This is a genomic window from Colwellia sp. RE-S-Sl-9, from assembly GCF_048296855.1.
In the GTDB taxonomy this organism is placed as follows: Bacteria; Pseudomonadota; Gammaproteobacteria; order Enterobacterales; family Alteromonadaceae; genus Pseudocolwellia.
Window position 1 is genome coordinate 692,058 of record NZ_CP182631.1, and the last position, 115,343, is coordinate 807,400.

Consider the following 115,343-nt stretch of genomic DNA (forward strand, 5'->3'; position numbering starts at 1 on the left):
TGCACGCAATTTTAATATTTTGTGTGATATTAAAGTTGAAAAGCCTGACGGAACATTTTCAATTAATGAGTTAAATGTCCCTTGTGCACAAGGGACATTAGAAGTAGATCCAATGTCTATATTTTTAACTCAAACAGTTATTAAATACATTGGCGAAAATGGAGACCCTTTTGGGCAATGGACAGTTTACTTTGAGATTAAAGATTTGATCAGAGGCGTTTCAGTTCCTTTAAAAACATCTTTTAACTTGGTGAAATAGTAAGGCTAACAAGCTGTTCAAGCGGGACAAATTACAGTTGGCTGTTTCGCTCCGCTCACATTATAGCCAACTACAATTTGCCCCTTAACAGGGCGTTATATGCAATTCATGTAGTAAGGTGGTTTAGCTAATAATTTAGTTGCTAACTTTTACTTTTTAATGCTCTGCTGCGGGTTTCGCTATTTTAGTTTTCCAATGTCCACTAATAAGCTTTGCCTATTTAAAAGACTTTGTTGGCAAAGCTATTATTTCGTTCTGGCATTTGTGGGTAGCTCAATTTATAGTGCGTTTATGACTACCGGTTTTTACTAGTTGCTTGTGTATTTATGTTCAGGTTTATCAGGCATATAACAAGCAATTCAACGGGACTTTTACAGCTGGCTGTGCTCGTCCCTCGCAATTTTAGCCAGCAATAAAAGCCCATTAATTGGGCGTTATATGCAATTCATGAAGTAGGGTGCTTTAGCTAACAATTTGGTTATCAACTTTTACCTTTGTAAACGTTGCTACGGGTTTCGCTATTATCGTTTTTCAATAGTCACTAATAAGCTTTGCCTATTTAAAAAACTTTTGTTGGCAAAGCTATTATTTCGTACTGGTATTTGTGGGTAGCTCAATTTATAGTGTGTTTATGACTACCGGTTTTTACTAGTTGCTTGTGTATTTATGTTCAGGTTTATCAGGCATATAACAAGCAATTCAACGGGACTTTTACAGCTGGCTGTGCTCGTCCCTCGCAATTTTAGCCAGCAATAAAAGCCCATTAATTGGGCGTTATGTAGCTCAAGGAGTTCGAGTGCAATTTAAAGTTTTAGGCTTAATATCTCTTATGTTTATAATATCTTCATGTTCGTTGATCGAGTCAGATATTTGTGATCAGAAAACAGCTTTAGATAAAGGTACTAGTTTAATGCATAAAAAATTCCCTCGCTCAATGGAGGATCAAAACCCCATAAAAATTTACGATCGTGAGGGTTTATGGCATATCAAAGGTACTCTTCCTCCTAATTATGCAGGTGGAGTTCCCCATGTTAAATTAGATCGGCAAACGTGTAGGTTAGTAGAAATTTATCATACTCAGTGATATCAGCTACATAACAAGCAAATCAACGGGACTTTTACAGCTGGCTGTGCTCGTTCCTCGCAATTTTAGCCAGCAATAAAAGCCCGTTATTTGGGCGTTATATGCACTCAAATAGTATGGTTTGTTTAGCTAAAAATGTGTTGTTATCAACCTTACTTTTGTAAATGCTGCTGCGGGTTTCGCTATTTTAGTTCTTCAATAGTCACTAATAAGCTTTGCCTATTTAAAAAACTTTTGTTGGCAAAGCTATTATTTCGTTCTGGCATTTGTGGGTAGCTCAATTTATAGTGCATTTATTACTACCGGATTTTACTTTGAACTTCAGTAATTAAGTTAAAGTTTATCAGGCATATAACAAGCAATTCAACGGGACTTTTACAGCTGGCTGTGCTCGTTCCTCGCAAATTTTAACCAGCAATAAAAGCCCATTAATTGGGCGTTATATGCAATTCATGAAGTAGGGTGCTTTAGCTAACAATTTGGTTATCAACTTTTACCTTTGTAAACGCTGCTACGAGTTTCGCTATTGTGTTTTTCACTAGTCACTAATAAGCTTTGTTGTTTTTATTACTACGTAATGTAACAAAGCTATTATTTCGTTCTAGCATTTGTGGGTAGCTCAATTTATAGTGTGCTTATTGCTACCGTCTTTTACTTCTGATTTTTGTATTTTAGTTCAGGTTTATCAGGCATATAACAAGGCATTGCAAAGGACTAAAAACAGTTGGCCGTTGCTCGTGCCTCGCTATTTTGGCCAACAATTTTTAGCCTCTGAATGAGGCGTTAGCAGTAAAGGCAGGTTTTAGGTGAGTGTTAATAGTCAGGAGGTTAAATTTTCTTTAAGCTCAGATGAATTTAGGTTTATTCTTAATAATCAACTTGCAAATAAATCCCTATCCACAAAGTTGCTCAGTATTAAAAATGAGTTATTGGCTAAACGTTCTAATTTTAAAAGAGTTACCATTATTTCAAACCTAGCAGACTTAGATGGTTTACTTGTAAACCTTTCTAAAGAGGCTAATAAAAACAATAACTCACTAGATAAACAGTATTTTTTAGACAATATATTTGGTAAGTTATAAATACAACGAAGTAGCCTATGAGTAAATTACTGCTAACAAGGCATTGCAAAGGACTAAAAACAGCTGGCCGTTGCTCGTGCCTCGCCATTTTGGCCAACAATTTTTAGCCTCTGAATGAGGCGTTATATGCAATTCATGTAGTTGGGTGCTTTAGCTAAAATTATTTTTATCAATCTTACTTTTGTAAACGCTGCTACGAGTTTCGCTATTTTAGTTCTTCAATAGTCACTAATAAGCTTTGCCTATTTAAAAGACTTTTGTTGGCAAAGCTATTATTTCGTACTGGTATTTGTGGGTAGCTCAATTTATAGTGCAGTTATTACTACCGTCTTTTACTTCTAGATTTTGTGTTTAAGTTAAGGTTTATCAGGCATATAACAAGCAATTTAACGGGACTTTTACAGCTGGCTGTGCTCGTTCCTCGCAATTATAGCCAGCAATAAAAGCCCATTAATTGGGCGTTATGTTTTTAAGGATGAGTCGAGTTTGCGTTACATTATTGCACTTTATTTTATTAGCTTTATATCGAGTGCATCAACATGTATGACCTCAGATAAACAAATTGCATTGTGGAATGAAAAATACGTTTCATTGTTTAAAGTAAGTACAGAGAAAAATAACAATTCATTTAACGTTCAGGTATCTTTGCCGAATAATATTGAAGGAAAAATATTTAAAGCCGTATGGCTTGTTGTAGGTGACGATAATGATCCAAGCTTTATTGCGCCTTTAAGTACATATGAAGAAGATAGTAAAACGAAAGTTTGGTTTGTAGTCAAACCGAATAACAATGATAAGAATGTATTGATATTTAGCTATGGAGAAGGTTGTGGTATTTCAGTTGACGTACCAATCGAGCTATAAAAAACATAACAAGAAAATCAACAAGGACACGTAACAGTTGGCTACGTTTCGCTTCGCTACACAATTTTAGCCAACCATTACTTAGCCTGTTATTTAGGCGTTAGGCATTTATAATATGGAGTTCAAATGTTCAAAAAAATTTCACTAGGATTGATGATCTTAACCAATTCCTCTCAGGGTTTTAGTGCTGAATTTAGCGAAGATATTTATGTTAAGTTAGCCGCTAAATCGGCTTGTTTATACAAACAAGGAAAAGGGAGTGATATTAAAGTCTACGAGAGGGAAATGACTGACTTTGGTAAAAAAATAGAGGGAGAAGGGTTTAGCATTAATAAATTTAAAAGCGATCAGATTTTGTATTCTTCTGATAAGGGTTTTATGAATAGGAGATTAAATGACATGATGAAAATGATGAATTCATGTCATTTATTAGAGTTAAAAAAAGAAAAAATAGATAATGGGTTTTTAAGCATACCTATTGTTAAGAACTCTGTTGTAATGAATAAGGTAAATGGGAAAAACGGACTTCCATCGGTGATGGAACTAGAAGTCAAAAAAAATATAAATGACATAGTATTGTTCTATGCAAAAAGTTTGGCTAAATATAAACCTAAAAAAACAAACGTCGATGAGACCATAATTCTTGAGTTTAGTGTAAATACAAAAAAACGAATGGTAACCTTAGAACCAAGGTTCAATACAACCTATATTACGATTATTGGCGAATAAATGCCTAACAAGGCATTGCAAAGGACTAAAAACAGCTGGCCGTTGCTCGTGCCTCGCTTATTTTGGCCAGCAATTTTTAGCCTCTGAATGAGGCGTTATATGCACTCAAATAGTATTGTTGGTTTAGCTAAAAATATTGTTATCAACCTTACTTTTGTAAACGCTGCTACGGGTTTCGCTATTGGAGTTTTCCAATAGTCACTAATAAGCTTTGTTGTTTTTATTACTTCGTAATGTAACAAAGCTATTATTTCGTTCTGGCAATTGTGGGTAGCTCAATTTATAGTGCATTTATTACTACCGTCTTTTACTTCTAACTTTTGTATTTAAGTTCAGTTTTATTAGGCATATAACAAGCAATTCAACGGGACTTTTACAGCTGGCTGTGCTCGTTCCTCGCAAATTATAGCCAGCAATAAAAGCCCATTAATTGGGCGTTATATGCACTCAAATTGTATTGTTGGTTTAGCTAAAAATGTTGTTATCAAAAATACTTTTGTACACGTTGCTTCGGGTTTCGCTATTATCGTTTTTCAATAGTCACTAATAAGCTTTGTTGTTTTTATTACTACGTAATGTAACAAAGCTATTATTTCGTTCTGGCATTTGTGGGTAGCTCAATTTATAGTGTGTTTATGACTACCGTCTTTTACTTCTGGCTTTTGTATTTTAGTTCAGGTTTATCAGGCATATAACAAGCAATTTAACGGGACTTTTACAGCTGGCTGTGCTCGTTCCTCGCAAATTTAGCCAGCAATAAAAGCCCATTAATTGGGCGTTATGCGTACTAAAGGATTGGCTTCAGTTAATGAGAATTGGAATTATCTCAATAATTATATATTTAGTTTTGATTGCATCATGGCCAAGTAATGCTTGTGCTTGTAGTGATACTGGTAACGGTGAGTTCTTTCTAAGGATCCTTCTTTTTCTAGTTTATTTATTGGTTCTACCTGTTATTTTATTTGCTGCTGGTGGGCGCTCTAAATATTTAATCATATATTTCATTATTTTAGTTTTATCGTTCTTTTTTTGGTTTTATGTCGATATATCTTATTTCTTAACTCCAAGTATACCGTTTGTAGTGCTCTTTATAATGTGTAAAAGTACGCATAACAAGAAAATGAACAAGGACTAAAAACAGCGGGCTGTTCGCTCCGCTCCATTTTAGCCCACAATTTTTAGCCTGTTATTTAGGCGTTATGTTTACCTTGTAGTTTGACTTATTTTGAAAGGTTAATGAAAGATATTTTATTAAAGTGGAAAAAGATTAAGTTGCAAATTAACACTATTGTGACGTTAGTGTTTGTCGCTTCTATTGCTCTCATGTACATGGAATTTATAAAGCCAATTGACGCTTATCACATAATTGTATTTTCATTGCTGTGTGTATTTTCATATCTTTTATATGAATTGTTAAAAAATAAATTTATATTCATAGACTCTAAAAAATTCTTATTATTTTCCTTTATGGGTATCCTTGTATTACTATTTTATTTTGCAATAATTCTTACAGGTTTGTTGGTGTTATTTGATGGTTTAGTTAATTAGTAAACATAACAAGTCGCTCAAGAGGGAAAATTTACAGTTTGCTGTTTTCGCTCCGCTCAACATTTTAGCAAACAATAAATTTCCCCTTAGCGGGGCGTTAGTTTTACAAGGAGGTTAGGTGTCAAAATTAAAATTATCCTTACTATTTTTTATTGGGGGATTTTTTATTTTAATTGGATTTTCCCAAAGGCATGCATTGGCATGTGAATTTATTGAGTATTCCAATTATTCAGAAATAGCACCTAACATTTTTGTAAGCGGTTCTTTCGACCTTAACCAAAAAGAAAATTTGCTTTCTAATATTACTCTGGGTAAATCTAGAGTTAACACTACTTTTGGTCAAATGATCTCTAACCCTAAAGTTGTTATCACAACAAGTGACAGTGAGGCATCTGATTTTGATTCAAATAAATATGGTAAAGCTTTACTCACTCCACTTGGGAAATGCATAGTGCTAGGTTCAGAAGGGCAAAATATTGATGTTATTGCTCATGAGTATACACACGCAGAAGTGCATTATAGAGTTGGTTGGTTAAACCATTTATTAAATGTCCCTATTTGGTTCAACGAAGGTGTTGCCTTGCTAGTTGATTTCAGAAAACCTTATCTATTAGAGAATATTGGTTTGTCACCCAAAGATGCTGAGTTTGTTAAAAATAATGAATTCGATTTTTCTATTGGCAGCTATCAAGCCTCAAGAGTTTTAGTGGATAAGATTGATAAAGCGAGCTTATATCAAAATTTGGAAAAGCTTAAACAAGGACAAGATATCAATAGCGTATTTGCACTGTAAAACTAACAAGCAAATCAACAGGACTTAAAACAGTTTGTTGTTTTTCGTTCCTCAAAATTTTAACAAACAATTTTAAGCCTGTTATTTGGGCGTTAGAGTTCAAGGAATATCTCTATGAGAAGTGTTTTCGTCTTATTAATCTTTGTATTATCTGGTTGTGCAACGGCTCCAAAAAATGCTTTAAATTTTGATCAGGTAAATATCCCGCAATCAACAAGCGAAAGAAGTACATTTATATTTAATCGTCTTTTTACTCCTCCTGCTGGTTCAGATATGAGAGTTAGTATTGACGGAGTTCAAATAGTCGCATTACCTAATAATACTTTTTCTTATGTTCAGTTGGAGCCAGGACAATATAATTTAAAAATTAGTTGGAGTCCTTGGACAGGTCAGGGAAGTTCAGAGAAACAAATTTTCATTCCTAAAGGAAAGTCTGTTTACCTTCAATTAGGGAGCAGTGTTTACACACCTATAGGGATTGAACTCGGCTCAAATAAAAATGTGTCAATGGAAGAAAGCTCTGCTATAAGTCATTTGAGAAAATGTTGTAAATATATTCCAGCAATTGAACTCTAACAAGGCATTCAAACGGACAATTTACAGTTTGTTGTTCGCTTCGCTCAATTTTAACAAACTGTAAAATTGCCGCTTAATGTGGCGTTATATGCACTCAAATCGTATGGTTGGTTTAGCTAAAAATGTTGTTATCAAAAATACTTTTGTACACGTTGCTTCGGGTTTCGCTATTATCGTTTTTCAATAGTCACTAATAAGCTTTGCCTTGTTAAAGAGACTTTTGTGGCAAAGCTATTATTTCGTTCTAGTATTTGTGGGCAGCTCAATTTATAGTGCGTTTATTACTACCGTCTTTTACTTTGAACTTCAGTAGTTAAGTTAAAGTTTATCAGGCATATAACAAGCAATTCAACGGGACTTTTACAGCTGGCTGTGCTCGTCCCTCGCAAATTATAGCCAGCAATAAAAGCCCATTAATTGGGCGTTATAGGTACTACATGGTTCAGCACTGTTGTCAGAATATGGATGATTCATTAAAGTTTGAATGCACTGATCATGCTAATGAATTTGAGTGCCCTGATACTTTAATTACATATAACGCAAAATTTGACGAATATGGACTTATTATTCATGACGGTGGCAGTAGCTCTAAAGCCATTTATTTTTGTTCGTGGTGTGGTTCAAAGTTACCTGATTCAAAGCGAGACTTGTGGTTTAATACTTTAGAAAATTTAGGTTTTGACGAGCCGTCAGAGCAAAATATCCCAAAAGAATTTAAATCAGGCGCTTGGTACAAATACCTATAACAAGGCATTGCAGCAGGACTAAAAACAGCTGGCTATTGCTCGTGCCTCGCTTATTTTAGCCATCAATTTTTAGCCTCTGAATGAGGCGTTACATACCTCACCTTGGAATCTGTATTATGAAATCGATTATAACAATTTTTTTTAGCTTTCTGTTGGGGGGCTGTACGAAAGATGTAGACCTACCCTTCGAAGATAACCCTAATTATCTATTAGCCAAATATGTATCTAACAACGATGTGAATGTGTTAAATGAGGTAGAACTATTTCTCCGCAGTAAATCAAAATACAGGAAAAAACACCAAGATAACCTCGAAGATCATGGATATGATGGTTCTTTTGCGGACAGCTTTGATTTTACATTCGTTCTTGTTGAAGCTCTTAAGTTAAACAATAAAGCGGTTGTCGTCGACTGGAAAGAAGATCCTATGGAAACACTTGAACTGATTAATATTATGTCAGAAAATATGCTTTCCCAATGTAATGATTTTAATATGATTAAACAGCGTTATCTTCAAAGTGACTTTAATATTTCACACTTTTTAGAAACTGATTTTTCTGAACCTTCTATTTTTACATGTTCTAAAAATATAGGGGTAAATCTCATTGCAATAGATAATGGAACTGATTCTTGGGTACTTACTTTAATACAGGATAAACATTCTTCAGATGTTACTCATTATGCAAAACTATCAGGTGTAAATTTAAACCTCAATAAAGACGGTATGTAACAAGAACTTCAAACGGAAAAAATACAGTTGGCTGTTTCACTCCGTTCACATTATAGCCAACTATATTTTTCCGCTTAAGTAGGCGTTATGACGATATTCAAGTTTGGGTGATAAATGAAAAAAAGAGTTTTTTACTCATGGCAATCAGATTTGCCAAACAATACCAATAGAGGGTTTATTAATACCGCTATTGAAAAAGCACTAGCTGAAATCAATTCAGATGACTCTTATACATTGATCCCTTTTTTAGATAGAGACACTGCCGGTTTGACAGGCTCTCCTGATATTTCAGCTTCCATTTTTGAAAAAATAGACAATAGTTCTGTGTTCATTTGTGACGTATCAATAATTAACAGTTTGAGTACGGGTAGTCGTTTCACTCCTAATCCAAATGTATTAATTGAATTAGGGTATGCGATAAGCAAATTAACTTGGAATAACATCATATTAGTGATGAATGAAGAATTTGGGAGTGTTGAAAGCTTACCTTTTGATTTAAGGGGTAGAAAAGTCTTAACGTATTCGATTAAATCAGAATCGGAGAGTAAAGCACCAGAAAGGAAAAAAGTAGCATCCATTCTAAAAGGTGGAATTGCAGCAATACTTGATAATATCGCTAATATTGAATTAAGTAACTCTGATATAAAACAAACACAGAAAACCGAAGAGATAAAATTAACTGAAGATAAAGAAGCGGAGAGCCTCATTTCTGTCGTAGATAGTATTACCTTTACGACTGAAAGAAACCAGTCCGCTATAAAATTTGCCAAAAAATATATTAATAAAAATAGATATGACTTAGCTGTCAAATTTGCATTACTGATTACATTCACAACTGAACTTAATCAGTATCTAATCCATATTGCAAAAGAAAGTATAAAGCATAAAGACATAGCGACGGCACAGGAAGCTATCAAGGGTATTACTTTTACTACAGAGCGTAATCAACTAAGCATGCAAGTTTTAAGGTTAGCTAGCTAATAGTCATAACAAGGGTTTTCAAGACGGACAAATTACAGTTGGCTTTTTGTTCGTGCCTCACTTATTTTAGCCCAACTGTAATTTGCCGCTTAAAACGGCGTTAGGTTGCAATCATACTCACCGATTTCATTGAATGAGAAAAACATATGAGAAAGTTAAAGTTACAAGTTCAAATATCCGTTGACGGCTTTATTGCTGGCCCAAAAGGCGAGATGGACTGGATGGTGTGGGATTGGGATGATGCACTTAAGAAATATGTAGAAGAAATTACGGAACCAGTTGACTGCATAGTTCTCGGTAGAAATCTAGCCCAAGGCTTTATTCCTCATTGGGCGGAGGTAGCTGCAAATCCTGATAACCCGGAATTTGAGGCTGGAGCTAAATATACAAATACCAAAAAGATCGTTTTTTCAAAAACACTTGTTCAGTCTGAATGGGAAAATACAGTATTAGCTAAGGGTGATCTTAGCGAAGAAATATCAAATCTAAAAAAACAAGAAGGCAAAGACATTATTGCATACGGTGGAGCAAAGTTTGCATCCTCTTTGATTAATGGTGGTCTTATAGATGAATTCCATTTGTTTATAAATCCTGTTGCTATCGGTAAGGGAATGGCGATATTTAATGGACTAGATACTAATCAAAAACTTGTGCTTGATTCATCAAAGGTATTTCCTTGTGGCATTGTTGTTTTAAAATATGGCAAAGCAACCTAACAAGAAGCTGCACCTGACATTTTTTGCTACGCTCAATTTTGTATGTCGCGTAGCTCCATTTTACACAATTGCTCTTCGCAAAAACTGCAGGTGAGCTTGGCGTTATATTTTTTATGATCGAATGCACTAAAGAAATCAGAGCGACGAAAGAAGCTTTATTTAAAATCACTCAGGATTATTCAATTCGTATGGACTGGGATCCCTTTCCTGAATCTTATTCGTTTATAAATGGTAACAAGATTGAACGAGGGCTACACCTGAAAGTTGTAGATAAAGCTGGACGTTCAATGATCGTTGAATATGTTTCATATAAGCCACCATTAGTTGCTTCTATTAGAATGGTTAGCGGACCTTGGTACATAAAAAGGTTTGCTGGTTCTTGGTCATTTAAAGAAATTGATAAAAATACAACAAAAGTAATATTTAAATATAATATCGTTAGTTATCCTACTTTTATTGGGTCGTTAGTACGTCATGTGTTTCGTAAAAATGCTAATAAAAGGCTATCGTCTCTAAAAGCATTTGTGGAATCAAAAATATAACAAGGCATTGCAAAGGACTAAAAACAGTTGGCCGTTGCTCGTGCCTCGCTGATTTTGGCCATCAATTTTTAGCCTCTGAATGAGGCGTTATATGCACTCAAATAGTATTGTTTGTTTAGCTAAAAATATTGTTATCAAACTTACTTTTATAAACGTTGCTACGGGTTTCGCTATTGTCGTTTATCAATAGTCACTAATAAGCTTTGCCTATTTAAAAAACTTTTGTTGGCAAAGCTATTATTTCGTTCTGGTATTTGTGGATAGCTTAATTTATAGTGCGTTTATTACTATCGGTTTTTACTAGTTGCTTGTGTATTTATGTTTAGGTTTATCAGGCATATAACAAGCAATTCAACGGGACTTTTACAGCTGGCTGTGCTCATTCCTCGCAATTTTAGCCAGCAATAAAAGCCCATTAATTGGGCGTTAGCATTACAAGGAAGTATATGAGTAGTTGTCCTAGTTGTAGTCAAAATATAAACCCTTTTAGCTTCTCTCTTTCGGCATTTTCTTTGTACTTTAAATGTCCAAATTGTAACGTAAGGTTAAAGCTAATCAATTCCAAACTATTTTGGGTTACTTTTTTCCTGTATTTAATTGTAGTGGTTACATCAATAATTTATATTCCTCTGATTCGTGAGTATAACCTTGGTGTTATCCTCGCTGTATTAGGTTGGTTTGTTGTTTACAATAAATTATTGTTTTATATACTACGCAAAGAAAATGTTGCTTTATATAAGTAGTGTAATGCTAACAAGCAATTCAACGGGACTTTTACAGCTGGCTGTGCTCGTCCCTCGCAAATTTTAGCCAGCTATTATCCGCCTCTTATTTAGGCGTTATATTTATTTTAAATCGGTGTGTCAATCGCCAAAATTAAACTTAGAGATAAGAATATGAAAAAATCACTATTAGCGCTGCCTGTATTAATTGCTTTAACTGCATGTAATGATTCTTCATCAGATGCAAAAGAAGAAGTTCAAGAAACCCAAGAAGAAGTAGTATCTCTTGAAACTACAAAAGTGCAATTACAATTTAATTTACCTTCAGGATCTGAATTACTTGATACACAAAAATTCACTTATGATGACATGTTAAGCTATAACGCAAGTGTAAGTACTTTAGTTTGCAAACCAGATGGTTCAAAAATAGACTTAGCGGTAAACTTCGTTCATGTAGAGCAAGATAAATGGGATGTTTACTTTAAATTAAATGATGAGTTTTTAAATGTTGATAATGGTGTGATTGGAGGTACAGGGCAAACTAAAGCTACAATAGAGTTTGACGAAAACGGTGACTTCATTAGACAAATACCTTATATTATTAACTCTACTGCTATTCAGGATTCCGGTATTATTTATCAAATTGAATTAGATTTTTATACTGATGTAACAACCAATATTGATGAAAGCTTTAATGCTAAAAACTTAAATTCTAACGGTTGTTAATAATAAATATAACAAGGCATTTTTAGCCTCTGAATGAGGCGTTAGAGTTCGTTGCATCAAGGAAGGCTGTGATTACTCTTAAACTAGTTTTCAAATATTCGATGGTTAGCACTTTGGTTCTTGGTGCTATCTTAATTATCTCAGCCCTGATAGACCAGGTGGCAATTATAAAGCTCTCTGGTTTGCTATATCTGATATTCAGCTTAGTATTATCAGTTTCTTTTTTTATGCTGATTTTACGACACTATAAGATTACATCGAATAACGATATTTTAATGCGTATCATTGCTATGTTTGGAGCAGCAGTTTGTAGTGGTATTTGGATTGTCTTAATCTATCCAATTTCGTTCCTATTACCATGAACTCTAACAAGCAATTCAACGGGACTTTTACAGCTGGCTGTTTCGTTCCTCAACATTTTAAGCCAGCAATAAAATCCCATTATTTGTGCGTTAGCGGGTCAATCGCTATACTGATTGATATATCTAAAGCGTGGTGATAAATGAGCACAAAATTTAATGATTCGGTTTATCGTTCGATAGTTGAAAACTCAATTGATGCTGTAGTGATAATTAATCGTTCAGGCGATATTGTTTCGTGGAATTCTGCAGCAGAACAAATTTTCGGTTACACAGCATCGGAAGCTGTTGGTAAATATGTACATGACATTCTTCCTGCACATGACCTTCGCGATAAAGCTAATAAGTCATTCCGAAAATTTAAAAAGAAAGGGTCTGGCCCATTAGTTGGTAAAGTTTTACAGGTTCGCGGTCTTAAAAAAAATGGCGACGAAGTGCATGTTCAATTTAGCTTTAATACTGTAGTCGTTAATGGTGAGCTATTCGCATTTGCTTTTATTAGAGATATATCTGAGTTAATTGACCTTCAAGAAAAACTAATATGCCAAGCTACTGTTGATCCCTTAACTAGCCTGCTAAATCGTCGGGCTTTTTTACAGCAAACAGAAGCTGCTTTCAATATGTCGAAAAGGCATAAAGAACCACTTAGTCTATTAATGATTGATTTTGATTTTTTTAAGAAAATTAACGATCAGTATGGACATCATGTTGGTGATATTGTGCTAAAAGAGTTTTCTAGTAACACTTCAAAACTACTACGAACTGAAGATATTATAGGGAGAGTAGGTGGTGAAGAATTTGTTATTGCTTTAACAAAAACGCCTATCGAATATTCTTTAAAATTAGCTGAAAGGATAAGAGTATCTACTGAGAATATAAACATTAAAACTTCTGATTTCAGTTTTTCATTTACAGTTAGCATAGGTGTTTCCTGCATCGAAAATAATGATAAATCTTTACAGCAACTTCTAGAACGTAGCGATAAAGCAATGTACAAAGCTAAAGAAGAAAGGAATTGTGTTGTGTCAATTACCAGCTACAAGTAAATCAACATTACTAAAACAGTTAGGCTCTGAATGAGGCGTTAGGTAAATTGTGTAATTAATATATTAAGGAGAATATTATGAAAAAGGCAGTAATGGTTTTAATTTGGTTTGTAGGTATATAACTTATCTTTGCTTTCGTTGGTGGTTTAATGAATAGTGTTTCAAGTAACACAATATTCGTGAGTAAGGATGCAGTTTTATTATCAACTTTACTGGCTTTTATTATTTCAGGTTTAGGCGTTTATAAACAGTGGCTTCAACCGGAAAATACAATTAGCGTTATAAAATTTGGAGTTATTTAATGACAGATAAGGACATCGAGTTCTATTTTAGTCTCAAAAAAAGAATTAATCAGATGCCATCAATTATAGCTATATTAATGGTAATGTTCGTTTTAAATGGTATCTGGAGTTTCTTGCCATTTTTAGATACAGGAACTTCATACGGTATTGCAGGAGTACTAATAATCAACCTATTACAGGCTTGGTTTAAAAATGGAACAGATGCACAAAGTCATGATCTTATTGAAAGTTTAATCAACAGAGATGCTGAATTAATTAAACAAGTTAGTGAGTATAAAATAAGGATTAATTGAAATGTTTGAATTACTTTATACAAGTTTGGCGCCTACAGGTTTTTCTGAAGATGAGCTCATTGGTATATTGGAAAAAGCTCGAATAAAAAATAATAAGCTTGGTATTACGGGCATGTTGATTTATCACGATAGAGAAATTATGCAAATTTTAGAAGGTGATAAAAGTACGGTGCTTAATTTATTTCAAACTATTTTTGAAGACTCTCGGCATACTTGTGTTGATGTCTTTTATAAAGGTGAAATCAAAGAAAGATCTTTTTCTGATTGGTCAATGGCTTTTAAATCGTTAGACGAACAAACAATTAAATTAATTACTGATGGCTATCAAGGTTTAGATAAAAACAGTTCTCCTATTAACATGCTAAAAAGTAGTAATAATAGAGGAAAAAAAACGTTTATATCTTTACGAGAAACTTTTTTTAGTTAATTTAAATTTGATAAAAATAGGGGGTATGGTGAAGTTATTTGTTCTCTTAAATTCAGTATTATTGTGTTTAAGTGCTTTTACTGTGTTAGCTACTGATAGTAAAACAATTAAAATTAGCGATGTAATTTCAAAAGAAGAATTTTCATTATATAAAGATGTTGGTGAATTTATTGATCATTCACCCAAGGTAACTATCATTGTACAACCAGAATTAACTGATGTTGCTGAATATGGAGAAGGTGTAGTTAAATCACTCACGGGTACAGATTGTGACAGAGACGGGAAAATGGATGATAACGCGACTTGTAATGCGGTTTATTTAAAGCTTTGGTTGAAGTATAAACGTTAGATAAGATGTAAATTATAACCGCTTTATTTTAATTGATATCGAATACCATCGACTTAAGGTAAAATACAAAACTGCCAATTTATAACGTGTCTATATGACTATTAAGATAAAAAATATAACGGAAACAAAATCTGTTGAAGTTACCTGTTCAAGTTGTGAAGCTTGTTGTTGTCATTTAGAAGTTATGATTATTACTGATACGGGTGTTCCTGAGAAGCATATTGCTTTTGACCAGTGGGGCGGCGAAACCATGCTACGTTTAGACGATGGTTGGTGCTCAGCTTTAGATCGTGAAACCCTTATGTGTACCATCTATGAAAATCGCCCTTTAATATGTCGAGAGTTTGAAATGGGATCATACGAATGCATTAATGAAAGAACCGCACAGGGATTAACGAGTAGTTCAAATGGATAGTGCATCAATTATGGTCTGGAGTGTACTATTTGGTGGCATAGGTATTGGTTATTTTATCTATGGGAAAAAACAAAAAGCTATTGTTCCATTTTGTATTGGTTTATCTCTGTTTGTTTTTCCTTATTTTATGTCGAGTGTAACCATGCTTATTATTGTCGGTATTATTTTGGTAGCCATTCCATATTTCATTAAAATTTAGCTGTATTTCATCATTAGTTACACTGAAATACTTGGCAGTTTAATTAACAAATATTACAATACGTTTAGACTTCATTCATAACCATTTTTTGCAATCAATTTTCAGCATTAACAACATACCATTTATAAATGGGTATCAATCATAAATTATTATGAGTTTTGATTGATACTATTCACATTCTAACTTAACAATAAATTTTCTCACTCAACCACACTGATATTTTATCGTGATTAATTAATTTGGAGTAATTTTTATATGATCGATCTTCTCGCTGTATTTATTACCTTCTTTGCTGTTGTAGATCCCATTGGTACCGTACCCGTATTTATTGCGGTAACAGATAAATATGACCAAAAAACAAAACGTCGTATTGCTTTCCTCTCAACGGTTGTATCTATCTGCGTATTATTATTTTTTATGGCGGTAGGAGAAATAGTATTACAGGCTTTATCTATTCCACTTCCAGCGTTTCAAATATCAGGAGGGATAATATTATTTTTATTCGCGCTTAGTATGATCTTTGGTGATAGTAAACCTGAGCAGGAGATTAAACTATTAGGACGATCTCATAATGAAACTGCTATTTTTCCTCTAGCTGTTCCTTCAATTGCAAGCCCAGGGGCAATGTTAGCAGCCGTTCTGTTAACAAAAAATTCGGTTTATAGTATTTGGGAACAAATACAAACTGCATTAGTAATGATGTCGGTTTTAGTTTTGGTATACATATTAATGCTTCTTGCTGGTTTTATTAATCGATTTATTGGCGACAGTGGTGCGAGTGTTATTAGTCGAGTAATGGGGTTAATTCTTTCATCTGTTGCAACCACAAATGTACTTGCAGGTTTGAGTGAATATTATAAGCACATATAAAAAATAATTATGTAACCACAATTAATATTAGGCTTGAGTAATGGTTATCGTAAATACCACAGTTATAAATTAAAATTTTAACATTAAAGAATCACTTAGGAATATATATGAAAAAAGAGCTCATATTCGCAATTACCGCATCAATGTTATTACCCATAACGGTTGTAGCAAAAGATAATATGCATAATTCCCATTATGTGGTATCAGATAAAGTAATCGCTGAACAACGTGCAGCACTTGCAAAAAATACTAACGGCCAAGGTTTTGGTCCTCAGTCTCCTCGGGACATAGATTCAGTAGAGGGTAGTAATCCTATAATATTCAGCGATGCTCCTGTTTCTCAAAAAATGAATCTTTGTAATATTCATTTTCATAAAAATGCCGAACATAAAGGCGGCGAGTTTACGATATATGCAGGAAATGGTGATGGTCATGGTTTTGGTAGTGGTTATAAGTATTCTGGTAAGTTAAGCGACAAAGAGATTAAGTCGGTAGGAAATAATATTTGTTTAAGTGAACATGGTAGTTTGAATTCTGGTGATACTATTGAAGTTCATTATGTATATTCTACTGCTATGGTTCAGCCCGGTCCAACCTTGGGTTCATGTTTAAATGACTCAATAAATAATCCGCAGTTACGAGTAGAAACCCAAGTTTATGTATTGGTTAATAACACTGATGGTCTTAACTTTAATACGTTAACTCAATACGATCGAATAAACGATTTCTATCAAGCGGTGAACATACCTAGCAATACAGGTAAGCCTATTCAGTATTCTGGTTCAACTACAGGGCCAAGTTATAATGAAAAAGGATCTCCATTTCAGGTTACCTGGAATGTTCGACCTAAAGTAAGCAAAGTAAATATTGAAAGTGTAGGTAAGTGGTGCGAAAGCAATATCTTTAAAGAAGATCATGCCCATGGTGTTAGAAACCTAGTTACAAATTCTCAGCTTATTTCAAATATTATTCAATAATTTTAATTCATGTTTGTAATCCAAATCATTAAAGCCCTAAATCGTATGATAATTTAGGGCTTACAAAGAAGGGTGATATTTTACTATATCTCTTGTAGATTTTATTACAGGACCTTTGTTACAGAATTATAAATTTATAAACACAAATAAACCTTTTCAAATTTCTTTCGACAATTCATTTAAACATACTGAAGCGATAAAACCAGAACGTGTTTTATGCTCTGGTGATTTACTTACCCGATCATCTATTTTCTTAATTAGTAATTCCGGAAGGGTTACATTAATTTTCTGGCTCTTTCCTAAGTACGGGACAATATCGATTTCTATAATTGCCCAAATTACATTTTCATTTTGTTTTAAATGGTAATCAATTGATTTTGCATTGGGTATTGCTTCACCGTACTCAGCTAAAATTTCAAGATGTTCACCTACTACTTTTTTTAACCTAGTTAAGCCTTCATCAACCGTTTCTGCTTTTATTTTACATCCAGGTAAATCAACTACTGATAAAGAGTAGTTCGGCATATTTTCTTTAGTAATCGAAACAGGGTATTTCATGTTATTTCCTTAAAACTTCCAATACAAACAGTGTAACCCTAACACCCCCAAAAGGCTACACATTGATAACCCTAGCAACCCCAAGGTACTCAACCAGAACAACCCTAACAACCCCAAAAACGTAAAACAAAACAACCCCAACACCTCCAAAGTAATGAAGTGAACATTCACTCAACACCTTAATCATTAAAAACAAAATAAATACCGTTTAATTAAAGGGGTATTAGAGGTGTTATTTATGTATAGGAAAGTAATGGTATTTAATTAAATCAAGAAATATTCAATACGGTTATTAGAAATAGAGAGGGGGAAAACTAAAAATATAAGGAAAGTTACGCTATAAATTCAGCATAATATTGAAGTTAATAATATCGAATATAAGGCAAATAAAAGCAGTATATGAATAAAAAAAGGCTAGTTGTAAACTAGCCTTTGTAGGATCGTTTATATAAAAAACTGACTTTAAATAACACCTCTTTCTACTTGATCACGTTCAATAGATTCAAACAATGCTTTAAAATTACCTTCGCCAAAACCGTCATCTTGTTTACGTTGTATAAACTCGAAAAATACAGGACCAATCACCGTCTCTGAAAATATTTGTAAAAGTAGTTTAGGTCCATCAGTTGTTGTACCGTCTAATAAAATACCACGGGTTTGTAACTCACTCACATTTTCACCATGACCGGGTAAACGGTCTTCTAGCATATCGTAATAAGTTTGTGGCGGTGCTTTCATTAAAGGAACACCACGTTCTTTTAATCGATCTAAACATGCCGGTAAATTGTCACAAGAAAAGGCAATATGCTGAATACCTTCACCGTTATACTTCATTAAAAATTCTTCAATTTGCCCAATGCCCTGGCTTGCTTCTTCATTTAACGGAATACGAATTAAACCATCTGGCGCTGTTAAGGCTTTTGAGAATAATCCGGTATATTCTCCTTTTATATCGAAATAGCGTATTTCTCTAAAGTTAAATAATCGTTCATAAAAGTCAGCCCAAAAATTCATACGTCCACGATAAACATTATGCGTTAAATGATCGATTACGTTAAAGCCACATCCTTTTGGGTGTTTATCAACACCTTCTTCGTAAATAAAATCTATATCGTATATTGATGATCCGTCTTCATATCTATCAATTAAATACAAAGGTGCGCCACCTATACCTTTAATTGCGGGTAAACGTAGTTCCATTGGTCCGGTTGGAATTTCTACGGGTTGAGCACCTAAAACCAAAGCTCTGTCATACGCTTTTTGTGCATTTTTAACTCGAAATGCCATACCACAGGCACTAGGGCCGTGCTCAGAAGCAAAATATCCGCCCACACTTTTAGGTTCTTTATTAAGAATTAAATTAATACCGCCTTGGCGATATAAATCAACATTTTTTGAACGATGTGTGGCTATTTTACTAAAACCTAACATATCAAATACAGGCTCTAAAATACCTAGAGTTGGGGATGCAAATTCAATAAATTCGAAACCATCTAACCCCATAGGGTTTTCAAATAAATCAGCCATGTGTACCTCTGTGTATAAATTTTTATCACTGGTTATATGAAAACAACATAACTCAATGCACGTGAATAACGTGATGATTCAAAATTATATAAGTTACTAAAACAAGTCAATTTATGCAGAAAGTTAACTTAAATTGTTATTTTAGTGATATAAAACAATTGATTACGTGTGTTTTGCAATGTTTCAAATGGAAGTGTAAATGTATAAGAACAAAGGCTGTAAATTATTAAGGTCTGTTGAGCTTTTATGTTTAAATTTTCTTCAAATTAAATGTTTGTTAAGCACGGAGCAAGAGATCTAGCATAGTTGTTCTATGTAAATTCCTTGTAACAATGAGCAAAAAGCATTTAAACGGATCCGTAGGACAGGATTTGTTATGTAAGATGGTGGAATATAATTATGTGTAAATATATCTACACACGGAACATTATTACTTTTAAAATTGTAAATTTGAGCTACATCAGCATAAGTTTATGTTTTTAATATGTAATTAATAATGTTTAGATAGAATATTATCCAGAATGCTGTTTTTAAATATTTCATTTAAACTAAAAAATAGTTAATTAACTTTTCGTTTTTTACCACTTTCAGCTCGTAATTTGTTCTCACTTTGAACATATACGGTATCTGTTGTTGCCATACTGGCATGACCAAGATCTTCAGAAACATCTTTAAGAGGGCGGCCACGTTCTATTTCCATACTTGCTCCGGTATGTCTGAGCCAATGTGTTGAAGCTTCTTTTAATTTTAAGGCTTTATCTTCACCTACCTGTTGTTTCATAGTTAAGTAAGCACGATCGAAAACCGTTTGTACTAAGCGTCTTAAGTGTCTTGATGTCATTCCACCTTGACCTCTTATTTTTTCAACTAACACGGTGTTTTCACTGCTCGTAGGTAAACTTGATAAACCTCTTGATGCGCGATAGCGTTTTAAAAAAGGGAGAAAATCTACGGGTACTGTTGTATCGCGTAACTTTCGACCTTTACCAAATACTTTTAACCACCAGTTATCATCTTCGTCTTGCCAAAAATGCCCCATAATAGGTGACCAAGCAGGGCGCTCAGATAATTCTGATATACGTAAAAACAAGGTTTTCAATGATGCGATTACGAATAAGCTACGTTCAAAAGTTTCATCTTCGTTAGCCATATCAATTGCGGTATCTAATACATATTGCCATTGTACTGAGCTTAATCGTTTAACTTCTTTTACCTGTGCGTCGGTAATAAAATGTCTACAATCTTTTTTTGCTATTTGTGCAGGATTCCCCAAACAATATTCTTCAGCCATTAAGTAGTTATAAAACACAATAATTGCAGTAAATGATGAGGTTAAGGTTTGCTGAGATGGACGATATTTTTTCTTATCGATAACTGTTTGGTTTTTCTGGATTTTAGGGATTTGAATTTTATAAGGCGCCCAAAGTTCATTGGCTGAAGAGTATCCATTCGATAACTTAAAGCGTTCTTGGTTAGACGTACCGATCCATGTAACGGGTGGCTGCCAACAAAAATCAGCATATTCTAAAATATCTGTTTTACGTAACTGATCAATTGGCATTTTTTTAATAATAAACGACCATAATAAAAAACGTTCTACTTCATTTCTAAAACGATCATAGGTATGAATAGATTTATTTCTACCAGTGTATTCTAAAAAAGACTGCCCCCATTTAAAATGCTCTAACCACCAATCAGGTTCTGATGAAAATATTGTATCGAGTTCAGGATAATCTTCAAAATCGAATTCAAGTAAATCGATATACGATGGATATAATGGTATAGGCTTTGTTAATGGCATTTTAAATTTTAGCGAGTTTATCTGAGCATAAGTTAGTTTAATTTGTTAAAAACACTATGTCCAATACTAGTTTTTAAATTAATGAGTAAAGGTGGCAGGGGGCCTTTAATATTTATTAAAACCAGTCGTCGTTCTCTTCAAATACGTGAATGAGTTGTTGTTTTAACTTATTAATATTAATGTCTTTTTGAGCATAACAAATAAGATAAACCGGATATGAAAATTGAGGTGAATTAGGTGTTAATTCAATAAGTCCTTGCTCTAAATATCGATTAATGACACGTGTTCTAAAATAGCCACTTCCGCCAGACTTTAACATAACCTGTAAAGCGACAGGCCCTAAACTGATTGATATATTACTACGAGCTAATTCTGGTAGGGCATTATCATGTAGTCTTCGGTATTCGTCTCCCCAATCTATATACATGTAGGGTTCGCTATTATTTTTGGCTTGAACGCGTATTAATTTTTCATCTAATAAATGTTCTACAATAATACGCGAACTATATTCTGGTTGATGAACTAATGCGGCATCTAATCCGCCTGATCTTACTTTTTCACATAACTGTTTACTGTCACCAACTTCAAGGTTTAATGCAAGTTCAGGATTGTTTTTATTAATTTGAACAAGCCATTTGGCGGCTATAGGGTTCCAGAGTGTTAAATCAACGCCTATAGCAAGGCTGTCTTTAGATACAAGTGGTAATGGTAAATCTCTTTTTGCTGCATGCCATGTTTGAACAATTTGTGTTGCGTATGATTTAAAGTGCTCGCCATCTTTTGTTAATTTAGCGCCGCTTTTATTTCTGATAAATAAAGCGCAGTTAAGTTCGTTTTCTAACGATTTTATACGTGCAGTAACTGTTGTTTGAGTTACATTAAGTTCAACAGCAGATGCACCAAAAGTACCCGTATTGCAAATTGAAAGAAACGTTTTAGCCGCAATATAATCCATAAAACTTCCATTAATATCGATAGAACAAATAATAAACCTAAATATTATTCATTATACACATATATTTTTCTTAGATACTATCTTCGCTCCAAAATTGTGCCGACCCATGATCTATTCTGGTGCGTGCTTTAAGTCAATTAAATAGGGCTATATTAATGTTCAATCCGTCTATACCTACACTGCTACGTTTTGCTAATGTAATGATTGCTTTAACTCTCATAATTACGTTAAGTGCTATAGCACTGGTTTATGGCATGGACGAAAAACTCACAATAGTGGAACAAATAGCAGGGCACATAACAATAATGATTATGCCTGCTTTATTTAAACTCTCTTATGTTCTTAGGTTATTCACGCTGAAAGAGTTGGGCTTAAAAGAATGAGAAATAACTCTATTGTTAAGGAATGTAGGTTATATCTAGGGTTACCAACAACAAAAACACCATTCAAAGATATTATTTTAGGCTCGTTAACCTCATTAATCGCAATAATATCTGTGATTTATTTTTCTCAATTATGTTTAAATTATATCAATGTAACAGAACAGGTTTCTTATAATACGTATGTATTAATATCGATTGCGGCAACATCTGTACTTGTTTTTGCTGTGCCACATGGTGCGCTTTCTCAGCCATGGCAAGTGCTTGCAGGAAATGTGATTAGTGCTTTACTAGGGGTTATATCTTGGAAATATTTGGGTAGTAATGTAGTAGTAGCCGCGGCTTTTGCTGTTGCTTTAGCTATTTTCGCTATGTCATATTTAAGATGTATTCATCCACCTGGCGGGGCAACGGCATTAGGCGCAGTTTTAGGTGGAGATGCTATTCACGAACTAGGCTTTAATTATATATTAGTTCCTACATTACTTAACTCAGTGATTATTATTTTAGCGGGCATTATTCTTAATTATCCATTTCGTTGGAGACGTTATCCATCCCATAGCTATTTTAAAACTCACTCAGAAGGAAAAATTTCTCCTGGTGATCGAGAAAACGAGATTACCATTGAAGACTTTATGAAGTCGATCAGCGAGCACGGTTCTTATATTGATATAACAGATGAAGCTTGGGTTGAGATTTTTGAAAATGCTAAACGTCATGCAGAATTAGATATTGAACATCCAACGGAAATTGCAGCAGGCTTTGCATACAGTAATGGTAAAATTGGTAACAAATGGGAGATCAGACAAATATCAGCTATTAATAAACAAAGCGTTAAGTTTACCGTGTTAGCTGGAATTAATTCAGGATCATTTGGACAATGTACCGTTAACGAATTTGTCAGTTGGGCTAAGTTTGAAGTTGACCAAAATACATTTGGTGTTTGGGCTCGAACCTCTGAATATACTTAGAGGCTTTTAATCATTGATTGTTTGAATTTCAACCCCATTTCAATAAGAGACTAATTCAAGTCTCAATTAATGAGAGCAACATGATGCCAAAAAATAAACTTTGGGGCGATCAAACTAAGTTATCACTACAGTTTTTTAAAATAGGCCATCACCAATTTTCTACAGAATTTATTAATAAACTTATTAGTATTAAACGCGCATGTGCCCAAGTAAATTATGATGAAGGTTTATTAAAATCTGATTATTTCAACGGTATTATAGCGGCTTGCGACGAACTTTTAAGTAAAGACCACGCTGAACAATTCCCATTAAGTGTCTGGCAAACAGGTTCAGGTACTCAAACAAATATGAATGTGAATGAGGTAATTTGTACACTCGCAAATACTTTTATACACAAAAATAGAATTAAAAATAACCCAACAGAACAAGCAAGTAGCCCCATTCATCCTAATGATCATGTCAATATGTCGCAGTCATCAAATGATGTATTTCCTACCGCTATGCATTTAGTTGTTGCGCAATTAACACAAAACCAGTTACTTAACTCATTAAACCACCTGCATGATATGCTTTATGCAAAAGAAACCGCATTTAAATCGGTACTTAGCGTAGGTAGAACACATTTAATGGATGCATTACCTTTGCCAGCTAGCGCTGTGTTTTCTGGTTATTGCAAACAATTAACGCAAGCTAAATTAGCAATAACAGAAAGCTTAAGGGGGGTTTATCAACTCGCTATCGGCGGTACAGCGGTAGGAAATGGAGACAACGCACCCGCTAACTTTGGCGACAAAGTTTCGTTAAAGTTAGCCGAATACCATCAATTACCTTTTCAATCTAACGACAATAAATATGCTGCTGTTTCAGGTGAAGATGCTTTAGTGCGCTACACCAGCGCACTAAAGCAGCTAGCAAGTGTTTTATTTAAAATAGCAAATGACTTTAGGTTACTCGCTAGTGGCCCTCGTTGCGGATTTAATGAATGGCTATTACCTGCGAACGAACCAGGTAGTTCGATTATGCCTGGCAAAGTCAATCCTACTCAATGCGAAGCTTTATCTATGGTGTGCTTACAAGTGTTTGGTAACGAGTTAACGGTTTCACTCGCCGCTTCCCATGGTCAACTACAACTCAATACTTATCGTCCTGTGATTATCTATAACGTTATGGAAAGTATCGAGTTATTATCAGATGCTATGATCTCATTTGCTAACAACTGTGTGAGTGGCCTTGAATTAAATCAATCTCAAATTGATATTAACATGGAACAAAATTTATCCGTTATCACATTATTAACACCTAAACTAGGTTACGATATTTCTTCAAAAATTGTTCATAAAGCGCATCACAATAATATATCTTTAGGTGAGGCTGCTGAGTCACTTAGTTTATATACAGCTGATGAATTTGATGTACTTTTAAAACAAGAATTAATCAATAAACATAAGCTGTAGTACTTTATTTACTAGGCTTTTTAATAGTTTTTAATAAAAAAGATAAAGGTCGCTTTAATGGAAAAATTCACATAAAAAACGTATACTGATATGTTTTTATAAGGGAAGTTAAATGAATCCAAACAACGGTTTTTCTTGTTATTCAAATAGAACTCAATCTCTTAAACTCTGCAGCCTATTAGAGGCTTTTTCGTTAAAAACCATCACAAATTTAACCCCGTTATTTATCTATTTAAAATTTGTAGGGGATTAGTATGGAGACTGAATCTAAAAATGTTTTACAACGCGGTTTAGAAAGTATTCACGAACCCTTTTCATATTTTATTCGAGCTCAAACTACATCTAGCCTTATTCTACTAATGGCTACGGCAGCCGCACTTTGGTGGGCAAACTCCATTTATTCTGCATCTTATATTGGTTTGATACATACACCCATTGGATTTTTTGTGGGCGACTTTGAGCTACGCGCTTCACTCAAACATATTATTAATGATGGTTTGATGGTGATATTTTTTTTCCTGCTGGGCCTTGAAATAAAACGCGAAGTTTTAGCAGGAGATCTCGCTAAACCAGAAAATCGTCGTATGCTGATGGTGTGTGCTATTGGAGGAATGATTTGTCCTGCGTTAATTTATTCTATATTTAACTGGTCGCTCAATTCACAAATTGGGTGGGGCATACCTATGGCAACAGATACTGCATTTGCCCTTGGTGTACTTACCATTGTGCGAAAATATATTCCGGTAAGCTTACTTGCCTTTATTGTTGGCCTTGCTATCGTCGACGATGTGGGGGCAATATTAGTTATCGCTGTGTTTTACACTCAAGAAATATCTTTATTACATTTAACTAGCGCTATTGGCTGTATCGGTATTTTAGCGGCTGGAAACTATGCTGGAATTCGTCAATCTTATTTTTATATTCTAATAGGTATTACTGCTTGGTGGGCTATGCTCCAATCAGGCGTACATCCAACCGTTGCCGGTGTTGCCATAGCATTAACTATTCCTGCAAGACCTAAGTTGGTTTCAAAAAAGATAGTTGATAATGCAAAATATTTACTTGGCTCATTAAAAAATAAATCAAAAGAAGTCGATATGCTTGGCAATAAAAAGGACCACGAACAGGTAAAAGAAGTTCGAGATTTTACTGAGCGCGCCAGTGCACCACTTCGCCGTTGGGAAGACACTTTAGATTTACCCGTAGCATTAATTATTTTACCGCTATTTGCCTTAACGAATGCAGGAGTGATTTTTGACACAAACTCTTTAGTTAAAGACCTACAAGATCCTGTTGGAATAGGCATAATTGCAGGACTTGTTTTAGGTAAATTTATCGGTATTTCAGGCGGTTGTTGGCTTGCCTTAAAATTAAATATTGGCCGTTTACCAAAAAATGTTAATTTAAAACATGTTGTTAGCGCATCACTTATTGCAGGAATAGGTTTTACCATGTCGACCTTTATCGCTGCGCTCGGGTTTGATTCGCAACCTGAACATTTGCATGTTGCTAAAACCTCAATTTTAATTGCATCCGTATTATCTGCTGTTTTAGGTGTTATTTACATACGTATAACGGCTACAAATCCATCTCAAACAAATACATAAAATATATATTACTGTTAGTTAAAACGTTAGCGCATGGTTATAAAAATCCACGCTGTAGACTTATACTACATGGATGTTAAGCGACCTGTTTAAAAGAAATTACAAAGATAAAGTATAAATAACTTGGCATGCATCTTCAGGATCTTTTTTGGTTGTCATGCCAAGAGAATTAGCTAATTTTTGCATTCTATTATTACTGTTTAGATCAATAGAGAACAGGCGTTTTACTTTGTTCTTTCGAGCGTGATCTGACAAGGTATTAATTAAAAGAGTCGCAACAGACTCATACGGAACATCATCAGCTATTGTTAATGCCATTTCGCGTTCATCTAGATTGGCACCAGTATTATAGCGACATACCCCAATTTCTTTTTCTTTACCCTTATATTGAACCGTGGCGATGTATGCCATTGTATTAACGTAGTCGATATTACATAAGGTTTTTAACATATTGGGTGACAACTCTTTTATCCCTTCAAAAAAACGCTCATGCTTAGTTTCTAATGATAGCTGCCGTACAAATTCAGCTTCAATTTCTTCGTCATCTGCAGTTATTGGGCGGACGCTAATCGCCAATTCTTCGAGTGTCACATGTATGTGATCACTGGTGATATTTTTTGTCATAACGTATCCCTTTTATAGTAGCTTTTATGTAACAGTAGTAGGGATACCTTATTAGATTTTAGTTTGCAGACATTGACCTAGATCAATCAGGTTAGTAGTAGCGAGTTACTTTAATAGTATATCTAACTGCTAAGTCGTACAGTGTAATTATATACCCGTTACCAATCGATATACGTATTTCATAATGCATTTTGAATGATAACGAGAAAAAGTATGAAATAACGTATTAGGTGAAAAATGTTTGAAGTATTTACGGATTTAGCCACATGGTTAGTTGTGGATGTTTTTGGTATATCGAAAGAGACAAAATTAGGCGATGCTCTTCACTTTTTCATTGAAGACACGACTAAAATTTTCTTTTTATTATTAGTGATGATTTATTTTATTGCTTTGATAAGAGCATCAATGAATGTAGAACGTGTGCGCGACTATTTAGCAGGAAAACATAAAGGTATAGGTTACATATTAGGTTCTAGTTTTGGCGCAATAACTCCTTTTTGTTCCTGTTCAAGTATTCCTGTGTTTTTAGGTTTTACCTCAGCAGGTATTCCTGTTGGTATCACCATGTCATTTCTTATTACCTCACCGCTCATTAATGAAGTGGCTGTATTGTTGTTACTTAGCTTATTAGGCTGGAAGTTTACACTGCTTTATATTGTTGTTGGTATGTCTGTTGGGATTTTAGGTGGTGTGTTTCTTGATGCTATAAGAGCTGAGCGTTGGTTACAATCGTTTGCAATAAAAGCATTGGAACGTGGTCAAAATGCTTCTTCTACTGTTAAGTCAAAACAGGTTAAATCCTTATCTTTAAAAGAGCGACATTCTTTTGCCAAAGAAGAAACGCTAGAAATATTTGGCCGAGTATGGAAATGGGTGATTATTGGTGTCGGGTTAGGGTCTGCGCTACATGGTTTTGTTCCTGATGGTTTTATTGAAGAGCATTTAGGTAATGGACAATGGTGGTCAGTTCCTTCTGCTGTATTACTTGGAATACCCTTATATTCAAATGCCACAGGAGTTATCCCCGTGATGGAAAGTTTAATTAAGCAGGGGCTTCCTATTGGCACAACACTCGCCTTTTGTATGAGTACAGTGGCAGCAAGCTTCCCCGAATTTATCTTGTTAAAACAAGTAATGCAATGGCGATTACTAGTAATACTTTTTGCATTACTACTCGTTGCATTTACGTTAATTGGTTGGATTTTTAATTATCTGACTCCCTTTATTTAGGAAAAATTATGAAAGAAATTAAAGTATTAGGTACTGGTTGTGCAAAATGTACAAAAACTATTGAGATTATTTCGAAAATAGCCGATGAACTCAATGTAGATGTACATGTTATTAAAGAAACTGATCCTGAGGTCATTATGGGCTATGGTGTAATGAGTACTCCAGCTGTCATTATTGATGAAGTTAATGTACATAGTGGCTCTATTCCACATCGACAAGATATAGAACTATGGTTACAAAAATAAACGTTGGGTAATTGGCAATTTATCTTGTGTTAAAAATAGTTAATTCTTTAATGTAACGAGTATTTGTAGATAACCCCGAAAGATAACGAAAAACAGCGAGAGTACACTAAAGCAGCCAGGCTTAAGTTTTTGTAATTTAATGATTATTTAATTGGTTTTCGACTTAGGCAGTCAATAATAGAGCTATAAAGGCAGGGCGCTCGGGTAATTTCTATATACATAAAAAATAGGGATTTTTCCCCCAGTTACCATAAATAAATCACCTTAAAACTAAGTTATTTGTCATACATGATCATAAAGCGCAGCATTTTTTATCGATAAAAACTGAATTAGCAAAAAACATGTTTAAGTATTAAAAGTAAGCTAAAAACTAATAATTATACAAAGCCTGATTGTTGTGAATATTAATTTAATGATTATTGAGATGGCTGATGTTTTTATTTGTAAATGAATAACAATGGTTTACTTTAAAGCGTTAATGATTAGATGTAACGATTGAAATTTACGGAGCCAATTTATCAATAGATACTAAAAATATCATCATATTCTAAAAGATAATTTTTTAGATTAAAGCTTAAATAAAAACGTTCGCATCATTTATAAATCATTCAAAGATTTGATCAGACTGATTTATTTCTTACAATTACAATAATTTCTATTGTCAGTTGGGCTAAGTTAAAAGTTGATCAAAATACACTTGGTGCTGAGGAATTTAGACACGAACAGCTGAATATACTTTAAATAACTATTGATGATCGATCATAAAAATATTTAGCTTTAGCTGTTATTAATATTCATTTGTAATTTATAACCATGTGCATAATAAATAAGCTGGTCAGGTACTTTAAAAGTTATATTCATTAATTGAATATAACTAAACTTTACATAATGCGGGTAAATTGAGGCTAAGCACTGATTAAAAGCGCTAAATACACTAAGTCCGATACTGAACAGTATCGGACTTAGTGGCGTATGTGAAATACATAACACTTCTATTGGTACTTTTATCTGTTTAAACTAATTCAAATATCCCATACTTTTACGCTATTTAGGTTTTATCCAGTGAATTGCATCTATCATATTGTCGAAGTATTTAACTTCTCCTGACATAAACCAAGATCCAACTTTAGCTGTTATTTGCTGCCAGTTTTTATTTCCATAGATCGCTATTTTATTAAATTCATTATTATGTTTAAGTCCAAGTTTTAAATCATCCCATGCAGCTCTTAATTCCCATCCTTCTAATTCTGTTCCATCAATTAACACATCTACCTTTGGTTCTTTAACTTCTGCTAAAGCTGAATCAATTATAGGTGTTATAATTTCATAGTCAGCATGCGTAAGTTTGCCAACTGCTTTTAATGAGAGAAAAAACTCATTATTAACTCTTTCTATTCCTATAGATAAACCGTGTTTTACTGTTTTCATTTTACGCTCCATATTTTCTACTTACTTATTTGTTAACAGATAATCTGTTGTTTTTAATAGCCATAATATTGATAATCTGTATGTCTATATGGTATTAACTCATGATGTGATTCTAAAAATGTCACTAAATTTACTAATTCAGTTACCGTCATTACATCATTAAAATTCGTCATTTTTGATTTACCATCAATTGTCACAACATCACGTGGATAACCTCTCGCTATTTTATGTGATGGATTAATAATGCTTGTTACCAACTCAGCATATGTTTTTACTTTTGTTGATTTACCTCCTAAAACAACGTTTAAATCAGGATTATTAATACCTTCTTCTGGTTCTATTCCTTTTATTTGATGACAAGCTAAACACTGATATTTAACTAAAACGGCTTTACCTTGGTTGATATCCCCCTTAGGAAAGCTAAAACCTCTAGGTGATTCAGGGCCTAAATCGCAACTTATAAGGCTAATACTGATTAAGGACATACTTAAAAATAGTAATAAATATTTCATATCGATACCTATATAGTTAATTAAAGTAAAAAGAGATTTACTCGTTAAAATCGTTGATTGAATGCGTTAACGTGTCATTAACTTTAATTGATTTATTGGTTTAATAGTTATTTTTGTGAACAAAAAATGAGCTAGATCAATTTATTATTGAATATTTTAGAAAGACTTTTGATGAGGTTAAATATATTGTGGTGGGAGTTTGAGCTTTTGTTTAATTTAAAATAAAACGTATAAAAGTAAAGTTTATACGTTTGTATATTCACATTCTTAAATTTCTTCAGTTAATGATAATAAGCCGTTTTCATCTACAACAGCTAAATAAGATTTACCAAAATCGCCCTTACATAGATCAATATTGTTATTTGCAATTTTTAATTCTGTACACTTTTCAACACTAAAAAAATCAGAGACTTCTCCTTTTTTAGTAAAAAGAGTGTTTGTTGTATTTCCATTTATATAGATGGGATATTGGCCATTACTAAATACTCTAACACGATATAATCCATCCATATTTGAAGTTTCTTTTTCAAAAATAGACAGTTCATAATCATTATTATCTAACCAAGCAACAGTCCAATAATTACGTTTATCTCTTAACGTTTTTTTAATACTTGTATAATTACTACGTGTATTCGTATCTTCTACGGCTATTTGGCTTTGTTTAAAACCAAACCAAGTATGTTTAATTTCACCGCTTGCAGTCTCTTTTAGTAAGCTTATAACTCTATGTTTATTATTATAAATTTTCCCTGATGCCCCATCTTGTTTAATAAAAAATGTCGCTTGCTCATCTAACGCATTTATATAGCTGATTTTTGAGTCGTTATAGGTAATAGCTTCATCGTTACAGCCACTGATAATTGAAGAAGTCGCTAATATTGATGCTAAAACTAGATTTTTTTTCAACTTGTCCATTTGATGATCTCTTAATAAATTAAAACAGTGTGTTCACACACTGATGAAGTGATAATTATTTAAAAGAGTATCCAAAATTGTTGCTTATTTGTCTGTTTATAAATTGTAGTCAACTGTAAGTTTATGTTGGTATTTGTTATCACATTGAAATGTAGAATTAGCTAACATCTTGCAGTAATCAGCTATTTGGGTAATTCCAGAACATAAGCAGGATCTAAACGCACACCAAACCAGTTAATGCGCCAGTCGAGATGTGGCCCAGTAGCTCTACCGCTTGAACCTACACTGGCGATAACTTGACCTTGTTTAACTAAATCTCCGGCTTTTACTTTAGATGCACTTAAATGTAAAAATGTTGAAGTAACGCCATGACCATGATCGATAATCATAGTGCCGCCAGAATAAAACATATCAGGCTCAAACAATAAAATTTCACCATCAGCCGGGGCTTTTACAGGATCACCTGTTTTACCTGCATAATCTAAACCGAAGTGCGGACGTTTTTTCTCACCATTAAATACGCGTTGGCTGCCATAAACACCGGTAATTTTTCCGTCGATAGGCGCAATAAAACCATGAGCAAAAGCCGTGCGATCACTTAAAGTTGTTCTAGCCTTGGCAATTTGTGCATTGTCTTTTTGCGAACGAGAAACAGCAACAGGATTAGGTTTCATGATGCTTTGCTTAATGCCGTTAATGCGTTGAATATTATATTCACGCTTTTGCGGCGTTAAAGTTTGCTTTTCTATAACTCCTGATTTATTGGTAACGCTAATGGTATGCGGCTTAACTTCGTCACGTCCAAAACCAAAAGCAAAGTCACCATTTTTAGAAACAGTTAAAACTTTATCATTTAATTTAACTATATTATCTGGGTCTGTTTTTCCAACAATCAAAGCGCCCTGCTTTAAATTGCTTGATAAGCTAAATGATTGTGCTGCATTTGCGACTTGTGTTGTAAGCAAGGTAAATGATGCAAACAAACAGGTACTAACAATACCTTGTGTAAATATATTTGAATTAGTCATAAGCTATCGCTCCTTTCGCTACACCTTCGTAAGCAATAACTTTTATTGAATCATTAGGGTATGATTTTTTAAGTTGTCTGCAAATAAAGTCTGCAAGTAACTCAACGGTAGAATCGCAATCAACCACATCTAATACATTAGTTGGTACCGCAATATCAAAACGACCTTGGGGTGCAATATAAGAAAAATATTGATGCTTATCTGTTAACGCTGAATATGCTGATTTTGATAATTGAATGTCTGACTTTGCAATACGATCTGCTTCAGAAGCTATGTAAATATCTGCCCAGCGATCACACCATTGTTTTTCAAGCGTAAAATCGCGCTGTTCATTTTTAAACAATTGAATTTTAGAACGATGACCATGAGCAATGCGCTGACAATTACCATCATGTAATTTTAAGCCATGGGTATAATGGTAATAATCAGTATCTATATTTTCTTCACGTAAAACTAAACTTAAACCTTTTACGTTTTCAGGAAGTTCTGCTTTAATGATTTTTGTTAAATAATCAGTTACTGAAGAGATGTTAATTGTTTCAGCGGGTATTTTAGCAAACGCTTGTGCCGGCGATTGTAAAAAATACGAACCGCGTTTACTTATAACATCCACATACTCGCTGTTTGGCTGAGTTGTAGAGTTTTCTACAGAAACCATATTGTTATTAATAGGTAATAATAATTTATGATCAACGGCGTTATCTATAATCGACTTTATTTGTTTTTTTACTACGCTAAAGTCGAGCACCATGCTCATTTCGTTGAGTTCACCTTCAAGTAACACATCAACTATCCAGCTCTCACCTACTATTCCGCGTTGTTCACAACAATAAGAAAAATCGATAACCGTAAGATCATTAACAAATAATTGCATTAAAAGCTCCCTATTCGCTTACTTGCCAGTTTATAACTTCACTTGCTCTAACAGGAACAACAACGTCATCACCAAATGCCATAGTAGCTGGAACATCCCATTCTTTTTTGGTTAATGTAATTTTGTCTTCATTTGCAGGTAAATTATAAAATGCAGGGCCATTTAAACTTGCGAATAACTCAAGTTTATCTAATGCGTTTTCTTGTTCAAACACTTCAGCGTATAACTCGATAGCAGCATGCGCTGTATAAGAGCCAGCACAACCACATGCAGATTCTTTAGCATGTTGTGGATGTGGCGCAGAATCCGTACCTAAAAAGAATTTCGCACTACCACTTGTTGCGGCTTTTATTAACGCGTTTTGATGAATATTACGTTTTAAAATAGGTAAACAGAAAAAGTGTGGTCTTATACCGCCTACTAGCATGTGGTTACGGTTATATAATAAATGGTGTGCAGTAATAGTGGCAGCAACTTTTGGTCCTGCTTGTTCAACAAAATCTACGGCTTGTTTTGTTGTTATGTGCTCTAACACTACGTTTAAGTTTGGATATTTAGCTACAAGTGGTTTTAATATAGTATCGATAAATACCGCTTCGCGATCAAAAATATCAATATCCGCAGTCGTGACTTCACCATGTATAAGTAAAGGCATTTCGTGTTTTTGCATGGCTTCAATAACTGATGCGATATTGTCTACACTGGTAACACCTGAAGACGAGTTAGTGGTTGCCCCTGCAGGATATAATTTTGCCGCAACAACAATCCCTGAGTTTTTCGCGTCTTCAATATCTTGTGCTGTGGTTTGATCGGTAAGGTATAAAACCATTAACGGTTTGAAGTTTGCTGAAGGATTAACTGCCATAATACGTTGATAATAATCGTCAGCTAATTTTGCATTAGTTACCGGAGGAACTAAATTTGGCATAACCACTGCGCGGCCAAAATAACGACTAATATCGGTAACGGTATTTTTTAATGCTGCGCCATCTCTAAGGTGAACATGCCAATCGTCTGGGCGAGTTATTGTTAATGTATTCATAATAATCCTAAAATATTGTATTCATAACGAGACTTATTGTAAGTCTCGTTGTTTAATTCGTATTTGTTAACGCGAGTTTTTTGTTTTACCCTGCTATTAATATAAATAATATATATTAGTTACTTAGCGATTACGCGTTACTTCAATTATTCATTTTCATCATTGAAAGGGTTATTACTTTTGGCTTCATTTTCTAATAAAGCGAGTAATTGTGCTTTCAAATTTGGTGGTACTTTATAAATGGTTAAACTGTCGTTTCCTGCGTTGTAAACAACATCTTGTCCTAAGTGGCCGCGTTCAAAACTTACGCTAATACCACTACCGTAACCTGAATATTTAGTTACTTTATTTACTATTGCTTGGTCATGAGGGAAGTTTTCTTCAATCGGGTAAGCTTGTTCTTGGCAAAAAGAATAAAAGTCTTGTCCTGATTCTTCATGCTTTAATACTTTACCTATTTCCTTAATCGACACGTCTTGGTCAGTTGCTTTTTGTTCTTTACAGTAACTGAGTAACTCTTTGCGTGCGTCTTGTTTTTCTTGTGGGTCGAGTTGATTAACTGAAACATAATCTTCAACCGCTTGTACTAAAGTTTGAGTTTGCTCTTTTGCATTTATACCTTCTTCACAACCTAAAAAGTCTAAAAAGAAGTCTGATACTTTACGCCCAGCTCTCCCTTTTATAAAAGAGATGTAACGATTACCTTCAGCGTTTTGCTGATAATCAAATAAATCGATACGTGCAGCTAGTTGTAATTTATTAGTATCAAGATGTTTATCTGCAGAAATATTCTGTTCACCGTCTACAGAATAATGTTCAGACATAGGAATAATAGCAGCAAGTAAATAACGTCCGCCCATGTATTCGTAGTGACAAACGATTAAATAGCCTGTTTCAGCAAGATCGTATTTTTCAATTTCATTTTTTAATAAGTTGGCTGCTTGTGTACTAAAGTCGTAAAAAGACTGAACGTCACCTAAGTAGCTTTCCATTATATCAACGAAACGAGCGGTATCGCCTTCGGCAGGCATTGACGAAAAATTACCGTAAGCTTTACTGCCTTTATTGTTGTAAATTTTATGAAGTGAATCTACAAAACTTTCTATTTTGTGATCTGCTTCGCTGTTTTCTGGTCCAAAACGAAGTGTTACTTCACCTGTTTCTTCAATTTTTGATAAAAAATGCAGTGCAATATTAGAAATTATTAAACTCATAGGTAATGGTCAGTTTTATATTGTTTGGGCATTTGATAAACTAGCCGCAGTTAATCATTTGCAAAATTAAGTATTAAAGATGCCTATTGTATCCAAGTATTCAAACGAACGTGTAGAAAAAATCATTCAAAATCTATTTGATGTCCTCATTAATGAAGAAGCAACTCCTGATTTAGCACTTATGTGTTTAGGAAATACCCTTACTGAAATTATCAATAAACAAGTGCCTGAAAGTAAACGTGAAGCTGTTGTTGCTAACTTTACACAAGCGCTAAAACAAACCGTTGAACAACAAAATAAACAATCAAATTAATTTTAACAACAAAATCAGAGAATAAATATAACCAATGGTTTCATTTGAGTCTAAATCATACAGTAAACGTCTTTTACATTTAATTAGTTGGAGCCATTGGTTTACTTTTTTTAACGTTTTTCTCGCAATATTGTTATCGTCATTTTATGTATTTGGTGAAAAAACACCAGATACGGTGATCGGACACTTATACCTATATACCACATGGGCAAGCCATATGGGGTTTTTAACCTTTATGGGGTTTGTGTTAATTATATTCCCGATCATATTAATTTATCCCAAAACGCAGTTTATTAGAGTAACCGCGTCACTCATTTTCACAGGAGCATTATTTCTCTTATTATTAGATGCTTTTGTTTTTATACGTTTGGGTTATCACTTAAATGCCTCTTCAAGTGATCAAATTATTCTACTTATCAGCAATATGATTGCTCATAACAGCTTGAAATTTTGGGTTATATCAGGCTCTGTTGCTTTGCTACTTTTAAGCATAGAACTTACTTTAAGTAATTACGCCTGGAAACACTTAAAAGAGTTACAACGTGTACCTTATGCAAAGTATGTAGTGCATGTTTTAGTTGCATCGTTTTTTATTAGCCATTTTACGCATATTTGGGCTGATGCTAAATGGAATTATGATGTGTTGAAACAAGATACCGTTTTACCACTTTCGTATCCGTCTACCGCTAAAACATTGTTAACCAAATACGAATTATTTGATGCTGAAAACTACGTGGAAAATAAAGAAAGTGCTTTATCGTTAAAGCACAAAGTAAGCGAATATCCAAGATTAACGCAACAATGTATTGTTAATGAAAAACCTAAGCAATCAGTCTTTATGGTATTAACTCAGTCTATGTTAACGGATAATCAAATAGCGGGGTTTTCTTTAAAATCTATAAGTTCAAATGTTAACTTAACAAGGCATATAGATAACGCGTTACCTGTAAACTCTTGGTTTAACTTATTTTATAGCTTACCCACTATTTATAAAAATGATATTTTATCTCAAGATATAAAACCGTTATTATTTCAAGAAATAGAGCGTAGAGGCTTATCGTCGGATCTTACCGTTGTATCTAATAGCCCATCAAGTATTGAAACATTATGGTTTAAAGAGTGGTTTGATAATACTTATGAGTTAACAGGTGTATCGTCACTTATATTTAGCTCTAATGAAAAAAGTTTTACAGAAAAACTTAATCAATTAAATGCTGGTTTACATGTGTTTTATTTTGATGATGAAAGCACAGCTCAAGCTGAATTATTTATAGACGCGCTACTATTATCTCAACGTCAAAAAAGTGTAAAAGACATTGTTTTTGTCAGTTCAATTGGCAATAAAAATATACAAGACAGTTTATCTATTAAACCTTCTCTATTAGTAATACCTGAAAGAAACAGCGATAAATTAAAACGCCTAACAAGCCATATGGATATTCAGCCAACGTTATTAAGTGAGTGGCTTAACTGTAAAGCTAGCGCTCAAAAAATTGTTAACGGACAAAACATACTTACGGTGAAGTCGAACCGTGTTATTGCTAATACGATTGAGTCAGGCATTATTGTTTTTAATAAAGATAAGTCGGTATTTATTGATAAAAATGGCGAGTTTCAAAGTTATTCAAGACAATTGCAAAAACCTATTTCTGTAAACACAGATTTTCCATTAATGATTGATGGTGTTAACTTTATTAAACGCTTTAATAAACCTTTAGCCGAAACAGATTAATTCATAAGCAATAATTCGATAGAATTTATGGGGTAGCATATTATTTAGCCAGTTGAAACTATATGCCTTTAATTTACATTGCATTCGTTTTATAAATCATTAATATGTACGCAGCGAACAGTTAGCCCTCATATGTTTGCTTATTCGGGGTGTAGCGCAGCTTGGTAGCGCGTGCGTCTGGGGGACGTGAGGTCACAAGTTCGAATCTTGTCACTCCGACCATACAAAAATAAAGCCGCTTAAAATATAATTTTAAGCGGCTTTATTATTTCTCGTTCTGTACAACTTATAACGGTGAAATTAGTATAAAGTAAAACCCCTATCACTAAATTCTACAGCAGTTCTTGAGCGTTAGGCTTATCTTGTCTACAATAGCGCACTTTTTTATTTTCTTACTTCAGGCAAAAAATATGAATGATACTAAATCGCTTCCAGATTTACCTGATCGCCTTTCAGGTAATCCACGTAGCCCACACCATGTAGAAGAAATTTTCGAACATACTATTGGTATTAAACTTAATGGTAAGCAACATTTTAATGTGGAAGAATACTGCATTAGCGAAGGTTGGATAAAAATCCCCTCTCCTAAAGCGTTAGATCGTAGAGGTCAGCCACTTTTAATTACTTTAAAAGGCACTGTTGAAGCTTTTTATAGTTAAGCCGTTGATAGGCCTAAATAGATTTAGGCCTATTTAACCTGAACTTGGGTAACCTAGTCCTTAAAAAGGTTCAGGCAACCATTCTTTCTTACCTATACTTTGTAAACGTTCAGGTAAAATAGGTTCATAATCGGGATCAAAAGTAAAAGGATACAACTCTTGTGACCAATGATTAATATGTTCGCCGCCAACAAAACGGATGAGTAATACCGCTCCAGTTCGTGAACCATATGGGCCGTGTGGTATTTCAGGTGGTCGCCAAAAATAGGCACCCGTTCGCATAACACCATGCTCACCAGCTAACGATCCTGTAACACAAAAAGATTCTTCCACGGTTGGATGGGACTCTTTAGGGCCTTTCCATTGCTGCGGATAAGTTTGTGGCGACACCATATAAAGAAATGTTTTTGCTTTAGTTGAAGGATCTATTCTTAATATTTTACGACCAAAGTCTAAATGCAGTAGTTTTTCATCTTGTACGCCTTTATCCCATTGCATATCAAAGCTGTTTATTCCTTCTATAGCATCTTTTTTCATTACAGGTAAAGGGTCGCCATATTGATAGTAAATAGGCTGAGGTGACTGGTCGATAAAACGTATTAATACGGTATATTTATTAGCTTTTACAGTTTTTCGTAAATAGCTTGCGGGAAAATATCCATAATACCCTTCAGTATAACGGATCTTATTAATTTCAATTTCGCCCTTAAGAACAAAAAACTCTTCTTCAGATGCTAACCAATAAGCCTCCTCTTCAAGCCAGTTTTTTTTATATTTAAAAACACCTGTGGTTGCTTGAGTTTTTTGATCAACACTCAGTTCTTTATATTGAACATCACATTGAAAAGGACATGACTGCCATGGTAATACTTGCGATTGAATAAATTCTATATGTTCTCTAGACACGTTAATTTCCAGCACATTATAAAGAAGTAAAGCAATGGTAGGTTATTGAAGCAAGATAATGTTTGATACGTATCAATATATAATGCTTTTTATAAGGGAGCGACCATTATAAAAAGCATTACATTGCCTTGAATTGATATCGCTCAAGCACTCTGAAATAAGCATCTTGATTGGTATTTAAGAGTGTTAGAATGGTAATAGGTATATTAGAATGCCTGAAACTATTTAAAAAAATAACTAAAAGCATTCTTTTGTAAAAGTGTTATTACTCGTAATACGCAAGTAACTGAAGTAATAACACTATACCCCAAGCTGTAGTATGTTATTCCATCTTAATTTTGAATGGTAACCCATTTTATTTCAGTAAACAGCTCAATATCAGCTTCCGTACCTTCTCTACCAATACCACTATCGCCAACACCACCAAACGGTACATGTGCTTCATCTGATATTGTAGGGCTATTGATATGGCACATACCAGCTTCAATAGAATTTGCAAATTCCATCGCTTTATGAAGATTGCTGGTATAAATAGCGGAGCTTAAACCGTAAATACTATCGTTAGCTTTTGCTAATGCTTCTTCGAAAGAATCCACTTCATATACACTAACAACAGGTCCAAACGTCTCTTCTTTACATACGTTCATTTCTTCTGTCACGTTAAGTAAAATGGTTGGTTCACAACGATTTCCAATCCAAGTTCCACCTGCTGCAACAGTTGCACCTTTACTTACCGCATCGTCTATATGTGATTTGATACGCTCACGTTGCCTTGGTGTTATAATTGGTCCAATAATAGTCTCAGGGTCACGTAAGTCACCACGCCCTATTTTAGATGCAAATTGTGCATACATTTCAATAAACTTAGGGTAAACACCTTTCTCTACATAAACACGGCTTGAACCAATACACGCTTGACCTTGATGCATGAAAATACCACGTAATGCCCCTGTAACGGCTTCTTTTAGATTAGCGTCATCTAAAACAACTAATGGGCTTTTACCACCAAGTTCTAGTGTTACCGGCTTGTTGTGTTCTGCACACAATTTTTGAATATGCTTACCCACAACGGTAGAACCAGTAAATGTAACCGCTTTAATTAATGGATGAGTTGTTAAGCTATCACCTATTTTAAAACCATTACCAGGTATTACGTTTACAGCACCTGCAGGAAAGCCCGCATCAGCTAATAATTCAGCAAAACGCAATGCAAGTACAGGGGTCATTTCTGATGGCAATAAAACAACAGTACAGCCTGTAGCTAATGCATTAGCACATAGTCTAACCGCTTTAATTAATGGTACATTAAAAGGCGTTATAACAGCGGCTACACCACGTGGTTTACGTAATGTCATGCTTAATTTACCAGGGTAGTCGGTAGGTAAAGTTTTCCCTGAAACTTGACGCACCATACCAGCAGCAGCTCTTAAAAATGTTACCGACTTTTCTGCTTCGAACGTAGCTTTGCGATAAGTAGAACCGGCTTCATCGATTAAAATATCTTTAAATTCTTCTATACGCTCATCTAATAATTCAGCAGCTTTAACAAGTAATTTTTCACGTTCTTTAGCGCTTGTTTTTCCATATGTTTGAAATGCTTCATGTGCTGAACGAATTGCAGTATCAACATCCGTTACCGTAGTTTCTGCTACTTTTCTATATAGGCTATCATCTAAAGGGTTAAGTACATCAAATACTCCACCATCAGACGCTTCTACTGGTTTGTTATCAATCCAAATTCCATCATAATTTTCACTTAGATTACCAGTATTAAATTTACTCATGTTTTTCTCCAACATATTATTAGTAGTTTAGCGCACCGCCGTCTACGTTCAGACATTGTCCTGTAATAAAATCACTACTTTCACTAGCAAGATGATAAAGCGTACCTAAAAGATCTTCAGGTAACATTTCACGCTTTATTACTCTAGCTGCCAACGTTGGTGCTTTTGCTTTACCTAATTGCTGATGATTTTTTACACCTTCACTTTCAGTTAAGCCAACTAAAATACAATTAACATGAATATTATCTTGGCCCAATTCAGCCGCTAAAGCTCTAGTTTGTCCAACTATAGCTCCTTTAGATGTTACGTAATGGCTGAACATTGGAGCACCTCTTAAAAAGGTTCCTGAAGAAATATTTATAATTTTTCCTCGACCATTTTTACGCATACTAGGTACTATTGCTTTAGCACACTGAAAAGGCCCTCTAACATTTACTTTCATCACTAAATCCCACTCATCTTCCGAGATTTCAGTAAACGGTTTCAGTGTTAAACTCGCAAATATTGCTGCATTATTAATTAATATTTCAATAGGCCCAAACTTTGCTTCAGTTAAAGCGACTAGATCATTAAGAGAGTCGTTACTAGTTACATCAGTTATACAACCTAATGCTTCGCCACCTTCGGCAATGATCTCGTCTACAACATCTTTTGGGTCAGATACATCGGCTAAAACTACTTTTGCACCTTGTGAAGCTAAACCTTTGGCATAAGCAGCTCCTATGCCCTGAGCTGCCCCTGTAATAACGGCTACTTTTCCTTCAAATTGTTTCATTTTATCACCTACATTTTCAGTTCATTAATATAACTACATACCGATTATACGTTTTACATCTGGCCAACTCTGAGCACCAAAATCTGCAAGATCTTTTGTTAACTCTGGTGGACACCACTCTAGAAATGAAGAGTTAAAACTAGGTCTGCTTTTAATGTTATTGAACCATTGGGTTACTTTGGGAAAACGTCCATTTTCCCACATACCCGACATGCTCAACATATCTAAGCGGTTTATATAAGGAGTTAAAGCAATATCAGCTAAAGAAAACTCTTCACCTGCTAACCAAGTATTATGAGTTAGTGCTTCTTCCATTTTCTTTAAATAGCCATCATAAAGTCTTATGGTATCTTCAATGCCTGGAGCTTCAAATCCTTCTACTACGATTTGTTTTTTACGCTCTTTCCACTTAGAAGTTACTGATTGATCAGGTGTACTACTTAAAAATTCTTTTAATTTTTCTTCACCTAAACGTCTAATAATATGGCGATGGCAACATACAAAAGTAAGTTCACCACAAGCAGGATGTAATTGTTCATCAACAGCTTTTGTCCATATTCGCATTTGTGTACGATCATAAGCCGATTTAGGTTTCAAATTAGGACCAGGAAACACTTCATCAACATATTCACAAATAACAGTAGATTCATTTATCACTTGACCATCATGAATAAGTGAAGGCACTACCGCCTTAGGGTTTATTTTCATATATTCTTCGGTAAACTGTTCCCCTTTCAATATGTCAATATAATGAGAGTTGTCTACTTGTACTTCTTTTTCAGTTAATGCAAATCTAACTTTTGCTGCACATACTGACGAACCATGATGGTATAAATCGATCATAACTTTTCCTCTTAAATTTTGAGCTAAAATGTTGGACACCAGTCCAAAACACCTTTTTTAAAACTTTCACGCACGGCTATTTTTTCAGCCCACGCTTCAACTTCGGGAAATTCATTAAAAGAAAAACCTGCGCCTTTTAATGTAAAATGTAATGGGACCCACGCGACATCAGCTAAGGAAAAACTTTCCCCTGCCAACCACGTTTGATCTTTTAATATCTCGTTAGCTTTATAAAAAAAATCTTTTATAATGCTTTCTGCTTGATTGATTTCTTCGTCTGAAAAACCATTATCACTGCTACTAACATCATGAAATCTTAGTAATTCAGTGTTAGTTTGTAAGCTTTTATATTTTTGTTCTTGCTCTTTACTCATCTGCATTTTTCCACGTATTTTTTTATAATAAATATACGTTTTAATTGCTTTTACATGAATTTCAATTGCAGAGCTCAACCACCACTTCATAGTATTTAAATCACTTAAATTTTTAGGACAGAGCGGAACTTCAGGAAATTGAGCATCTAAATATTCAATAATATCGTCAGACTCTATAATCACTTTTCCATCATGAACAAGTGTTGGAACAACCCCATTAGGGTTAATACCAAAGTATTCTTCAGTTATATGTTCTCTCTTCACTAAGTCTAGATGGTGACTTACCCAAGCAAGTTTTTTTTCTTCGAGCACAATACGTACTCGCATAGAACAATTAGAAATTCCTGCATGATATAAATGCAACCCTTTCAACTCAGTAACGGGTTTATAAGTAGGTGTAATAATAGGCATAAATACCTCAACTCGTTTATTAAAATTAAGGCTTTGAAAATTTACATGATTCAAAGCCTTAATTCTTATATTAATGCTCTACTTATTAGTAACGAAACTTCACTTTAAGCATAATTTCACGAGGAGGCGACATAGCCGCAAGAATGTTAGGCCCTGAAGGTACGCCCCAAGCCATTATTTTCTCGTTTGTTAAGTTTTTACCTACTAACGAAATAACAATATCTTCATCTGGCGAAATAAAGCGCATACTTGCATTGTACGTTTCATAAGAGTCTTGTTTAACGGTGGGTTTATACGTTATATCAGTATATACATCGCCTGACATGGCTATATCAGTACGTGCACTAAAGTCCCAAAAGCCATCAAAAATATCATCCACATAAAACTCAGCAAATACTGCACCTTTAGTTTTTGGAGCGTAAATTAACGGTTGACCACTTAAATCACATACACCACTTGAGTTACGGAAAGAGTCATCACAATCAGCTGCACCAACAAAAGAATCATAAGTCGCGTCGGTATAAGCGAAGTTACCACCGAAAGTCCAGTTATCATGAGCGTACCACATGAGTTCTAGCTCTACCCCTTCACTTGTACTATCGGCTGCATTTCCTACAGTAAATTGCGCTACAGAACCGGCTAACTGAGTAGCAAGTTGAAGACCTTCAATATCCATACTAAATGCTGTAATGTTTAAATTTAACGTACCATCTAACCATGAACTTTTACTACCAATTTCAAAGCTAGTTACAACTTCTGGATCAAATTCAATTTCAGCATCCTGTTCATCAATTCGATCACTAAATCCACCCGTTTTATGACCTTGAGAATAAGTAGCAAAAAGGTTTATGTCGTCGGTTGGCTCCCATTGAAAGGTAAATGATGGTGTAAATTTACTTTCGCTGTGAGTTTCAGTGCGATTAACTTCATCTCCCTCATCTGGGTGTAAAAGATTTTGAGTTTGGTACTCATTTATGTATCGTCTAAAGGCAAAATCTTTTTCTTCTGTTGCCCAACGACCACCAAAAATAAAGGTCATATCATCAGTAAATTTCCATCGAGCTTGACCAAAAACAGCAAAGGTTTCTGTATCTTGAGTCCATGGTTCTTCTTCTGTGATTTTTGCTCCACCAAGAGCGGGCAAGTTAAAATGAGACGTTTGATCACGCGCTAGACTACTATCTTCGTAATAAAATCCAACAATATAATCAAACGTATCGCTTTCTAATGAAGTGAAGCGAACTTCTTGACTAAAACCGTCATATTCTTCTTCACGAATGGCTCTAAATAGATTTGCTAGCCCCATGTCTAAACCATGAAATTTATGTGAGTATTCATAGTTTTGCACAGCAGAAACAAAAGTTAAGGTACCTGCGTCAAATTCATGATCCACATTTAATGTTACGTTTGTAGATTCTTGGTCGCGAGATGGACAGAATGAGCCATTATCTTCACCTGTAATTACATCTAATGCTGGACCACAATTATAATGTACTACCCAATCTAAAGCAGGTTCAGTTATTGTGCTACCATCAGCTCCAGATGCATTAGCTAAACTTTGCCATACTTGTAATGGAGGCCCACCTAAGGCATTGATTTCAGCCGCATCAGAACCGAATTCCTCAAGTTTAAAATATTCTAATTTTAATTTTACGGTAGTTTGATCAGAGGCCTGCCAAGCAAACTTGCTACGTACACCATAATCTTTACGATCAGCTCCGTCAGGGCCATCCATTGTATTAATGTAATAACCTTCTTTATCACGGTACATTACTGCTAATCGACCATCAACGGTATCACTAAGGGCTCCAGTTACAAAACCAGAAATCTCTTTAGTTCCACCATTAGTTTCAAATGTACTGGCTGAAAGATCTAACCCGTAGCTAAAGTCACTTTCAGGGTTAGCTGTTCGTAAAATCATGGCACCAGCCGCTGTGTTTTTCCCGAACAAAGTACCTTGAGGCCCTCTAAGTACTTCTATCGCATCAACATCCATTAATGGATGAAGGTTAATTGCCGCGCGGCTAATATATACATCATCAGCAAAACGCCCAACAGACTGTTCAATAGAGTGAGATGTTCCGCCGCCTAGACCACGTACATAAAGATTAGGAAGAATACCAGCACTATTAATTTCAAAGTTAGGTATTAGAATAGATAAGTCTTCAACATCGTTTATACCGACTTTTTCTATAGTATCAGCCGTTACAGCCGCAACCGATACGGGTACATCTTGTATCGTGGCAGGTCTTTTAGTTGCATTGATTTGAATAACTTCTATAGCCTTAACTCTTGAAGTGTCTTCAGTCTCCTGAGCGATTGCCTGATTAACCGCTATAGATGTAGCAGATAGCGCCAATCCATATCCTACATTTGTAATAATTTGTTTTGATATTTTTATTATTTTCATTCTTTTTATTCCCCGATAGAGTTTTATAGAATTCTTATTAGTTTCAAACATGCAATATGTCTTAACTACCATTAATCTAATATATTCGGCATTTAGTATGAAAATGATATGTAGTTACCAGACCATGAATATTATTTGAAGGTGATTGACAATATGCTAGTTATTTTATCTATTGCACTAAGCTGAGTAGGCTATATAACCATTCAATAATAGGTCAGTGATAACGTGATATCTTTTTGTTACACCAACTTAACTTTAGTTTAGTTTATTTGATAATCAATAATTGTTGGTTCTTACTCAGTAACTTTTATTTAATTTATAATTTTAGGGGAAACGTAATGACACAGCATTTTGACTATATCGCTATTGGTGGCGGAAGCGGAGGTATAGCCTCTGCTAACCGAGCAGCTTTACATGGTAAAAAAGTAGCTATAATAGAAGCCAAAACTGTTGGGGGAACCTGTGTAAACGTAGGTTGTGTGCCAAAAAAGGCTATGTGGTATGCAGGACAAATTGCCGATGCATTAAAATACTCTGCTGACTATGGTTTTAAGGTAGTTAACAACGGATACAACTGGTCAACAATGGTAAAAAACCGTGAAGAGTACATCCAACGAATACATGCAGCTTACGGAAGAGGGTTTGAAAAAAACAAGGTTACTTTAATTAAAGGTTTTGCCAAATTCATTGACAAAAATACACTTAATGTTGATGGAAAAATTTACACTGCCGACCATATTTTAATTGCTACTGGCGGACGCCCACAGATCCCAAATATTGAAGGTGCCGAATACGGAATAGATTCAGACGGCTTTTTTGCTTTAACAGAACAACCTAAAAGTGTAGTCGTCGTGGGGGCTGGCTATATTGCCGTTGAGCTTGCTGGTGTTTTTCATGCGTTAGGAACAAAAACAGATTTAGTTATTCGTAAAGATAAACCCTTACGCAGCTTTGATCCTATGCTCAGTGATACATTGGTAGAACAAATGGCTAAACATGGCCCTACTCTTCATAAAAACTCGACTCCAAAACGTATTGAAAAACATGATGACGGGCAAGTAACGATCCACTTTACTAATGGGAAATCATTAGGTCCAGTCGACAAACTTATTTGGGCGATAGGACGTATACCCGCAACCGATGGAATAAACTTAGCAGCGGCTGGTATCGAAACCGATGCACAGGGTTTTATTCCAACCGATAAATATCAAAATACAAATATTCATAATATTTATGCTGTGGGTGATAACACCGGACGTATTCAATTAACCCCTACAGCCGTTGCCGCAGGGCGTCGTTTATCAGAACGACTATTCAATAATAAACTTGATCTGCATTTAGATTACAATAACGTAGCTACGGTAGTATTTAGTCACCCTGTTATTAGTACCGTAGGTTTATCTGAACCTGAAGCAATTGAAAAATACGGTGAAGAAAATGTGAAAGTATATACCTCGCAATTTACAGCACTTTATCAAGCGATAACTGAAGACTATCGAGACCCTACTCGTATGAAACTTGTATGTTTAGGTAAAGAAGAAAAGATAATAGGCATTCATTCTATTGGTTTTGGTAGTGACGAGTTATTACAAGGTTTTGCTGTTGCGCTGAAAATGGGAGCAACTAAAGCAGATTTTGATAATACCATTGCTATCCATCCTACGTCAGCTGAAGAATTTGTAACCATGACATAATTTAAAATCATACTACTTTCATGAATAATACCAGCTTGCTCAATAAGTTTTTGAAAGTTGGTATTATATTAAGGATAAATGAATTAGCGGAACTGATACAGCTTGAATAGTAGAGTGTAAATAAGATTTGTAGCGAGATGATATTAGCTGTCAACGGCTAAGAGTTATAATCGTTTAGTAAAATAATAAAAATGTCTTTTCTGTAAAATATGGTACCCGGAGACGGACTTGAACCGTCACGCTCTATGAGCGAGGGATTTTAAATCCCTTGTGTCTACCAATTCCACCACCCGGGCATCGGGAAAAGCATTTTTTATAGTAGAGATTGGTTCCCTACTTATATTAAATAAAGATAAATTTATTTAATATGAATTTTAACTAAAATAGTATATTTACACTTCAAAGAAATGAAGATGGTACCCGGAGACGGACTTGAACCGTCACGCTCTATGAGCGAGGGATTTTAAATCCCTTGTGTCTACCAATTCCACCACCCGGGCATCGGGAAAAGCATTTTTTATAGTAGAGATTGGTTCCCTACTCCATCGTAAAATGGAAGTTGGAGCGGCTAACGAGACTCGAACTCGTGACATTCACGTTGGCAACGTGATGCTCTACCAACTGAGCTACAGCCGCTTCACATCATAAGTAAACTTATAACATTTTGTAAAAGATTGGAGCGGCTAACGAGACTCGAACTCGTGACATTCACGTTGGCAACGTGATGCTCTACCAACTGAGCTACAGCCGCGCACATCTTTTACTTTTCAAACACCTACATACGCCAATATGTAGTCTTTACCCAACCTGCAATAATGAAATGGTACCCGGAGACGGACTTGAACCGTCACGCTCTATGAGCGAGGGATTTTAAATCCCTTGTGTCTACCAATTCCACCACCCGGGCATTATGGAGGCGGGTCCCGGAGTCGAACCGAGGTCCACGGATTTGCAATCCGCTGCATAGCCATTCTGCCAACCCGCCAAATCATTCACTACGAGTTGAGTAGTATTTCCTTATATATTCTCTTAAGAGAAATTGGAGCGGCTAACGAGACTCGAACTCGTGACATTCACGTTGGCAACGTGATGCTCTACCAACTGAGCTACAGCCGCTTCATCTGTTGACTCCCTGTCAACTGGAAACGCATTTTACATTGATATTATGATGAGTCAACACTTAAATCCTAAATTTATTTCAAGTGCTCAAAAAGCGGCTTAAATGGTGTTTTTTTAGCTAATACCTTACAAAATATGGTTATTATTTAGCTTTTAGCTCTGGCCAAGCTGCTTTAAAATAACTCCACATTGACGTAAAAGTTAAAATTGTTGCAACAAAATAAAAGCTATAAGTTAAAAACATGAAAAATTCTTGAGGAATATCGAATAAAATAAAAGGAATATCATAAGTCGGTTGCCAAATAAGTCCCATAATGCCTAACATTTGAGCAGCCGTTTTATATTTACCTGAATTAGATACCGCAATAACATCTCTTTTTCCGCGTGAAGACATAAATTCCCGTAAGGCGCTGATAAATATTTCGCGAGAAATCATTAAAGCTGCAGATATAGTGATATACCACACATTATAATCTTCTATTAACATAGCAAGTGCACAAACAACCATTAACTTATCAGCAACGGGGTCGATAAATGCACCAAAAGCTGAAGATTGATTTAAACGTCGAGCTAAGTAACCATCAACAGCATCACTAATGGCGGCAAACCAAAAAACAACAAAAGCACCAAAATGATTCCAAGAAATAGGAAGGTAAAAAACTAGAACAAAAACAGGAATTAATATAATTCTAAATAAGGTAACTTGATTGGGAATAGTCCACATAATCTACTTTTATTTTCACAGCGTTTGAAAGATATCATTTTACACAGATTAAGACTTAATTGTCATGCAGAGCATCATAAATATTTTGAGCCAGTACCTTACTAATACCTGGAACTTTAGTTAAGGTTTCAATATCAGCTGCTAATACTTCTTGCATTCCACCTAAATACTTTAATAAGGCTTGTCTTTTTTTAGCGCCTATTCCCTCAATAGATTCTAATGCTGATTTTTTACTAACTTTTTGACGTTTTGCTCTGTGACCAGCAATAGCAAACCGATGCGACTCATCTCTAATATGCTGTACTAAATGCAAAGCTGGAGATGTTGCAGGTAAAGAAATAAGTTGATGACTCCCCGCTAAAATTAACGTCTCTAATCCAGGCTTACGCGACTCCCCTTTTGCCACACCAACAAGTAACGGTGTTTTATCAAGTTTTAATTCAGCAAAAAATTGTTCAGCCTCTGCCAGCTGCCCTTTACCACCGTCAATAAAAACAATATCAGGCATTTTTTCTAAACTTGCATTCAAATAACGTTTATTCAGAGCAAATGCCATAGCCGCATAATCATCACCGGGTGTAATACCATGCACGTTATAACGCCTGTAATCACTCTTTAAAGGACCGTTTTGATCAAACACAACATTAGACGCGACAGTTTGTTGCCCCATCGTATGGCTAATATCGAAACACTCTAAGCGATTTATACCACCCGTTAGTTCAAATACTTCATTCAATGCAGCAAAACGCGCTTGAATGGACTCTTTTTCACTGTTTTTAGTTAATAATGCATTAGTGGCATTGGTTTGAGCCAGTTTTAAGTATTGTGTTCTTTCCGATCGAACATTGTGTGAAATTTTCACGTCGTTTTCAGCTTGTTCGCTTAACAACTTTTTAAGTTCTTTAATTGATTCAATAGCATGAGGAATAACAATTTCTTTAGGTATACGCGCTGCTTTAAGATCATCACCTAAATAATGTTGACTAATAAAGGCTTCAATAATTTCGCTATCTTCCGTATCAAGAGGCACCGTTGGAAAATAGCTTTTACTACCTAATATTTTTTGGTCGCGAATAAACAAAATATGAATACAGGCTAAATTTCTAATACGGTGTAAACCAACCACATCTAGTTCAGACGCTATACCACTTACATATTGTTGTTGCTGTACTTTTCTTAACGTCGCTATTTGATCTCTATATTTAGCCGCTTTTTCAAATTCGAGTTGGCTACTAGACACTTCCATTTTATGAACAAGCTCTTTGATTACGTCTGAGTTTTTTCCTCTAAGAAATAACTTAGCTAACTTAACTTGCTCGCCGTATTCTTCTTGCGAAATTTGATCGACGCAAGGCGCTGAACAACGTCCCAACTGAAACTGTAAACACGGACGAGAACGCGCTCTATAATAACTGTCTTCACATTGTCGCAACGGAAAAAGCTTCTGCATTAACCTTAAGCTTTCCCACACTGCGCCTACAGTAGGATAAGGGCCAAAGTATTCACCTTTAACTTTTCTACCACCACGGTGTAAACCAAGTTTAGGATGTTTATGATCGGTGATCAGTAAATAAGGATAAGACTTATCGTCTCTTAAAAGAATATTGTATTTAGGTTGGTATTTTTTAATGTAGTTATTTTCTAAAATTAACGCTTCACCTTCCGTGTGCGTTACTGTTACATCAATAACATTAATACGGTTGACTAAAGCTTTAGTTTTATTACTGCCTACATCTTTTCTAAAATAGCTTGCTAACCTTTTTTTAAGGTTTTTAGCTTTGCCAACATAGATAATAGTATTTTTTTGATCATACATCCTATATACCCCTGCTTGTTCACTAACAGAGGATAAAAAGGATTTATGATCAAAAGTTGAATGTTCTAAAGAAGTATTTTCAGACAAGTTTATAGCTTTTCAGTTTTTAACATTCCATGTCGTATAGCCAAATGAGTAAGTTCTACATCATTACCCACATTAAGTTTTTCAAACATTCTATAGCGATAGCTATTAATCGTTTTACTACTTAACATTAATTGTTCAGATATATCTGGAACTTTTTCACCACGCGTTATCATTAGCATTATCTGCAATTCTCTTTCAGATAATAAATTAAACGGGTTTTCTTCTGAAGACTTAAACTGACTTAACGCCATTTGTTGCGCAATATCAGGTGTAATGTATCGTTGGCCACTATGAACCGCACGAATAGCATTAACCATTTCATCAGGTCCAGCACTCTTAGTTAAATAACCAGCAGCACCAATTTGCATAACTTTAGTAGGAATGGGGTCTTCAGTATAAACAGTTAACACAATAATTTTAATATCAGGAGAATAACGAATAATTTTTTTAGTCGCTTCTAAGCCTCCAATACCAGGCATATTCATATCCATTAAAACAACATCAGGTTCATTTTTTCGGCAAAATTGAACAGCCTCTTCACCCGTAGACGCTTCACCGATCACCTTAAGTCCTTTTACTTCATCAAGAATTTTACGGATCCCCGTTCTTACTAATTCATGATCATCAACAAGTAAAACATTAATCAATGCACTAACACCTCAACCTATAAATATAGGATTAAAAAAGAATAAATCATAGCCAACTAGAGTATAAGTAAAATTTAATGTAACACAATAAAATTATTAGATTTTTCGGAAAACAAATAAAAACCAACGTGAATACATTATACAATTATAGTTTATTTTTAGTCAGCCAACTGTTTAATAAACCAATTTGACCATTTTTATATGCTGCGTAAGTCAACCGAACGGCATTACTCATGATCATACTGTCTGACCATTGTGTTTGCTCTGATATCAATTGATAACATTCTAATGCTTCTTGAGATAAGTAACCCCGCATCTCTCTTTTACCTTTTTCTTTTTGTCTTTCTCTATACTTTTTTTGCTTTTCAGCGTTTGTCATCGCCTTTTTTTTAACCACTTCAGTCATAACACAACCTATTTATCCCCTACAATAGGCAATATGGTTACGCATAACCTTAAAAAAGGCAATAAAAATGTGTTTTTTAACAAATCAGAGTTGTTTAGTGTACAAGTGTTCGCTAAAGTAGCGCCCTAAAATTTAATATTAAAGTAATCAAAAGTTGGGATCCTAAATCATGGAACAAAAAAACGCTTACACTAAAGAAGATTTAATAAAAGCAGGTACGGGTGAAATGTTTGGTGAAGGCAATAGCCAGTTACCTTCTGACAACATGCTCATGATGGATCGCATCATAAAAATTAATGAAGACGGCGGTGAACACGGTAAAGGTGAAATTATTGCTGAACTTGATATAAACCCTGACTTATGGTTTTTCGATTGTCATTTCAAAGGCGACCCAGTAATGCCGGGTTGTTTAGGCCTAGATGCCATGTGGCAATTAGTCGGTTTTTACTTAGCATGGTCTGGCGGACCAGGTAGAGGTCGTGCGCTAGGTGTGGGAGAAGTTAAATTTACTGGGCAAGTATTACCTACAGCTAAAAAAGTAACGTATACCATTACCTTTAAACGTGTAATTAAGCGTAAATTATTTATGGGTATTGCTGACGGTACAGTGGCGGTTGACGGAAAAGTAATTTACACCGCTAAAGACTTAAAAGTAGGTTTATTTACAGATACTTCAGCTTTTTAATTCAAACTAGCTTTGTATGCTTTTAAGGATTAATGCTAATCCTGAAAACAAAAAAACACCTTATCTTTAAGGTGTTTTTTTATATCTAATACCAAAACATTAATGAATTGACTTATTTTATACTTGGTATAAGACTTACCCGTTCAATTAATAAAACAGGTATGTATTTGTTATTACTTAAAAAGCTTTCTTCTAAAGCCTACTACTAATAAAACAAGTGGCATAAACAAACCAAAACTAGCACCTTGTCTTTCAATTTTCTCTTCAACCTCTGAGCAATTATCAATTTCGCCATTAATCGGTTGTAATTTTACTGCCCTAACAACTTCTTCTTGAATAGGGTCACCTTTAGTATCCAAAACCTCATTTCCAAAAAAGTCTCTTGCGTTAGTTTTAGTAAGCGCACTTGCTGATATTTCATTATTATCATTAATACTTTTAGCATCAATAATAATATAATCTGACTCACAAGTAAGAAGCGTATTTAAATCAGTAAAAGTGTCAGTATTCGTGTCATATAAAAAACCATGAGTTCTTCTTGGAATTCCACTTGCAACAACATGCGTTTCCACTTCACCTTGCCCTACAATTAAACCATTATTATTAATGGCTTTAGCTGTAGTTGAACTTCCTGTAAAAAAGCTATCAGGCATGATCATTTCTAAGTCACTAACATTATTTGTATCAATATAATAGAATGAATTGGTCGTTACACCGCCAATAATAGACTGTACATACCCTACCGCAGTACCTACATCATTAATATCGTTTGCTCTAGAATTATAATAAGTTTCATGATCTGTATTTAAATCGTAAACGTTACCGTCTTTAAACATGACCGCATAAGTTAATTTAAATTCGTCTACTTCTGGGTCCATTACATCGTTATCAAACCAACCTTCTGAATAACCTACAATGGTTCCATCATCATTTACGGCTTGAGCAACACTTTGTAAACCTCTTTCATCATCAACATGAGGCGTAATTAAAAAGCCTAAGGGTTCAAACTCCTCTACATCACCATTATCATTAATTGTCCATTTAATTGCAGCGGTTGAATATAAATTGTTTAAAGTTAAGCCGTCTTCGGCTAATACATTGCTAATACAAATAAGTAATGGCGTTCTTTTTAATTGCTCTGCATCCTCACAATCAATAGGATTATCAACCCTATTTTTTGCTTCACTGATGCTGGCTTGGGCCTCTTCAGTTATACTCGTGGTTGCAAAACCAATCGCAATACCTGTTTCACTTATTTCAGAAATTGCAGATAAACCACCATAGGTAGACTCAGGCGCCATTAAAGGAATAATAGTGTTACCTTTATCAAGAGAATAAAAACCCCTACTAGAAAAGTCACTAGCAAAGTAGGTTATAGTTTCATCATCGGTGTCGTCATTATTATCATCAAGAATATATTCACGGGGAATGAATGGAGCACTTGCTGTTCCATATATCCAACCTTTATCTGTAATACCGTTAATCAGGTCAGATGTTGAACGGGTTAGTTCGTTTGTCCCCTCAAAAGTAGTATCAAATACCGTAATCTCTTCTGTATTACTATTTAAGTTAATCATGGCAGCGACATCACCATATTGTTGATAAGTAAAATCGCCTTGTTTACTAATTAAATAATTAACCGCCCAAAAGCTATCATTTTCAGTCGGATTACCATTTCTTAACGCTTCTTCATCTTCAATATCACCAACACCAAATACCACTTCATGGTTCAAAGCTGCATTGCTAATAATATTATCAAAGTCAGTTTCGTTTAAAAATTGATATTGAACTGCAAAACTATATGCTTGAGTACCTGAAATAACCATTTCACCCGCATTGTTTTCTTGTTGAGCAAAAGTATATTTGTGAGTCTCTCCTGCCCCTTTATCAATAACCTCATAGGTTGCAGCTTGTACCGAAGCACTAGTTAAAGCACTATAAATTCCTAAAGCGAGTATTCTTTTTGCAAATATTTTCATTAACGACTTAACTCTCAATTTTTTATTACAATTCATCTAACTCTTGCCATCTAGCATAAGTTACTTCAAGCTTCGACTCAGTTTCTTCGAGCTGGTTCAATATTTTTTTCGTATGTGACTCATCATTAGCAGTAAAAAAATCAGACTGATTAACTTCTTCTTGCAAAGCCGTTATTAACTTTTCTAGTTCTTCAATTTGTAATGGTAAAGCTTCTAATTCTTTTGTTTCTTTAAATGATAGTTTTTTCTTTTCTGGTTTTGCTACGGCTGTTTTAACTGAAGAAGTTGTTTTTTTATCTTCTTTTTTCTTACCCGCACTACCCGCTAAATTTTTTCGTTGTTCATTTTTATAAGCCACATAACTATCTACATCATCGTAGCCACCAACAATATGCGTTACGTCACCTGTACCATCAAAATACAAACAAGTGTTTACACAGTTATTCACAAAATCACGATCATGGCTGACTAAAATAACCGTTCCTGAATAATTTGCAACGACTTCTTCTAATAATTCAAGGGTTTCTATATCCAAATCGTTTGTTGGCTCATCCAGTATCAGTAAGTTACTAGGGCGTAAAAATAAGCGTGCTAATAATAAACGGTTTTTCTCTCCGCCTGATAATGCTCTTACCGGTGTTCTTGCACGTTTAGGGCTAAACAAAAAGTCTTGTAGATAACCTAAAACATGGCGTGTTTTACCATTAACGGTTACTTCTTGTTTACCTTCAGCAACGGTATCTTGAACCGTTTTATTTAAATCAAGGGCTTCTCTGTGTTGGTCAAAATAAGCTACTTCTAAATTAACGCCACTGCGCATAGTACCTGAAGTAGGTTGGATCTTATCCATAATCAACTTAATTAAGGTTGATTTACCTGTACCGTTAGCACCAATTAAAGCCAATCTATCGCCGCGTATCATCAATAAATCTAACGCGTTAATAATGGTTTTATCATCAAACGTCATATTTAAGTTTTCACACTCAAACACCAACTTACCTGAACGATCACCATGAGTAATATTAATACCACCTTGGTTTTTCACTTCACGGCGTTGTTCACGTTCTGCACGTAGTTTTTCTAGAGAACGAACACGGCCTTCGTTACGTGTTCTACGGGCTTTAACACCTTGGCGTATCCAAACTTCTTCTTCGGCTAACTTTTTATCGAATAATGCATTTTGCTGAGCTTCAACTTGTAAATCATGCTGTTTTTGCTCAATGTATTCGTCGTAATTACCTGGGTAGCTGGTTAATTTTCCGCGATCTAAATCTAAAATACGCGTCGCTAAACCACGAATAAACGCCCTATCATGACTGATAAATACGATAGTTCCTTGGAAGTCTTTTAAGAACTGCTCAAGCCACAACACACTACTAATATCTAAATGGTTGGTTGGCTCATCAAGTAACAATACATCAGGCTCGAGCACCAAGGCTTTAGCTAAAGCTAGTTTTCGTAACCAACCACCAGATAAATCGTTTACCATCTTATCCGCTTCTAACTTCAAAGTAGTAAGGGCTTTATCAATAAGTTGCTCGTCTTGCCATGCGTTAGCTTGGTCAAGTTTTTGTTGTACATCAGCAAGCTTATTTAAGTTATCTTCCGACGGGTCTTCGCCAATTAACGTAATCATATGATGATATTGTTTAATTAACTCAGCATTCTCTTTAACACCTTGCGCAACGTAATCAAATACCGTCATATCGCACGACTCTGGTGGATCTTGCTCTAACATGGCTAACTTTACGTTGTTAGACATAAGCAACTGACCATCGTCAAGGTTTTGCATACCGTTTAAAACTTTCAATAACGAAGATTTACCTGCACCGTTGCGCCCTACTAAACAAACTCTTTCGCCTGTTTTAACGGTTAAATCTGCTTTATCTAAAATACTGTCTTCACCAAAGGCTAATTCACCTTGTGAAATTCGAATTAATTCCATCGATTTATTTCAACTCTAATTTATGTAATTTTTTAATATCTTCTTGAGTAAATGGCCAAAATAACTTTTCATTGCTATTTAACTGCTCAAGTACAGGAATGCTAATACCATATAGCTCAACTAACTTTTCATCTTCAACAATATCAACAATGTTAATGGTATTTAAAGGCATTACACTTTCACACAGCGCCAATGCTTCTTCGCAAAGATGACAGCCCTCGCTGCTATATAAGTTATATTGTATGTTCATCATTTATTTTTCGATTATACGCGTAATTAACCAACTATTATGTATATGTTTGTTACGCAAAAAGTCTTTATCTCGTGTTTGCTCAGTTATTTCAGTCGCCTTAACACCTAATGTTTCCATCGCTTCAAAATCCATTTTAAAGTTACGTTTATTATTGGTAAAAATAAGCTCGCCGCCTTCAGCTAACGACTTTAATCCATCGGTGATCAAGTCAACATGATCACGCTGAACATCAAAGCTATCCTCCATTCTTTTTGAATTTGAAAAAGTAGGCGGATCAATAAAAACAACATCAAAGGTTTGTTTATTATTTTTAAGCCACTGTAAACAATCGGCTTGTACAAACTGATACTTATGACCTGATAGTTTATTTAAGGTAAAGTTATCTTGCGCCCAATCTAAATAGGTTTTAGACATATCAACCGTAGTTACCTCACTCGCTCCATGCAACGCAGCTTGTAATGAAACAGAGCCCGTATAAGCAAAAAGGTTAAGTAAGGTTTTATTTTTAGCTTTTTGCGCAACAATTTGGCGTGTTTTACGGTGATCTAAAAACAAGCCTGTATCTAAATAATCCCACAAGTTTACTTTTAATTTAGCGCCGTATTCTGTTACCACAATAGACTGCTGGCTTTTATCAACTTTTTCGTACTGATTTTTACCTTTTTGCTTCGCGCGTGTTTTTAACACCACTTGGCTGGTAGGAATATTCAAAACTTTAGGAGTAAAGTAGATAACTTCTTGTAGACGTTTAGCTGCTTTATCTTCATCAATAGTCGATGGTGCAGCATATTCATGAATAACCACATACTCGTTGTAAATATCTACAGCTACGTTGTATTCAGGAATATCAGCATCGTATAAACGATAACATTCAATTTGTTCTTTCTTCAGCCAGTTTTTTAAGCCTTTCTTATTCTTAACTAATCGATTAGCAAAAGCTGAATCTTTTTGGTCAAAATCAGCATTAGGATTACTCGCATCTTTATCTGCTTGCTTCGCATCAATATTATATAAAGCCAGTTGACAATCTAACGGGCCATTCTTAAATTTATAACGCTTAAAGGTTGCTAGTTTAAGCATACTTAGCAACTCAACATTGGCGGTTAAAATAACCACACGCCAATTTAAAAATTGCGCTTTAAGCTTTTTACCAAACAAAGCAAAGTTTTCTACAAGCTCGGGTAATTCACCAATACGAACACCATAAGGTGGATTAAATAAAATAGTACCTTCTTTACCAAAAGCATTATTTAACTTGGTTGAATCTTTACATGAAAAATCGATATATTGCTGAAGCTTAGCCATACGCGCGTTTTGTTGAGCGGTATGAATAACTCGGCTATCAATGTCGTTACCAAACACTTTTACTTTAACAGTAGCTAAACCTGTATTGGTTGCTTCAACCGCGCTAGCTAATACATTTTCCCATACGGCAGGACTATGATTAAGCCAGTTTTCGAAGCCCCACTTTTCTCTATCAACTGCTGGAGCTAAACCCGCAGCCATAGACACAGCTTCAATTAAAATAGTACCTGAACCACACATAGGATCTAATAAAGGCTTAGTGGTGTCAGCTAACCAACCCGAACGTTGAATAATAGCCGCAGCTAAATTTTCTTTTAACGGAGCCGCACCACTGTTTTGACGGTAACCACGTTGAAATAAACCACGACCTGAAAAGTCTAAATAAATAGCCACACTGTTTCTTAACAAACGCGCTTGAAAACTAATGTCAGGATTTGATTTTTGTACCGATGGGCGATCTAAATCGTTATCTCTAAAATGATCAACTATCGCATCTTTAATGGTTAAACCACCAAATTGGGTATTACGTATCTCTTCACTTTGGCCAACAAAATCAATTGAAAAAGTTTGTTTATTAGAAAAAACCTCAGACCAATTAATTAAAGACGCCGCTTTAAATAGCTCATCTTTATTGTTAGCGTCACCCTCACCTAATTTTAAAAGCACTCGAGAAGATAGTCTTGTCCATAAACAAATATGGTAACCCACCTCAAGGCTTGCTGAAAAATAGACACCTTCAGGTTTTTGAACAACAGACTCACCACCAAGCTTTTTAACTTCTTCAAAAAGTAAAACTTCGATACCAGGCGATGTTAGCGCTAAGAATTGATACATAAAGGGCTTCCAGAGTGATTAATGGCCGCGATTATAAACAAGAACCGTCAGTACTTAAACCTATTAAACTTTATTAGATGATAATAAGCAGGAAAAAATAAGAATACTCACTAAAAACACCTCTTTGTGTATTTTAAAAGCATTAACTGGTGGATAAACTTACACTCTATAACTTTTATCAAATATAGCGGTAAAAGCGGTTGCAAAGTACGACTACACTCCCTATGATGCACCTCATTGAAGCAGAGGCAACTTTGTGAAATATTCTTTTAGAGAGAATTAAAACTTCTAAGGCTTGTTTAAGTAATCACTTAAACCATTCGGACGCGGGATGGAGCAGCCTGGTAGCTCGTCGGGCTCATAACCCGAAGGTCGTCAGTTCAAATCTGGCTCCCGCAACCAATCTATTATTTTCCGACCAAATCGTCAGTTCACTCTTTTCAAAGTTCAGGGCTCCCGCAACCAATTCCCATTATATAATTCAAAATTTTCCATAAAGACGATTAACGACCAATTCGTCAGTTCACTCTTTTCAAAATTCAGAGCTCTAGCAACCAATCCTTCTCTATAGATAAAAAACACAAGATAAACCACCGAGAACACAGAGGGGCTTCGCCCTACACCGAATAAAGATCAGAAAAGAAAGGTTTTGTTGTTTTAAATAATTCGTAAAATTAGCGTAATTCGTTGATAACGTCTTTTAAAAAAAAGTGTTTTGAACTTCTCTGTGTGTGCGAAGCACAACTCCGTGTCCTCTGTGGTAAAAGCTCTTATCTTTTAAAAACACTGTCAGCTAATTACTCGAATTAAAAACATAAAATTATTATGCCAAATGTTTTGACCTTCTCTGTGCTCTTCTCGGTGGTTAAAATGTCTTATCTTTTAAAAACTCGAATTAAAAGATTAACCACAGAGTACACAGAGGGGCTTCGCCCTACACCGAGTAAAGATCAGAAAAGAAAGGTTTTATGGTTTTAAATAATTAGTGAAATTAGCGTAATTCGTTGATAACGTCTTTTAAAAAAAAGTGTTTTGAACTTCTCTGTGTGTGCGAAGCATAACTCCGAGCCCTCTGTGGTAAAAGCTCTTATCTTTTAAAAACACTGTCAGCTAATTACACGAATTACCCTAATTAAAAGATTAACCACAGAGTACACAGAGAGGCTGCGCCCTACACCGAGTAAAGATCAGAAAAGAAAGGTTTTATGGTTTTAAATAATTCGTAAAATTAGCGTAATTCGTTGATAACATTTTTATATAAAGTGTTTTGACCTTCTTCGTGTTCTTCTCATGGTAAATATTTTTCATCTAACAGAAAAATCTATTTATTTGTATAAATCAAAATAAATCACTCAAAAACATGAACAATATACATTCTATTCTTGGATTGTTTTTACTATGTCTGCTAAAATCGCCCGCAAAAGGCGTTTATCGTAACTTTATTCAACAAGTTAAGTATTCATGCAGAATAGCTTGGTCATTTAATTGTAATGAATCAATGGTAACTTGCAGAATAAAATAAACCTAACTAGTTAATTAATATAAGCAAGTTATCACTCGTAATAACAATAAGGACATACCGTAATTTTGAAAAGTACAACTCAAATTCCAGCCCTATTCAAAAATATTGTTAAGCACTCTTACTTATTAATACTAACTCTTCCAGTAATTACACATGCTGAAGACCGAGCAGGTTTATTATTAAACGGCTCAATAACAGCCGAACATACAGATAACGCACTTAATAACACCAACAAAGTATCAGACACCGCGTTTATTATTAATCCCGATGTAAAATATTTAGGTTTAGTAGGAAAACACCAATTTTTATTAAACTACAAAGGCAAGCTTGCAACCTATACACAAGACAGCGATTTAAATTACAACGAACACAAATTCGCTTTGGGTGCAAAACTGGATCATAGCAATAAAATTAATACTGAATTCAAATTAGGATTCGACAAAATCACAGAAGAGCCAGGTTCAACCAACTCATCAACGCAATCGTTAACTGAATTTAATCAATACCAAAACAAAACAGCACAAGCAAAGTTGTACTACGGACAAACCGTAAGTACAGGGCAAATTGTTTTAGGTTATAAATACAACGATCGTGAATACACTAATAACCAGCAATCATACCGTGATGTAGAACAAAACCAATTCAGTGCAACTTTTTTTTACCGTATAGCACCTAAAACCCGCATTCTTTTCCAAGCAAGTACTGAAAAGTATTCATACGAAGATCAAATACTAAGTAATGGCCTTTCTTTTAATCAATCAAGTAACAACAATTTATACCTTGCAGGTGTGGAATGGGAAGCAACCGCAAAATCGAAAGGTATATTTAAAATAGGTTATCAAAACAAAGACTACGATGATGCTAGATTAAACGACATATCAGGCCTCTCTTATATGCTAGATATGATCTGGAAACCTAATACTTACACACAAATAAAATTAGGCGCAGTTCGCCAAACAACTGAATCAGCACAATTAAATACCGGCGGTTTCTTAAGCACCTCTTATTCACTAGATGTTTCACATTACATTATGCCCCGTACAGCTGTGACGGCTAGATTCACTATAGACAACGACGAAATAGTTACAGGTAACAGCAGAACAGATAAACGTAACAACATAAAAATTGGCGTAAACCACAGTTTAAGAAAATGGTTAAACGTGAAGTTAGCGTATAAATACCAAGAAAAAACATCCAATATAGAATTATTTAACTTCGAGTCTAACACCATAGAATTATCGCTAGAAACGGCATTCGAGTGATCTAAAGGTTTTATTTACCTGAACAACATTCTTATAAATAAACAACCTGAAACAAATACATAAGCTTTATTAAAGGAAGAACCATGAAACTAACCAAACTAATTTTTACTCTATCCATGAGTATAATGATGTTTTTATCATTCAATACCTACGCAGAAGAGACCGACAATTATAAAGTCTCAACTGATGATGAAATATCCATTACCGTATTTAATGAACCCGACTTAAGTATCGACAAAACAAAAATTGGTGCTAACGGCTCTATTTCTGTTCCACTTATTGGACAAATAGACGTTAAAGGCTTATCTGTTCCTGAAATAGAAAGTAAAATTACCACATTGTTATTAGATGGCTACCTTAAAAAGCCAAACGTATCTGTAACCATAACCGAATACCGCCCTTTTTACATTAATGGTGAAGTTAAAAAGCCTGGCAGTTATCCATACCGTAAAGGCTTAACCATAGAAAAAGCGATAACATTAGCAGGTGGATTTACTGAACGCGCATCAAAATCAGCCATTTCACTTGTTGGCGAAATAGACAAACGCTTTGTAAAAGCCGTAGCACTTACCGACACAGTTAAACCTGGCGACGTTATTACCATCAGCGAAAGCTTCTTTTAAGGATAAAAAATGAACTCTGTAGTACCAGAAAAAGCTTCATCGCTTAATAACTCAATGCCTAGCAACGATTCATTCAACACGGAAGAAGTAATAGATATAGGGCAATACTGGCGCACCATCAAACGAGCTAAATGGGGAATTATTGTTATTACCCTTTGTAGTTTAATTGTTGGAGCCTATATAGCATCAACGGCTGTTCCTATATATAAAGCATCAAGTAAAATATTGGCTGATCCGCAAAATCCATCCGCTGATAGAAACGAGCAATATATTGCTACAGCTTTAGTCTTTTTATATTACGAAACACAATACGAAATAATACAATCTCGTAACGTTGCAGAAGTGGTTGTAGATAAACTAAACCTCGTTGAAAAATACAAAAAAGAACAACTTGAATTAAAATCTGAGAAGCCTTCAGAGTTTAGTGTAGCAATTAAAGAGTTTAAAAATGAAATCTCTGCACTATTTGCTTCAGACACTAACGTAAAGGTAAAAACAGCTCCATTAACAGATACAGAAATAAAAATAATGCTTGCTTCTGAGATCCAAGCAAATGTTGAAGTATCGGGTGGTAAACAAAGTCAAATTATTAACATCAGTTACACGTCTGACGACCCACAAGAAGCAGCCGACATTATTAATGCGCTTTCTGATGCTTATATACAATTTGGTTTAGAATCGCGTCTAGGTGAGGTTAAAAACACAGAGTCTTGGTTAAGTGAACAATCGACTCAGCTAAAGAAAAAACTACAGGATTCTGAAGCTAAATTAAGTGCTTACCGTTCACAACAAGGCATGGTTAATACAGAACAACAACAACTGCTTGCTAATTCACAATTACAATCATTAAACAGTGAATTAATAAGAGCACAAACCAACTTAAGTTCCGCTGAAGAGCAATATTTAGCGGTTAAAAATGTAGAGCCGGGCTCTAAAGAGTTTTACTCACTAAGTCCTGTCCTTGATAATAGAACGACTAGTGATATGGTAAAAACCGAAGCACAATTATCACAACGTGTTAATGAGCTATTTGAACGCTACGGTGAAAAACATCCTAAAATGATTGCTGCTCGTTCTGAATTGAAAAGTGCTAGAGAAAACCTAGAGAAAGAAGTAAACAAGGTAGTTGAAAATATAGATAAAAATTATAAATTAGCACAATTTCAAGTAACCAATATTCAAAAACTTATTGATAAAAGCAGAAACGACATTCAGTCGTTGCAAACAGATAACTTTTCATTAGTGAGTTTAGAGCGCGAAGTTGAAAATAACCGTAGAATATACGAAAACTTCCAAGTTAGTTTAATGGAAGCCAATGGTCGTAGTGAGTACAACAGCTCAAACGTACACATTATTGACCATGCAACAGTACCTAAAGTACCTTTTAAACCTAACGTTAAGCTCATTGTTATTTTAGCGGGTGTGTTTGGTGTATTTTTTGGTGTGGTATTAGCTTTTGTTCGCGAAGCACTTGATAACACATTTAAAACGCCTGACTCTGTTGAAGAAAAATTAAAGCTTCCAGCATTAGGTATTACTCCAGTCGTTAAAGTTAATAAAAAATCTGCAATACCTGAAAAGCAATACCTTGACGATTCACGTTCACCGTTTGCTGAAAGCATAAACACCATACGTACAGGTTTATTGTTTTCCAATATTGATAATCCACCTAAAACCATCTTAGTAACTTCGGCTACGGGTAGTGAAGGTAAATCTACCATGGCAATGAACTTAGCAGCGGCATACAGTAACTTAGGTAAAACGTTATTACTTGAAGTCGATTTACGTAAACCAAGTATGGCTAAAAATTTAGGTATTCAAACCAAGCAAGGTCTAACTGACTTGATATCTGGTTCAGTTAAAGCTTTTAGCGATATTGTATACAAAGATAACAACGACCAACTTAATGTAATAACATGCGGCACAATAGCGCGTAATCCATTAGAGCTATTGTCTTCTAAAAAATTCGAAGATGTATTACTGTCATTACAAACTCACTTTGAATATATTATTTTAGATGGTCCTCCTACTCTACCCGTTAGTGACTCGTGTATATTAGCGAATAAAGTTGATGGTGTTATCTTTGCAGTTAAAGCTGAAGATACACGTATTAAGGTAGCTAAAGAAGCCGTGAGTCGTTTACAGAAATTACACGCTAATATTATTGGTGCAGTACTTACAGTGGCAGAACCTCATAAAATGAGTTACTACGGTGATCATTATTACTCGGGCGAATACTATGGTGTAAAACCACCTAAAGAAGAAGCCAAAGCAAGTTAATTAAAAAGTTAACAGCAAACAAGATCAACCACAAAGAGCACAGAGGTTTTAAACAAAGAAGTTTTGAACTTCTCTGTGTAGTGCGAAGCACGCTCTGTGTCCTCAGTGGTAAAAAATTAGCTATAGTTAAACAAGATCAACCACAGAGAACACTGAGGTGTTAAGCAAAGAGGTTTTTAACTCCTCTGTGTAGTGCGAAGCACGCTCTGTGTCCTCAGTGGTAAAAAATTAGCTATAGTTAAACAAGATCAACCACAGAGAACACAGAGGTTTTAAGCAAAGAGATTTTGAACTTCTCTGTGTAGTGCGAAGCACGCTCTGTGTCCTCAGTGGTAAAAAATTAGCTATAGTTAAACAAGATCAACCACAGAGAACACTGAGGTTTTAAGCAAAGAGGTTTTGAACTTCTCTGTGTAGTGCGAAGCACGCTCTGTGTCCTCAGTGGTAAAAAATTAGCTATAGTTAAACAAGATCAACCACAGAGAACACTGAGGTTTTAAGCAAAGAGGTTTTGAACTCCTCTGTGTAGTGCGAAGCACGCTCTGTGTCCTCAGTGGTAAAAAATTAGCTATAGTTAAACAAGATCAACCACAAAGAACACTGAGGTTTTAAGCAAAGAGATTTTGAACTTCTCTGTGTAGTGCGAAGCACGCTCTGTGTCCTCAGTGGTAAAAAAGAAAACTACGGTAAAATCACGATCACAACAACTAACTAGGTGAAAAAATGATAGACATACACAGCCATATTTTACCCGGTATAGACGACGGTGCTCGCTCGCTTCAAGAAGCACTTGATATGCTTCGTATAGCAATAGACCAAGGTGTAACAACACAAGTATTAACACCTCATATTCATATGGGGCGTTTCAACAACACTAAGCAACACATCGAACAAGAATTCACAAAATTCAAAGAACAAGTAAACGCCGCTAACTTACCTATAAAACTACTTTTAGGTGCAGAACTACGTATTGGTCCTGAAATAATGCAACTAATTACTACAAATGCTGTTCCATGGTTAGGCGAAGTAGAAGGCCAGCGGACCTTTCTTTTAGAATTTCCCCGTACCGAAGTTCCTTTTGGTAGCGACAACTTAGTACGCTGGTTATTGTCAAAAAATTGCTTACCCATTATTGTACACCCCGAACGTAACAGCACCTTTTTACATAACAGAGACAAACTACAAACCTTTATCGATTTAGGTTGTCCGTTACAAATTACCGCTAGTAGTCTTACGGGTAAATTTGGTGCCGATGTTCAACAGATGACAGAAGAATTATTAATAGCAGATCAAGTCAATGTAATAGCTTCAGATTGTCATAATTTAAAAGGTAGAGCACCAGATTTGCAGGCTGGTGTAGAACAAGCTAAAACCATCATTGGTAATAAAAAAACCAATACACTTATAAAAACTACGCCAGCTGAATTAACGTGTAACAACGCGTTTCATTAAGCTTTATACGCTTACCTATAAAAATCTAACTCAGTAATACATTATGAATGGAATTCAACCCCAAGCTTCACCCCAACCAAAATCATTTCAAATAAAAAAAATACTGGTAGTTTTTACCTGTGTTTTTCTAGCTTTTTGGTGTTTATTATGGGCTTGGGCTTCACTCACAACAATAAGAGTTGAACAAGTCATAACGCAATGGGAACAAAATAAAAAAACGTTTTCAGTTGAAGAAAGTCACACATTTGAATTAAGACTAAAGCGCTCGTTAACCCTTAATCCTCTAAGTGCCAACACCCATTTGTTACTCGGCAGGTTATACGAACAACAAGCTATTAATATACTTGACCAGTCACAAAAAAGCACAATAGAAAATGCTGAGAAGTATTATATATTAGCATTAAAAAAACAACCAACATGGGATTATGCTTGGGCAAAACTAGCTAACTATTACAGTCACGAACAACTAAATGCTTACGGTAATACAAACATAGAAAAAAAGCTCCAAGAAGCAATAAACCAAACAATCTTTACAGGGCCGTACGAACGAAAAACCCAACGAGTTATTATTCCTTTACTCTTTAAACACTGGAGCCTTATAGCTGGTTCCCCAAGAACAAAAGTACAAGCTGAAAAAGTATTATTACAGTCAACTCAGTATAGAGAGAATCTAGATCTTACACTGAAATCAGCAAAAACATACAATAAAATTCACGTATTAAAGCCATTACTATCTGACAAAAAACACATAAAAATACTGTCTAAATATCAAAAACAATTGGAAAAAGAAAACATCAACAAACAGCTAAAGAGCATTAACTAAATGGATTTTAATTACTCAAAAGAAAATAAAAATAACTCGACCTTGTTCGTGCTTTTTTTAGGGCTTACCTTTTTGCTGCCTTGGCCTCATGGTTTAGAACTGGTCTGGGAATATCTTCTTTTCGGCTTTATTATATTTAGCCTAAGCACCATTTATTTCATAAAAAACGATAATAGCAATGTCTTACAAGTAACATTAACGCCTTATAAAACATCACTGACTTTATTTCTCATATTAATATTATACGCTTTGTTGCAAATAGTCCCTCTCCCTCAAAGTATCATAAAAATAATCAGCCCTAATACTTTAACGAGCAATAGTTTAAGTATTGCACCCGAAACATCATTATTAGAATTACTCAAAAATATGAGTTATTTCGCCACTTTTATTTTGTGTTTATGTTTATTAAATTCGAAAAACAGGATAATAACGTTACTTAACATTTTATTTTTTTCTTCTGCTGTTATTGCCTTTTATTCCTTAATTAATTATTACACTGATGGTGGTTTCAATATAATTAGCTCAATCCCACCATGGACAGTTTCATGGGAACGTGCCGTTCATGGAACCTTCAGTTATCAAAATCATTATGCCTCATTCCTTACCATGACTATTCCGCTTGGTATTGGGCTCATAAGCTACTACCATAATAAGGGGCGTGCTAAAGGCCTTAAGACACCATTAATGAATCAAATAATTGAGCTCGTTATGTCTAAAAATGGTTTATACCTACTTGCTGTTTTTATTATGATTTTATCTTTATTAAAAACCTCTTCGCGCGGCGGCAATTTAATATTCATATTTTCAATATTGTATACCTACATATGTTACTTAATTATCAATAAAACCAGCACAAAAAAGTTAGTAAAACGCCTTTCTTTATCTTTATTAACTTTAATTATTATTGTTATTACTCTGATAAGTACTGGAGCAATAGATAAGCTAACCAAACGTTATCAAAACCAAGGATTAACGCCTAATGGCAGAGATTTAATGGTAAACACAGCAACCAACATCATCAAACACTATCCACTATTTGGAACGGGTGCAGGCACATATCCCGTTATTCAGCAAAAATACAAGTCACCTTTATTAGGTAATACAGCAATGTCTAAAAGAGCCCACAACGATTATTTCGAGTATTTATGTAATCAAGGCATCATCGGATTTTCGTTATTAATGCTGGCTATGGCATTACTTTATATAAAATTATTTAAACAACTAAAAAAAACAAAAAGTAGTTTTATGGGGATAAAGGTTGCCTGTTTCACATCAGTAAGTGCTATCTCAATACATTCTTTCATGGACTTTAATTTTCACTTACCTGCAAATGCTATTTATTTTTTTATCATACTTGCTGCGGGCTTACAGGCAGGACAATTAAGTAATAAACAACGTTCACGAGTTGAGTACTAACTTAAATATAGAAACGTTATCAATTACCTACACCGAGTAAAGATCAGTAAAGAAAGGATTTTACCTTCTCTGTGTTCTTCTCGGTGGTTAAAAATGTCTTATCTTTTAAAACCACTACCAGCTAATTACGCGAATTACTCTAATTAAAGATACAAAGCTAACCACAGAGTACACAGAGGGCCTAAGCCCTACACCGAGGAAAGATCCGTAAAGAAAGGTTTTATTGTTTTAAAAAATTCGTGGAATTAGTGTAATTCGTTAATAGCTTCTTAATAAAAAGTGTTTTGAATTTCTCTGTGTGTGTGCGAAGCACAACTCCGTGGTAAACGTCTTTTCAACACAAGATCAACCACAGAGTACACCGAGGGGCTGCGCCCTACACCGAGAAAAGATTTGGTTTTTGACCTACCTCTAAAAGCGAAGCGCCTCGGTGGTAAACTTCTTTTTATCTTTTAGTAAAACCCTGTCAGCTAATTACGCGAATTACCCTAATTGAAACCTTAAAACATAGATTTTTGTTTTAAAAAATTAGTGAAATTAGCGTAATTCGTTGATAAAAAACTAAATCGTTTGAACTTTAGTTAACACCTGAACAACCAATTGCTTAGCTTTTTCATCGCTCGTAGACTCAGCATAACAACGTAACTCTGGCGCATTACCTGAAGGACGTAAATGAATCACATCATTGTCAGACAACGTCATTCTTAAACCATCAGTTACATCAACACTTTTCACCGTTAGCTCTTCAAAACCTAATAACTGAATTAACGTTAAAGTATCTTCACGATAAGTTTTAATTAACTGTTGGCTTTTTTCAGTCGCAAAGTTTTTAATTCTATCGCTTGCTGAAAAACGCTTAGTACAATCTTTTACTAAATCAGAAATAGTTTTATTATCAGTAGTTCCAGCTAACAACATAATGGCAGGTAAAAGCGCATCACGCGTAGGTAAAGCTTTTAACGGCTTATTATTAATACTTGTATCAGAGCCTAATAAAAAACCACCATTTGCTTCAAAACCCGCAACCGATGAATACTTTTTACTTAAACCTTCAAACTCAGCAATTACATACGGAGAACCAATTCGCGTTCTTTCAATTTTCTTAAAAGCATTTGAAAGCTCAATCGACGTATTACTATTTACTGGAATAGATAAAGCTTCAACATTTAGTTGCTTAGCACAAAGCAAACCTAAAATATCACCACGTAACCAAACGCCCTTTTCATCAGCTATTAAAGGTCTGTCGCCATCACCATCGGTAGAATATATCGCATCAAAACCATACTCTTTTGACCAGTTAATGGCTTTTAATTGATCTTCTTCCGACACCGCTTCAGTATCAATAGGTACAAACTCATCACTACGTTCAAGTGAAGTTACTTTAGCACCGAGTTCTTCAAATAACGCTTGGTATAAATCTCTACCCGCGCTTGAATGTTCATAAATACCAATATGTTTACCGGTTAAAAAAGGCTGATCGAATAACGAAGCATAACGTTGAATATATTCTTCCCCTGCCTCATTACTCACTATTAATTCTGCTAATTCGTTAAGCGCGTTAAAGCTTGCTTTGCTAGATAAAATAGCTTGTTCATCACTTTTACTAATTTCACCGTCAGGACGATAAAACTTTAAACCATTTCTATCAAAAGGAATGTGACTACCGGTAACCATAATACAAGGAATGTTTCTTTCCATTGCAGCATAAGCTAACGCAGGAGTAGGAATAACACCGTAATATATTACCTCAATACCTTGTTGCTTTAATGCCGTGCTACACGCTTGCGCCATAGCATAACTACTTGGACGGTTATCAATGGCAATAGCTAAACGGTCAAAAGTAAATTGACCTTTAAGCGTATCAATAAAAGCTAATGAAAATGCAGCACAAACGTCAGGCGTAAATTGCTCTACTAAACCACGTGCACCACTGGTGCCAAAAGCAACACCACTATTAGCTAAAACAAGGTTTGATTGTAATACAGTCATATTATTTTACCCTACCGTAACGGTCTTCAAATCTTACAATATCGTCTTCACCTAAATATGAACCCGACTGTACTTCAATCAATTCTAAATCAACTTTACCAGGGTTTTCTAACGCATGAACCGCAGTAATAGGAATATAAACCGACTGATTTTCAGAAACATATTGCTCTGTTTCATCAATAGTTACACGCGCCATACCCGAAACCACAATCCAATGTTCAGCACGATGATGATGCATTTGTACCGACAGCTTAGCACCTGGCTTAACCGTAATACGTTTAACTTGAAAACGTTCACCACTATCAACTGAATCGTACTTACCCCAAGGGCGATAAACTTCACGATGAATAGTCGCTTCGGAACGGTTGTTTTCTTTAAGCTTATTAACAATGGCTTTAACGTGTTGTGCTTCGTTTTTATGAGCAACTAAAACCGCATCTTTAGTGTTAATAACAATTAAGTCTTTAACACCTACGGTAGTAACCAACTTGTCTTCACTGATCACTAACGTACCTTGCGTGTTAACCGACTCAACATCACCAATAAAAGCATTACCGTTTTCGTCTTGTTTCGACACATCTAATAAAGCAGCAAAGCCCCCTACATCGTTCCAACCTGCATCCATAGGCACTACAACCACGTCTGAGTTATTTTCAGCACATAAAGGTTCCATTACCGCGTAATCGATTGAATCGTCAGGACACACCATAAACGCATCTTTATCTACACGTACAAAATCCATATCTTGGTTTTGTACTTGCATTGCTTTAACACAAGCATTGTAAATTTCAGGATTATAGGTTTTAAGTACATCAACATAACGGCTTGCTTTAAACATAAACATACCGCTGTTCCAGTAATACTCACCAGAATCAACATAACTTTTCGCTGTTTCTAAATCAGGCTTTTCAACAAAACTACTCACTAAATAAGCATCTTCAACTGAATCACCACGTTTAATATAGCCATAACCCGTTTCAGGACTTTTAGCCACAATACCAAAAGTAACTAATTTGTCGTTTGTTGCATGTTCATAGGCTTTTTTAACAGATGATTGGAAAGCTGCTTCGTCGTTAATAACATGATCCGCCGCTAACACCAACAACACAGGGTCTTCACCATCGGTTGCTGTTTCTAACGCATGAATTGCAGCCAATGCAATTGCTGGTGCGGTGTTACGACCTACAGGTTCAAGAAATATACCGCCGTGTTCAACACCTAATTGTCTTACTTGTTCTGCAGCAATAAAACGATGTTCTTCGTTACAAATAAGCATACAAGGTTCATTATTCAACCCGTTTAAGCGAGCGATAGTTTGTTGCAACATGGTTTGGCTGTCATCGTTACCACAACCTAAGGCTAAAAACTGTTTAGGGTAGTTACTACGCGACAATGGCCATAAACGAGTGCCTGAACCGCCTGCCATAATTACAGGTAAAATCATTTTAAATATCCTATTTATAAAATTTTAAATGTTGAAAGAAAACGAAATAACAACAAAGGTTACACAACATTCCGTTTACCGACATTCATACTTAATTATTAATTTTTTTCAAAATACCATTTTGTGTGTAGATGAACGTTTTCTTCACCCAACAACGAATCTATTTCAAACCATTTATAACTACCGTGTTGTACGTCTAACGGTAATTGTTCTAACTCTGTATCGAGTGAAAGTACATAGGCAATAGCGACGTAATGAGTACTAAACTCGTCACCAAATACGTTATCTTTATAAAAGTGATCAAACGGCCCTAACAGCTCTGCTTGATCGATAGTAAATGTTTGCCCTAACTCTTCTTTGGTTAGTCGTTTAAAAGCATCAGCCATAGACTCGTCTTTTAAAATTCGACCACCAGGTACAAACCAAAAGCCTTTAGCGGGTTTATTCAAACGCTCACCAAGTAATGCTTGCCCATGTTTGTTTTTTACAACTAAATCAATAGACACCAAAGGCGTACTTTCGATAACAGTGGAAAACGTTTCTTTATCTAAAAACATAATAACTCTTATTCATTACCAAACACTTAAAAACAAGTCATCTAATTAAAAGACTAACCATAGAGTAAAAGACAGTAATAAATGTTTATTATTTTGACCTTCTCTGTGCTCTTCTCGGTGGTAAAACGTCTTTTTATCTTTTAGTAAAATCCTGCCAACTAATTACGCCAATTACACTAATTAAAAGACTAACCAATAACATAAAATATTTTTTAACCACCGAGGCGCTTCGCTTTAAGAGGTAAACCTTAATAAACAAAATCTTTCCTCTGTGTAACTCAGTGCTCTCTGTGGTAAATATCTATAGTTACTAACCAAAACACATAAAACAATTTAACCACCGAGGCGCTTCGCTTTATGAGGTAAACCTTAATAAACAAAATCTTTCCTCTGTGTAACTCAGTGCTCTCTGTGGTATATGTCTATAGTTACTTACTAACAAACACATAAAACAATTTAACCACCGAGGCGCTTCGCTTTAAGAGGTAAACCTTAATAAACAAAATCTTTCCTCTGTGTAACTCAGTGCTCTCTGTGGTATATGTCTATAGTTACTAACCCAAACACATAAAACAATTTAACCACCGAGGCGCTTCGCTTTATGAGGTAAACCTTAATAAACAAAATCTTTCCTCTGTGTAACTCAGTGCTCTCTGTGGTAAATATCTATAGTTACTAACCAAAACACATAAAACAATTTAACCACCGAGGCGCTTCGCTTTATGAGGTAGACCTTAATAAACAAAATCCTTCCTCTGTGTAACTCAGTGCTCTCTGTGGTATATGTCTATAGTTACTTACTAACAAACACTAAACATTTTTACCACTGAGAAGAGCCACGGAGAAGTTCAAAGTCTTTACTTAAAAACCTTTATCTTCTTCTGTGTAACTCAGTGTTCTCTGTGGTATATGTCTATAGTTACTAACCCAAACACATAAAACAATTTAACCACCGAGAAGAACCACGGAGAAGTTAAAATCTTTACTTAAAAATCTCTGTCTTTTCTCGGTGTTCCTCTGTGTACTCTGTGGTTAAACAAATCTGTTTAAAATTAAGCTCTGAAGTTATCTTGATTTTCTAAAAACCACTCATAACTATGCGCTAAACCTTCTTCTAAACTAATTGAATATTCCCAACCTAAATCTTTAAGGCGGCTAACATCCATCAACTTACGCGGTGCGCCATCTGGCTTAGTCGCATCAAACGAAATAGAACCCTCATACCCAACAACTTTAGCAACGGTTTCAACCAACTCACGTATCGTACAATCAACACCCGTACCCACGTTAATATGACTCAACATCTCTTGCGTATTCGCTTCATACGTTTCTTGGTTTAATTCCATCACATAAATTGAAGCCGCAGCCATATCATCTACATGTAAAAACTCACGCATAGGCTTACCTGACCCCCACGCAACAACTTCGGGTAAGTTATTTAACTTAGCCTCATGAAAACGACGTAACAACGCAGGAATAACATGAGAGTTTTCAGGGTGAAAGTTATCATGCGGACCATACAAGTTAGTTGGCATAACAGAACGGTAATTACGACCGTATTGTCTGTTATACGATTCACACAACTTAATACCCGCAATTTTAGCAATCGCATAAGGTTCGTTAGTCGGTTCAAGCGTAGCCGTTAACAACGCAGACTCAGTCATAGGTTGTTCAGCTAGCTTAGGGTAAATACATGAAGACCCTAAAAACAATAAGTTTTGAACCCCACCTAAATGCGCGCCATGTATAATATTGCACTGAATCATTAAGTTTTGATGAATAAACTCAGCAGGATACGTATTATTTGCAACAATACCGCCTACTTTGGCAGCAGCTAAATACACTTCATCTATTTGTTCGTTAGCAAAAAACTCAGTAACCGCTTGCTGGTTTAATAAATCTAATTCCTTGCGTGAGCGTAAAACAAGCTCAACATCAGGTTGTTTTTCTAACAAACGAACAATAGCAGAACCAACCATACCGTTATGGCCAGCAACAAATATCTTTTTCATTTTTAATTCCAAACTTTAAATTAACCACGGAGAACACAAAGGAAAACTTTATTACACGCTTACTCTTTTGATTCCGTTAACTAATTTACTTACGTTAAAGTTAATGATTAAACCCGTCTTAATCCCAGTAAGCTTAAGGTAAGTCATCATTTGCGCTAGATGGATATTCGATAGTTTATCGACAGCCTTTAATTCCACAATTAAATTATCTTCAACAAGTAAATCTAATCTATACCCTGCATCAACTGTTATTGATTTATACTTTACTGGCAAGGTAACTTGTCGTTGTACTGTAATGCCTTGTGTGTTTAATTCATAATTCAAACAATGTTCGTAGCTTGACTCTAATAAGCCAGGTCCAAGTTCTTTGTGTACTGAAATAGCACAACCAATTACTTTTTCTGTTAGGGAATCCTTTTCCATCACGGTAAATCCTTTTTCAGTTGTATTAGAATATTTTTTGAAACAATCAATAACTACCCACAAACACAAAACATTTTTTAACCACAGAGGCGCTTCGCTTTATGAGGTAGACCTTAATAAACAAAATCCTTCCTCTGTGTAACTCAGTGCGCTCTGTGGTGAATATCTATAGTTACTTACTAACAAACACTAAAACATTTTTACCACCGAGAAGAGCCACGGAGAAATTCAAAGTCTTTACTTAAAAACCTTTATCTTCCTCTGTGAAGCGCGAAGCGCCTCTGTGTTCTCTGTGGTTAATATCTGTAATTACTAACCAAAAACACTAAACATTATTTACCACCGAGAAGAACCACGGAGAAGTTCAAAATTTTTACTTAAAAAACCTTTATCTTCCTCTGTGTAACTCAGTGCGCTCTGTGGTTAATATCTATAATAACTAACCAATAACACTAAAACACTCTTTACCACCGAGAAGAACCACGGAGAAGGTCAAAATCTTAATTTATAAAACCTTTATCTTCCTCTGTGAGCGCGAAGCGCCTCTGTGTTCTCTGTGGTTAGTATTTATAGTAATTAATCTACAAACACAAAACATTTTTAACCACCGAGAAGTTCAAAGTCTTTACTTAAAAACCTATATCCTCCTCTGTGAGCGCGAAGCGTTTCTGTGTCCTCTGTGGTTAATGTCTAAAGTTACTTACCAATAAACACAAAATATTCTTTACCACCGAGAATAGCCACGGAGAAGTTCAAAGTCTTTACTTAAAAAACCTTTATCTTCCTCTGTGAGCGCGAAGCGCCTCTGTGTTCTCTGTGGTTAAAAATGGGTTTCAGTTACTCAACAGATACGTTTACATTGTGGCCATGTGCTTTTAATAAAGCGTGTTGCTTAGCTTTATCTAAATCATTAGCAACCATTTCAGCACACATTTCTTCAACCGTAATTTCTGGTGTCCAACCTAATTTTTCTTTCGCTTTAGATGGGTCACCTAATAACGTTTCAACTTCTGCAGGACGGAAGTAACGCGGATCAACCTTAACAATTACATCACCCACACTAAGCGCTGGAGCATTATCGCCCTCAATAGCTGTAACAGTAGCCACTTCATCAAGACCTTCACCAGAAAACTCTAACGAAATACCCACTTCTTTAGCTGATAAACGAACAAATTCACGTACCGAGATTTGCTTACCTGTAGCAATAACAAAATCGTCAGCAACGTCTTGTTGTAACATCATCCATTGCATACGAACGTAATCTTTAGCATGACCCCAGTCACGTAAAGCATCCATATTACCAAGATACAAACAAGGCTCTAAACCTTGAGAAATGTTAGCAATAGCACGCGTAATTTTACGTGTTACAAATGTTTCACCACGGCGCGGAGATTCATGGTTAAACAAAATACCATTACACGCATACATACCGTAAGATTCGCGGTAGTTAACCGTGATCCAATACGCATACATTTTAGCAACAGCATAAGGAGAACGAGGGTGAAAAGGAGTTGTTTCTTTTTGAGGGATTTCTTGAACTTCACCGTAAAGCTCAGAAGTAGACGCTTGGTAAAAACGCGTTTTCTTTTCTAAACCTAAAAAGCGAATTGCTTCTAAAATACGTAAAGCACCCATAGCATCAACATCAGCCGTATATTCAGGACACTCAAACGACACAGCAACGTGTGATTGCGCACCTAAGTTATAAACTTCATCTGGCTGAACATTTTTAATTATACGCGTTAAGTTAGACGTATCACTTAAGTCACCATAATGTAAAAAGAACTTAGGGTTCACTGCATGAGCATCTTGATAAATATGATCAACACGCTCAGTATTAAACGAAGACGCTCTACGTTTAATACCATGAACTTCATAACCTTTTTCTAATAAAAATTCAGCCAAGTATGATCCATCTTGCCCTGTTACACCGGTAATTAATGCTACTTTGTTAGACATGTGCCTTCCCTATATAAATTAAATCAATAAACTTATGTGTATCTTAAAATGTTAACACTTACATAAAATGAAAGTCTTATTACTAAATGAAAATTATTTACGTTATTTTACACCAATTTTCTCGAACGGAATATTACTAAACCCTTTCAGTGGCGCTTTAATTTGATAATTATTTGTTGGTGAACTATTTGGTAAATGGTGATTATTTTCAAAAAGAATATAAGGCTTTGCTTTATCAAAAACATAGTTCCATTTATCATCATAAAAGACATTATTACTAATGATATTTCCATCTGGTAGTCGTGGGTTAACAGATAACACATTAGATAATTTGGGGTATTGATTTTTCCATATAGGTGAATTATAAGGTACATCATTCAACCTACTAGTTAATTGTTTGATGCCACTTTTTTTTGCCCAAGTTACACCACGAGTATCGATATGTATTGATCTTACAGAATTAATAAATAAGTTCTTATCAACTATATTATCCCTACCACCACCAATAAAAACAGAGTCATAAACATTATCGAATATATTACCTGTGATTATTACACCTGACGATTCATCGTCAACATAAACACCTTTAGCACCTTTGCCATTGTAACCTTGAATATCGTGCAAATAATTATGCTTTATGATTGAGCCTCTAGCTGTCCAATCTCTGCCAACATAAATAGCACCAGCGTCATTTGCTTTAGTAACAACATGATGAATATTATTGTATTCAATTAAGTGATTATTACCCTTAAAAAATATACCTATATGAGGAGCATTATATATTTCATTATTTTTTGCACAATTACCGACACCAGATAGTGAAACCCCTGGCTGAGCAGTTTGTATGATAGTGGCATAATCATGTATTTTATTATTTATGGCGCATATATTAGCGTGTTTTAATGTACTTCTATCTCCACCTTCAATAGCAATAGCACCAGAGCCAATTGAATAAATTTCACTTGAACTTATTGTACTGTTATCACTGTCTTTAATGATTATACCTTTGTTGCCTATATGTTTAACAACGACATTATCAATTAAATTATTTTCGCCGCCTACAATGGAAATACCATTTTTTTTGCTGTATGCGACATTCAAATTTTTAAAAGTTATATTGCTGGCATTACTCAAAGATATTAAATTATTAACCACAGCTAACATAGGTGGTTTATCTCTCATTATTTCATCTGGAGGGTAAAAATATAATTTTCCATTATCTCTATCTAAATACCATTCATTGGGGCTATCTAGCTCAGCTAGAATATTAAAAGCAAAATACTCTTGCTCTTGTCGGTAGCCATAGAAATGATAAGGAGGCTCAATTGATATAGTTTTATTATGTACATCTATATTGTTAACACGCTGATTTTCATCACGCCAATTCCAAAACCAGTATCCATTTAACCAAACATCTTTTTCACCTACCCAACGATTTATAGTACTGTCAGTATAATGAAACTTTCCTTTTTTACTTCCTGAATAGTTTCTCACTACTTTAGTATTAGGTTCGACTAAATTCCCAACACGCATAAGCCCATTATTTGGATAACGAGCCAATACCATTTTTTTATCGCGATAAAATAACGAAACGCCACCTTGATTAGGTAAACCAAAATCATTTACATCGTATTCATTGAGATCTGTTACATAAACCTGTTTTTTAGATTTAACAGTCAACTTACTTAGAATGTTGCTATCAACAACTTTACTCCAATAAGGTAGAGATTTGGCTCCTACTAGATTAACGATTTCATCTTGATATGCTGAAATTATTAACGGATATTGAACATTACGGGTGTCAACTGCTGTAATTTGAATAGTTTTATCAAGTGAGTAAACACCTCCACGGAGCCATATAGTAACGGCCTTGTCTTTCGAAGTACGGGCTACACTTAATGCTTTCGTTAGTGTTTTGAAAGGCTCACTGATATCCCCTCTATTAGTGTCGTCACCTTTTAAATCAACAAAAATATTCTTATAAACATCCTTAGAATTACTAGCACAAGATAAACATAAAAAATTTAAAATAACGATAAAGGTTATAATTTTTAATTTATTAAGTAACATATTTTTTGTCCATTATAGCTGTATTTTGATTTAATAATTAATGACTATTTGATTAGAGCCTTGAAATATTGCTTACTAAAGTGCCATATAAATCTTGGATTAGTAGAAAAATATCGTCGCCATAATCGCTTGGGTTCAGACAATAATCTAAACATCCATTCCATACCTATTTTTTGTATCCAACGTGGCGCATGTTTTTTCTCTCCTGCGATAAAATCATACGCGGCACCTACCCCTAACATGACACAATTCAGGCTTTCTTTATGTTCTGCCATCCAGCGTTCTTGTTTAGGGCAACCAATACCCACAAATAAAACATTTACATTAGCATTATTAATAGCAGTTACAACGTCGGCATCTTCGGTTTCAGTTAACGGGCGAAAAGGAGGTGAAAATGCATAGGTAATATTAATATCAGGGTAACTTTCTAATAACTTAGCTTTAACCACATTTAATAATGCATCGGAGCTACCACCATAAAAGCCAATATTTAACGACTTTTTACCTGACTGTGCACATAAAGCGTTCATTATATCTTGCCCACGTACTTGCTCAGCTTCTTTATGCCCTAGTAATTTTTGAGCCCACGATAAAGGCTTACCATCGGGAATCACTAAATCGGCAGAATTAACCACGTTTGAAAAGTCTTCTGAATCTAACACCTCAATACACATATGAACGTTTGAAACACAAACGTAAGCCCCTTGCTCTTTTTTTGAAAGCATTTCAACAGTACATAATGCATCTTTAAGGTTAGTAACATTAACCCCCATAGAAATAATTTCGCAGCGCTTATCCATTGTTATAACCTTGATTAATTGATTGTGTATAAATGTTATTTAACAGTTTAAAATTTTGTGCCGATGTGTACTTTGATAAATACGTATTTCGTGCGTTTGCACTCATTTGTTGAACTAATGCAGGGTTATTAATTAAAGTGCGTGCTTTTTGAATAAAGTCGTCGCAATCACCGTTAAAATGCCCCCCCGTAACATTATCTTCAACAACTTCAGCCATGCTTCCTAACTTTGGTACTAAAGCGCAAGTACCACAGGCCATAGCTTCTACCAACACCATAGGAAAACCTTCAAACCATGTTGAGGCCATTACAATAAAGTCAGCATTTTTAACAAGTTCAAGTACATCTTTCTTTTGTTGTAAACCTAAATATTCAACGTTTTCGCACGTTGAATTTTCAACTAATGTTTTTAAAGGCCCTTCGCCTACTACCTTAAGAGGTAAGTCAATTTTATCCCAAGCTTTTAAAATTAAATCAATTCCCTTTTCTTCGCTTAAACGACCAACATAAATAGCATATCCACCCTTTTTATTAATTACCGTATCGCCGTTAAAAGGGTCTGCAATAAAATTAGGTTTAATAACCACTTTATGTTCTGGCCAACCTGCTTCTACATATTTATTTTTAGCAAATTGAGTTAGCGCGATATAGCAACTTACTTGTTGTTGCCACGTACCTATTTTTTTATGAAGTTCAACCATGCAAGTTAAAATAAAACTACCTACTAACGAATCACGGTACACTTTCTGTTTAACAGACCACCAAGCAGAGTTTTCTATGCTTTTTTCACATACTTTACCGTTATGCATCAATAAAGCGGTTGGACAAACGGCTCTATAGTTATGCAATGTGTGTATAACAGGAATATTCATTTTTTTACATGCATAAAAAACAGAGGGTGATATTAAAGGGAAATAATTGTGAACATGTACAACATCAGGAGAGCTATTTTGAAGCACACGTTTAACTTTTTGGTACTGTGAAAAAGAAAAAATAGTGCCGAACATTACACATACTTTATCCCACAAGCTATTAATAGAAGCATTATCAACGGTATATTCAATAACTTCATTGCCGTTCTCTTTCAATAAATCCATTTCATTTTTATAAACAGCATCTTCGCCACCTGCTATTTGATAAAAATTATGAACGAATAAAACTTTCAAACTAACTTCCTTATTACTTTTGCGGGGTTACCTGCAACTATTGAATTATCGGCAACATTCTTTACCACTACAGAACCAGCACCGATAATAGTATTATCTCCAATTGTAATTGGACCTATAATTACTGTATTAGGGCCTATTATTACATTATTACCAATAATAGGAGAGCCTAGATCATTACCGTTTAGATCTTCTTTATTACCTATTGTTGTATTATGTTTAAGGGTAACATTATTACCAATTACAACATTTTTATTTAATACTAAACCGCGGCCATGATGAATAACTAAACCTTCACCTATTTTGGTAGAAACAGGAATCTCGCAGCCTATAATAATATCTGTGATAAATTTGTATAAAACAATTATTGGAGAGCAAACAATTAACATCAACTTATTAGTACATTTAATGCGAAGTGCATGAGTAAAGTAAAAACAAACAACAATTATTAACCCTTTAAGATTGTCATTACTTTTAAACGCTTTTTTAATTTTGTTAAACATACAGTTAAATTTAACTCCAAAATTTGATTTTTCTTTTGATTTTAGATAGTAATCTTACAGAAATAGATAAGGGTTTTCTAAATTGCTTCAGTACATCCTCATTAAGCGCAATATTGTTATTAAATGTAAAAGTAGACTTACCCTCTTCATCTAAGTTTGCTCTAAATCTAGTTCCCATGCCTTCAGTATTAGATGCATCACCGTTGAAGCCAACATTAACTACCTTAGATTTAACAGGTAAAATATCATAAGCTTGTTGCTTAAATTGTGCGTAACAAAATCTAATTGCCCAAGAGTTAATTTTACCGGTCCTTTGTGCGTGGAGCATACTGCACATATCGCTCCCACCACGATTAAAAGCTTTACGAGATTTTTTATCATTGAGGAATTCAGTGTAATCTGTCACATCCCAATCGACTAAATCCCATCTACTTTTCCATGTAGCCCATCCCCAAGAAGAAGCTCTTACACCAAACGCGTTATCAAATTCATAGCTTTTTGGATAATCTATTGGAAATGAAAAACCCGATACACTCCAAATATTTTTTGACGACTCATAGAACGCTAACCCTTCATTCATATAAGACAGAAAATTTGATGATGTAACTAAATCGTCCTCCATTACAATGATTTTTCCGTACTCATTAATAATACGCGTAACACCCTCTATTATTGAATTAGCTAAGCCTTTATTAACTTTTGACTCTATAATTATAACTTCTTTAAAACCGTTAACTTGCTTAAGGTATTCCCTTACTGCTGCTACTGACTTGATAGATGTTTCATTTTTCCCACCATCAGAAAAAATATAGAGTTTACTCTGATTAGCCAAATAATTTTTTTGAAGACTCTCTATAGTAAGCTTGGTTTCTTCAAGGCGGTTATAAGTAAAAAGACAAATAGGTGCCAAATTTTTATGCATCTGATTTACCTTTATTTTTTATTAGAAAGATAACTTCACTTATTAAATTTTTGAAAATTAACACTGTACAAAACCCCCATAAAGAAAAAATAAAACCAACTTAATTGTAAAAATGAAATAACGGTTGCACTAAAACCTGCAATAAAAAACAAGAAAGTACATGCAACCGACAAATATAATAAATCATATAATTTCGGATAATCTCTATACTTTTCAAATAAAGAAAGTAAACGTTTAAAACTTGTAATAATAAAGGCAAAAAAGAACAAGCTTCCAAAAACACCTACAGAAATCAAATTAAAAATGTAGGTATTATGTGCATTTGTGCTTTCAAAATATCCCGTGAGAAAAGCTAACTCAGTATCCTTTACTAAACCAGAACCGAATAGTTGATTAAATAAAGAAAAATCTGAATAAGAACTAAGTAAATTATCCCACAGCAAATCTCTCCCCTGTAAGTTCTTTCCTGAAAAGAAATCATTAAAATCAACAGCTAAAAAACCAAAATTTAACAAAATATCATTAAAAGAATAAAAGACTAAAAATATTAAGGAAAAAATGATAGGTAGCATTACAAAAAATCTTTTTGTGTTTAAAAAGATTATACGTCTATAAAAATAAAGGGCTGTAATAATAGGTAGCAGTAATAAATACATCCTAGAATTAGCTAGAAATATTAAGACCAAATTTAAAAATACAAAAGAAAGTTTCAATTTTACGTTAAGATTGCTTACCAACATAAAAACAGTAAATAATGTTAGACCAATCGCTAAATCAGTTTTATAAAAATAACCACCTGAAAAAGTAACAATACTTCCCCAATATTGAAAACCATTACCTGATATAAGATACAAGATAATAATTAGATAAATTGGGATATAAAATAAATATATTTTTTTGATATTAAATAAAGGAGTTACTTTCCCCAAATAAAAAGCAATTAGCACAGTTAATATTTTTACATATATTTCTACAGAACCTACACCCCCATAAGAAAAAAATGATAAAGATATTAAGCAGATATACCCCCACAGAAAGAAGTCTACTTTGGATAGTGATGGTATACACCCTTTATTGTTAATATAAAATTGCCTATGCAATTCAGCACAAAGTATAAGTGTAAGAGGAATGAATGCGATGGTGAATGCTTTTATATTCCACATGTAATCTGATAAAAACCTAAAGCCGAATAATAGATTCATTTTTTAGCCATTTTAAAGTTCTGTAGAAAGCCGATTTTAAATAAATATGCAATATTCCTTAAAGATAAATTAATTGAAATATTAAAAAGCATTAAAATAAGGTAAATATTTTTAATAAAAATCATAAATTAAAACCTCCTAATATTTGATATCGACAAATGGGATATAATTAGTTGTTATAAATAAGCACAACAATAAACTAAGAATATGAATGTTATTATTAGTTGTTTTTTTTGTGACTTTTATAACAAACCAATAAACTATTATGAATACGATTAGATAACGTAAGCTGCTAGCAATAGCCATTTCTTTTAGTCCAATTAGTCCTAAACTAAAAATAAGTAAGCAACTAATAAGAAGCTCAAAAAACTTTCCTAATGTAATAGCTTTCATTGCTTTCTGAGCATAAAGATCAGATCGAGCTAAACTTAATAAAGAAGAAAATATAACTACCCCTCCCATTAATGCAAAAAGTGGATATGAATCTTGCCACTTATCACCAAAGAAAATAGGAAAAAGAATAGGTGCTAACAATGATGTAACAATAACTACAATTAACATTAAGACAAACATATATATTTTGGTTTTAATTGAGTTATTTATAAAATCACTTTTACTAAGCTTTGATAAGAATACAATTAAATATCTTTCAACTCCGCTTGAAAAAACATCTTGTATTATTTGATATATACGTTTTACAAATGCGTATAACCCTACATCATGCATATTAAATACTGAAGCTATAACAATGTAATCTAGCCTATTTGAAGCAACTGTTAACAAAGACGACGTTGTACCAAATTTACAATGTGCTAACCAGTTATTAAAAACAGTTTTTTTATTAACTGTTTTAGTCACTCTTAAGACTAACCAACCTAAAAAGCTCATTCCTGACCATATAAGTATCTGTTGTGATAATAATGAATTTATTCCTGCGTCATTCATTAATAATAAAATAGCGACAATAGCAGATATAATTGAAGTGAATATTGAAATAAATGTTAACTTTTTAACTGCTAAATTAGTTAATAAACCTCCTCTAATTGCTGCAGCAGGCCATTGAAAAAAAACAATAGCAAATATTAAAAAATATGTGGTGCTTAGAAACGATATATTAGGAATAAGATAAGATACTCCAACAGATATTAACAAACCTAAAATAAACCCTATAAGCCAAGAAACTTTAAATATATTTTTAACCTCGTCAGGTCGAGTTAACAAGTAATTTTCAACACATTCACGAGCGGTTAACTCGCTTATTATTAAACCAATTGTAATTAATGAAAATATCCCGTATTCACTGGGAGATAAATAATTTGCAGAAAAGAAAAACACAATTAATGAGGACAGCTGTACACCAACTCTCCCCATTGAAATCCAAAGTACCTTTGCAATATCAAACATGGTTAATCTAAACTTTCAAAAAACTGCTGAAGAAGTTGAGATGATTCTTTAAATTTTAACTTTAGTTTCTCAGTATCAATACTCATCGATTTTATTTTTTGAAGAGAAACTTCAGAACTATCGATTAAACAATGGGATAAGTCTAATGATTCAAATATCCCAACAATTTTTGCATTTTCCTTTCTATTAATTACAGCTATTGGAATAGCTCCTGCAGATAGTGCCAAAAGTAAAACATGTAATCGGTTACTTAAAACATATTTGCAAGTTGAATAAAAAGCTACATTCTCATCTAATGATGAAGTTAAAGATAATGTACTTTTATCGTTCACATCTGAATTTTGTATTAGAGAATTGTTAACCTCTTTATCAAATTCAACTTGGAAACCAGTAGTAATTATTTCTTGTGTTCGATTTACTTCATTTATAAAACATAAAACATTATCAAAATAATCACTCTCTTTAGAATCACGTATACTAATAAAGTAGTCTTGTGGGCGTTCTTTATATTCAAAGTCAGTTTTTAAATTAAGTGCTAAGTCAGGTAATATTTGATTTACAAAAACACCATTATTTTTAGCGCAATCCCAAGAGATTTGATCCCTAACGGCATGGAAATATAGGTTTTTAGTTACTTTTGATAAGATTTTTGCATGCCTTATCCCTAAATCTGAATAGGAAATACCAATATGACAAATCCTAACTCCACAAATTGAAAAAAAACGAGATATTAAATATGAAATATTTTTTTTGAAATAAGAGGAATTAGAAATCTCACCACCATATCCACCTGGATTAAGGAAAAGATATACTATTTCTCTTTTTATTAACGCTAAATAAAGTAATTTAAAGTAAAAAAGAAATGACATTAATAAATAACATCCCGTCTCTTCTTTAATATTAATCTTATCTAAAAAGCCATCAGGCACATGACTAGCATCTATATAAACTTCACCTGAATCTTTCATTAGTTTAAGTAATTGACGGTTAATCAATGCGTCACCTAAGTTTTCATACTGTGTTTTAATTTTAAAAAAGAATTTAGACACATTTTCCTCTGTAATTTAATTTAATCTTTAATAGATTAATCTGATAATTAATGTTCTGTAGCAATTACACTATTTTTGAATATTTTTTTGATAAACATCCACTGTAGGCTAATTGGCCTAATAAAACTTCCTGTAAAAACAAATTGGGATATAAGCTGCAATATTCTGTATTTAAATGTTTTGCTGTTATTCGTTAACTTGTTAGCTTTTGATTTTATTAACTTTTTACATAAAACCTGTGTAACGCTATTAGGCTTTGAGTTTTGTATCAGTTTTACTTCTTCTACCGAGAACGTTGCCATTATTTGACTACAATTATTAAGTAAGACAAATAAGGGAACACTACTGCCCCACTGTTTAGCTATTGCGAATGCTTTAGCTAAATTTATCGGGTTTTGTTTAATAATTTCATGTACGTCAACTAAGTTATACTTTGAAAAATCCATATCTTTAAATGCATGTAATGCTTGATGGTTAATTGCATATTCTGGTGATAAAACTCTTACCAGATCAGATGCATACTCATTGTGCTTAACACTTTCTTGCCATAGCTGTTTTTCGTTTATATTAAACAAATAGGGGTGAACTAGTGATTTATGTAAATCTACTGTTGCACCTATTTTACTTTTTGGGATAAAAGAGGTTTCGTATAAATTATCAAATACCTGTTTATTTTTAATAGGTAATGGTTTCATTATTAAGCTAATGATTTTTTTAGCTTGTTCCCAATCATCACCTTTAACGAGTATATCGATATCGTTAGACGTTCTAGGTGCACTAGCCTTATATAATGAGAGAGCAAAAGCAGATCCCTTTAACAATATTACAGGGATATTTTCTGCTGATAGCGCTTTAACTATGCTGGTTAGTTGACTCTTTTGCCCTAGCTCGGTAATGACACCTTTTTGTGTTTCGTTATTTAATAGCTCTTGAATATCAGTATTTAATAAATCAAAAACATTCAATTTTTTTGCTTTTGACTTTAATAAAGGAATAATTCGTTTATGTACAAATTGATATTCATTTAAACTATTTAACGCAATAACGATGTTATTAAGCTGCAATGATGAATACGTTGAATTGTCTGATAATTTTGCAATTTTCAACAATTCTAAATATGTAGCATCTTTACTTGCAGCATAATTAACCATAGTGAGTTCTATTGAGCTAAACGACCAATTGACCAGTAATCAAAGCCTTTTGCTTTCATTCGCACTGGTTCAAACAGGTTACGACCATCAAATACTACCGCTTCGCTTAATTCAGCTTTAACACTGTTGAAATCTGGAGCTTTGAAGTTCTGCCATTCGGTACAAATAACTAGTGCATCAGCGCCTTTAAGAGCAGCTTCTTTAGTGCCCATTAAACTTAAATCGTTACGGTTACCACAAATACGTTGAGTTTCTTCCATGGCTTCTGGGTCGTAGGCTTGTACTTTAGCGCCTGCTTTCCATAGTGCTTCCATTAATACTAAGCTGGGTGCTTCGCGCATGTCGTCGGTGTTTGGTTTGAATGATAATCCCCAAAGAGCAAAGGTTTTACCTTTAATGGCATTAGGATTTTCGGCTAAACCAAAGTGTTTTGAGATGTATTCAAATAGTTTGTTCTTTTGTGCGTAGTTAACGGCTTCAACGGCTTTAAGTATTTGTGACTCGTAGCCAATACCGTCTGCTGTGCGTACAAGTGCTTGTACGTCTTTAGGGAAACATGAACCACCGTAACCACAACCTGGGTATATAAATTGGTAACCTATACGTGGGTCTGAACCTATGCCGTGGCGAACGTTTTCAATATCTGCCCCTACGCGTTCGGCTATGTTTGCCATTTCGTTCATGAAGCTTATTTTGGTGGCTAGCATACAGTTAGCTGCGTATTTTGTTAGCTCAGCTGATTTGATGTCCATTACTATAATTTTTTCATGATTACGGTTAAATGGTGCGTAAAGCTCGCGCATGAGTTCTTCAGCTTCGGTAGAGTCTGTGCCTATTACTATGCGATCTGGGCGTTTACAATCAGCTACCGCTGAACCTTCTTTTAAAAATTCAGGGTTTGAAACTACGGCAAATGTTGGTGCACTGTTATCAGGAAAACGGGCATCAAGCACTTTATTAACTTGGGCTTTTACTTTGTCGGCAGTGCCTACAGGTACGGTTGATTTGTCGATTATTACTTTAGGTGATGTCATGTGAGTAGCGATGGTTTCTGCTACTTTAAGTACGTATTTTAAGTCGGCTGAGCCGTCTTCATCTGGTGGTGTACCTACGGCAATAAACTGTAATTCACCAAAATTAGCGCCAAATTCAGCATCGGTTGTGAAAATTAAACGCCCTTCTGCAAAGTTACTTTCAACCAGTGGTGTTAAACCCGGTTCGTATATTGGAATAATTCCTTTTTTAAGATCATCAATTTTGTTTTGATCTATGTCTACACAACAAACGTCGTGTCCTGCATCAGCTAATACTGCTGCTTGTACGAGGCCTACGTAGCCTATTCCGTAAAAAGTAACTTTCATTTTCTTCTTATTTCCTTAAAGTATTCAATTTAAGTCATTAAACCTGTTAGCGAATTCCACTAATTTTTCTAATTAGGGAATAAACCATAAAACCTTTTTCACCACAGAGTACACCGTGGCGCTTCGCGCTTCACCGAGCAGTGATAAAACATTTAAGGGTTAAACACCCCAAAAGTTAAACCTGTCAGCGAATCCCACTAATTTTTCTAATTAGGGATCTAGTATGCATTTTTGTCGTTAAACGATCTAAATACGGTAAATATGATAATTTTTACGTCAAGCCATAGGGTCCAATTGCGAATATATTCAAGGTCGTATTTTATACGCATTTCCATTTTATCTATGGTGTCTGTTTCGCCGCGCCATCCGTTAACTTGTGCCCAACCAGTAATACCTGGGCGCACTTTATGGCGTAACATATAAAAATCTACTTGTTTACGATATGACTCGTTATGAGCTACGGCATGAGGGCGAGGGCCAACAACAGACATTCTGCCTTGCAATACATTGATAAATTGCGGTAGCTCGTCAAGAGATGTTCGTCGTAAAAAAGCACCAAGCGGAGTAATACGTGCATCACCTTTAGTTGCTTGAGTTACTACGTCTGAATTTTCAGTAACCGTCATTGAACGGAACTTCCATACTTTTATTTTTTTACCGTCAAGCCCGTATCTATTTTGTTTAAAGATTACAGGACCTTTTGAGGTTACTTTTACAGCGATAGCTATAAGAAGTAGTGGTATGGATATTAGTGTAAGAATACCGAGTGAGAATAAGATGTCTTCAAATCGTTTAAGTGCCGCGTTACCACCACGCATAGGGTTGTCGTATACGCTGATGGTTTGAATATTACCAATATGCGACATGGAGGCATTCATTAGTGTGTATACGAATAAGTCTGGCACTAGTTGTACGTTAGCAGTGGTGTCGCCAAGTAATTGTAATATGTGTTTAATACGAGCTTCTGCCACCATAGGCAGAGCAATATAAACTACGTCAAACTCGTTATTTTTTGCGCGTTCTACGCCTTCTTTTATCTTGCCTTCTAACCACGCGTGATAAGTAGCTTCAAGTCTTTCAGGTACTCTGTCGTCAAAAACAGCTGTTAAACGAAAGCCTGTTTCAGGGTGGTCTAATATTTGTTGAGCTAAGCGCTTACCTGATTTAGTAACGCCGATAATAGCAACACTACGTGTATTTAAACCTTTACGTCTAATTCTCGCTAAAAAGCGGTTAAACAATAGACGCCATGCGACAAGCGAAATAAAAGTAGAAATAAACCAGATAACAACAGTAACTCGAGAGAAGTCTTCTGATTGTTTAGTAAAAAACATGTACGTTATGATTAAAACAGCAGCACACCCCCATGAAATAAAGGTGTAAAAGACAATCTCATTGAAAAATCCAGCACGCCATGAACGGTACAAGGCAAAAGATTCAGCCGTTAAGAAGAAACCAATAGAGGCAATTAATGAAAGTTCGAAATATTCTTTGGTGTATGTGAGTGAATAGCTATATATGGCTAAAACTATCATGAGATGAATAACTGATAAATCAATCAGTCGGTAAACTACAGCGAAAACATTGATGTTGTTTTTTATGATACCGTTATTATCGTTGATCATTTTACTACATATTCCATTTTACTAAACTTCCATAAACACGTTGATTTAAGTTGTTATATTATAGACTAAAACTAAAATAAATTTACTTTTATTTATTTAGTTTTAGTTGATATTTATTCACTTAAGTCGTTAATGATTATCTCTTGAACAGTGTTCAAGTACTGCTTACCACTCAGGTACGTTATTTTTTTAATACTTACATTTTTTACTAATTGTGTAAGCTTAATAAAGCGCTGTTGTTCTAAAGACAATGCTTTGTAAGCACTGCCTAAAATACTATTTTGTATTAATAAAATTACAGCTTCAGCAGATGATAATGTTGTTATATTACAAACTGTTGAAATTTTATTATTATTTTCAGAAGTATTTGTAGTGCCTTCAACTCTGTTTAATATATAAATTGTTTTTAATTTTTTAGGTTGTTCGCAAAAATTAAAACCGCTGTTTTCGTTAATACTAATAATTTTTTTAGCAAAATCTTGATGAACTTTTTCAAGCTCGTTTGTGTTCTTTTTGTTGTTTATTATCTCTAATGTTTCTGGCCACATGCGTGCTATGGGCCAACTTGGATAAACAACATATTCATTATTTTGCTGGTGTAATGCCATCATGTCGTCGGTCATTACTGAAAATTCTTTTTTACAAAGCTCTGCTGTAAGCGTTGTTTTACCTGTTCTGCTTGGTGCTACAAAGGCAATTGCATGATCTTTGTAGGCTAAGGCATTTGCGTGTATGCACAATACGTTGTTTATTTCTAACCATAATGCCATGCCTACGGTTTGAAAATAGTGCGCTGAATCGGTGCCTTTGTTATACCAACTTATGTCTATGTTATTTTTGTCTATTTTAAATAGACCTTTACCTTGGCAATCAACTTTAAGTATGTACTTTGGGTTGTTAGCCTTTTGATCTTGTATATATAAGCTAACGGTTGATTTATAACGTTCGCCATTGTCTTCCATTACCCAGTTCGCTTCTTTATTTTCAATACGGGTTTGATCAAATGTATTGATGTTAAAAGCGCTAAAGTTGATGTTAATGTGCTGCGCTATCGAGTGATTTTTACGATCACAAAAAGGTTCGCAAGCTATACCATGCAAAGGTATTTTATATAAAAGATTCATTTTTATTAGATATTAAAAAGCCTATAACCTCTGACGGTTATAGGCTTTATAGAAAACATATTACCCTTGGAATGGGTTACGTTTTGTGTGGCCGCCCTGCTCGTCTGGAATACTTCCAGCGAAGCCTTGCGTAAGTTCAGCTAAGTTACCTGCATTTGTTAATACAGGTTTAGTGTAACTTTTTAAAGATGTACTGTTCTCAGTTGTTTCTATAGAGTTCATGTCTTTACTTCCTTTTGGTTTCTAACTTAAGACTTTCTACGAATATTAACTAACGCTAATAAACCTGATAAAAATACTAATGCTGTAGCTGGCTCAGATACTACAGATTTATCAGTATCTGTTAAAAACGTAAGTGATTCACCTAAAGCTAAAGATGTTCCTGCATTCCAAGCAATATCCATAGTACCGAATAAATCAGGTGCGCTGAATACGTTTGAGAAAGAAGCAGAAATATCTGTAGAAGCTGTTGCAAATGGACGACCTGCATTAGAACCTGGTGTATGCTCTACTGTGTCGATGTCATCAAAATAGATGTCTGCAATAGCGCCATTTACTGATAAACCTACAATACCTGTTGCTTCAGATGTATTCTCTAATAACCAGTCACCAAAAAAGGTATTGGTTACACTATCGTAATCACCAAATGTATCGCCAGATAAAGATAATGACCAACTTGCTCCTGAAACGCCACCTGAATCAGCGCCTGTTACAGCCCAAGTAAGAGTTTCAGTAGTTCCGTTACCAAACGTTGCAGTAACTTCAATACCAGCCATATCAGCACCATCAATCACACTTATAATACCTGCTTGTGAAAATAAGCTAGTTGATAATAATGTTGTTCCGATAATTAATTTTTTTAACATGAATCTTCTCCTTAAGAGGAATGTTTACAAGTAAGTTTACGCTAATTTCAAGCAAAAACTAAGCCATCATAATATTAACCTTTAATAACATTAACTTATTAACAATCTAAACATTAATTTTAGTATCTAACACTCTACTGTAAAAATATCAGACAAAACAAAAAAAATGCGCTTAACTATGGCGTATAAACTTTGAATTTGCTCAATAATAGAGCAAATACTTAAGTTTTAACTGTTTTCATGTTTGTTATTTTGATTAACTTATTTTTTAGCGTAGTAATTTTACAACATTTAGATGACAATTGTATTGCAAAATTAGCTAAATATAGAAGAAATAAAATAACCTATTATGTGATTTTATTTCTTGTATATTAACGTTTGTTTACTCTATTTTTGGGGATGTTATTTTTATGGACAATTTATTTGCCGCTTTTAGTTCACTCGTTAATACAAACAATGTATTAAAAAACATTAAAGACATTACATTAAAAAACAAATATAACCTTAAAAATAAAGAACTTACAAAAACGAAAAACAATATTTTTTATTTAACTTATTACACTCCTGTTGAAAATAACAATGCGAAAAGCGAAAACGATTTATCTGCGTATAGTGTTACTGAAACACCTTTAAATGAGTTAGTACACGTAATTAGTAACTGCAGAATTGATAATAAAAAGGATCTTTTAGCTGATATTTTCGATCCTCATTCAAGTGTAAAGAAATCCGACACTTTATCGGCTCCAACTGACTCTTCTCTTTTATGTCTTCTCTATAAAAGATTTAACCGTAAGCTCCCTTATCAATTAAAAGGTAATTTTAGTTATGTTATTTGGGATGAAGAGTTGCAAGAATTACATGCCGCTATTGATCCCTTTAATACGGGTTCCCTCTTTTATATGCAAGTTGATGATGTGTTTTATGTAGCGTCTGACGCGCAGGTTTTGGCAAGCCACCCTGATGTTAATCTTACGGTAAATAAACGCGCTATTGCTCAATGGCTTTCAGGCAGGCCTGATCCTAATATTTCTATGTTTAATGAAATAAAACGTTTACCTAATGGGCATCAACTTGTTTGGCGTGAAAATACTTTGGTGGTTTCTAAGTTTTGGGATGTTAATACTGATAAGCGCATACGCTATGCTAATACTGATGAATACGAGCAACACTTTTTTGATTTACTGTCGCAAAGTGTAGCTAACCGTTTAGTAGCAAGCACCAATACAAGTGTGGCTAATAATGCGCCTGTATTTACACAAATGAGCGGTGGTATGGATTCTACTTCTGTTACGGCTATAGCGAATATTGAGTCTAAGAAAAATAATCAAACGCTGCATACACTGTCGCATAGTTATAAAAGAACACAAAGCTGTGATGAAATGAGCAACATTAACGATATGATTGCTAAGTTAGGTTTAGCTAACCCGCATTTTGTTGAGTTAGATAAATTTGACGATATTGGCTTTACTGAGCTTTATCCTACCGATTTTGATAATCCGGGTATTGTGCTTTCACCTAAATATCATGAAGAGCTAGCTTTAATGCAAAGCTTAAAAGCCAATGTGTTGCTTACGGGTAATGGTGGTGACGAAGTTTGCTGGGGCCATAGTTCGTCTTATAGATCGCGCTTATATAAAGGTGAGCTTGGTGTAATTAACGAAGTTGTAAAAGCGTGTGGTGAGCTGAATGAGCCTGTAGCGAGTTCTTTAATTAAGTTATTTGTAAAACCGTTAGTACCGCACACTGTGCAAAATTTAATTAGGTTTGCACTAAATAAACCGCGTGTAAGCCGTACCGATAACATTACCGACAATATAAGCTCAGCTTGGCTAACCGATGAAGCAATTAGTTTATTAGAAGAAGATGTAATGGCTAACCCTTTTAGCAAACGTTTTGAGCCAGCTAAATTTGCTCGTTACCATTCATTAAAAACGACTTCTACTTATAATTCTATGCGCTCTTATCAAAAGGTAGCGAATCAATATGGTGTTGATGTTAGGCATCCGTTTTTTGATACTGATGTGGTTGATTTTAGTTTTGCTATTCCTGAAAAAATGTTGATTCAAGGCAGTTATCCCAAATGGTTATTAAGAAAAACTATGGAAAACTATTTACCTGAGTCGGTTGTGTGGAATAAACATAAAACGGTGTTCGATCATCATTTTGCTAATTTAGTACGTAGTAATGAAGAAGAATTAAGAACCTTGCTAAGCCATAGCGGATTACACGATTTAGGTTTGTTAGATAATAGTGTATTGCTACGTGAATTTGATGAGTTGGTACGTAACCCTAACTGTCATTTAAATGTAGATATGTTGTACGCTATTTTAACGCAATCTTGGTATCAAACTCATTGTGTTTAATTTGAGTTTATTTAAGCATTGAAAGTGTTTGATCGTCTTTTAAGGTTTTTAGTTCTTTGTAGGTTGCTATAACGTCTTGTGAGTCGTTGATAATTTTGTCGTTTACTGTTAACCACGAATGCGCTGCGAGTTTACTGTTTTCAAATTTAACACCAAGATGTAATTTTGATTGAATACCGTAACGGTTAAGTAAGTCTTTTTGACATAAACAACGACGTAAGCAATTCATGTGTCGAAAATGATTACGCCCTGCTGTTTCGTTTATTTTTATAATATTAAAAATACGTTGTAGCTGATTGTGATCAAGCATTGGTTTAGCTGAATGAGGGTTAGGATTAGCAAGACTAACTTGCCATTTTTTATGATGGAATTTTGATATTAATAGATCCCATTTTAAATAAAGACACCACGACTTAACCAGTATCAAAAATTCATACCACGAAAATGTAAAAAGCTTACGTATTTTCATTTATGTTGTTTCATTTATGCTTTACCTAAACATTTCACTTACACACTACAACTGCACGTTCACTTAATACCAATCGCAATAACCTTTGCGCTTTAATTTATTAGCTTTCAATAATAAGCTTTTGGTTGATCATGTTGGTGAGTAATTCGTTTAAGTCAGTTTCTACTTCGCTTGCTGATACATCGTAAGTGCTTTTTACACTTTCAATTATTTGTTCTAAATTTTTACCTTCTTGCAAGTTTTCAATCATGAAAGTACCTACGGGATCTAAGGTAAAATAATTGCCATTTTCAGGTTCTAAAATAACGGTTTCGTTATCTACTTTTTGAAAAAGTACATTGTCGACTAATTGATATTTACTGGTATTGGAAAGCAATGAGATGTCCTTATAAACGTAATGGAGAGTTATACCAACGCAATAACCAATTGATCATTTATACTTCGTATAAAATAGGTCAATTCATTAATCCGTTTGGTATTAGTTATTAATGCGCTGCTATTTAAATAACGCGATAAAACTAGGTAGGTGTATTATGCAAAGTTTAAAATTGTAGTGCAATGGAAGTAAGAAATAAATTAAACCAATTTACTATTATTAATAATTTCACTTAATACCTTTTCTGTAAATGATTTAAAAACGAAAAAAGCACTCTGCCATGTTATCTGCTCACTACTGTACACCATTGGCACTACGTATTGATTAAATCGAACTTCATAAATACTTTTTTGCTCTAACACCTGTAAACCATACTTTAATTCTGCAATAGGGTTCTGAACAAATTCTTCATGTTGGGAGCCATAACGGACTAAATCTTCAGAAATCACTTTGCTAATTAATGTGGCAACCTTTTTCATTCCAACTAAATTAATCTGTTGAATGTAATAGGTATCATAAATATGTCGTATTAATGCAGGATCATCATCTCGCCGACTATCTCGGGTAACACTTGCTGTTCTTCTAAGCATTGAAACTATTTTTTCTGCTTGTGTACTTTCTATACTGTTAAAATAAATAGCTTTAACTTCAGCTTTTTCTTGCATTAATTTATTAGTTAACGAAGAAACTTCTCGTTGCTCTATTTTGTCAAAAAGTAAGGTTTCAATTAACTCAAGTTTAATAAAAGGTCTTAAACATGGGGTTATTAAATGGGCTTGTGGATATCTAATATCGAATTGCTGATATCGATATTCGTCAAAAATTATAGGAGGGTTTTCAATTGAAAATAAAACACTCATATTAATTGTTTTTAGTAATTGTTGGTGGAGGTCTTTTCTAGCTTTTCTTTTATGAGTTTTTGATACTGCTATTAATGAGCTTTTAGGGATTATTTTGATATCAACATCTTCTGACATTCGGTGAGTGTTAACACCTGATTTAACTAATGATGTTCCCCCCGAAAATACTAAAGTGTGTGTAGATGACGAAAACTCTGATAATAGTTTGATAAGTGCTACAACATAGTAATCTTTTTCGACTATGCTGGGGTTCCCCATACCCAAAGCATCAGAAACATCTAAAAATAGGCTACTATCAATTGTCATTAATCACACTATTGCTAACAACAATTTTTCGTTTAAAACGATTATTGGTAGTAATTTGAAATGAAGCTGGAATTTGCTCACTAACACCGTTAACACTTCGTTGAGAAAACTCATCAAGTTTATATTCAACGCCAAGTTTCTCAATAGCTTCGAGTATCACACCATCGGCTCCAGCTGGAGAGCTAGGCATTAAATTACCTGTAATACGATTTTTTCTAGCTTTTGTATACAAACCATAACCAATACGTAGTAGTTCACCTAATTCAACAAGTTTTTTTAACGCCCTTCCTATTTGGTCATAGCCTGCAATATCTTTAAAATCAGCGCGAGAAAAAACGTACCGCTTAGAGCGATTTATTCTAGTTTTTACTTTGCTTGCTATTGTCATTTTAAAATCAACTATACGAGTATCATTAATCAATAAAACAATAGCAAACATACGACTTTTTAACAATGCAAATATACGACCTTTTAATGCTTAAATAATTAAATATTTAACCCTATTGGTAAGCCAATAAACTAAATTATTTTGATCTTTATATCTTGGGTGTGATTTATCAAAATCTTTCCATTCTTCACGATGAGGAATAGTAAATTTATAACCTTTTTGGTCGTGTAGCATAGTGGCGATATTAAGCATGTTTAATATTTCCATATTGTCTGTGCTTTTTTGTACTAACTGCTGAAGTGGTTCTACAGGGTTAATTTCATCTATCATGGCTAAAAACTCAATAGCGCGTGCTTGCACTAATAAGTTAGTGTCGGACAACATGATAGCTTTTACTTCGTCTGCTAGCTTTATTGCTTCAAACCCAAAAGAAGTTAATGAGATTAATGCCCAATAACGCTCTACCGCATTGTTAGAATGTAGCGCGGTTGTTAACTCTGCTTTTACTTGATTAAAAGGTTGTAACTGAAGGTCAGCAATATCAATAAGCTTTGCGATATTTTGTTTATGTTTAATACCAAATTCAATAGGAGCTGATAACGCGTTTTTAATTAAAAATGATTCTGGATAAAATCCAAGGTCGGGCATACTTTTAAGCTGTGATTGAAGCGCTGTACGCATTGAAAGTAACTGATTTTGATATTGAGGTAATTTGGCTAAATTCTTTGTTTCGTATGGATCGTTATTTATATCGTATAAAGCTTCAACTGGCTTAGTTTTAAAAAAAGCGGCTTGTGCGCTGTTTAATTTATTTTGTTCAAAAAGTTCTTTCCATTGTTTAAGCGCTTGTAATTTATAACGGTAATCTGAAAATAACGAGTCAGGATTATAGGGTTGATAATGACGAAGGTATTTGAGGTTACCTTTTCTATAGCTTCTTACAAGATCTGATTTTTCGTCAAATCGTGAAGCAAAGCCAAACGTTTGATCGCGTTGGTTTAATTGTTCCAGACTTATGTCTTGCCCTAAAAAAGCGCTACCGTCATGTATTGGAGACTTATTAAGACCCGCTAACTTTAATAAGGTTGGCGCAAAATCAATAAAACTAACAAAGCCATTAACGCGTGTAGGAATAGCTTGCGCCATATCTTTACTAAGTAAATGTTTAAAATTTTCAGGAATTCTTACAACCAGCGGTACATGTAATCCCGTTTCGTTTAAGTAACCTTTACTGTTAGGCAATGCTCCACCATGATCGCCAAAGTAAAATATAAAGGTGTTTTCTAGCAAACCATCTTCTTTTAACTGGTTTATAACTTTACCGATTTCATTATCTACTTTTGTATTGAGATCTAAATAACGTGCGTAGGTGTATCTAAAGGCTTCTGTATCTGGATATATAGGTGGTAAATCTACATCAGCTGGATCATGAATGGTTGGTTTGTTGGCTATATCTGATAGCGGAAAATGTAACGATCCCTCATGCGTGCTATACCAAGATTGCATATGAAAAAACGGCTGATTCGGTTTTCTTTCTCTCCAGCTTGCTTTATATGATATTGAATTCCAAATAGGCTGTTTTTCTTCAAAGTTGAAATCTGTTTTTATATTATTGCTCGTAAAGTACCCGTTATTTTTTAGCAATAAACTAATAGGCTCTAGTGAGTCAGTTATACTCGATTTTTGAAAAGCTCGATGGAATAAAGTGCCTACTTTAGGAGCATAAGCCCCAAGAGCGAGTGTAGATCGAGCTGTTGAACAAACAGGTGCGTTTGAAAAGGCATGATCAAACACTAAGCCATTTGTTGCTAAGGCTTCAATATTAGGCATGCTGGCGCCCTTTTCGTTATATAATTTTAAATAATGTTTTGAGTTATCTTCAGACACTAACCATACAAAATTAGGCTGTAATGGTTTATTGGTTTGATCTTTTATATTATCTGGCTTTGTAGTGATAGCACTTTGAGTGTTATCACTTTTACACCCCGATAATATGGTTACTCCTAGGCATATCAATAATAGTGTTAGTTTTGTTAAACAGTATTTCATTTATTTCTTCCTGTATTAATACTTATTCATTAACTGGGGTTAATTTAATGATCTGACATGCACCGATAATACATCATATATAAATCAAATCAATTAAATACAAACAAATTAAAGGCAATAAAAAAGGCTAACTTTCGTTAACCTTTTGCTTTATTTTGAATGTTATTGATTATTAACAATACGTTTTTTTACCAAAACTGAATGTATAAACCAATTGTCATTAATACAACGATAAGCCCACAAACTTTAACTGAATTAGAAGACTCTAAACTGATTTCTGTATTGATAGGCATAACAACGGGTGTTTTAAGTGGTTTAACTAGTGTCGCAATACCACAGTAAGCCATAATTACTACGAAACAAATAGCCATGCGATCTAGGAAGGCAATTTCGTTAGAGAACCATAAACCTGAGTCGACAATAATGTCGCCAATAAACCATTTAAGTGAACCGTATAAAATTACGTTGAGTAAAATACACTGCCATCCTAAAAAGCGTGGTGCTCTTGGAACTAACATACCAAATAAGAATATGGCGATAATACCTGAGCTGATAAAACCTTGGAATTCTTGAATAAAGGTAAATATTCCACCAAAACCTGGGTGTGCTAATGTGGGGGCAATTGACGCTGAAATAAGTACAAATATTACAACAAATGCTTTACCAACTTTAGGTAACTGATGATCAGGTGTATTAGGTTTTACTTTTTTGTATAAATCCATGGTTGCAATTGTAGATGCTGAGTTCAACATTGACGCTAATGAACTTACAATAGCACCAAAAATAGCGGCTAATACGAACCATGAAATCCAAGGATATGGTTTTATTAAGTTACGTAATAATACAGGGAACGCACCATCAAAGTCGTATCCACCGTTCGATACAGCTAACTGTTCGTAGTATAAGTTAAAGGCTAAGATACCTGGAATTACAACAACAAATGGAATTAATAGCTTTAAGAATGCAGCAAAAACGATACCTTTTTGGCCTTCTGCTAACGATTTAGAACCTAATGTTCTTTGAATGATATATTGGTTTAATCCCCAATAGAAAAAATTAGGTAACCATAAACCGATAACAAGTGCTGACCATGGAATTTCTGCATCATCGATAGGACGGATCATGTGTAACTTACCGCCTTCTTCAGCGGTACCACCGTTAAGTAGCTGGAATCGCTCCCAACTGCCCGCATTTTGTAATTGGTCAACCGTTACTTCTTTTAAAGTAGCTGTTTTAACTAACGATGCTGGATCTGCTACGCCTAATGCTTGAAATGCTAAATAAGCAACAATAGCACCACCAAGAATTAATGCTGCGCCCCAAACTAAATCGGTCCATACACAGGCTTTTAAGCCACCAACAAAAACATAACCAGCAGAAAGTAAAGCAATTAACCAACACGCTGCAGTTAAGTCGCCTAATATGAAAACGTCTGGGTAATAGCCTGAAATAACTTTAGCACCAGAATAAATAACAGAAGCGGTTGGAACACCTACAAGAATAAGTAAGGTTGCTAATGCCATTACGGTACGTGAACTTGCACCATAACGATATTCTAAAAACTCAGGAACCGTATAAATACCAGCTCGTAAAAAGCGCGGTAAAAATACAAAAGCAACAACCACTAAGGTTATTGCCGCCATCCACTCGTAAGAGGCAATTGCCATACCTAACCAGTCGGCAGCTTTACCTGACATTCCTACAAATTGTTCAGTTGATATGTTGGCAGCGATTAATGAAAAACCTACCAAATACCATGAGAGTCCTCTACCAGCAAGAAAGTAAGAACTACTGGATTGATTATCCGAATCGGATTCGCCTTGTTTACTCTTCCATATCCCCATCCCAATAACACCGGTAACGGCGATGATGAAGAGCGTAATTTCAATATAATTCATATTATTATTTTTCTCTTTGATATTAATTATAATAGGCTAACTGAACAACCTAAGACTATGCGTATTAACGTTTTAATATTAAAAATAATAGTGCATGACTCTCCTCATGCACTATTAATTAAATTATTAGAACGTAACTTTACAGGTAAATAATCAAATTCACAAACAAACTATAATAATGAATAAAAATAAATAGTGTTTATAGCTAAATAACCATGTTATTTAACTTCACTTGCGCCTTCTTCAGCTGAACAAACAAACACACTAGGTGCTAGGCCTGTTTTCGCTTCATACTGGCTTTCAACTGCAGCAATTACGCTACTTACACTTTCGTTAGGAACCAGTGAAACAACACAACCACCAAAACCACCACCTGTCATACGTACCCCGCCTTTATCACCAACAGCTGTTTTCATAATGTCTACTAAAGTATCTATTTCAGATACAGTGATATCAAAATCGTCACGCATTGACGCATGCGACTCTGCCATTAACTGTTGTAAAACTGGCATATTGTTTTCTTTTAATGCTTGAGCGGCAGCAACTGTACGATCATTTTCAGTAATAACATGTTTTGCACGTTTTGCTGTGATTGGATCTAGCTCGTTTTTTCTGCTGTTAAATGTTTCTATGCTTACATCGCGTAATGCTTTAACACCAAAAAACTCTGCGGCTGCTTCACACTGTTCACGGCGTGTATTGTATTCGCTGTCAACTAAGCCACGTTTTTTGTTTGAGTTAACAATAACGATTGAAACACCGTTAGGAATTGAAACCGCTGATGTTTCAAGACTACGACAGTCAATAAGTAACGCGTGATCTTTTTTAGCTTCAGCTGAAATTAACTGATCCATGATGCCGCAGTTACAACCTACAAATTGGTTTTCTGCTTCTTGACCATTTAATGCGATGTCTTGTTGACTAATGTCTAAATTAAATAGCGCTTTAAATGTTTGACCAATAACCACTTCAAGTGCTGCAGAAGAACTTAAACCTGCGCCTTGAGGAACATTACCACTTACTGCAATGTCGGCACCTTTGAAGTTATATCCGCGTAGTTGTAAATGTTTAACAACGCCACGAATATAATTTGCCCAACCTTTATCAACGGGTTCAATTGGCTGTGTTAAATCAAAGCTGTCTTGCTCGCCTTGATAATCAACCGACACAACGCGAACGATGTTGTCTTCACGCGGGTTAGCTACTACTACCGTTTGGTAATTAATAGCACACGGTAATACAAAACCGTCGTTGTAATCGGTATGTTCACCAATTAGGTTTACGCGGCCTGGTGCTTGTATTTTGTGGCTACCAGAGTAACCAAATGCTTGTTCAAAAGTCGTTACTACACTTTCTAATAATTCTATCGACATTGTTATATCTACCATTCAATCTATTAATTGTTATATTTTAAGTTTTTATTTTGATCTTGCTTTATTTGTCACTTAAATAGTGAACATCGCTTACTGCTCTTAGTTTTTCAGCAGCTTGCTCTGCAGTTAAATCACGTTGTGACTCAGCCATCATTTCGTAACCTACCATGAACTTACGTACAGTCGCTGAACGTAAAAGTGGTGGGTAAAATAAAGCATGTAATTGCCAATGTTCTATATCGCTACCATCTTTAAAGTATGGTGCGTAATGCCACCCCATTGAGTAAGGGAATGAACATTTGAATAAGTTGTCGTAACGGCTGGTTAATAATTTAAGCGCTAGTGCTAAATCATCTTTTTGTGCGTCGTTTAATTCTTCAAAACGCTTAACGTGCGCTTTAGGCATTAACATGGTTTCGAAAGGCCAAGCTGCCCAATAAGGAACAACGGCAATCCAGTATTCTGTGTCTACAACAGTTCGGCTACCATCAGCCATTTCAGCTTTTACGGTATCAAGTAATACGTTAGTGCCGTGTTTTTCGTAGTATTCCAACATGCATTTGTTTTTGTTGAATACTTCGTTTGGTAAGAAGCTGTTTGCCCAAACTTGGCCGTGTGGATGTGGTTGAGAACACCCCATTACTTCGCCTTTGTTTTCGAATACTTGTATCCAAGGATAATCTTCTTTTAAGCTATCTACTTGTTCTACCCAAGTGTCTACAACGCCGCGAATAGCTTGTGCAGAAAGCTCTGGTAAGGTTTTACTGTGATCTGGTGAATAACAAATTACACGACTTAAACCGCGTGCACTTTGGCTAGTAAATACATTGTTTTCGCTGGCTGGTGAGTCTGGCGTGTCTTGCGTTAAGGCTGCAAAGTCGTTGGTAAAGACAAATGTTCCGGTGTAATCGTCATTTTTGTCGCCTGAAATACGGTCGTTGCCCGGACATAAAAAACAGTCTTCAACGTAGCTTGGTAATTTGGTATCTGAAACTTCTTCATCTTTCCCCTGCCATGGTCTTTTAGCTCTATGTGGAGAAACTAAAACCCATTGCCCTGTAAGTGGGTTATAACGGCGATGTGGATGTTCAGTGGGGTCGAATTCAGTAGTCATTATTAAAAAGATCCATTGCAAGTTTAAAATTCAGATAACAATGTAAACGTTTACACTTTTCAATGCAACAGTTAATTTTAAAATTGTATACGTTGATAAAAGCCATAGAAAATGACAGTATTATGACACCTTAATGTTTTTATAAAATGTAAACATTTACATATGCCAACGATTAAAGATGTTGCTCGTATTGCTGGAGTATCTGTTGCAACTGTTTCTAGAGTTGTAAATAACGCGCCTAAAGTTAGCGAAAAAGCAAAAAACAAAGTTAATAAAGTAATGGAGGATTTGGGCTACACCCCTAATGCAAATGCTCGTGCTTTAGTTATGCAAAAAAGTACAACTATGGGTGTGGTTATTCCTGACTTAACCGATCCGTTTTTTGCTTCGTTAGCTAATGGTGTGGAAGAAGCCGCCAGAGAAAACAAAATGCAGCTGCTATTAAGTACCGGCATGATTGACGCAGAATCTGAACGCAAAGCTATTACTTTACTTATAGAACAACAATGCGATGTATTAGTTGTACATAGTAAAAAATTAAGTGATGAAGAAATTATAAAGTTTGCTCAAAAGAAACCAGGTTTAGTACTTATTGACCGATACATTAAAGAAATAGGTAACCGTTGTGTATGGTTAGACAACCTTGAAGGCGGTAAAACAGCTGCTCGTCATTTATTGTCTTTAAAACACACTGAGTTTGCTTGTATATCGAGTAAGTACCAAATAGATGATCCTGAATTACGAACCAGTGGCTTTAAAAGCGAAATTGAAAAAACGGGTTATTTGTTAGATGAAGGTTTAATTGAATACGGTGATCCTAATTTACAAGGTGGTGAAATAGCCACGCAAAAACTTTTATCAACAGGCAAAAAATTTACAGCGATTTTTGTGTATAACGATGCAATGGCGATTGGTGCAATTTCAACGTTAGAAAATAACGGTTTTAACGTACCTAACGATATTTCGGTGCTGGGCTTTGATGATGTGCTTTTGTCTCGCTATTCACGCCCTAAACTCTCTACCCTGCACTATCCTATTAAAGAAATGGCAATTCAAGCTGCCAATATTGCATTAGCCGCGGTTTCTAATACTGCTACAGAAAACAATACAACAAACAATGAATATAAATATATCCCTATTATTGTTAAGCGAGAGTCAACAGCACTTAAAAAAAACAGTGTTTAATTAACCCGAGTTAGGGTTGCTCTATATCCTATTTAATCAAGTCTTCAAACGCTGTATTTAACTCAGGATAGGTAAATTCAAATCCATCTTTTTGAATGTTGGCAGGAATAACTCGTTGCCCCGTAATAAGAACTTCATCAGCTAATTCACCCACGATTAAACTGAGTAGTTTTGCTGGAAACTTAATTCGAAAAAAAGTTTTTAAATGTAAGCTTAAAGTATCTGCAAATACTTTATTAGTAACTGGGTTAGGTGATGTGCCATTAATGGCCCCATGAACTTTTGACTGCGTAAATAAATGAATAATTATGGCGATTAAATCATCGCGGTGGATCCAAGACATAAACTGTTCGCCCTTAGATATTTGCATTGAAAAGCCATAATCAAAAGGCAATCGTAGTTCAGCTAACGGTCCTCCATCATCACCTAACACAATACCTATGCGTAATAAGCACACTCTAATGCCTTGAGCTTCAACTTTGAGTGCTTGTTCTTCCCATTGTCGACATAGTTCATGAGAAAAGCAGTTAACAACAGCGCCATTTTCGTCTAATACTTCGTTTTGATGTGGACCATAATAACCGATAGCCGACCCATTAATTAACACGTCTGGTTTATGTTTAAGGCGTTTAACGAGATCAAAAATACCAGTAGTTATGTTAAGTCGGCTATTGATAAATAGAGCTTTGCGTTGTTTTGTCCATCGCCCTTTTGCTAATGGTTCGCCAGCTAGATTTATGATTACATCAAATTCAGCTTTGTCAGTAATTTCAGAAAAGAGGGTTATAAAATTAACTTCTGTAGGGAGTTTGGTGCTCGCAATCTTTATGTCTCTGACTAAAAGAGTAACGTCGTGTTTTAAGTAGATAAGGATCTGTATTAATCGCTTACCAATAAATCCTGTACCGCCTGTTAGCAAGATTCTTTTTTTACTACCTTGATATATTTCAAATGGTATTAACGACATAATTTATAAGACCTTAATGTAAATTAACCCGATTTTAGGTTAACTAAAAAACACCGATACACTGTAACCATAGTCTAGTTTGGTTGTGGTGTAACGCCAGCCAAATTGTTTAGTGAGTTTTTCTACTAACTGCATACCTAAACCAAAGCCCAGTTCATTATTATCTAATGGCTTCTTAGCGTGTGTTTCGTTTATTTCTTCAACGCCTTCTTCAATATTCGTAATAATAACTTCATTACCTCTTTGTACAATATCAACTCGCCCTTGCTGTGTATGCTGAAAAGCATTTCTAACAAGGTTATTCAGTACAATTAAGCTCGGTACTACAGCAATATCAGTTAAAGTTTCGTCAGTATCTATATTTACCTCAACCAATTTACCCGCGAGTAAATAAGTTAACTCCGCTTGGGTAATTTGCACTAAGTCACCTAAACGACTTGTTTCAATAGGCATGTCTGTATCGCCTTCTCTGCTAAGCCACAGAAGGGTTTCTGTCATAGACTTCATGGTTAAACTTGCACGTTGAATACGATCGCGTATTTTTCTTTCGTTCTCTGAAGGGGTAGGATTTACTTTTTCAAGTAGTGCCGCGTTACTTCGAATTACTGCAATAGGCGTACGTAGTTCATGGCTTGCGTAACTTAGAAAGGCTTGTTCTCGTTCTAGCGATTCAGCTACAGACACTAAATTGTCGTACATCAGTGTTGCAACAGCGTTTAGTTCTTTAAATTTAAAGTCTGGACGAGGTTTGTTAATATCATTAATTGTTAGGCTTTTTCCCCACGCTTGTAACGATTCTACTGGCACGGTGATTTTCTTAAATATTGCTAATAAAACCAACACAAAAATAATTAATCCTGATGTACCCACCAGAATAATTTCTTGCATTGGATCAATAATAACGCCTTTATCTTCGTGCTTTTTAGTGACGTGTTCTCGTACGTTTTCATTAAAATGGGAAATAAATATTTTTCTCCCATCTCGCTCAAATGACATAAGTACATAGGATTTTTCAGGTGGTGCGATAAACACCCAATCAACAAATTTTGAATATAGTACATTGTTTTCGATTTTCGCTTGCGAGAATTGTTCACGTACTTGCTGCGGCACACGCTGCCAATCGGTCGTTACATGATATCCTAATATGTCTTGTTCAACTTTCCCTTGTTCAGGATATTGCTTAGCAATACCCGACATCATTCTTATGGTCATTCTGTCAAACGAGCCAACAAAAATACTCGCACTTTGATACGACAAAATAACGGCAATCATTAAAACCAAACTCGTTAGTAATGCAAAAATATAGGTACGAATACTCATTTTATTTACCTGAATGTGTTTATGTCTCTTAATACAAAGCCGAAGCCGGTAGCGGTATCAAGTGTCAAATTAGCATTAACGTTAGCGAGCTGTTTACGTAAATGATGAATGTGCACTTTTAAGCTATTACTGTCGGGCTGTTCATCTCCCCAAACAGCCTGCATTAACGCTTCTCGAGAAACAGGTTTTGAAGCTTCGCGCATTAATTTTTGTAATAGCTTGAATGTTATAGGCGTTAGTTTTATGGGATTATCGCCATATAAGGCGGTGCATTCTCGGGTGTTTAGCACTAATTTACCTAACGTAATGTGACTTAATTGACCACTTCGACGTGTTGATAGCGCAATAACTCTCATCAGTAACTCTTCAATTTCGAAGGGTTTAACAAGATAGTCGTCTGTACCGGCATCAAACCCTGCTATTTTATCCCCCAAAGAGTCGCGTGCGGTTAACATTAAAATAGGTGTGTCGTTACTATTCTCTCGCACTTTTTGACAAACTGACAAACCATCTAAGCGAGGTAAATTAATGTCTAATAGAATCACTTGGTACGAATTTGATTCTATCAGCGACAATCCTTGTACACCGTTAGAGGCATGATCGCAGCTAATGTCTTCAATCTCTAAATAATCTACAACGGTAGCCGCTAAATCAACATCATCTTCAACCAGTAATACCTTAATGGTCATGCACTAAATCCTCTTGCGTATTACCGCTAAATTTACGTTTTATTTTATCAATGGCATTGATAGCGTCTTGTTGCATCATGAGTAACGACGGCACTAATAATAACGTAATAAAGGTAGCAAACAAAATGCCATAACCCAGAGATGCCGCAGCCGGAATAATAAACTGCGCTTGTGTTGACGTTTCGCTTAACAACGGCATTAAGCCGGCGTATGTGGTAATTGATGTAAGCAATACAGCGCGTAGTCTGCCGGTACAAGCTTCTATAATAGCGTCAGATATTTTAGCTTTTTCTTTTTTCAATGTGTTGAAGCGCGAAACCAACAACAAGCTATCGTTTACCACTACACCACTTAGCGCCACAATACCGTTAAAAGACAATATACTAATCACCATGTCATTTAACCAATGGCCTAAAATAGCGCCTACTAAACCAAAAGGTATTGCCATCATAATAATAACGGGTTGAACATATGAACGCAGCGGAATAGCTAATAATATATAAATAGCCGCCATTGCCATCATAAACAAGCGACTCATAGAATTAGTGGTTTCTTCTTGTGATTCAGCCTCGCCCGCAAAATGAATATTTAGATCGGGATAACGATTCTCTAAACTAGGAATTAACGTAGTTTGTAAGCTTTGTACTAGCTCGTTAGAGGATAAAATGTCTTTATCAACTCGTGCGCTTACATACACAGCAGGTAAACCAGAAATACGTGTAATATCGTTTTGTTGATACTCAGAAGTTACAGTAGCGACTAACGCCAGCGGAACCACCTGCCCATTCGCTAGCCTTACGTTTGCTTTCATTACATCATCAACAGTTTGACGTTCACTTTCAGGGTAACGAATACGCACTTTAACTTCGTCTTTTCCTCGTTGATAACGTTGTACTATTTCACCACCAAAAGCTTGTAATACTTGGCGTGAAAGCCCTTGTGTAGTTAAACCTAACGAAAGCCCTTGTTCGGTTAGCGCAAAACGAAGCTGTGCTTGACCCGAATCAAAGTTGTCGTCAATACCACTCACGCCTGCAACTTGCGCAATAGCCGCTTTAATTTCTTGCCCTGCTGCGCTAATGGTGTCGGTGTTCCATGCTTTTAGCTCAACTTTAAAGTTGTCTCTACCACCAAAGCCTGAACGAATATCAAGTTTTCTGACACCTTCTGGGATTTTTGTCTCAGCTTTCCAAACACGAGCAAATTCATTTAAATCGTATGGAGCTGACTCGTCTAATTCCACCACTACTGAGCCTGACAAGTCGCTTTCACCAATCACTTCTATAGTGTCGATGGCTGTACCTTTTTGGCCATGTTCAGCCATTAATTTTTTATCGGTACGTTGTGCAGCAAGTTCTATGGCATTTAAATTTTTGCTGGTTTGACCGAAGCTTGTATCGTTTTGCATCGACATATTCGCTTCAATAACACTACCTGGAATATCAGGAAAAAAAGCAACACGAACGCTACCATTTTGCGGCATACCTATAACTAAAATAAAAATAGCAACAAAACCAAATAACACACCGTAACGGTATCGAATAGCCCATTTAATTGATGGTAAATACAAGTACTGACTAAACCATTGCAAACCGTAATCACAGCCATGCTGAATACGTGGCCATATACTACGCCAGCCTGAAGTAGGTTTTGTATGGGTATTTAAATGTGCTAAATGTGAAGGTAATATAAGTTTTGATTCAACTACAGATAACAACAAGCAAATAGTAACAATAACAGCAAATTGCGAATAAACTTTCCCCATATTGCCATCAACATTCGCTAAGGCCACAAAGGTTGCTACTGTGGTGAGTACACCAAATATGGTAGGCACCGCAACTTTTTTCGCACCTGATATAGTGCTTTGTAAATTATTGCCTTCAGCTTTTCTTGTAGCGTAAATACTTTCACCGACGACTACCGCATCATCAACCACAATTCCCAGCGCTAAAATAAAACCAAACGTGGTCATTTCGTTAATGGTCATTCCGGTAAAGTTATCTGTCATAAAAAACAAGGTACCGCAAAAAATAAACGGTAAGCCTGCAGTAACCCAAAACGCGACTCTTAAATTAAGAAATAAAGCCAATATAATAAAAACTAACGCAATACCTGATAAGGCATTTTTAATCAGTAGTGCTAGCCTATCGCGGATCATTGTGCCGCCATCATTCCATGTTTCTATTATTACATTTTGCGGTAACAGTGCACTTTCTTGCCATTTACTGACCACATTATTTGCTTGTTCAACGATTGTTAATACGTCGCCACTTTCATCAACAGTAATGTTAATACCAATACCTGGTTGTCCATTGTAACGGCCTACCACAAAAACATCGTCAGCATATGCATCTTGAATATTAGCAACATCTCCCAATCGTACTTGGCTACCATCCGTAAGAGTAAGTAAAGGAATATTTGCAAATTCTTGCTGTTGGTATGCTTGTTCTGCAACTTTTAATCGCACCACTTTATCGGCGTTACGTAAACTGGTTGAAATGCCTGTTGACGATTCGCTATTTACAACAGTAGCCACATCAGAAAATGATAAGTTGTAGGCTTGTAGCTTTTGCTCATCAAGCTCTATTGACATCATAGGTTCAGCTTTACCGCTAATATCTACATTAGAAATAGACGACTGCGCGAGTAAGTCTACTTTTATACGTTCCGCAATAGCTTGTAGTGCGTTGCGATCACTATCACCATAAATTTTAATAGAATAGGCATGACTTAATCGCGTAACTTTTTCAACAACGGGATTTTCAGCTTCAGCAGGGAAATTATAAACGGCATCAATCTTAGATTTAACGTCGCGTAATAAAATATCAAGATCGTAGTTTGAGTTTGATTCAACAACAACACTACTGCCATTGGCGTTAGACGTAGAAGTAACACGCTTTATTCCTTGTACCGTGGCTAGTGCTTCTTCAATTTTTATCGCTATGCCCTCTTCAGAAAGCTGTGCGTCGCCACTATCGTAGGTCATTGAAATTCGAATAGAGTCTGTTGCCATTGCGGGAAAGGCTTCTTTTCTCAGCTGATTAAAAGACATTAAGCCTAGAAATATAATAGATAGCATTAATAAATTAGCGGCTACAGAGTTACCTGCAAACCACGCGATAATACCGCGTTGCTCATTAGGTGGAATGATTGTTGGTGTTGTCATTACTGCAACTCCTCTACTTTAGCTTCAACCTTCATATTTACTAAGTAACTTGATAACGGACGGTTAACAATATTAGCTTGAACAATAGGATTAATAGGTTGCACATACACGGCGTTACCTTCAGAAAATGAAACATTAACCGCTAAATGAGAAAGTAAGCCTTCGTTATTTACTTGCCAAACAGTTTGGTTATCAATCAATGCTGATGCAGGTAATTTCCATAATTTATCAATAACCTTGCCTTGAATACTCGCTTTAATAAAAGAACCTGGAAATAATGGATTAGCTAAAGCAATAGGGTTTTCTACAACTACCACTAATGAGCGTTGACGACTTGCGCCATCAATATGTTGTTCGAAACGATCAAACTTTGCTTGCCATTGTTCATGGCTATTTTCATCAGTTAAATTTACCTTAATTGTTGATAAACCATTTTTTTCGTTAGTACCTTTGGGTAATAACTGCCATTGTTGCTGAGATAACGGTAGCGATACTTCAAATAACGAAATATCGTAAAGATCGGCAATCGCATTACCTACCTGAACATTACTCCCTACTTGTACTTGTTTCGACACAACTAACGCATCAAATGGTGCAACAAATTTTGTTTGAGCTAAGTCATACTCAGCTTTAGCTAATGCTTTGCTCGCCATTACATGCTGAGCTTTTGCTGCTGCGAGTTGTGGTTTGCGTAATACAAGATCAGACGCTTTTTCGTTAGCAAGTCCTGATTGTTGCCATTCTTGAGCCGCTTGGCTGCTGTTTAGTTGTTCTTGCGCTAAAGCGAGTTCTGCATTAGCCAAGTTAACTTGTGCGGTAGCGAGCGCTTGTTGATAAACAATAGAATCGACTTCAGCTAATACTTCCCCTTTTTTAAAAGTATTACCCGTGAGGAATTTTTCCGATAAGTACGTTATTCTGCCGCTAACTTGCGACGTAAGCGTAAGTTCATTACGAGATTTAACCTCGCCATAAGCCTTAACCGATGTATGATGAGTTACAGGGGAAACTTGTGTGACAGATACCACAGGATATTGCGGAGCCGCTTTAGGCGGTGGTGTACGTTGTTGATTAGCCGACAAAGTACTATTAATGCCCATAGCTAAAAATATGCAAGCTAAGCCAGCAACTGTTGCGAGTGATTTTTTATTCATAATTTGCATAATTAGACTCCTAAGCCCAGCGCAAGACCTAAAGTGATACGATTATTTAATCGCTCATACGTCAATTGTGTAACTTGTGATTGTAGTGAAAAAGTTTGTTGTTGAACTTGTAATAACTCGATGAGTGACGCTGTACCCTGACGATAGCGCAAGGTATATGTGGCTTCACTTCGTTGCGCACTTGCTAATGCAGACTCTGTATACTGCAAACGTTGAGCAATAGCTGCTTCTTGTGCGATAGCATTGTCGACTTCGTTAACTGCGTTTAAGAGCTTTTCTTGAAAATTCCAATAGCTTTTTTCTGCCGCTAATTTTGCAATTTCAACTTCGCTGGTTAACTTACCCGCATTAAAAATAGGTGCAGATAGTTTACCTAACAACTCCCACGCATTACTGCCAAATAGTGCATTGTGTAAACTGCTATTACTATCACCAATTGAACCAGTAATAGACAAATTAGGCAGTAAGGCTTTATAAGCCACTTTATGCTGATATTGGCTGGCGATAATATTTTGGTAGGCTTGTTGAAGATCAGGGCGTCGCGCTAAATTCTGTTTTTGCATCTTCTCTAACGGCATAACAACTGCAGGATAATCGGTACGGTAATCAAGCTGTTGATCACTTACGCCTGTTAATAGTGTTAAATTTCTTAATGCTTGTTGATATTGTGCCTGAAAATCAACAAGGGTTGCTTGACTGCTTTGGGTAGATGATTTTGCACTATCAAGCTCACTTAATTCACTCAGTCCTTTGCGATAACGATCCACAATGATTTGTTCGTTGGTACTTAATGTTGCTACACGCTTTTTCTCAATATCAATCAGTTGAGTAAATTGAACCAAGCCTAAATAGGCTTTCATTACATTCGCAGCAAGTAAATCTTTAGCTCCCTGATAAGCATATGCCGTTGCTAATGCATTAGCTTGTTGTGCATCGGTAGCATTGGCTAGTTGTTGCCAAATATCTAGGGTCCACGCTATATCAACACTTGTACTATAAACAGCTGCACTTGAACTAGAAGCCGTTGCTTCATTTTTTTTAGCATTTAATCCAGCAGAAATACTTGGCCATTGGTTTGAACTACTAACAGATAGCTGTTGCTCTGCTGTTTTTAAGGTAATAAAGGTTTGCTGTAAATTAGGATTGTTCGCCAATGCTGTAGTAATAAGAGCATTAGCTTCTTCAATAATCAGTAATTGCGAAAGCGACATAGCTTCGTTGTTATTACTAACATCTATACTGGTTTGCGCAATATTTTTAAGTTGCGTGTTCGCGCGTTCGTCAAAGTGAACATCTTCAAACGTTGAACATGCACTCATAAAACAAAAGCTGAACACTGAAAAATACAATGAAGAAATTTTCACTTTGAACCTCTCATAACAGAATAAGGCTCAAGTTTAGCGATAGCGAGGTTAAGAGAGGGTTAAGGAAAGTAACTACAAAGAAAATTGCTCATTTAATCTGCCCTAAAATCATATCTTCTGCTGCTTTAAAATAAATAATAATTTGAATGATATTATATTTATTTACAATTGAGACTACATAAACCTACCAATTTTAAGTAGCATAGCCATATATTCCTTAAAAATTGAAGAAAACAGAGAAGTAAAAATTTATGGACGAAAAACCCAACTTATTCAAACGTATATTCCTAAGCATTTTTCGAGTAATCAATATATCCCGCAAAGTTATTCTTAATCTGATATTTTTTGGCATACTGGTTCTTTTTATTGCCTCAATTTCTAATGATAAAAATACCGTTATTGTTGAAAACAATTCTGCACTTATTTTAGATCTTAACGGTGATGTCGTTGAACAAAAACAGCAAGTTGATCCAATAGAAGCTTTTATGAATGAAGCATTAGGCCAACAAGAAGAAAACCCTGAAATACTATTAGCTGACATTTTAAAAGTGATTAAATCAGCAACAACTGATAATCGCATAACCACACTTGTCTTAAAGTTAGATAAGTTAAATCGCTCTGGCTTAACTAAAATGAGCATTATTACCGACGAACTTGAAGCATTTAAAGCCACAGGTAAACAAATTATCGCTATTGGTGAAAACTTTACACAAGACCAATACTACCTAGCCAGTTATGCCAACGAAATTTGGTTAGATCCGAACGGATGGTTAATACTCGACGGTTATGGCAGTTACCAACTATATTACAAATCAGCTATCGAAAAACTTGCTATAACGCCTTACATATTTCGCGTAGGAACCTATAAGTCAGCCGTTGAACCATACATGCGTGACGATATGTCGCCACAAGCAAAAGAAGCAAATAAACTTTGGTTAGACGACTTATGGACTCATTACAAAACCAATGTAGCTGAGCAACGAGGTTTTGACATTAGCAACTTTGATGAAAATGCTGAAACCCTAATCAGTAAACTTGAAGCCGTAAATGGCGACATTGCTCAATATGCGTTGAACAATTCATGGGTAGATAAGTTAAAAAGCCGAAACGATGTTGAAACATCTTTAAAAGCGCGTTTAGGTGTAAGTGATGAATCGGATACGTATACTTCAATTAATTTTAAAGATTACTTATCTACTTTGAATTTAGCTTTTCCTATGCCACATGCCGCAAATACCAATAAAATTGCAATAGTTGTTGCTAAAGGCACTATTTTAAATGGCACGCAAAAACCGGGAACTATTGGTGGCGACAGTACTGCTAAATTATTACAACAAGCACGCGAAGACAAAAACGTTAAAGCCGTTGTGTTACGTGTAGACAGCCCTGGTGGAAGTGCTTTTGCTTCTGAAATTATTAGACAAGAAATTGAACTAATTAAACAAGCAGGTAAACCTGTTGTGGCATCAATGGGAACCTATGCTGCTTCTGGCGGATATTGGATTTCAGCATCTGCCGATAAAATTTACGCGGCGCCCACAACCATTACAGGCTCTATTGGTATTTTTGGACTAATGATGACCTTTGAAAATGCCTTAAGTAAATTAGGCGTTTTTACTGATGGTGTTGGTACTACAGAGTTTGCCGGTTTTAGCCCTACTCGCCCGCTTTCTGAAGGCGTTTCAAAAATCATTCAAATGAACGTGAACAAAGGCTATCAAGATTTTATTACTTTAGTCGCAGAAAACAGAAATATGACACTTGAACAAGTAGATGCTATTGCACAAGGTAGAGTATGGTCTGGTGCTAAAGCGAAAGAGTTAGGCCTTGTGGATGAATTAGGTGGATTAGAAGACGCTATAAACGAAGCTGCAACCTTAGCTAAATTAA

Annotated in this window: 101 protein-coding genes and 9 tRNA genes (2 of these 110 cut by a window edge); 43 read left to right on the forward strand and 67 right to left on the reverse strand. The window is 35.0% G+C overall.

What is annotated here, in order from left to right:
• The 21 genes from ACM9HF_RS02950 to ACM9HF_RS03050 form a co-directional block, all read left to right on the forward strand.
• On the forward strand, nt 1-259 hold the 3' end of the coding sequence (locus tag ACM9HF_RS02950; RefSeq protein ID WP_473614114.1) for a hypothetical protein. 284 nt of this gene lie to the left of the window's left edge; only the last 259 of its 543 coding nucleotides appear in the window; the start codon falls outside the window, past its left edge; its stop codon occupies nt 257-259.
• Between the two features lie 796 nt (nt 260-1,055).
• The gene (locus tag ACM9HF_RS02955; protein ID WP_473614227.1) at nt 1,056-1,343 is read left to right on the forward strand and encodes an NTF2 fold immunity protein; all 288 of its coding nucleotides are present in this window, start codon (nt 1,056-1,058) and stop codon (nt 1,341-1,343) included.
• A gap of 806 nt (nt 1,344-2,149) precedes the next feature.
• Entirely contained in the window at nt 2,150-2,425 is a 276-nt protein-coding gene (locus ACM9HF_RS02960) for a hypothetical protein (protein ID WP_473614228.1), read from the forward strand.
• Between the two features lie 486 nt (nt 2,426-2,911).
• Nucleotides 2,912-3,289 carry a hypothetical protein gene (locus ACM9HF_RS02965; protein ID WP_473614229.1) on the forward strand — a complete coding sequence of 126 codons (378 nt, stop codon included), beginning with the start codon at nt 2,912-2,914 and terminating at the stop codon, nt 3,287-3,289.
• A 126-nt stretch (nt 3,290-3,415) separates the two neighbouring features.
• Nucleotides 3,416-4,018 carry a hypothetical protein gene (locus ACM9HF_RS02970; RefSeq protein WP_473614230.1) on the forward strand — a complete coding sequence of 201 codons (603 nt, stop codon included), beginning with the start codon at nt 3,416-3,418 and terminating at the stop codon, nt 4,016-4,018.
• A 1,666-nt stretch (nt 4,019-5,684) separates the two neighbouring features.
• Nucleotides 5,685-6,359: a hypothetical protein gene (locus tag ACM9HF_RS02975; RefSeq protein WP_473614231.1), complete on the forward strand. Its 675-nt coding sequence runs from the start codon at nt 5,685-5,687 to the stop codon at nt 6,357-6,359.
• A 114-nt stretch (nt 6,360-6,473) separates the two neighbouring features.
• Entirely contained in the window at nt 6,474-6,935 is a 462-nt protein-coding gene (locus tag ACM9HF_RS02980) for a hypothetical protein (RefSeq protein ID WP_473614232.1), read from the forward strand.
• 437 nt (nt 6,936-7,372) lie between these two features.
• Nucleotides 7,373-7,681, forward strand: coding sequence for a DUF6980 family protein (locus ACM9HF_RS02985; protein WP_473614148.1), 309 nt, complete (start codon nt 7,373-7,375; stop codon nt 7,679-7,681).
• Between the two features lie 116 nt (nt 7,682-7,797).
• Nucleotides 7,798-8,409: a DUF6630 family protein gene (locus ACM9HF_RS02990; RefSeq protein WP_473614233.1), complete on the forward strand. Its 612-nt coding sequence runs from the start codon at nt 7,798-7,800 to the stop codon at nt 8,407-8,409.
• 114 nt (nt 8,410-8,523) lie between these two features.
• Nucleotides 8,524-9,390 (forward strand): hypothetical protein, encoded by an 867-nt coding sequence (locus tag ACM9HF_RS02995; RefSeq protein ID WP_473614234.1) that lies wholly within the window; start codon nt 8,524-8,526, stop codon nt 9,388-9,390.
• A 146-nt stretch (nt 9,391-9,536) separates the two neighbouring features.
• Complete coding sequence (locus ACM9HF_RS03000) at nt 9,537-10,106, forward strand: dihydrofolate reductase family protein (protein WP_473614235.1); 570 nt, start codon at nt 9,537-9,539, stop codon at nt 10,104-10,106.
• Between the two features lie 113 nt (nt 10,107-10,219).
• Nucleotides 10,220-10,648 carry a type II toxin-antitoxin system RatA family toxin gene (locus tag ACM9HF_RS03005; protein WP_473614236.1) on the forward strand — a complete coding sequence of 143 codons (429 nt, stop codon included), beginning with the start codon at nt 10,220-10,222 and terminating at the stop codon, nt 10,646-10,648.
• An 896-nt stretch (nt 10,649-11,544) separates the two neighbouring features.
• Nucleotides 11,545-12,096: a flagellar basal body FlgE domain-containing protein gene (locus ACM9HF_RS03010; protein ID WP_473614237.1), complete on the forward strand. Its 552-nt coding sequence runs from the start codon at nt 11,545-11,547 to the stop codon at nt 12,094-12,096.
• 502 nt (nt 12,097-12,598) lie between these two features.
• Nucleotides 12,599-13,501 (forward strand): sensor domain-containing diguanylate cyclase, encoded by a 903-nt coding sequence (locus ACM9HF_RS03015; RefSeq protein WP_473614238.1) that lies wholly within the window; start codon nt 12,599-12,601, stop codon nt 13,499-13,501.
• A 301-nt stretch (nt 13,502-13,802) separates the two neighbouring features.
• Nucleotides 13,803-14,096: a hypothetical protein gene (locus ACM9HF_RS03020; protein ID WP_473614239.1), complete on the forward strand. Its 294-nt coding sequence runs from the start codon at nt 13,803-13,805 to the stop codon at nt 14,094-14,096.
• Between the two features lies 1 nt (nt 14,097).
• Complete coding sequence (locus tag ACM9HF_RS03025; RefSeq protein ID WP_473614240.1) at nt 14,098-14,523, forward strand: BLUF domain-containing protein; 426 nt, start codon at nt 14,098-14,100, stop codon at nt 14,521-14,523.
• A gap of 25 nt (nt 14,524-14,548) precedes the next feature.
• Complete coding sequence (locus ACM9HF_RS03030; protein WP_473614241.1) at nt 14,549-14,872, forward strand: hypothetical protein; 324 nt, start codon at nt 14,549-14,551, stop codon at nt 14,870-14,872.
• 94 nt (nt 14,873-14,966) lie between these two features.
• Nucleotides 14,967-15,287: a YkgJ family cysteine cluster protein gene (locus ACM9HF_RS03035; protein WP_473614242.1), complete on the forward strand. Its 321-nt coding sequence runs from the start codon at nt 14,967-14,969 to the stop codon at nt 15,285-15,287.
• On the forward strand, nt 15,280-15,486 hold the full coding sequence (locus ACM9HF_RS03040) for a hypothetical protein (protein WP_473614243.1): 207 nt from the start codon (nt 15,280-15,282) through the stop codon (nt 15,484-15,486). The genes ACM9HF_RS03035 and ACM9HF_RS03040 overlap by 8 nt, the downstream gene beginning before the upstream one ends.
• 255 nt (nt 15,487-15,741) lie before the next feature.
• The gene (locus ACM9HF_RS03045) at nt 15,742-16,356 is read left to right on the forward strand and encodes a MarC family protein (protein ID WP_473614244.1); all 615 of its coding nucleotides are present in this window, start codon (nt 15,742-15,744) and stop codon (nt 16,354-16,356) included.
• 107 nt (nt 16,357-16,463) lie between these two features.
• Nucleotides 16,464-17,333, forward strand: a complete 870-nt coding sequence (locus ACM9HF_RS03050) for a delta-class carbonic anhydrase (RefSeq protein ID WP_473614245.1) — start codon at nt 16,464-16,466, stop codon at nt 17,331-17,333.
• A gap of 156 nt (nt 17,334-17,489) precedes the next feature.
• Here ACM9HF_RS03050 and ACM9HF_RS03055 read toward each other — a convergent pair whose 3' ends face one another.
• From ACM9HF_RS03055 to ACM9HF_RS03070, 4 genes are all read right to left on the reverse strand, one after another.
• The gene (locus ACM9HF_RS03055) at nt 17,490-17,891 is read right to left on the reverse strand and encodes a type II toxin-antitoxin system HicB family antitoxin (RefSeq protein ID WP_473614246.1); all 402 of its coding nucleotides are present in this window, start codon (nt 17,889-17,891) and stop codon (nt 17,490-17,492) included.
• Between the two features lie 462 nt (nt 17,892-18,353).
• A complete protein-coding gene (hppD, locus tag ACM9HF_RS03060; RefSeq protein ID WP_473614247.1) occupies nt 18,354-19,418 on the reverse strand; it encodes a 4-hydroxyphenylpyruvate dioxygenase in 1,065 nt (354 codons plus the stop codon).
• 559 nt (nt 19,419-19,977) lie between these two features.
• The gene (locus ACM9HF_RS03065) at nt 19,978-21,219 is read right to left on the reverse strand and encodes a tyrosine-type recombinase/integrase (protein ID WP_473614248.1); all 1,242 of its coding nucleotides are present in this window, start codon (nt 21,217-21,219) and stop codon (nt 19,978-19,980) included.
• Between the two features lie 115 nt (nt 21,220-21,334).
• Entirely contained in the window at nt 21,335-22,174 is an 840-nt protein-coding gene (locus tag ACM9HF_RS03070) for a LysR family transcriptional regulator (RefSeq protein WP_473614249.1), read from the reverse strand.
• Nucleotides 22,175-22,329: 155 nt separating this feature from the next.
• Between ACM9HF_RS03070 and ACM9HF_RS03075 the strand changes: the two genes are divergently transcribed.
• The 4 genes from ACM9HF_RS03075 to nhaA all read left to right on the forward strand — a co-directional run bounded on the left by ACM9HF_RS03075 (nt 22,330) and on the right by nhaA (nt 26,586).
• Complete coding sequence (locus ACM9HF_RS03075; RefSeq protein WP_076420739.1) at nt 22,330-22,557, forward strand: hypothetical protein; 228 nt, start codon at nt 22,330-22,332, stop codon at nt 22,555-22,557.
• A complete protein-coding gene (locus ACM9HF_RS03080) occupies nt 22,554-23,525 on the forward strand; it encodes an HPP family protein (RefSeq protein WP_473614250.1) in 972 nt (323 codons plus the stop codon). Before ACM9HF_RS03075 ends, ACM9HF_RS03080 begins: the two co-directional genes overlap by 4 nt.
• An 80-nt stretch (nt 23,526-23,605) precedes the next feature.
• Nucleotides 23,606-24,979: a class II fumarate hydratase gene (locus tag ACM9HF_RS03085; RefSeq protein WP_473614251.1), complete on the forward strand. Its 1,374-nt coding sequence runs from the start codon at nt 23,606-23,608 to the stop codon at nt 24,977-24,979.
• A gap of 254 nt (nt 24,980-25,233) precedes the next feature.
• Nucleotides 25,234-26,586: a Na+/H+ antiporter NhaA gene (gene nhaA / locus ACM9HF_RS03090; RefSeq protein ID WP_473614252.1), complete on the forward strand. Its 1,353-nt coding sequence runs from the start codon at nt 25,234-25,236 to the stop codon at nt 26,584-26,586.
• Between the two features lie 99 nt (nt 26,587-26,685).
• Here the strand turns inward: nhaA and ACM9HF_RS03095 are convergent, their stop codons facing one another.
• Nucleotides 26,686-27,210: a GNAT family N-acetyltransferase gene (locus tag ACM9HF_RS03095; protein ID WP_077342973.1), complete on the reverse strand. Its 525-nt coding sequence runs from the start codon at nt 27,208-27,210 to the stop codon at nt 26,686-26,688.
• A 237-nt stretch (nt 27,211-27,447) separates the two neighbouring features.
• Here ACM9HF_RS03095 and ACM9HF_RS03100 point away from each other — a divergent pair, with 237 nt between their 5' ends.
• A complete protein-coding gene (locus ACM9HF_RS03100) occupies nt 27,448-28,440 on the forward strand; it encodes a permease (protein ID WP_473614253.1) in 993 nt (330 codons plus the stop codon).
• An 8-nt stretch (nt 28,441-28,448) separates the two neighbouring features.
• Nucleotides 28,449-28,685 (forward strand): thioredoxin family protein, encoded by a 237-nt coding sequence (locus ACM9HF_RS03105; RefSeq protein WP_473614254.1) that lies wholly within the window; start codon nt 28,449-28,451, stop codon nt 28,683-28,685.
• 1,044 nt (nt 28,686-29,729) lie between these two features.
• Here the strand turns inward: ACM9HF_RS03105 and ACM9HF_RS03110 are convergent.
• From ACM9HF_RS03110 to yejK, 7 genes are all read right to left on the reverse strand, one after another.
• Nucleotides 29,730-30,113 (reverse strand): SpoIIAA family protein, encoded by a 384-nt coding sequence (locus ACM9HF_RS03110; protein ID WP_473614255.1) that lies wholly within the window; start codon nt 30,111-30,113, stop codon nt 29,730-29,732.
• Nucleotides 30,114-30,166: 53 nt separating this feature from the next.
• Entirely contained in the window at nt 30,167-30,625 is a 459-nt protein-coding gene (locus tag ACM9HF_RS03115) for a cytochrome C (protein WP_473614256.1), read from the reverse strand.
• A gap of 267 nt (nt 30,626-30,892) precedes the next feature.
• Nucleotides 30,893-31,540 carry a hypothetical protein gene (locus tag ACM9HF_RS03120; RefSeq protein WP_473614257.1) on the reverse strand — a complete coding sequence of 216 codons (648 nt, stop codon included), beginning with the start codon at nt 31,538-31,540 and terminating at the stop codon, nt 30,893-30,895.
• A gap of 182 nt (nt 31,541-31,722) precedes the next feature.
• Nucleotides 31,723-32,568, reverse strand: coding sequence for a M23 family metallopeptidase (locus ACM9HF_RS03125; protein WP_473614258.1), 846 nt, complete (start codon nt 32,566-32,568; stop codon nt 31,723-31,725).
• Nucleotides 32,561-33,442, reverse strand: a complete 882-nt coding sequence (locus ACM9HF_RS03130) for a 6-pyruvoyl trahydropterin synthase family protein (protein ID WP_473614259.1) — start codon at nt 33,440-33,442, stop codon at nt 32,561-32,563. The genes ACM9HF_RS03125 and ACM9HF_RS03130 overlap by 8 nt, the downstream gene beginning before the upstream one ends.
• 10 nt (nt 33,443-33,452) lie before the next feature.
• The gene (gene pyrC, locus ACM9HF_RS03135; RefSeq protein WP_473614260.1) at nt 33,453-34,484 is read right to left on the reverse strand and encodes a dihydroorotase; all 1,032 of its coding nucleotides are present in this window, start codon (nt 34,482-34,484) and stop codon (nt 33,453-33,455) included.
• Nucleotides 34,485-34,630: 146 nt separating this feature from the next.
• Nucleotides 34,631-35,698, reverse strand: coding sequence for a nucleoid-associated protein YejK (gene yejK, locus ACM9HF_RS03140; RefSeq protein ID WP_473614261.1), 1,068 nt, complete (start codon nt 35,696-35,698; stop codon nt 34,631-34,633).
• 79 nt (nt 35,699-35,777) lie between these two features.
• On the opposite strand from yejK, the gene ACM9HF_RS03145 reads away from it, so the two are divergent.
• The 4 genes from ACM9HF_RS03145 to ACM9HF_RS03160 all read left to right on the forward strand — a co-directional run bounded on the left by ACM9HF_RS03145 (nt 35,778) and on the right by ACM9HF_RS03160 (nt 38,402).
• Nucleotides 35,778-36,011: a YejL family protein gene (locus ACM9HF_RS03145; protein WP_076420755.1), complete on the forward strand. Its 234-nt coding sequence runs from the start codon at nt 35,778-35,780 to the stop codon at nt 36,009-36,011.
• Nucleotides 36,012-36,045: 34 nt separating this feature from the next.
• A complete protein-coding gene (locus tag ACM9HF_RS03150; RefSeq protein ID WP_473614262.1) occupies nt 36,046-37,743 on the forward strand; it encodes a DUF3413 domain-containing protein in 1,698 nt (565 codons plus the stop codon).
• Nucleotides 37,744-37,888: 145 nt separating this feature from the next.
• Nucleotides 37,889-37,965: transfer RNA gene (locus ACM9HF_RS03155), tRNA-Pro, on the forward strand.
• A 188-nt stretch (nt 37,966-38,153) separates the two neighbouring features.
• Entirely contained in the window at nt 38,154-38,402 is a 249-nt protein-coding gene (locus ACM9HF_RS03160; protein WP_473614263.1) for a DUF3297 family protein, read from the forward strand.
• Between the two features lie 60 nt (nt 38,403-38,462).
• Here the strand turns inward: ACM9HF_RS03160 and ACM9HF_RS03165 are convergent, their stop codons facing one another.
• The 6 genes from ACM9HF_RS03165 to ACM9HF_RS03190 form a co-directional block, all read right to left on the reverse strand.
• Nucleotides 38,463-39,308 carry a cupin domain-containing protein gene (locus ACM9HF_RS03165; RefSeq protein ID WP_473614264.1) on the reverse strand — a complete coding sequence of 282 codons (846 nt, stop codon included), beginning with the start codon at nt 39,306-39,308 and terminating at the stop codon, nt 38,463-38,465.
• A gap of 332 nt (nt 39,309-39,640) precedes the next feature.
• Nucleotides 39,641-41,092, reverse strand: coding sequence for an aldehyde dehydrogenase family protein (locus ACM9HF_RS03170; RefSeq protein ID WP_473614265.1), 1,452 nt, complete (start codon nt 41,090-41,092; stop codon nt 39,641-39,643).
• Between the two features lie 19 nt (nt 41,093-41,111).
• The gene (locus ACM9HF_RS03175; protein ID WP_473614266.1) at nt 41,112-41,867 is read right to left on the reverse strand and encodes an SDR family NAD(P)-dependent oxidoreductase; all 756 of its coding nucleotides are present in this window, start codon (nt 41,865-41,867) and stop codon (nt 41,112-41,114) included.
• A gap of 33 nt (nt 41,868-41,900) precedes the next feature.
• Nucleotides 41,901-42,710, reverse strand: coding sequence for a glutathione S-transferase family protein (locus ACM9HF_RS03180; protein ID WP_473614267.1), 810 nt, complete (start codon nt 42,708-42,710; stop codon nt 41,901-41,903).
• A 23-nt stretch (nt 42,711-42,733) separates the two neighbouring features.
• A complete protein-coding gene (locus tag ACM9HF_RS03185; RefSeq protein WP_473614268.1) occupies nt 42,734-43,495 on the reverse strand; it encodes a glutathione S-transferase family protein in 762 nt (253 codons plus the stop codon).
• Nucleotides 43,496-43,580: 85 nt separating this feature from the next.
• The gene (locus tag ACM9HF_RS03190; protein WP_473614269.1) at nt 43,581-45,905 is read right to left on the reverse strand and encodes a TonB-dependent receptor; all 2,325 of its coding nucleotides are present in this window, start codon (nt 45,903-45,905) and stop codon (nt 43,581-43,583) included.
• Between the two features lie 338 nt (nt 45,906-46,243).
• Between ACM9HF_RS03190 and gorA the strand changes: the two genes are divergently transcribed.
• The gene (gorA, locus tag ACM9HF_RS03195; RefSeq protein WP_473614270.1) at nt 46,244-47,599 is read left to right on the forward strand and encodes a glutathione-disulfide reductase; all 1,356 of its coding nucleotides are present in this window, start codon (nt 46,244-46,246) and stop codon (nt 47,597-47,599) included.
• Nucleotides 47,600-47,809: 210 nt separating this feature from the next.
• On the opposite strand, the gene ACM9HF_RS03200 is transcribed toward gorA, so the two are convergent.
• From ACM9HF_RS03200 to ACM9HF_RS03250, 11 genes are all read right to left on the reverse strand, one after another.
• Nucleotides 47,810-47,895: transfer RNA gene (locus ACM9HF_RS03200), tRNA-Leu, on the reverse strand.
• A 118-nt stretch (nt 47,896-48,013) separates the two neighbouring features.
• A tRNA-Leu gene (locus ACM9HF_RS03205) sits at nt 48,014-48,099 on the reverse strand.
• Nucleotides 48,100-48,159: 60 nt separating this feature from the next.
• Nucleotides 48,160-48,235, reverse strand: a tRNA-Gly gene (locus tag ACM9HF_RS03210).
• Between the two features lie 39 nt (nt 48,236-48,274).
• Nucleotides 48,275-48,350: transfer RNA gene (locus ACM9HF_RS03215), tRNA-Gly, on the reverse strand.
• A gap of 70 nt (nt 48,351-48,420) precedes the next feature.
• A tRNA-Leu gene (locus tag ACM9HF_RS03220) sits at nt 48,421-48,506 on the reverse strand.
• Nucleotides 48,507-48,510: 4 nt separating this feature from the next.
• A tRNA-Cys gene (locus ACM9HF_RS03225) sits at nt 48,511-48,584 on the reverse strand.
• 55 nt (nt 48,585-48,639) lie between these two features.
• A tRNA-Gly gene (locus tag ACM9HF_RS03230) sits at nt 48,640-48,715 on the reverse strand.
• A gap of 145 nt (nt 48,716-48,860) precedes the next feature.
• Complete coding sequence (gene pgsA, locus ACM9HF_RS03235) at nt 48,861-49,442, reverse strand: CDP-diacylglycerol--glycerol-3-phosphate 3-phosphatidyltransferase (protein ID WP_473614271.1); 582 nt, start codon at nt 49,440-49,442, stop codon at nt 48,861-48,863.
• Between the two features lie 55 nt (nt 49,443-49,497).
• Entirely contained in the window at nt 49,498-51,345 is a 1,848-nt protein-coding gene (uvrC, locus tag ACM9HF_RS03240; RefSeq protein WP_473614272.1) for an excinuclease ABC subunit UvrC, read from the reverse strand.
• Nucleotides 51,346-51,347: 2 nt separating this feature from the next.
• Entirely contained in the window at nt 51,348-51,992 is a 645-nt protein-coding gene (uvrY, locus tag ACM9HF_RS03245) for a UvrY/SirA/GacA family response regulator transcription factor (RefSeq protein ID WP_473614273.1), read from the reverse strand.
• Nucleotides 51,993-52,137: 145 nt separating this feature from the next.
• Entirely contained in the window at nt 52,138-52,398 is a 261-nt protein-coding gene (locus ACM9HF_RS03250) for a hypothetical protein (RefSeq protein WP_473614274.1), read from the reverse strand.
• Nucleotides 52,399-52,567: 169 nt separating this feature from the next.
• Between ACM9HF_RS03250 and fabA the strand changes: the two genes are divergently transcribed.
• Entirely contained in the window at nt 52,568-53,083 is a 516-nt protein-coding gene (gene fabA, locus ACM9HF_RS03255; RefSeq protein ID WP_076419921.1) for a bifunctional 3-hydroxydecanoyl-ACP dehydratase/trans-2-decenoyl-ACP isomerase, read from the forward strand.
• Between the two features lie 173 nt (nt 53,084-53,256).
• Here fabA and ACM9HF_RS03260 read toward each other — a convergent pair whose 3' ends face one another.
• Genes ACM9HF_RS03260 through rlmKL form a run of 4 tightly spaced genes read right to left on the reverse strand, consistent with a single transcriptional unit; the run spans nt 53,257 to nt 59,399 of the window.
• Nucleotides 53,257-55,062 (reverse strand): DUF3466 family protein, encoded by a 1,806-nt coding sequence (locus ACM9HF_RS03260; protein ID WP_473614275.1) that lies wholly within the window; start codon nt 55,060-55,062, stop codon nt 53,257-53,259.
• Between the two features lie 25 nt (nt 55,063-55,087).
• On the reverse strand, nt 55,088-57,007 hold the full coding sequence (gene uup / locus ACM9HF_RS03265) for an ATP-binding cassette ATPase Uup (protein WP_473614276.1): 1,920 nt from the start codon (nt 57,005-57,007) through the stop codon (nt 55,088-55,090).
• Nucleotides 57,008-57,011: 4 nt separating this feature from the next.
• The gene (locus ACM9HF_RS03270; protein WP_076419918.1) at nt 57,012-57,260 is read right to left on the reverse strand and encodes a glutaredoxin family protein; all 249 of its coding nucleotides are present in this window, start codon (nt 57,258-57,260) and stop codon (nt 57,012-57,014) included.
• A complete protein-coding gene (rlmKL, locus tag ACM9HF_RS03275) occupies nt 57,261-59,399 on the reverse strand; it encodes a bifunctional 23S rRNA (guanine(2069)-N(7))-methyltransferase RlmK/23S rRNA (guanine(2445)-N(2))-methyltransferase RlmL (protein ID WP_473614277.1) in 2,139 nt (712 codons plus the stop codon).
• Nucleotides 59,400-59,724: 325 nt separating this feature from the next.
• Here rlmKL and ACM9HF_RS03280 point away from each other — a divergent pair.
• The 7 genes from ACM9HF_RS03280 to ACM9HF_RS03310 all read left to right on the forward strand — a co-directional run bounded on the left by ACM9HF_RS03280 (nt 59,725) and on the right by ACM9HF_RS03310 (nt 68,777).
• A tRNA-Met gene (locus tag ACM9HF_RS03280) sits at nt 59,725-59,801 on the forward strand.
• Nucleotides 59,802-60,986: 1,185 nt separating this feature from the next.
• Complete coding sequence (locus ACM9HF_RS03285) at nt 60,987-62,183, forward strand: outer membrane beta-barrel protein (RefSeq protein ID WP_473614278.1); 1,197 nt, start codon at nt 60,987-60,989, stop codon at nt 62,181-62,183.
• An 83-nt stretch (nt 62,184-62,266) separates the two neighbouring features.
• Nucleotides 62,267-62,806: a polysaccharide biosynthesis/export family protein gene (locus ACM9HF_RS03290; RefSeq protein WP_473614279.1), complete on the forward strand. Its 540-nt coding sequence runs from the start codon at nt 62,267-62,269 to the stop codon at nt 62,804-62,806.
• Nucleotides 62,807-62,815: 9 nt separating this feature from the next.
• Entirely contained in the window at nt 62,816-65,086 is a 2,271-nt protein-coding gene (locus tag ACM9HF_RS03295; protein ID WP_473614280.1) for a GumC family protein, read from the forward strand.
• Nucleotides 65,087-65,809: 723 nt separating this feature from the next.
• Nucleotides 65,810-66,538, forward strand: coding sequence for a tyrosine-protein phosphatase (locus tag ACM9HF_RS03300; RefSeq protein ID WP_473614281.1), 729 nt, complete (start codon nt 65,810-65,812; stop codon nt 66,536-66,538).
• 43 nt (nt 66,539-66,581) lie between these two features.
• Nucleotides 66,582-67,361 (forward strand): hypothetical protein, encoded by a 780-nt coding sequence (locus ACM9HF_RS03305; RefSeq protein WP_473614282.1) that lies wholly within the window; start codon nt 66,582-66,584, stop codon nt 67,359-67,361.
• 684 nt (nt 67,362-68,045) lie between these two features.
• On the forward strand, nt 68,046-68,777 hold the full coding sequence (locus ACM9HF_RS03310) for an O-antigen ligase family protein (protein WP_473614283.1): 732 nt from the start codon (nt 68,046-68,048) through the stop codon (nt 68,775-68,777).
• 561 nt (nt 68,778-69,338) lie between these two features.
• Here the strand turns inward: ACM9HF_RS03310 and ACM9HF_RS03315 are convergent.
• The 20 genes from ACM9HF_RS03315 to ACM9HF_RS03410 all read right to left on the reverse strand — a co-directional run bounded on the left by ACM9HF_RS03315 (nt 69,339) and on the right by ACM9HF_RS03410 (nt 92,403).
• Nucleotides 69,339-70,766: a phosphomannomutase gene (locus ACM9HF_RS03315; RefSeq protein WP_473614284.1), complete on the reverse strand. Its 1,428-nt coding sequence runs from the start codon at nt 70,764-70,766 to the stop codon at nt 69,339-69,341.
• 1 nt (nt 70,767) lies between these two features.
• Nucleotides 70,768-72,210 carry a mannose-1-phosphate guanylyltransferase/mannose-6-phosphate isomerase gene (locus tag ACM9HF_RS03320; protein ID WP_473614285.1) on the reverse strand — a complete coding sequence of 481 codons (1,443 nt, stop codon included), beginning with the start codon at nt 72,208-72,210 and terminating at the stop codon, nt 70,768-70,770.
• Nucleotides 72,211-72,308: 98 nt separating this feature from the next.
• On the reverse strand, nt 72,309-72,767 hold the full coding sequence (locus ACM9HF_RS03325; RefSeq protein WP_473614286.1) for a GDP-mannose mannosyl hydrolase: 459 nt from the start codon (nt 72,765-72,767) through the stop codon (nt 72,309-72,311).
• 1,052 nt (nt 72,768-73,819) lie between these two features.
• Nucleotides 73,820-74,779 (reverse strand): GDP-L-fucose synthase, encoded by a 960-nt coding sequence (gene fcl, locus ACM9HF_RS03330; protein WP_473614287.1) that lies wholly within the window; start codon nt 74,777-74,779, stop codon nt 73,820-73,822.
• Between the two features lie 51 nt (nt 74,780-74,830).
• Entirely contained in the window at nt 74,831-75,202 is a 372-nt protein-coding gene (locus tag ACM9HF_RS03335) for a GxxExxY protein (protein WP_473614288.1), read from the reverse strand.
• Between the two features lie 837 nt (nt 75,203-76,039).
• Entirely contained in the window at nt 76,040-77,161 is a 1,122-nt protein-coding gene (gmd, locus tag ACM9HF_RS03340; RefSeq protein WP_473614289.1) for a GDP-mannose 4,6-dehydratase, read from the reverse strand.
• Between the two features lie 102 nt (nt 77,162-77,263).
• A complete protein-coding gene (locus ACM9HF_RS03345; protein ID WP_473614290.1) occupies nt 77,264-79,231 on the reverse strand; it encodes a right-handed parallel beta-helix repeat-containing protein in 1,968 nt (655 codons plus the stop codon).
• 44 nt (nt 79,232-79,275) lie between these two features.
• Complete coding sequence (locus ACM9HF_RS03350; RefSeq protein ID WP_473614291.1) at nt 79,276-80,031, reverse strand: WecB/TagA/CpsF family glycosyltransferase; 756 nt, start codon at nt 80,029-80,031, stop codon at nt 79,276-79,278.
• Nucleotides 80,024-81,196, reverse strand: a complete 1,173-nt coding sequence (locus ACM9HF_RS03355; protein WP_473614292.1) for a glycosyltransferase family 4 protein — start codon at nt 81,194-81,196, stop codon at nt 80,024-80,026. The genes ACM9HF_RS03350 and ACM9HF_RS03355 overlap by 8 nt, the downstream gene beginning before the upstream one ends.
• Nucleotides 81,193-81,699 carry a serine O-acetyltransferase gene (locus ACM9HF_RS03360; RefSeq protein WP_473614293.1) on the reverse strand — a complete coding sequence of 169 codons (507 nt, stop codon included), beginning with the start codon at nt 81,697-81,699 and terminating at the stop codon, nt 81,193-81,195. The genes ACM9HF_RS03355 and ACM9HF_RS03360 overlap by 4 nt, the downstream gene beginning before the upstream one ends.
• Before the next feature lie 10 nt (nt 81,700-81,709).
• Nucleotides 81,710-82,621 (reverse strand): glycosyltransferase family protein, encoded by a 912-nt coding sequence (locus tag ACM9HF_RS03365; RefSeq protein ID WP_473614294.1) that lies wholly within the window; start codon nt 82,619-82,621, stop codon nt 81,710-81,712.
• 35 nt (nt 82,622-82,656) lie between these two features.
• Nucleotides 82,657-83,823 carry an O-antigen ligase family protein gene (locus ACM9HF_RS03370; protein WP_473614295.1) on the reverse strand — a complete coding sequence of 389 codons (1,167 nt, stop codon included), beginning with the start codon at nt 83,821-83,823 and terminating at the stop codon, nt 82,657-82,659.
• Between the two features lie 138 nt (nt 83,824-83,961).
• Nucleotides 83,962-85,227: an oligosaccharide flippase family protein gene (locus ACM9HF_RS03375; protein WP_473614296.1), complete on the reverse strand. Its 1,266-nt coding sequence runs from the start codon at nt 85,225-85,227 to the stop codon at nt 83,962-83,964.
• Between the two features lie 2 nt (nt 85,228-85,229).
• Entirely contained in the window at nt 85,230-86,276 is a 1,047-nt protein-coding gene (locus tag ACM9HF_RS03380) for a polysaccharide pyruvyl transferase family protein (RefSeq protein WP_473614297.1), read from the reverse strand.
• A 47-nt stretch (nt 86,277-86,323) separates the two neighbouring features.
• Nucleotides 86,324-87,427, reverse strand: coding sequence for a nucleotidyltransferase family protein (locus ACM9HF_RS03385; RefSeq protein WP_473614298.1), 1,104 nt, complete (start codon nt 87,425-87,427; stop codon nt 86,324-86,326).
• A gap of 8 nt (nt 87,428-87,435) precedes the next feature.
• A complete protein-coding gene (locus ACM9HF_RS03390) occupies nt 87,436-88,788 on the reverse strand; it encodes a UDP-glucose dehydrogenase family protein (protein ID WP_473614299.1) in 1,353 nt (450 codons plus the stop codon).
• A 218-nt stretch (nt 88,789-89,006) separates the two neighbouring features.
• Nucleotides 89,007-90,413 (reverse strand): undecaprenyl-phosphate glucose phosphotransferase, encoded by a 1,407-nt coding sequence (locus tag ACM9HF_RS03395; RefSeq protein WP_473614300.1) that lies wholly within the window; start codon nt 90,411-90,413, stop codon nt 89,007-89,009.
• Between the two features lie 113 nt (nt 90,414-90,526).
• On the reverse strand, nt 90,527-91,537 hold the full coding sequence (locus tag ACM9HF_RS03400; RefSeq protein WP_473614301.1) for a hypothetical protein: 1,011 nt from the start codon (nt 91,535-91,537) through the stop codon (nt 90,527-90,529).
• A gap of 60 nt (nt 91,538-91,597) precedes the next feature.
• Nucleotides 91,598-91,759: a lasso RiPP family leader peptide-containing protein gene (locus tag ACM9HF_RS03405; RefSeq protein ID WP_473614302.1), complete on the reverse strand. Its 162-nt coding sequence runs from the start codon at nt 91,757-91,759 to the stop codon at nt 91,598-91,600.
• A 26-nt stretch (nt 91,760-91,785) separates the two neighbouring features.
• Complete coding sequence (locus ACM9HF_RS03410; protein WP_473614303.1) at nt 91,786-92,403, reverse strand: hypothetical protein; 618 nt, start codon at nt 92,401-92,403, stop codon at nt 91,786-91,788.
• A 410-nt stretch (nt 92,404-92,813) separates the two neighbouring features.
• Here ACM9HF_RS03410 and ACM9HF_RS03415 point away from each other — a divergent pair, with 410 nt between their 5' ends.
• Nucleotides 92,814-94,766, forward strand: coding sequence for an asparagine synthase-related protein (locus tag ACM9HF_RS03415; RefSeq protein ID WP_473614304.1), 1,953 nt, complete (start codon nt 92,814-92,816; stop codon nt 94,764-94,766).
• 7 nt (nt 94,767-94,773) lie between these two features.
• Here ACM9HF_RS03415 and ACM9HF_RS03420 read toward each other — a convergent pair whose 3' ends face one another.
• From ACM9HF_RS03420 to galT, 8 genes are all read right to left on the reverse strand, one after another.
• Complete coding sequence (locus tag ACM9HF_RS03420) at nt 94,774-95,235, reverse strand: lasso peptide biosynthesis B2 protein (RefSeq protein WP_473614305.1); 462 nt, start codon at nt 95,233-95,235, stop codon at nt 94,774-94,776.
• Between the two features lie 100 nt (nt 95,236-95,335).
• On the reverse strand, nt 95,336-95,611 hold the full coding sequence (locus ACM9HF_RS03425) for a PqqD family protein (protein ID WP_473614306.1): 276 nt from the start codon (nt 95,609-95,611) through the stop codon (nt 95,336-95,338).
• Nucleotides 95,612-95,811: 200 nt separating this feature from the next.
• On the reverse strand, nt 95,812-96,777 hold the full coding sequence (locus tag ACM9HF_RS03430; protein ID WP_473614307.1) for a nucleotidyl transferase AbiEii/AbiGii toxin family protein: 966 nt from the start codon (nt 96,775-96,777) through the stop codon (nt 95,812-95,814).
• The gene (locus tag ACM9HF_RS03435; RefSeq protein WP_473614308.1) at nt 96,767-97,231 is read right to left on the reverse strand and encodes a DUF6088 family protein; all 465 of its coding nucleotides are present in this window, start codon (nt 97,229-97,231) and stop codon (nt 96,767-96,769) included. The genes ACM9HF_RS03430 and ACM9HF_RS03435 overlap by 11 nt, the downstream gene beginning before the upstream one ends.
• 24 nt (nt 97,232-97,255) lie before the next feature.
• Nucleotides 97,256-99,214: a sulfatase-like hydrolase/transferase gene (locus ACM9HF_RS03440; protein ID WP_473614309.1), complete on the reverse strand. Its 1,959-nt coding sequence runs from the start codon at nt 99,212-99,214 to the stop codon at nt 97,256-97,258.
• 188 nt (nt 99,215-99,402) lie between these two features.
• Complete coding sequence (locus tag ACM9HF_RS03445; RefSeq protein WP_473614310.1) at nt 99,403-101,112, reverse strand: sodium:solute symporter family transporter; 1,710 nt, start codon at nt 101,110-101,112, stop codon at nt 99,403-99,405.
• A 218-nt stretch (nt 101,113-101,330) separates the two neighbouring features.
• A complete protein-coding gene (gene galK, locus ACM9HF_RS03450) occupies nt 101,331-102,485 on the reverse strand; it encodes a galactokinase (protein WP_473614311.1) in 1,155 nt (384 codons plus the stop codon).
• A gap of 61 nt (nt 102,486-102,546) precedes the next feature.
• Nucleotides 102,547-103,599 carry a galactose-1-phosphate uridylyltransferase gene (galT, locus tag ACM9HF_RS03455; protein ID WP_473614312.1) on the reverse strand — a complete coding sequence of 351 codons (1,053 nt, stop codon included), beginning with the start codon at nt 103,597-103,599 and terminating at the stop codon, nt 102,547-102,549.
• 162 nt (nt 103,600-103,761) lie between these two features.
• On the opposite strand from galT, the gene ACM9HF_RS03460 reads away from it, so the two are divergent.
• Entirely contained in the window at nt 103,762-104,784 is a 1,023-nt protein-coding gene (locus ACM9HF_RS03460) for a substrate-binding domain-containing protein (protein WP_473614313.1), read from the forward strand.
• Nucleotides 104,785-104,812: 28 nt separating this feature from the next.
• On the opposite strand, the gene ACM9HF_RS03465 is transcribed toward ACM9HF_RS03460, so the two are convergent.
• Genes ACM9HF_RS03465 through ACM9HF_RS03490 form a run of 6 tightly spaced genes read right to left on the reverse strand, consistent with a single transcriptional unit; the run spans nt 104,813 to nt 113,453 of the window.
• Complete coding sequence (locus ACM9HF_RS03465; protein ID WP_473614314.1) at nt 104,813-105,751, reverse strand: TIGR01777 family oxidoreductase; 939 nt, start codon at nt 105,749-105,751, stop codon at nt 104,813-104,815.
• A gap of 39 nt (nt 105,752-105,790) precedes the next feature.
• Nucleotides 105,791-107,071: a sensor histidine kinase gene (locus tag ACM9HF_RS03470; protein WP_473614315.1), complete on the reverse strand. Its 1,281-nt coding sequence runs from the start codon at nt 107,069-107,071 to the stop codon at nt 105,791-105,793.
• A gap of 5 nt (nt 107,072-107,076) precedes the next feature.
• Nucleotides 107,077-107,760 (reverse strand): response regulator transcription factor, encoded by a 684-nt coding sequence (locus ACM9HF_RS03475; RefSeq protein WP_473614316.1) that lies wholly within the window; start codon nt 107,758-107,760, stop codon nt 107,077-107,079.
• Nucleotides 107,750-110,926, reverse strand: a complete 3,177-nt coding sequence (locus ACM9HF_RS03480) for an efflux RND transporter permease subunit (RefSeq protein WP_473614317.1) — start codon at nt 110,924-110,926, stop codon at nt 107,750-107,752. Before ACM9HF_RS03480 ends, ACM9HF_RS03475 begins: the two co-directional genes overlap by 11 nt.
• Complete coding sequence (locus ACM9HF_RS03485) at nt 110,926-112,089, reverse strand: efflux RND transporter periplasmic adaptor subunit (protein WP_473614318.1); 1,164 nt, start codon at nt 112,087-112,089, stop codon at nt 110,926-110,928. The genes ACM9HF_RS03480 and ACM9HF_RS03485 overlap by 1 nt, the downstream gene beginning before the upstream one ends.
• Nucleotides 112,090-112,091: 2 nt before the next feature.
• Nucleotides 112,092-113,453, reverse strand: a complete 1,362-nt coding sequence (locus ACM9HF_RS03490) for a TolC family protein (protein WP_473614319.1) — start codon at nt 113,451-113,453, stop codon at nt 112,092-112,094.
• Between the two features lie 251 nt (nt 113,454-113,704).
• On the opposite strand from ACM9HF_RS03490, the gene sppA reads away from it, so the two are divergent.
• Nucleotides 113,705-115,343, forward strand: the 5' portion of a protein-coding gene (gene sppA / locus ACM9HF_RS03495; RefSeq protein ID WP_473614320.1) for a signal peptide peptidase SppA. It continues 221 nt past the right edge of the window; only the first 1,639 of its 1,860 coding nucleotides appear in the window; it begins with the start codon at nt 113,705-113,707; the stop codon falls past the right edge of the window.

What these genes read in the sequence shown, in the direction of transcription:
- ACM9HF_RS03375 (WP_473614296.1), bottom strand. Translation starts at nt 85,227, where the DNA reads ATGTTTGATATTGCAAAGGTACTTTGGATTTCAATGGGGAGAGTTGGT.
- ACM9HF_RS03050 (WP_473614245.1), top strand. Translation starts at nt 16,464, where the DNA reads ATGAAAAAAGAGCTCATATTCGCAATTACCGCATCAATGTTATTACCC.
- yejK (WP_473614261.1), bottom strand. Translation starts at nt 35,698, where the DNA reads ATGAGTTTAATAATTTCTAATATTGCACTGCATTTTTTATCAAAAATT.
- hppD (WP_473614247.1), bottom strand. Translation starts at nt 19,418, where the DNA reads ATGGCTGATTTATTTGAAAACCCTATGGGGTTAGATGGTTTCGAATTT.
- ACM9HF_RS03350 (WP_473614291.1), bottom strand. Translation starts at nt 80,031, where the DNA reads ATGGATAAGCGCTGCGAAATTATTTCTATGGGGGTTAATGTTACTAAC.
- ACM9HF_RS03115 (WP_473614256.1), bottom strand. Translation starts at nt 30,625, where the DNA reads ATGAAATATTTATTACTATTTTTAAGTATGTCCTTAATCAGTATTAGC.
- ACM9HF_RS03310 (WP_473614283.1), top strand. Translation starts at nt 68,046, where the DNA reads ATGAATCAAATAATTGAGCTCGTTATGTCTAAAAATGGTTTATACCTA.
- ACM9HF_RS03120 (WP_473614257.1), bottom strand. Translation starts at nt 31,540, where the DNA reads ATGGACAAGTTGAAAAAAAATCTAGTTTTAGCATCAATATTAGCGACT.
- ACM9HF_RS03180 (WP_473614267.1), bottom strand. Translation starts at nt 42,710, where the DNA reads ATGATCGATTTATACCATCATGGTTCGTCAGTATGTGCAGCAAAAGTT.
- ACM9HF_RS03110 (WP_473614255.1), bottom strand. Translation starts at nt 30,113, where the DNA reads ATGAAAACAGTAAAACACGGTTTATCTATAGGAATAGAAAGAGTTAAT.
- ACM9HF_RS03320 (WP_473614285.1), bottom strand. Translation starts at nt 72,210, where the DNA reads ATGATTTTACCTGTAATTATGGCAGGCGGTTCAGGCACTCGTTTATGG.
- ACM9HF_RS03010 (WP_473614237.1), top strand. Translation starts at nt 11,545, where the DNA reads ATGAAAAAATCACTATTAGCGCTGCCTGTATTAATTGCTTTAACTGCA.
- fabA (WP_076419921.1), top strand. Translation starts at nt 52,568, where the DNA reads ATGGAACAAAAAAACGCTTACACTAAAGAAGATTTAATAAAAGCAGGT.
- ACM9HF_RS03080 (WP_473614250.1), top strand. Translation starts at nt 22,554, where the DNA reads ATGAGAAATAACTCTATTGTTAAGGAATGTAGGTTATATCTAGGGTTA.
- ACM9HF_RS03030 (WP_473614241.1), top strand. Translation starts at nt 14,549, where the DNA reads ATGGTGAAGTTATTTGTTCTCTTAAATTCAGTATTATTGTGTTTAAGT.
- fcl (WP_473614287.1), bottom strand. Translation starts at nt 74,779, where the DNA reads ATGAAAAAGATATTTGTTGCTGGCCATAACGGTATGGTTGGTTCTGCT.
- ACM9HF_RS03485 (WP_473614318.1), bottom strand. Translation starts at nt 112,089, where the DNA reads ATGCAAATTATGAATAAAAAATCACTCGCAACAGTTGCTGGCTTAGCT.
- ACM9HF_RS03430 (WP_473614307.1), bottom strand. Translation starts at nt 96,777, where the DNA reads ATGACAATTGATAGTAGCCTATTTTTAGATGTTTCTGATGCTTTGGGT.
- ACM9HF_RS03360 (WP_473614293.1), bottom strand. Translation starts at nt 81,699, where the DNA reads ATGTTTAACAAAATTAAAAAAGCGTTTAAAAGTAATGACAATCTTAAA.
- galK (WP_473614311.1), bottom strand. Translation starts at nt 102,485, where the DNA reads ATGTCGATAGAATTATTAGAAAGTGTAGTAACGACTTTTGAACAAGCA.
- ACM9HF_RS03315 (WP_473614284.1), bottom strand. Translation starts at nt 70,766, where the DNA reads ATGACTGTATTACAATCAAACCTTGTTTTAGCTAATAGTGGTGTTGCT.
- ACM9HF_RS03335 (WP_473614288.1), bottom strand. Translation starts at nt 75,202, where the DNA reads ATGGAAAAGGATTCCCTAACAGAAAAAGTAATTGGTTGTGCTATTTCA.
- ACM9HF_RS03385 (WP_473614298.1), bottom strand. Translation starts at nt 87,427, where the DNA reads ATGGTTAATTATGCTGCAAGTAAAGATGCTACATATTTAGAATTGTTG.
- ACM9HF_RS03445 (WP_473614310.1), bottom strand. Translation starts at nt 101,112, where the DNA reads ATGAATTATATTGAAATTACGCTCTTCATCATCGCCGTTACCGGTGTT.
- ACM9HF_RS03290 (WP_473614279.1), top strand. Translation starts at nt 62,267, where the DNA reads ATGAAACTAACCAAACTAATTTTTACTCTATCCATGAGTATAATGATG.
- ACM9HF_RS03170 (WP_473614265.1), bottom strand. Translation starts at nt 41,092, where the DNA reads ATGAGTAAATTTAATACTGGTAATCTAAGTGAAAATTATGATGGAATT.
- ACM9HF_RS03015 (WP_473614238.1), top strand. Translation starts at nt 12,599, where the DNA reads ATGAGCACAAAATTTAATGATTCGGTTTATCGTTCGATAGTTGAAAAC.
- ACM9HF_RS03415 (WP_473614304.1), top strand. Translation starts at nt 92,814, where the DNA reads ATGGACAATTTATTTGCCGCTTTTAGTTCACTCGTTAATACAAACAAT.
- ACM9HF_RS03305 (WP_473614282.1), top strand. Translation starts at nt 66,582, where the DNA reads ATGAATGGAATTCAACCCCAAGCTTCACCCCAACCAAAATCATTTCAA.
- pgsA (WP_473614271.1), bottom strand. Translation starts at nt 49,442, where the DNA reads ATGTGGACTATTCCCAATCAAGTTACCTTATTTAGAATTATATTAATT.
- gmd (WP_473614289.1), bottom strand. Translation starts at nt 77,161, where the DNA reads ATGTCTAACAAAGTAGCATTAATTACCGGTGTAACAGGGCAAGATGGA.
- ACM9HF_RS03345 (WP_473614290.1), bottom strand. Translation starts at nt 79,231, where the DNA reads ATGTTACTTAATAAATTAAAAATTATAACCTTTATCGTTATTTTAAAT.
- ACM9HF_RS03000 (WP_473614235.1), top strand. Translation starts at nt 9,537, where the DNA reads ATGAGAAAGTTAAAGTTACAAGTTCAAATATCCGTTGACGGCTTTATT.
- ACM9HF_RS03020 (WP_473614239.1), top strand. Translation starts at nt 13,803, where the DNA reads ATGACAGATAAGGACATCGAGTTCTATTTTAGTCTCAAAAAAAGAATT.
- ACM9HF_RS02985 (WP_473614148.1), top strand. Translation starts at nt 7,373, where the DNA reads ATGGTTCAGCACTGTTGTCAGAATATGGATGATTCATTAAAGTTTGAA.
- ACM9HF_RS03175 (WP_473614266.1), bottom strand. Translation starts at nt 41,867, where the DNA reads ATGAAACAATTTGAAGGAAAAGTAGCCGTTATTACAGGGGCAGCTCAG.
- ACM9HF_RS03420 (WP_473614305.1), bottom strand. Translation starts at nt 95,235, where the DNA reads ATGAAAATACGTAAGCTTTTTACATTTTCGTGGTATGAATTTTTGATA.
- ACM9HF_RS03145 (WP_076420755.1), top strand. Translation starts at nt 35,778, where the DNA reads ATGCCTATTGTATCCAAGTATTCAAACGAACGTGTAGAAAAAATCATT.
- ACM9HF_RS03125 (WP_473614258.1), bottom strand. Translation starts at nt 32,568, where the DNA reads ATGACTAATTCAAATATATTTACACAAGGTATTGTTAGTACCTGTTTG.
- ACM9HF_RS03440 (WP_473614309.1), bottom strand. Translation starts at nt 99,214, where the DNA reads ATGAAATACTGTTTAACAAAACTAACACTATTATTGATATGCCTAGGA.
- ACM9HF_RS03370 (WP_473614295.1), bottom strand. Translation starts at nt 83,823, where the DNA reads ATGAATCTATTATTCGGCTTTAGGTTTTTATCAGATTACATGTGGAAT.
- ACM9HF_RS03480 (WP_473614317.1), bottom strand. Translation starts at nt 110,926, where the DNA reads ATGACAACACCAACAATCATTCCACCTAATGAGCAACGCGGTATTATC.
- ACM9HF_RS03400 (WP_473614301.1), bottom strand. Translation starts at nt 91,537, where the DNA reads ATGAATCTTTTATATAAAATACCTTTGCATGGTATAGCTTGCGAACCT.
- ACM9HF_RS03035 (WP_473614242.1), top strand. Translation starts at nt 14,967, where the DNA reads ATGACTATTAAGATAAAAAATATAACGGAAACAAAATCTGTTGAAGTT.
- ACM9HF_RS03405 (WP_473614302.1), bottom strand. Translation starts at nt 91,759, where the DNA reads ATGAACTCTATAGAAACAACTGAGAACAGTACATCTTTAAAAAGTTAC.
- ACM9HF_RS03410 (WP_473614303.1), bottom strand. Translation starts at nt 92,403, where the DNA reads ATGTTAAAAAAATTAATTATCGGAACAACATTATTATCAACTAGCTTA.
- ACM9HF_RS03005 (WP_473614236.1), top strand. Translation starts at nt 10,220, where the DNA reads ATGATCGAATGCACTAAAGAAATCAGAGCGACGAAAGAAGCTTTATTT.
- uup (WP_473614276.1), bottom strand. Translation starts at nt 57,007, where the DNA reads ATGGAATTAATTCGAATTTCACAAGGTGAATTAGCCTTTGGTGAAGAC.
- ACM9HF_RS03190 (WP_473614269.1), bottom strand. Translation starts at nt 45,905, where the DNA reads ATGAAAATAATAAAAATATCAAAACAAATTATTACAAATGTAGGATAT.
- ACM9HF_RS03070 (WP_473614249.1), bottom strand. Translation starts at nt 22,174, where the DNA reads ATGGATTATATTGCGGCTAAAACGTTTCTTTCAATTTGCAATACGGGT.
- pyrC (WP_473614260.1), bottom strand. Translation starts at nt 34,484, where the DNA reads ATGAATACATTAACAATAACTCGCCCAGACGATTGGCATGTTCACCTT.
- nhaA (WP_473614252.1), top strand. Translation starts at nt 25,234, where the DNA reads ATGGAGACTGAATCTAAAAATGTTTTACAACGCGGTTTAGAAAGTATT.
- ACM9HF_RS03100 (WP_473614253.1), top strand. Translation starts at nt 27,448, where the DNA reads ATGTTTGAAGTATTTACGGATTTAGCCACATGGTTAGTTGTGGATGTT.
- ACM9HF_RS03390 (WP_473614299.1), bottom strand. Translation starts at nt 88,788, where the DNA reads ATGAAAGTTACTTTTTACGGAATAGGCTACGTAGGCCTCGTACAAGCA.
- ACM9HF_RS03470 (WP_473614315.1), bottom strand. Translation starts at nt 107,071, where the DNA reads ATGAGTATTCGTACCTATATTTTTGCATTACTAACGAGTTTGGTTTTA.
- ACM9HF_RS03475 (WP_473614316.1), bottom strand. Translation starts at nt 107,760, where the DNA reads ATGACCATTAAGGTATTACTGGTTGAAGATGATGTTGATTTAGCGGCT.
- ACM9HF_RS03065 (WP_473614248.1), bottom strand. Translation starts at nt 21,219, where the DNA reads ATGCCATTAACAAAGCCTATACCATTATATCCATCGTATATCGATTTA.
- ACM9HF_RS03465 (WP_473614314.1), bottom strand. Translation starts at nt 105,751, where the DNA reads ATGTCGTTAATACCATTTGAAATATATCAAGGTAGTAAAAAAAGAATC.
- ACM9HF_RS03185 (WP_473614268.1), bottom strand. Translation starts at nt 43,495, where the DNA reads ATGCCTATTATTACACCTACTTATAAACCCGTTACTGAGTTGAAAGGG.
- ACM9HF_RS03295 (WP_473614280.1), top strand. Translation starts at nt 62,816, where the DNA reads ATGAACTCTGTAGTACCAGAAAAAGCTTCATCGCTTAATAACTCAATG.
- rlmKL (WP_473614277.1), bottom strand. Translation starts at nt 59,399, where the DNA reads ATGTATCAATTCTTAGCGCTAACATCGCCTGGTATCGAAGTTTTACTT.
- ACM9HF_RS03395 (WP_473614300.1), bottom strand. Translation starts at nt 90,413, where the DNA reads ATGATCAACGATAATAACGGTATCATAAAAAACAACATCAATGTTTTC.
- galT (WP_473614312.1), bottom strand. Translation starts at nt 103,599, where the DNA reads ATGACTACTGAATTCGACCCCACTGAACATCCACATCGCCGTTATAAC.
- ACM9HF_RS03365 (WP_473614294.1), bottom strand. Translation starts at nt 82,621, where the DNA reads ATGCATAAAAATTTGGCACCTATTTGTCTTTTTACTTATAACCGCCTT.
- ACM9HF_RS03325 (WP_473614286.1), bottom strand. Translation starts at nt 72,767, where the DNA reads ATGTTTTTAGATAAAGAAACGTTTTCCACTGTTATCGAAAGTACGCCT.
- ACM9HF_RS03095 (WP_077342973.1), bottom strand. Translation starts at nt 27,210, where the DNA reads ATGACAAAAAATATCACCAGTGATCACATACATGTGACACTCGAAGAA.
- ACM9HF_RS03025 (WP_473614240.1), top strand. Translation starts at nt 14,098, where the DNA reads ATGTTTGAATTACTTTATACAAGTTTGGCGCCTACAGGTTTTTCTGAA.
- ACM9HF_RS03460 (WP_473614313.1), top strand. Translation starts at nt 103,762, where the DNA reads ATGCCAACGATTAAAGATGTTGCTCGTATTGCTGGAGTATCTGTTGCA.
- ACM9HF_RS03130 (WP_473614259.1), bottom strand. Translation starts at nt 33,442, where the DNA reads ATGCAATTATTTGTTAATGATCTTACGGTTATCGATTTTTCTTATTGT.
- ACM9HF_RS03105 (WP_473614254.1), top strand. Translation starts at nt 28,449, where the DNA reads ATGAAAGAAATTAAAGTATTAGGTACTGGTTGTGCAAAATGTACAAAA.
- ACM9HF_RS03300 (WP_473614281.1), top strand. Translation starts at nt 65,810, where the DNA reads ATGATAGACATACACAGCCATATTTTACCCGGTATAGACGACGGTGCT.
- ACM9HF_RS02980 (WP_473614232.1), top strand. Translation starts at nt 6,474, where the DNA reads ATGAGAAGTGTTTTCGTCTTATTAATCTTTGTATTATCTGGTTGTGCA.
- ACM9HF_RS03160 (WP_473614263.1), top strand. Translation starts at nt 38,154, where the DNA reads ATGAATGATACTAAATCGCTTCCAGATTTACCTGATCGCCTTTCAGGT.
- ACM9HF_RS02995 (WP_473614234.1), top strand. Translation starts at nt 8,524, where the DNA reads ATGAAAAAAAGAGTTTTTTACTCATGGCAATCAGATTTGCCAAACAAT.
- ACM9HF_RS02990 (WP_473614233.1), top strand. Translation starts at nt 7,798, where the DNA reads ATGAAATCGATTATAACAATTTTTTTTAGCTTTCTGTTGGGGGGCTGT.
- ACM9HF_RS03270 (WP_076419918.1), bottom strand. Translation starts at nt 57,260, where the DNA reads ATGATGAACATACAATATAACTTATATAGCAGCGAGGGCTGTCATCTT.
- ACM9HF_RS03260 (WP_473614275.1), bottom strand. Translation starts at nt 55,062, where the DNA reads ATGAAAATATTTGCAAAAAGAATACTCGCTTTAGGAATTTATAGTGCT.
- ACM9HF_RS03045 (WP_473614244.1), top strand. Translation starts at nt 15,742, where the DNA reads ATGATCGATCTTCTCGCTGTATTTATTACCTTCTTTGCTGTTGTAGAT.
- ACM9HF_RS03150 (WP_473614262.1), top strand. Translation starts at nt 36,046, where the DNA reads ATGGTTTCATTTGAGTCTAAATCATACAGTAAACGTCTTTTACATTTA.
- ACM9HF_RS03075 (WP_076420739.1), top strand. Translation starts at nt 22,330, where the DNA reads ATGTTCAATCCGTCTATACCTACACTGCTACGTTTTGCTAATGTAATG.
- ACM9HF_RS02970 (WP_473614230.1), top strand. Translation starts at nt 3,416, where the DNA reads ATGTTCAAAAAAATTTCACTAGGATTGATGATCTTAACCAATTCCTCT.
- ACM9HF_RS03250 (WP_473614274.1), bottom strand. Translation starts at nt 52,398, where the DNA reads ATGACTGAAGTGGTTAAAAAAAAGGCGATGACAAACGCTGAAAAGCAA.
- gorA (WP_473614270.1), top strand. Translation starts at nt 46,244, where the DNA reads ATGACACAGCATTTTGACTATATCGCTATTGGTGGCGGAAGCGGAGGT.
- ACM9HF_RS03055 (WP_473614246.1), bottom strand. Translation starts at nt 17,891, where the DNA reads ATGAAATACCCTGTTTCGATTACTAAAGAAAATATGCCGAACTACTCT.
- ACM9HF_RS03085 (WP_473614251.1), top strand. Translation starts at nt 23,606, where the DNA reads ATGATGCCAAAAAATAAACTTTGGGGCGATCAAACTAAGTTATCACTA.
- ACM9HF_RS03040 (WP_473614243.1), top strand. Translation starts at nt 15,280, where the DNA reads ATGGATAGTGCATCAATTATGGTCTGGAGTGTACTATTTGGTGGCATA.